The organism is Pontibacter sp. E15-1 (genome assembly GCF_022601975.1).
GTDB lineage: Bacteria > Bacteroidota > Bacteroidia > Cytophagales > Hymenobacteraceae > Pontibacter.
Genome location: NZ_JAKVIR010000001.1, coordinates 57,672 through 173,014, shown reverse-complemented (window position 1 = coordinate 173,014; position 115,343 = coordinate 57,672). Strand labels below are relative to the sequence as shown.

General features: G+C 53.0%; 96 protein-coding genes and 1 tRNA gene (2 of these 97 cut by a window edge). 76 read left to right on the top strand and 21 right to left on the bottom strand.

Annotation, left to right across the window (positions count from 1 at the left end):
* From MKJ04_RS00700 to MKJ04_RS00690, 3 genes are all read right to left on the bottom strand, one after another.
* Positions 1-369 carry the 5' portion of a YceD family protein gene (locus MKJ04_RS00700; RefSeq protein WP_241638301.1) on the bottom strand. Its footprint begins 174 nt before the window's first position, so 369 of the gene's 543 nt are visible here — the first part of the coding sequence; it begins with the start codon at positions 367-369; its stop codon lies off the left edge, out of view.
* 67 nt (positions 370-436) lie between these two features.
* Positions 437-1,459: a 4-hydroxythreonine-4-phosphate dehydrogenase PdxA gene (pdxA, locus tag MKJ04_RS00695; protein WP_241638300.1), complete on the bottom strand. Its 1,023-nt coding sequence runs from the start codon at positions 1,457-1,459 to the stop codon at positions 437-439.
* A 6-nt stretch (positions 1,460-1,465) separates the two neighbouring features.
* On the bottom strand, positions 1,466-2,899 hold the full coding sequence (locus MKJ04_RS00690) for a leucyl aminopeptidase family protein (protein WP_241638299.1): 1,434 nt from the start codon (positions 2,897-2,899) through the stop codon (positions 1,466-1,468).
* Between the two features lie 157 nt (positions 2,900-3,056).
* Between MKJ04_RS00690 and rsmA the strand changes: the two genes are divergently transcribed.
* From rsmA to MKJ04_RS00665, 5 genes are all read left to right on the top strand, one after another.
* Positions 3,057-3,839: a 16S rRNA (adenine(1518)-N(6)/adenine(1519)-N(6))-dimethyltransferase RsmA gene (gene rsmA / locus MKJ04_RS00685; RefSeq protein WP_241638298.1), complete on the top strand. Its 783-nt coding sequence runs from the start codon at positions 3,057-3,059 to the stop codon at positions 3,837-3,839.
* Positions 3,840-3,842: 3 nt separating this feature from the next.
* Positions 3,843-5,198, top strand: a complete 1,356-nt coding sequence (gene mgtE, locus MKJ04_RS00680; protein ID WP_241638297.1) for a magnesium transporter — start codon at positions 3,843-3,845, stop codon at positions 5,196-5,198.
* Between the two features lie 116 nt (positions 5,199-5,314).
* A complete protein-coding gene (locus MKJ04_RS00675; protein ID WP_241638296.1) occupies positions 5,315-6,247 on the top strand; it encodes an NAD(P)-dependent oxidoreductase in 933 nt (310 codons plus the stop codon).
* A 250-nt stretch (positions 6,248-6,497) separates the two neighbouring features.
* Positions 6,498-6,971 (top strand): transcription elongation factor GreA, encoded by a 474-nt coding sequence (greA, locus tag MKJ04_RS00670; RefSeq protein ID WP_241638295.1) that lies wholly within the window; start codon positions 6,498-6,500, stop codon positions 6,969-6,971.
* Positions 6,972-6,974: 3 nt separating this feature from the next.
* Entirely contained in the window at positions 6,975-7,373 is a 399-nt protein-coding gene (locus MKJ04_RS00665; protein ID WP_241638294.1) for an HIT family protein, read from the top strand.
* 101 nt (positions 7,374-7,474) lie between these two features.
* Here the strand turns inward: MKJ04_RS00665 and MKJ04_RS00660 are convergent, their stop codons facing one another.
* From MKJ04_RS00660 to MKJ04_RS00650, 3 genes are read right to left on the bottom strand one after another with little or no spacing between them, the layout of a single operon-like run.
* A complete protein-coding gene (locus MKJ04_RS00660; protein WP_241638293.1) occupies positions 7,475-8,473 on the bottom strand; it encodes an MlaD family protein in 999 nt (332 codons plus the stop codon).
* Positions 8,474-9,247, bottom strand: a complete 774-nt coding sequence (locus MKJ04_RS00655; protein ID WP_241638292.1) for an ABC transporter ATP-binding protein — start codon at positions 9,245-9,247, stop codon at positions 8,474-8,476.
* Positions 9,248-9,259: 12 nt separating this feature from the next.
* The gene (locus MKJ04_RS00650) at positions 9,260-10,078 is read right to left on the bottom strand and encodes an MlaE family ABC transporter permease (RefSeq protein WP_241638290.1); all 819 of its coding nucleotides are present in this window, start codon (positions 10,076-10,078) and stop codon (positions 9,260-9,262) included.
* Positions 10,079-10,335: 257 nt separating this feature from the next.
* Here MKJ04_RS00650 and MKJ04_RS00645 point away from each other — a divergent pair, with 257 nt between their 5' ends.
* Positions 10,336-10,809: a hypothetical protein gene (locus tag MKJ04_RS00645; RefSeq protein ID WP_241638288.1), complete on the top strand. Its 474-nt coding sequence runs from the start codon at positions 10,336-10,338 to the stop codon at positions 10,807-10,809.
* A gap of 92 nt (positions 10,810-10,901) precedes the next feature.
* Here MKJ04_RS00645 and ruvC read toward each other — a convergent pair whose 3' ends face one another.
* Positions 10,902-11,474 carry a crossover junction endodeoxyribonuclease RuvC gene (ruvC, locus tag MKJ04_RS00640; RefSeq protein WP_262918037.1) on the bottom strand — a complete coding sequence of 191 codons (573 nt, stop codon included), beginning with the start codon at positions 11,472-11,474 and terminating at the stop codon, positions 10,902-10,904.
* A 26-nt stretch (positions 11,475-11,500) separates the two neighbouring features.
* Here ruvC and MKJ04_RS00635 point away from each other — a divergent pair, with 26 nt between their 5' ends.
* The 11 genes from MKJ04_RS00635 to MKJ04_RS00585 all read left to right on the top strand — a co-directional run bounded on the left by MKJ04_RS00635 (position 11,501) and on the right by MKJ04_RS00585 (position 21,720).
* Complete coding sequence (locus MKJ04_RS00635; RefSeq protein ID WP_241638286.1) at positions 11,501-12,493, top strand: lysylphosphatidylglycerol synthase domain-containing protein; 993 nt, start codon at positions 11,501-11,503, stop codon at positions 12,491-12,493.
* Positions 12,403-13,623, top strand: a complete 1,221-nt coding sequence (locus MKJ04_RS00630) for a glycosyltransferase (protein ID WP_241638284.1) — start codon at positions 12,403-12,405, stop codon at positions 13,621-13,623. The genes MKJ04_RS00635 and MKJ04_RS00630 overlap by 91 nt, the downstream gene beginning before the upstream one ends.
* Complete coding sequence (locus MKJ04_RS00625) at positions 13,620-13,877, top strand: hypothetical protein (RefSeq protein WP_241638282.1); 258 nt, start codon at positions 13,620-13,622, stop codon at positions 13,875-13,877. The genes MKJ04_RS00630 and MKJ04_RS00625 overlap by 4 nt, the downstream gene beginning before the upstream one ends.
* Positions 13,877-15,058: an ABC transporter permease gene (locus MKJ04_RS00620; protein ID WP_241638280.1), complete on the top strand. Its 1,182-nt coding sequence runs from the start codon at positions 13,877-13,879 to the stop codon at positions 15,056-15,058. Before MKJ04_RS00625 ends, MKJ04_RS00620 begins: the two co-directional genes overlap by 1 nt.
* Complete coding sequence (locus MKJ04_RS00615; RefSeq protein ID WP_241638278.1) at positions 15,051-16,274, top strand: PP2C family protein-serine/threonine phosphatase; 1,224 nt, start codon at positions 15,051-15,053, stop codon at positions 16,272-16,274. The genes MKJ04_RS00620 and MKJ04_RS00615 overlap by 8 nt, the downstream gene beginning before the upstream one ends.
* Positions 16,275-16,550: 276 nt before the next feature.
* On the top strand, positions 16,551-17,183 hold the full coding sequence (locus MKJ04_RS00610; RefSeq protein WP_241638276.1) for a polysaccharide deacetylase family protein: 633 nt from the start codon (positions 16,551-16,553) through the stop codon (positions 17,181-17,183).
* Entirely contained in the window at positions 17,180-18,271 is a 1,092-nt protein-coding gene (locus tag MKJ04_RS00605; RefSeq protein ID WP_241638274.1) for a glycosyltransferase, read from the top strand. Before MKJ04_RS00610 ends, MKJ04_RS00605 begins: the two co-directional genes overlap by 4 nt.
* Before the next feature lie 148 nt (positions 18,272-18,419).
* A complete protein-coding gene (locus MKJ04_RS00600) occupies positions 18,420-19,187 on the top strand; it encodes a TatD family hydrolase (RefSeq protein ID WP_241638272.1) in 768 nt (255 codons plus the stop codon).
* A 2-nt stretch (positions 19,188-19,189) separates the two neighbouring features.
* The gene (locus MKJ04_RS00595) at positions 19,190-20,260 is read left to right on the top strand and encodes an asparaginase (protein WP_241638270.1); all 1,071 of its coding nucleotides are present in this window, start codon (positions 19,190-19,192) and stop codon (positions 20,258-20,260) included.
* Between the two features lie 66 nt (positions 20,261-20,326).
* Positions 20,327-20,414 (top strand) — tRNA-Ser (locus MKJ04_RS00590).
* 379 nt (positions 20,415-20,793) lie between these two features.
* Positions 20,794-21,720, top strand: coding sequence for a sugar phosphate isomerase/epimerase family protein (locus tag MKJ04_RS00585; RefSeq protein ID WP_241638268.1), 927 nt, complete (start codon positions 20,794-20,796; stop codon positions 21,718-21,720).
* Positions 21,721-22,125: 405 nt separating this feature from the next.
* Here the strand turns inward: MKJ04_RS00585 and MKJ04_RS00580 are convergent, their stop codons facing one another.
* A complete protein-coding gene (locus MKJ04_RS00580) occupies positions 22,126-22,542 on the bottom strand; it encodes a hypothetical protein (RefSeq protein WP_241638267.1) in 417 nt (138 codons plus the stop codon).
* Positions 22,543-22,973: 431 nt separating this feature from the next.
* Between MKJ04_RS00580 and MKJ04_RS00575 the strand changes: the two genes are divergently transcribed.
* Complete coding sequence (locus MKJ04_RS00575) at positions 22,974-23,930, top strand: universal stress protein (protein WP_241638265.1); 957 nt, start codon at positions 22,974-22,976, stop codon at positions 23,928-23,930.
* Between the two features lie 210 nt (positions 23,931-24,140).
* On the top strand, positions 24,141-24,899 hold the full coding sequence (locus tag MKJ04_RS00570; protein WP_241638263.1) for a glucose 1-dehydrogenase: 759 nt from the start codon (positions 24,141-24,143) through the stop codon (positions 24,897-24,899).
* A 242-nt stretch (positions 24,900-25,141) separates the two neighbouring features.
* Here MKJ04_RS00570 and MKJ04_RS00565 read toward each other — a convergent pair whose 3' ends face one another.
* Positions 25,142-27,445 (bottom strand): nitric-oxide reductase large subunit, encoded by a 2,304-nt coding sequence (locus MKJ04_RS00565; RefSeq protein WP_241638261.1) that lies wholly within the window; start codon positions 27,443-27,445, stop codon positions 25,142-25,144.
* A 250-nt stretch (positions 27,446-27,695) separates the two neighbouring features.
* Here MKJ04_RS00565 and MKJ04_RS00560 point away from each other — a divergent pair, with 250 nt between their 5' ends.
* From MKJ04_RS00560 to MKJ04_RS00490, 15 genes are all read left to right on the top strand, one after another.
* On the top strand, positions 27,696-28,226 hold the full coding sequence (locus tag MKJ04_RS00560) for a c-type cytochrome (protein WP_241638259.1): 531 nt from the start codon (positions 27,696-27,698) through the stop codon (positions 28,224-28,226).
* A gap of 29 nt (positions 28,227-28,255) precedes the next feature.
* Positions 28,256-30,295, top strand: coding sequence for a Sec-dependent nitrous-oxide reductase (gene nosZ / locus MKJ04_RS00555; protein WP_241638257.1), 2,040 nt, complete (start codon positions 28,256-28,258; stop codon positions 30,293-30,295).
* Positions 30,296-30,371: 76 nt separating this feature from the next.
* Entirely contained in the window at positions 30,372-30,983 is a 612-nt protein-coding gene (locus MKJ04_RS00550) for a hypothetical protein (RefSeq protein ID WP_241638255.1), read from the top strand.
* Positions 30,980-31,441 carry a nitrous oxide reductase accessory protein NosL gene (locus MKJ04_RS00545; protein WP_241638254.1) on the top strand — a complete coding sequence of 154 codons (462 nt, stop codon included), beginning with the start codon at positions 30,980-30,982 and terminating at the stop codon, positions 31,439-31,441. Before MKJ04_RS00550 ends, MKJ04_RS00545 begins: the two co-directional genes overlap by 4 nt.
* Positions 31,425-32,723 carry a nitrous oxide reductase family maturation protein NosD gene (locus tag MKJ04_RS00540; protein WP_241638252.1) on the top strand — a complete coding sequence of 433 codons (1,299 nt, stop codon included), beginning with the start codon at positions 31,425-31,427 and terminating at the stop codon, positions 32,721-32,723. The genes MKJ04_RS00545 and MKJ04_RS00540 overlap by 17 nt, the downstream gene beginning before the upstream one ends.
* Entirely contained in the window at positions 32,686-33,393 is a 708-nt protein-coding gene (locus MKJ04_RS00535) for an ABC transporter ATP-binding protein (protein ID WP_241638250.1), read from the top strand. Before MKJ04_RS00540 ends, MKJ04_RS00535 begins: the two co-directional genes overlap by 38 nt.
* 2 nt (positions 33,394-33,395) lie before the next feature.
* On the top strand, positions 33,396-34,163 hold the full coding sequence (locus MKJ04_RS00530; RefSeq protein WP_241638249.1) for an ABC transporter permease subunit: 768 nt from the start codon (positions 33,396-33,398) through the stop codon (positions 34,161-34,163).
* 213 nt (positions 34,164-34,376) lie between these two features.
* Positions 34,377-35,015 carry a thioredoxin family protein gene (locus MKJ04_RS00525; RefSeq protein WP_241638247.1) on the top strand — a complete coding sequence of 213 codons (639 nt, stop codon included), beginning with the start codon at positions 34,377-34,379 and terminating at the stop codon, positions 35,013-35,015.
* Positions 35,016-35,034: 19 nt separating this feature from the next.
* The gene (locus MKJ04_RS00520; RefSeq protein ID WP_241638245.1) at positions 35,035-36,327 is read left to right on the top strand and encodes a hypothetical protein; all 1,293 of its coding nucleotides are present in this window, start codon (positions 35,035-35,037) and stop codon (positions 36,325-36,327) included.
* 236 nt (positions 36,328-36,563) lie between these two features.
* Positions 36,564-37,535: an iron-sulfur cluster repair di-iron protein gene (gene ric, locus MKJ04_RS00515; protein ID WP_241638243.1), complete on the top strand. Its 972-nt coding sequence runs from the start codon at positions 36,564-36,566 to the stop codon at positions 37,533-37,535.
* A gap of 175 nt (positions 37,536-37,710) precedes the next feature.
* The gene (locus MKJ04_RS00510; protein WP_241638241.1) at positions 37,711-38,220 is read left to right on the top strand and encodes a hemerythrin domain-containing protein; all 510 of its coding nucleotides are present in this window, start codon (positions 37,711-37,713) and stop codon (positions 38,218-38,220) included.
* A gap of 2 nt (positions 38,221-38,222) precedes the next feature.
* Positions 38,223-39,035, top strand: a complete 813-nt coding sequence (locus MKJ04_RS00505; protein WP_241638239.1) for a DUF2249 domain-containing protein — start codon at positions 38,223-38,225, stop codon at positions 39,033-39,035.
* A gap of 7 nt (positions 39,036-39,042) precedes the next feature.
* On the top strand, positions 39,043-40,350 hold the full coding sequence (locus MKJ04_RS00500; RefSeq protein ID WP_241638238.1) for a hypothetical protein: 1,308 nt from the start codon (positions 39,043-39,045) through the stop codon (positions 40,348-40,350).
* Complete coding sequence (locus tag MKJ04_RS00495) at positions 40,331-40,645, top strand: metal-sulfur cluster assembly factor (protein ID WP_241638236.1); 315 nt, start codon at positions 40,331-40,333, stop codon at positions 40,643-40,645. The genes MKJ04_RS00500 and MKJ04_RS00495 overlap by 20 nt, the downstream gene beginning before the upstream one ends.
* A gap of 45 nt (positions 40,646-40,690) precedes the next feature.
* Positions 40,691-41,134: an RrF2 family transcriptional regulator gene (locus tag MKJ04_RS00490; RefSeq protein WP_241638234.1), complete on the top strand. Its 444-nt coding sequence runs from the start codon at positions 40,691-40,693 to the stop codon at positions 41,132-41,134.
* An 18-nt stretch (positions 41,135-41,152) separates the two neighbouring features.
* On the opposite strand, the gene MKJ04_RS00485 is transcribed toward MKJ04_RS00490, so the two are convergent.
* Positions 41,153-41,554: a response regulator gene (locus MKJ04_RS00485; protein WP_241638232.1), complete on the bottom strand. Its 402-nt coding sequence runs from the start codon at positions 41,552-41,554 to the stop codon at positions 41,153-41,155.
* A 756-nt stretch (positions 41,555-42,310) separates the two neighbouring features.
* Between MKJ04_RS00485 and MKJ04_RS00480 the strand changes: the two genes are divergently transcribed.
* The 12 genes from MKJ04_RS00480 (at position 42,311) to MKJ04_RS00425 (ending at position 60,536) form a co-directional block, all read left to right on the top strand.
* On the top strand, positions 42,311-44,089 hold the full coding sequence (locus MKJ04_RS00480; protein WP_241638230.1) for a DUF5060 domain-containing protein: 1,779 nt from the start codon (positions 42,311-42,313) through the stop codon (positions 44,087-44,089).
* Between the two features lie 42 nt (positions 44,090-44,131).
* Positions 44,132-45,760: a sulfatase gene (locus tag MKJ04_RS00475; protein ID WP_241638228.1), complete on the top strand. Its 1,629-nt coding sequence runs from the start codon at positions 44,132-44,134 to the stop codon at positions 45,758-45,760.
* A gap of 321 nt (positions 45,761-46,081) precedes the next feature.
* Positions 46,082-47,104, top strand: a complete 1,023-nt coding sequence (locus MKJ04_RS00470) for a family 16 glycosylhydrolase (RefSeq protein WP_241638227.1) — start codon at positions 46,082-46,084, stop codon at positions 47,102-47,104.
* A gap of 146 nt (positions 47,105-47,250) precedes the next feature.
* On the top strand, positions 47,251-48,819 hold the full coding sequence (locus tag MKJ04_RS00465; protein WP_245402565.1) for a sulfatase family protein: 1,569 nt from the start codon (positions 47,251-47,253) through the stop codon (positions 48,817-48,819).
* A gap of 335 nt (positions 48,820-49,154) precedes the next feature.
* Positions 49,155-50,366 (top strand): glycoside hydrolase family 117 protein, encoded by a 1,212-nt coding sequence (locus MKJ04_RS00460; protein ID WP_241638223.1) that lies wholly within the window; start codon positions 49,155-49,157, stop codon positions 50,364-50,366.
* 342 nt (positions 50,367-50,708) lie between these two features.
* Positions 50,709-51,905 carry a family 16 glycosylhydrolase gene (locus tag MKJ04_RS00455; protein ID WP_241638221.1) on the top strand — a complete coding sequence of 399 codons (1,197 nt, stop codon included), beginning with the start codon at positions 50,709-50,711 and terminating at the stop codon, positions 51,903-51,905.
* On the top strand, positions 51,889-54,111 hold the full coding sequence (locus MKJ04_RS00450) for a T9SS type A sorting domain-containing protein (RefSeq protein ID WP_241638220.1): 2,223 nt from the start codon (positions 51,889-51,891) through the stop codon (positions 54,109-54,111). Before MKJ04_RS00455 ends, MKJ04_RS00450 begins: the two co-directional genes overlap by 17 nt.
* Positions 54,112-54,234: 123 nt before the next feature.
* Positions 54,235-54,573, top strand: coding sequence for an L-rhamnose mutarotase (locus tag MKJ04_RS00445; protein ID WP_241638218.1), 339 nt, complete (start codon positions 54,235-54,237; stop codon positions 54,571-54,573).
* A 335-nt stretch (positions 54,574-54,908) separates the two neighbouring features.
* Positions 54,909-55,970, top strand: coding sequence for a LacI family DNA-binding transcriptional regulator (locus MKJ04_RS00440; RefSeq protein WP_241638216.1), 1,062 nt, complete (start codon positions 54,909-54,911; stop codon positions 55,968-55,970).
* A gap of 56 nt (positions 55,971-56,026) precedes the next feature.
* Positions 56,027-56,518: a sugar-binding domain-containing protein gene (locus MKJ04_RS00435; RefSeq protein ID WP_241638214.1), complete on the top strand. Its 492-nt coding sequence runs from the start codon at positions 56,027-56,029 to the stop codon at positions 56,516-56,518.
* Positions 56,519-56,521: 3 nt separating this feature from the next.
* Complete coding sequence (locus MKJ04_RS00430) at positions 56,522-58,933, top strand: glycoside hydrolase family 2 protein (protein ID WP_241638212.1); 2,412 nt, start codon at positions 56,522-56,524, stop codon at positions 58,931-58,933.
* A 67-nt stretch (positions 58,934-59,000) separates the two neighbouring features.
* Positions 59,001-60,536: an alpha-L-fucosidase gene (locus MKJ04_RS00425; protein WP_241638210.1), complete on the top strand. Its 1,536-nt coding sequence runs from the start codon at positions 59,001-59,003 to the stop codon at positions 60,534-60,536.
* A gap of 743 nt (positions 60,537-61,279) precedes the next feature.
* Here the strand turns inward: MKJ04_RS00425 and MKJ04_RS00420 are convergent.
* Together MKJ04_RS00420 and MKJ04_RS00415 are read right to left on the bottom strand one after the other, a co-directional pair.
* Complete coding sequence (locus tag MKJ04_RS00420; RefSeq protein ID WP_241638208.1) at positions 61,280-62,794, bottom strand: sulfatase family protein; 1,515 nt, start codon at positions 62,792-62,794, stop codon at positions 61,280-61,282.
* Positions 62,795-63,323: 529 nt separating this feature from the next.
* On the bottom strand, positions 63,324-67,526 hold the full coding sequence (locus MKJ04_RS00415) for a two-component regulator propeller domain-containing protein (protein ID WP_241638206.1): 4,203 nt from the start codon (positions 67,524-67,526) through the stop codon (positions 63,324-63,326).
* Positions 67,527-68,154: 628 nt separating this feature from the next.
* Between MKJ04_RS00415 and MKJ04_RS00410 the strand changes: the two genes are divergently transcribed.
* The 4 genes from MKJ04_RS00410 (at position 68,155) to MKJ04_RS00395 (ending at position 76,089) form a co-directional block, all read left to right on the top strand.
* Positions 68,155-71,229 (top strand): SusC/RagA family TonB-linked outer membrane protein, encoded by a 3,075-nt coding sequence (locus tag MKJ04_RS00410; RefSeq protein ID WP_241638204.1) that lies wholly within the window; start codon positions 68,155-68,157, stop codon positions 71,227-71,229.
* A gap of 19 nt (positions 71,230-71,248) precedes the next feature.
* Positions 71,249-72,880 carry a RagB/SusD family nutrient uptake outer membrane protein gene (locus tag MKJ04_RS00405; protein WP_241638202.1) on the top strand — a complete coding sequence of 544 codons (1,632 nt, stop codon included), beginning with the start codon at positions 71,249-71,251 and terminating at the stop codon, positions 72,878-72,880.
* Positions 72,881-72,941: 61 nt separating this feature from the next.
* Positions 72,942-74,444, top strand: coding sequence for a hypothetical protein (locus tag MKJ04_RS00400; RefSeq protein ID WP_241638200.1), 1,503 nt, complete (start codon positions 72,942-72,944; stop codon positions 74,442-74,444).
* A 94-nt stretch (positions 74,445-74,538) separates the two neighbouring features.
* Complete coding sequence (locus MKJ04_RS00395; protein WP_241638198.1) at positions 74,539-76,089, top strand: alpha-L-fucosidase; 1,551 nt, start codon at positions 74,539-74,541, stop codon at positions 76,087-76,089.
* 212 nt (positions 76,090-76,301) lie between these two features.
* On the opposite strand, the gene MKJ04_RS00390 is transcribed toward MKJ04_RS00395, so the two are convergent.
* Positions 76,302-76,550: a hypothetical protein gene (locus MKJ04_RS00390; protein ID WP_241638197.1), complete on the bottom strand. Its 249-nt coding sequence runs from the start codon at positions 76,548-76,550 to the stop codon at positions 76,302-76,304.
* A gap of 777 nt (positions 76,551-77,327) precedes the next feature.
* Between MKJ04_RS00390 and MKJ04_RS00385 the strand changes: the two genes are divergently transcribed.
* The 5 genes from MKJ04_RS00385 (at position 77,328) to MKJ04_RS00365 (ending at position 85,014) form a co-directional block, all read left to right on the top strand.
* Entirely contained in the window at positions 77,328-78,845 is a 1,518-nt protein-coding gene (locus MKJ04_RS00385) for a potassium/proton antiporter (protein ID WP_241638195.1), read from the top strand.
* Positions 78,846-79,256: 411 nt separating this feature from the next.
* The gene (locus MKJ04_RS00380) at positions 79,257-80,972 is read left to right on the top strand and encodes a hypothetical protein (protein ID WP_241638193.1); all 1,716 of its coding nucleotides are present in this window, start codon (positions 79,257-79,259) and stop codon (positions 80,970-80,972) included.
* A 5-nt stretch (positions 80,973-80,977) separates the two neighbouring features.
* The gene (locus MKJ04_RS00375) at positions 80,978-82,462 is read left to right on the top strand and encodes a mannitol dehydrogenase family protein (protein ID WP_241638191.1); all 1,485 of its coding nucleotides are present in this window, start codon (positions 80,978-80,980) and stop codon (positions 82,460-82,462) included.
* Between the two features lie 142 nt (positions 82,463-82,604).
* Positions 82,605-83,711 (top strand): DUF6920 family protein, encoded by a 1,107-nt coding sequence (locus tag MKJ04_RS00370; protein ID WP_241638189.1) that lies wholly within the window; start codon positions 82,605-82,607, stop codon positions 83,709-83,711.
* Between the two features lie 268 nt (positions 83,712-83,979).
* Positions 83,980-85,014 (top strand): serine hydrolase domain-containing protein, encoded by a 1,035-nt coding sequence (locus MKJ04_RS00365; protein ID WP_410896803.1) that lies wholly within the window; start codon positions 83,980-83,982, stop codon positions 85,012-85,014.
* A gap of 421 nt (positions 85,015-85,435) precedes the next feature.
* On the opposite strand, the gene MKJ04_RS00360 is transcribed toward MKJ04_RS00365, so the two are convergent.
* From MKJ04_RS00360 to MKJ04_RS00330, 7 genes are all read right to left on the bottom strand, one after another.
* The gene (locus MKJ04_RS00360; RefSeq protein WP_241638185.1) at positions 85,436-85,705 is read right to left on the bottom strand and encodes a glutaredoxin; all 270 of its coding nucleotides are present in this window, start codon (positions 85,703-85,705) and stop codon (positions 85,436-85,438) included.
* A gap of 205 nt (positions 85,706-85,910) precedes the next feature.
* Positions 85,911-86,600 carry a cytochrome c biogenesis CcdA family protein gene (locus MKJ04_RS00355; protein ID WP_241638183.1) on the bottom strand — a complete coding sequence of 230 codons (690 nt, stop codon included), beginning with the start codon at positions 86,598-86,600 and terminating at the stop codon, positions 85,911-85,913.
* Entirely contained in the window at positions 86,597-86,971 is a 375-nt protein-coding gene (locus MKJ04_RS00350) for a heavy-metal-associated domain-containing protein (RefSeq protein ID WP_241638181.1), read from the bottom strand. The genes MKJ04_RS00355 and MKJ04_RS00350 overlap by 4 nt, the downstream gene beginning before the upstream one ends.
* 34 nt (positions 86,972-87,005) lie before the next feature.
* Positions 87,006-89,402, bottom strand: a complete 2,397-nt coding sequence (locus MKJ04_RS00345; RefSeq protein WP_241638179.1) for a heavy metal translocating P-type ATPase — start codon at positions 89,400-89,402, stop codon at positions 87,006-87,008.
* Between the two features lie 103 nt (positions 89,403-89,505).
* Positions 89,506-89,820: a hypothetical protein gene (locus MKJ04_RS00340; protein WP_241638177.1), complete on the bottom strand. Its 315-nt coding sequence runs from the start codon at positions 89,818-89,820 to the stop codon at positions 89,506-89,508.
* Positions 89,821-89,944: 124 nt separating this feature from the next.
* Entirely contained in the window at positions 89,945-90,319 is a 375-nt protein-coding gene (locus tag MKJ04_RS00335; protein ID WP_241638175.1) for a metal-sensitive transcriptional regulator, read from the bottom strand.
* A gap of 254 nt (positions 90,320-90,573) precedes the next feature.
* Positions 90,574-90,795, bottom strand: a complete 222-nt coding sequence (locus MKJ04_RS00330; protein ID WP_241638174.1) for a four-helix bundle copper-binding protein — start codon at positions 90,793-90,795, stop codon at positions 90,574-90,576.
* Between the two features lie 617 nt (positions 90,796-91,412).
* Here MKJ04_RS00330 and hemN point away from each other — a divergent pair.
* The 17 genes from hemN (at position 91,413) to MKJ04_RS00245 (ending at position 110,846) form a co-directional block, all read left to right on the top strand.
* Positions 91,413-92,789, top strand: a complete 1,377-nt coding sequence (hemN, locus tag MKJ04_RS00325) for an oxygen-independent coproporphyrinogen III oxidase (protein ID WP_241638173.1) — start codon at positions 91,413-91,415, stop codon at positions 92,787-92,789.
* A 133-nt stretch (positions 92,790-92,922) separates the two neighbouring features.
* On the top strand, positions 92,923-95,325 hold the full coding sequence (locus MKJ04_RS00320) for a heavy metal translocating P-type ATPase (RefSeq protein ID WP_241638172.1): 2,403 nt from the start codon (positions 92,923-92,925) through the stop codon (positions 95,323-95,325).
* A 67-nt stretch (positions 95,326-95,392) separates the two neighbouring features.
* On the top strand, positions 95,393-95,572 hold the full coding sequence (ccoS, locus tag MKJ04_RS00315; RefSeq protein ID WP_241638169.1) for a cbb3-type cytochrome oxidase assembly protein CcoS: 180 nt from the start codon (positions 95,393-95,395) through the stop codon (positions 95,570-95,572).
* Between the two features lie 433 nt (positions 95,573-96,005).
* Positions 96,006-96,596 carry a TetR/AcrR family transcriptional regulator gene (locus tag MKJ04_RS00310; RefSeq protein WP_241638167.1) on the top strand — a complete coding sequence of 197 codons (591 nt, stop codon included), beginning with the start codon at positions 96,006-96,008 and terminating at the stop codon, positions 96,594-96,596.
* A 318-nt stretch (positions 96,597-96,914) separates the two neighbouring features.
* Positions 96,915-98,189 (top strand): TolC family protein, encoded by a 1,275-nt coding sequence (locus tag MKJ04_RS00305; protein ID WP_241638165.1) that lies wholly within the window; start codon positions 96,915-96,917, stop codon positions 98,187-98,189.
* A gap of 17 nt (positions 98,190-98,206) precedes the next feature.
* The gene (locus MKJ04_RS00300; protein ID WP_241638163.1) at positions 98,207-99,166 is read left to right on the top strand and encodes an HlyD family secretion protein; all 960 of its coding nucleotides are present in this window, start codon (positions 98,207-98,209) and stop codon (positions 99,164-99,166) included.
* Entirely contained in the window at positions 99,163-100,089 is a 927-nt protein-coding gene (locus MKJ04_RS00295; protein WP_241638161.1) for an ABC transporter ATP-binding protein, read from the top strand. The genes MKJ04_RS00300 and MKJ04_RS00295 overlap by 4 nt, the downstream gene beginning before the upstream one ends.
* Complete coding sequence (locus tag MKJ04_RS00290) at positions 100,089-100,838, top strand: ABC transporter ATP-binding protein (protein ID WP_241638159.1); 750 nt, start codon at positions 100,089-100,091, stop codon at positions 100,836-100,838. Before MKJ04_RS00295 ends, MKJ04_RS00290 begins: the two co-directional genes overlap by 1 nt.
* Before the next feature lie 48 nt (positions 100,839-100,886).
* Positions 100,887-101,993 (top strand): ABC transporter permease, encoded by a 1,107-nt coding sequence (locus MKJ04_RS00285; RefSeq protein WP_241638157.1) that lies wholly within the window; start codon positions 100,887-100,889, stop codon positions 101,991-101,993.
* Complete coding sequence (locus MKJ04_RS00280; protein ID WP_241638156.1) at positions 101,990-103,108, top strand: ABC transporter permease; 1,119 nt, start codon at positions 101,990-101,992, stop codon at positions 103,106-103,108. The genes MKJ04_RS00285 and MKJ04_RS00280 overlap by 4 nt, the downstream gene beginning before the upstream one ends.
* A 598-nt stretch (positions 103,109-103,706) precedes the next feature.
* Positions 103,707-105,869, top strand: a complete 2,163-nt coding sequence (gene ccoN / locus MKJ04_RS00275) for a cytochrome-c oxidase, cbb3-type subunit I (RefSeq protein WP_241638154.1) — start codon at positions 103,707-103,709, stop codon at positions 105,867-105,869.
* A gap of 141 nt (positions 105,870-106,010) precedes the next feature.
* Positions 106,011-106,205 (top strand): hypothetical protein, encoded by a 195-nt coding sequence (locus tag MKJ04_RS00270; protein WP_241638152.1) that lies wholly within the window; start codon positions 106,011-106,013, stop codon positions 106,203-106,205.
* A complete protein-coding gene (locus tag MKJ04_RS00265; protein WP_241638150.1) occupies positions 106,202-107,074 on the top strand; it encodes a cbb3-type cytochrome c oxidase N-terminal domain-containing protein in 873 nt (290 codons plus the stop codon). Before MKJ04_RS00270 ends, MKJ04_RS00265 begins: the two co-directional genes overlap by 4 nt.
* 151 nt (positions 107,075-107,225) lie before the next feature.
* The gene (gene ccoG / locus MKJ04_RS00260; protein ID WP_241638148.1) at positions 107,226-108,632 is read left to right on the top strand and encodes a cytochrome c oxidase accessory protein CcoG; all 1,407 of its coding nucleotides are present in this window, start codon (positions 107,226-107,228) and stop codon (positions 108,630-108,632) included.
* Positions 108,633-108,669: 37 nt separating this feature from the next.
* Positions 108,670-109,146 (top strand): FixH family protein, encoded by a 477-nt coding sequence (locus tag MKJ04_RS00255; protein ID WP_241638146.1) that lies wholly within the window; start codon positions 108,670-108,672, stop codon positions 109,144-109,146.
* A complete protein-coding gene (locus MKJ04_RS00250) occupies positions 109,143-109,907 on the top strand; it encodes a sulfite exporter TauE/SafE family protein (RefSeq protein WP_241638144.1) in 765 nt (254 codons plus the stop codon). Before MKJ04_RS00255 ends, MKJ04_RS00250 begins: the two co-directional genes overlap by 4 nt.
* A 30-nt stretch (positions 109,908-109,937) precedes the next feature.
* A complete protein-coding gene (locus MKJ04_RS00245; protein WP_241638142.1) occupies positions 109,938-110,846 on the top strand; it encodes a universal stress protein in 909 nt (302 codons plus the stop codon).
* A 510-nt stretch (positions 110,847-111,356) separates the two neighbouring features.
* Here the strand turns inward: MKJ04_RS00245 and MKJ04_RS00240 are convergent.
* The gene (locus MKJ04_RS00240) at positions 111,357-111,854 is read right to left on the bottom strand and encodes a universal stress protein (protein WP_241638140.1); all 498 of its coding nucleotides are present in this window, start codon (positions 111,852-111,854) and stop codon (positions 111,357-111,359) included.
* A 236-nt stretch (positions 111,855-112,090) separates the two neighbouring features.
* On the opposite strand from MKJ04_RS00240, the gene MKJ04_RS00235 reads away from it, so the two are divergent.
* The 4 genes in view from MKJ04_RS00235 to MKJ04_RS00220 are tightly spaced (at most 21 nt apart) and all read left to right on the top strand, a layout consistent with a single transcriptional unit that may run on beyond the window.
* Positions 112,091-113,635 (top strand): sensor histidine kinase, encoded by a 1,545-nt coding sequence (locus MKJ04_RS00235; protein WP_241638138.1) that lies wholly within the window; start codon positions 112,091-112,093, stop codon positions 113,633-113,635.
* Between the two features lie 10 nt (positions 113,636-113,645).
* A complete protein-coding gene (locus MKJ04_RS00230; protein ID WP_241638136.1) occupies positions 113,646-114,092 on the top strand; it encodes a response regulator in 447 nt (148 codons plus the stop codon).
* Positions 114,093-114,113: 21 nt separating this feature from the next.
* On the top strand, positions 114,114-115,337 hold the full coding sequence (locus MKJ04_RS00225) for a hybrid sensor histidine kinase/response regulator (protein ID WP_241638134.1): 1,224 nt from the start codon (positions 114,114-114,116) through the stop codon (positions 115,335-115,337).
* A gap of 4 nt (positions 115,338-115,341) precedes the next feature.
* A protein-coding gene (locus tag MKJ04_RS00220) for a response regulator (RefSeq protein ID WP_241638132.1) crosses the window boundary here: on the top strand, positions 115,342-115,343 show a 2-nt sliver of it. The gene runs 1,063 nt beyond the window's last position; a 2-nt sliver of its 1,065-nt coding sequence is all that appears in the window; the start codon is cut by the window's right edge — 2 of its three bases fall inside, at positions 115,342-115,343; the stop codon falls past the right edge of the window.

The window sequence follows — 115,343 nt, the reverse complement described above, 5'->3', positions numbered from 1 at the left end:
CCCGATGTAATCGTAAAGGTGCTGAGCGATGTTGATAGACTGCGTGTTCGACGTTATCTGCCAGAGGTCCTCGTCCAGCTCGGCGTTCTCGTCGCCATACCGGATGCGGAACGTTCCGTCTACCTCCAGCGGATAGTCAAACTCATCCAGGCTTCGGTCGCAAACCAGGCGAACCTGGCCCCTGATGTGCATGTGGAAGGTAAGCAGCGACTCCGTCTTGTCCAGCTCCACTTGTGCCATCAGGTTGCCGCCCAGAATGATCTCTTTCCCGAACAAATCGAAGAAGGAGTCATCCAGTTCAAACTCATACAAGTGCTTCTTGTTGCTGAGTTTGGCGATGCCGATTTCATAGTCTCTTAGCTTCTTCACAACCGACTTTTTATTGCAAGATGCAAAATTAGAAGATATTTCTGATAAATAAAATTATCTATCCTATTTATACTGCGGGCATTTCGGCCTCCTTTCGCATCCGAACGATGTCGTAAGCCAGAAACAGCGCCTCGCGGAATGAGGTTTCGCTGGCAACGTGCTTAGCGGCAATGTCGTAGGCGGTGCCATGGTCTGGGGAGGTGCGCACTATCGGGAGCCCGGCAGTATAATTCACGCCGCTCTCAAAGGCCAGCGTTTTAAACGGAATCAAGCCTTGGTCGTGGTACATGGCCAGCACGGCGTCCACTTGCTGGAACTGGCGCATCCCGAAAAAGCCGTCGGCGGGGTAGGGGCCGAACACCAGGTGGCCGCGCTCTTTCATGTGCACAACGGCCGGGCGGATGATCTCCTCCTCTTCGCGGCCCAGCAGGCCCTGCTCCCCGGCATGCGGGTTCAGGCCCAGCACCGCTATGCGCGGCTTCAGAATGCCGAAGTCTCTGCGCAGCGAGTCCAGCAGAATAGTCATTTTCCGGAGCAGCAACTCCTCCGTCAGGCGCGTCGGCACGTCTTTCAGCGGCATGTGGCCTGTTACCGTGGCCACGCGCAGGCCGCCGCTCACCAGCAGCATCAGGCTCTCTGGCGCGTCGAAGTAAGCGGTCAGGAACTCGGTATGGCCCGGGAACCGGAAGTCCTCGGCCTGTATGTTGTCCTTGTTGATCGGGGCAGTTACGATACCGTCCAGCAAGCCCGCCTTCAGGTCGCGGCTGGCGGCCAGCAGCGAGTCCAGCGAGGCCCGCCCGGACTCCGGTGTCGGGTGGCCCGGGTTAACCTCCAGTTCGTTCTCCCAGCAGGAGATGGCATTTATCTTGCGGGGCACCAGCGCCTGTGCCGAATCTACCTCCTGAAAGTTGAAGTGCTCTGCATTCAGGGCTTTTCGGACGTGCTTCAGCAGGTCTGCCGAGGCATAAATGACCGGGATGCAAAAGTTAAGGATACGCTGGTCGGCCAGTGTTTTCACGATTACCTCCGGGCCTATGCCGTTGGTGTCTCCGATACTGATGCCGAGTCTGATTTTGTTGTTCTTATCCATGGGGGGTTATCGAGCAAGTGCGCTTAGGAAATTATAAACTATCCGAACGCCGGAACCGGTGGCCATTTTGCCACGGTAGGAGTCTTCGCTGTGCAGGTAGGCGGTGCCCGCAATGTCAAAATGTACCCACGGGTAGTCGGTGAACGCCTCCAGGAACTTGCCGGCCGTGATATGCCCTGCGTCCGGCCCGCCCAGGTTCTTCAGGTCAGCTATGTCAGACTCCAGCTGTTTTTTATACTCGTCCCAGAGCGGAAACTCCACGGTGCGCTCATGCGTGGCATCGCCAGCCGCTTTCAGGGCCGTCATGGTTTCTTCTCCGGCTGTGCCCATTATTGCCAGTCCTTCCTTGCCCACGGCACGCATGGCAGCGCCTGTGAGGGTGGCAAAGTCAAGCACCAGTTCCGGGTCATACTTTTTGGCAAAGCTCAGGGCATCGGCCAGTATCAGGCGCCCTTCGGCATCGGTGTTCATCACCTCCACGGTCAGGCCGCTGTGCATCGTGATCACGTCGCCGGGGGCCACCGCGCCCGGGCCGGGGCGGTTGTCGGTGGCGGGCACCAGGCCAATGATGTGGAGCGGGAGCTTGTTTTTAGCCACGGCATACAGCACACCGGCCACCACGGCCGCGCCTCCCATGTCGGATTTCATGAAATCCATCGACTGCGGGGTCGGCTTCAGGCTCAGGCCTCCGGTATCGTATACCACCCCTTTGCCCACCAGCACGATCGGTTTGGCGTTTTTGGCGTTTTCCGGTTTCCACTCGAGTATACTGAAGGTGGCTGGTTCCTCGCTGCCCTGGTTTACGGCTATCAGGCCGCCCATCTTCAGCGACTGTATCTTAATCAGGTCCAGGACATCGGTTTTGAAGCCGGCCTCTTCGCCCAGATCCCCAAACTGCTCGGCCAGTTGCGTGGCGGTCTGGTGGCTGTGCGGCTCGTTCACGAGGTCGCGCACGGTGCATACCGCCTCCAGCACGTTGGCCAGCTCGGTTACCGCTTGCTCGCCCACCTGCTCATCGGCGATGGTGATGGTCTGCAAGGCGTTCGGCTTGGCATCTTTGGTCTTGTGCTTTATAAACTGATAGTTGCTCAGGAACAGGCCCTCGGCCAAAGCCAGGCTCGCCTCCGAGGCGGTTTTGTCCAGCACGGTGATGTGCGCTGTCTTTGCCGCGTTTAACTGCTTGAGCAGGGTATGGCCCGCCTTCCGCAGCGCTTCCTTCTTCAGGTTTTCCGTCTTGGCGGAAGGGGCAACGACGATGTATACCTGGTTCTCGTAGCGGTTCAGGCAGATCAGTTTGGCCTCCTGTGCCAGTTGCTGCTGCACGTATGTCTGCTCGGCTGGCTGCAGCTCTGGCAGCTGGCTGGCCTCGTCGGCGGCAACCACAATGGCGAGGTTGGCGTTTTTAGCGAAGCTTGTATCGTATTTGAGTTGCGTTGGCATTTGTCGTTCGTATCTTTGAGGCTGCAATATAGCAAGTATAATACGGAATCCGAAAAGCGGCTGGCCGCTGTGGCCTGGCTGTTCCGGCACCTTGAGAGTATAACGGGTTTGCGCCGATATGTATGCATCAGCGGCCCAAAACCATAAAAAACACCACGTGGGCAACGTAAAACCAAAGAAGCACCTGGGCCAGCACTTTCTGGTGGATCAGAACATTGCGACAAAGATTGTGGAGCAGCTGACACTGCACCAGGGGGTGAAGGATGTGCTGGAGATCGGGCCGGGTATGGGCGTGCTGACGCAGTACCTGTTGCAGCACGAGGCGTACCGCACCACGGTGGTGGATATTGACCGCGAGTCGATCGCCTACCTGCAGGAGCATTTCCCGCAGCTCGGCGACCGGATCATCTCGGCCGACTTCCTGAAGACGGACCTGAGCACGCTGTTCCCGGGCAAGTTCGCCATCATCGGCAACTTCCCCTATAATATATCAAGCCAGATTTTCTTTAAAGTGCTGGAGCAGCGCGACGTGGTGCCGGAGGTAGTGTGTATGATCCAGAAAGAGGTGGCCGAGCGCCTTGCCTCACCGCCGGGCTCCAAGGCCTACGGCATCCTGAGCGTGCTACTGCAGGCGTTTTATACCATCGACTACAAGTTTACCGTGAGCGAGCATGTGTTTCATCCCAAGCCAAAGGTAAAGTCAGCGGTGCTCAGCCTGCTACGCAACGAAGTGGAGCGCCTCGACTGCCGGGAGGACCTGTTCAAGCAGGTGGTGAAGCTGAGTTTCGGCACGCGCCGGAAAACGCTGCGCAACTCCCTCAAAACCTATAACCTTCCGCCGGAGGTTACAGCCGCGCCCGTCTTCGACAAGCGGGCAGAGCAGCTGTCGGTGCAGGACTTTGTGGCCCTGACAAAACTTATCGAGCAGAACTTACAGTAGCCCATGCAGCAGGTAGAGATCACACGCGAGTACATTGAGCAGGTAGAAGAGGCTATCGAGCGGAAGGATAGCGACTTTATCCTTACCACGATGGCCGATATGCACCCGGCCGACGTGACCACCGTGCTCTACGAACTGGACACGAACGAGTCGAAGTACGTGCTCGACCTGCTTCCCCCCGACACGGGTGCCCAGATTCTCAGCGACCTGGACTACGATATCCGGACCGATTTCCTGGGCTATTTTACCAGCGCCGAGATTGCCCGCTACGTCAACCTGATGGACTCTGACGACGCGGTGGATATCCTGAACGAGCTGTCGGTGCAGACGCGGGAGGAGGTGATCGCGCTGCTCGACAACGAGGAGAAAGCCGAGCACATCCTGGACCTGCTGCATTACGAGGAGGACTGCGCCGGTGGTCTGATGGGAAAAGAGCTCATTAAGGTGAACCTGAACTGGCGCGTGCGGCAGTGCATCGAGGAAATCCGGCGGCAGGCCGAGAACGTGGAGCGCATCTATACCGTGTACGTGACCGACAACCGCGACATACTGGTGGGCCGCGTGAGCGTTAAACGGCTGCTGCTTACCCGCGACGATACCCCGGTAAAAGACATCTACAACCCCGATGTGATCTCCATCGAGTCGTTTCGGGATGAGAGCGAGGTGGTGAACGCGATGCAACGCTACGACCTGGAGGCCATACCCGTCGTGAACATACAGGGCCGGTTGCTGGGCCGGATCACCATCGACGACGTGGTGGACGTGATGCAGGAGCAGGCCGAACTCAGTCGCCAGCTGATGACCGGTATAACCGAGAACGTGGAAGAGGACGACAGCGTGTTCCGGATCTCGCGCTCGCGGCTTCCCTGGCTTATCATCGGGATGGTAGGTGGCTTGCTGGCGGCCCAGTTCATGGGCCTGTTTGAGGCTGATATCGCCATGCTGCCCGCGGTGGCCTTGTTCGTGCCGCTCATCACGGCCACGGGCGGCAACGTGGGCATCCAGTCGTCTTCCATCATTATCCAGACGCTTTCCTCTAACGCCGTGATGTTCGAGAACTTCGCCCAGCGTATACTGAAGCTGGTGATGGTGGCGTTCCTGAACGCCCTGATCATCTCGATTCTGGTGTTTGCTCTAACCTATCTTTTTCGCAACGAGCTGAAGCTGTCGATCGTGGTGTCGGTGGCGCTGTTCTCGGTGGTCATACTGGCCTCACTGATGGGCACGATCACCCCCATGGTGCTGGACAAGTTCGGCATCAACCCGGCTGTTGCCGCAGGCCCTTTCATCACCACGGCAAACGACCTTTTGGGGTTGGCCATTTACTTCGGCATCGCACACGTGCTGTATAATTTGTAATATTTACGAAATTAGCGCTGCAGGGCAAGGAGAGAAGTAGATCCTACGTCCGGTTAGCAAAGTGCCTGCTCAACCCCTTTCAACTTATCGAAAACCTTTAAAGCATTCTCTTCATTATGCGCATCCTGATCATCGACGAGATTCACGAGAGTATTTTCTCCATGCTTGAGCGCATCGGCGCGGAAGCCGATTACAGGCCGGATATAAAGCCGGAAGCTGTGAAAGAGGCTTTAGCGGGCTTCGACGGCCTGATTGTGCGCAGCAAAATGCGCATCAACGCCGATACCCTGGAGCTGGCCCATACGCTGAAGTTCGTGGCGCGGGCGGGCGCTGGCGTCGATAACATAGACGCGCAGGCGCTGCAGGCGCGGAATATCGCGCTGCTGGGGGCTAACGAAGGCAACCGCCAGGCGGTAGGGGAGTTTACCCTGGGGCTGTTGCTGGGGCTGGTGCGTAACATCTCGCGAAGCCATACCCAAGTACGGCAGAAGGTATGGCGGCGCGAGGAGAACCGCGGGGACGAGGTAAGCAGCATGACGGTAGGCATCGTCGGGTATGGCAACATGGGCCAGAGCTTTGCGCAGGTGCTGCGCGGCTTCGGTTGCCGCGTTATTGCCTACGACCGTTTTGCGCCGGAGAAGATACAATTGCCCACAGTGCAGGTGTCGCTGGAGGAGATGCAGGCAGAGGCCGATGTGGTCAGCTTTCACATCCCATACATCCCCGAAAACCTGGGTATGGCCAACGATTCCTTTTTCGAGGGTTTCCGGAAGCCTGTTTGGTTTCTGAACACCTCGCGGGGCGATGTGGTGGACCAGGCCGCGCTGGTGCGCCAGCTCCAGTCCGGCAAGGTGAAGGGAGCTGCCCTGGATGTGCTGGAAAACGAAAAGCTCCATACCCTCAACCCGGCGCAGCAGGAGAACTTCGCCTTCCTGGCTGCCGCCGACAACGTGATCCTGACACCCCACATCGCAGGCTGGACCCACGAATCCTATGTGGAGATTAACAAGGTGCTGGTAGAGAAGATCCGCAAAGTGATAGCGGTGTAGGCAATCAACAATAAAATTACCCACTTGCTACTTGTGTCGCAAAATTTGTATATTTGCTAAACAGCAGAGTGCCGGGAGTTGCCCGTGCTTTGAGGTATAAGTAAATTTTAGCGTATGCCATACGTTGGCGCTGCAGGTTGTTGTCGCCGCATCAGATTGAAAAAATAATTGTACATATTTGGCAAAAAGAACGGTTATGCAAGCCATAACCGTTCTTTTTGTTTTTGTGTTTTAAACGTGAGAACTGACTATGAGCAAGATTTCTTATTACACAGCTGAGGGTTTGCAAAAACTAAAAGACGAACTGGCTGAGCTCAAAACGAAAGGCCGCTCCGCCGTGGCCCACCAATTGGCTGAGGCACGCGACAAAGGTGACCTGAGTGAGAACGCGGAATACGATGCCGCCAAAGACGCGCAGGGCCATCTGGAGCTTAAAATCTCTAAGATGGAAGAGATTGTGGGCAATGCCCGCCTGGTTGATGAGTCAGGCCTGGATGCCAGCAAAGCCCTGATCCTGTCGAAGGTGAAGCTGAAGAACCTGAAAACCAACACCGTGGTAGATTATACCCTGGTGGCCGAGGAAGAGGCCAACCTGGCGGCAGGCAAGATCTCGGTGAAGTCGCCGATCGGGAAGGGCCTGCTGGGCAAGTCGGTGGGCGACGTGGCCGAGATTACCGTGCCCGCCGGAAAACTGCAGTTCGAGATTCTGGAGATAAGCCGTTAAGCCATGGAAGCGTCCATATTCACAAAGATCGTAAATGGGGAGATCCCCGCTTACAAAGTGGCGGAAGACGACCGCTATCTTGCCTTTCTGGATGTGTTTCCGACCGCCAAAGGCCATACCCTCGTGATTCCCAAACAGCAGGTAGACTACCTTTTTGACCTCGACGACGACCTATACCTCGGGCTGATGGCTTTCGCCAAGAAAGTGGCCCTGGCCGTGGAGCAAGCCGTGCCCTGCAAGCGCATCGGCGTGGCCGTGGTTGGCCTTGAGGTGCCGCATGCCCACGTGCACCTGATTCCGCTCAACAGCATGCAGGACATGAACTTTGCCAACAAGCAGCAGTTCAGCAAAGCGGAGTTTGAGGACGTAGCCGACAAGATTAAGGCTGCCTACAAGGCATAAAACAAAGCCTATACCTAAAAAGGGGCACATGCAACCAAGCTGCATGTGCCCCTTTTTAGGTATAGGCTTCCTCTTGTTTACTGCTGCGGAGCCGGGATTTGCTATTGTTGCTTTTGCAGTTCTTCCAGCCTTTCTTCCTCTTCCTTTGCCTGCTTTTTAAAGAAACCCCGGAACAGGATGTTGCTCTGGAGCGCCTCCATGTTCTGGTCAAACTTCTCCGAGCTGGTCTCCAGGTTCTGCATGGTGTTTTTCAGGTTGCGGGCAAACTCCTCGTCTGTCAGCAGCACGCCCATGGCGTTGCGCTCGTTGTTGAGTTTGGCGCTGGTCTCGCGCAGGTTCTCGGTGAGGGCCGCGGCAGAGTTCGTCGCCTCCTGCAGCTGCGCCATAGAAGAGCGGAGCTGGCTGTATACCGTGGTGTCTGTCAGCGCCTGGTTAGCCAGTCCGCCGGGGGTGTTGAGCTTGGCCGTGAACTGGTTGAGCGCCCGCGAGGCCCGCGCGGTGTTTTGCGTGGTCTGCTGCAGGTTGGCTACCATGGCCCCGATGTCGTTGGCAAGCGTGGAGTCAGTCAGGAGCTTGCCCATGGTGCCCTCGCCTTTGGTAAGGCCGGAAGTCAGCTGCTTGATGTCGCTGGTGATGGCCGCCAGGTTGTTGTTGTTCTTCTGCAGCGTCTCTACCAGTTCGTCGGTGTCGAGAGGGTTGACGGCCGTGATGCGGTCACCGTCCTGCACGGGCGGGGCCTTCTGCGTGCCGCCCTCAATCACGATGTTCTTGTTGCCGATAAAGCTCTCGGAGCTGATGCGGGCCACGGCATCCTTCCGGATATACTGCTGGGCACTCTCCTCCACGCTCAGCGTCACCTCTACCTGGGAGTCGCCGTAAAACTCGATCTTTTTGACCGTCCCGATCTTCACGCCCGAGAACCATACATTGTTACCGGATTTCAGGCCCGCCACGTCATCAAACACCGCCTTTAGCGAGACAGAGCTGATGAAGCGTTTCTGCTGCCCTGCCAGCATGAAGATGCCGGCAACCAGAATAACCAGGCCCACTAATACGAAAATCCCGACAAGTACGGAGCGTTTATTATCTGCAGTGCTCATTTAGTCTATGAAATTGTAATTGTAAAATGCTTTAACTCGCTCGTCCTCTGTGGCGAAAACCTCGTCAAACGTGCCCTGGCGCTTAAACTCCCCGTCCAGGAGCATGACCACGCGGTCGCCCACGGCCCGGGCGCAGGTCAGGTCGTGGGTGATGATGATAGAGGAGGTGTTAAACCGCCGCTGCACCTCGTTAATCAGCTTGTTGATCTCGATACAGGTGATGGGGTCCAGGCCGGCGGTTGGCTCGTCGTAGAGCATGATCTCGGGCCTGAGGATGAGGGTGCGGGCGATGCCGATGCGCTTGCGCTGCCCCCCGGACAGCTCGGAGGGCATCTGGTGCATGGCCTGCGACAGGCCTACCGCCTCCAGCACAATATCGATCACGCGGTCGCGGTCGTGCTGGTTCATTTGCTTGGAGTGGCGCACCAGCGGAAACTCCAGGTTCTCCTTCACGGTCATGCTGTCGTAGAGGGCGCTGTTCTGAAACGAGAAGCCGATCTTCAGGCGCAGGGCGTCCATCTGGCGCGGCGTGAGGTTGTTGACGTCCTCGCCGAGCACGTTGAGCTCCCCCTCGTCGGCCTGCAACAAGCCGGAGATGATCTTGATCAGCACCGACTTGCCAGTGCCCGAGCGGCCCAGCACCACCAGGTTCTCTCCCTTATACAGGTCCAGGTCCACGCACTTGAGCACCTCGAAATCGTCGAAGGCCTTTTGGAGCCCCCGGATCGCGATCACTTTGTCGTCTCGGTTTATGTTTGGGTTTATCTTCTTCATGTCGGCTAGAGGCTATACAGCCCGAATGGCATTCACAACCTGCATCACCAGCAGCTCTTCGATAAAGACAAGGAACATGGCCGTCACCACCGACGAGTTGGCCGCTTTGCCCACTCCCTCGGTGCCCTTAGACGAGTTATACCCCTTGTAGCAGCCCACCATCCCGATGGTGAAGCCAAACAGCACCGACTTCACCGACGAGGCGATGATGTCGAGAAAGGTGATGGCGTCGAACACCTGCGTGAAAAAGGTGGTGATGGTGGTGAGCTCGTTCTGGTGCACGTTGAGGTAGCCCCCCAGCAGCGCCACAAACGTGGTATACATGGTCAGGGCCGGGATCATGAAGGTGGTGGCCAGCACGCGGCTCACGACCAGAAACTTATACGGATTGGTGGCAGACACCTCCATGGCGTCTATCTGCTCGGTCACGCGCATCGAGCCCAGCTCGGCCCCAATGCTGGAGCCCACCCTGCCCGAGGCGATGATGGCCGTCACCAGCGGGCCCATGGCCCGCACAATCGCCACCGAGATCAGGGCGGGGAGGAGCGAGGTGGCCCCGAAGTCGCGCAGCGAGGGCCGCGACTGGTTGGTGAACACGATTCCGATGATAAAGGCGGTGACCGAGATGAGCGGAAGTGAGCGTACGCCTACCTCGTAACACTGCTTGATAATTTCCTTAAACTCGTAGGGAGGAAAGAAAACCTCCTTGAAAAAGCGCAGGTTGAAAGCGTAAATGCTGTGAATCTCCAGGAAAATGCGGTCAAACCGACGGGATATGACGTATTTGCTTGTACTGGTTTCAGGCGTTTTTTTATTTGTGCTTGGATCCATTCGTTGTCAGATGAAAACCGGATTGGTCAGAGTAATAGCTTCCGGCAGCAGGAGCAATCAGTCAAAAGACATACCCCACATACGGCGCGAACGAAGCACAAGGTTGTAAAAGAATCCGGTGAATCACAGCAAAGGTATAAATTAACTCTGTAACCTTCCCGTGCCCAAAACCGGCAAAATTTATCGAACCTAAGGTTTCCGCCCTGCGTAAGCGTAGCTTTCCACTATATTTCCAAATCCCCTTATAGCTATTTATTATGAAACGATTCTTGCTTGTGCCGGCGCTAGTACTGCTACTTGCCTCCTGCGACAACAAAGATAAGGAAGAAGTAGTCCTGAACGAAAAAACAAATGTAAAGCAGGAACTGCAGGGCGACTGGTCCAACAGCTTCCAGACAACCAACTACTATAACGATGCGGGCCAGGTAGCCCACAAAGACACTTCCACAACAGATGTGCGCTTCCACTTCGAAGGTAGCAAAATGGAGATCTCGCACCCGGGCGTGTCCGGAAAAGAGACGCTGACCTTTGCCCTGCCCGACACCAGCGCCACGGACTATGTGGTGATCTCGAAGAACGGCCAGATGCAGGACTACTGGAAAATCACGGCTAAAAACGACACGGCCATGGTATGGGAGAAGTTCCTGGACTATGCCGGTTACCGCGATGCCAACGGCAACATGGTTACCTCGCGCCGGGGCGTTTATACCTATGCGTTCAAAAAATTGTAAGCCGTCGTCGGCTCATACCTAAAAAAGCGGGAGCCACCTTTCCAGAAGGTGGCTCCCGCTTTTTTTAGGTATGGCAGTATATGCGCGGCGGATTATTTAGTGGACAGCCTGTCGGGGTTATCCACTACGAAGCTCTTCCAGGACTTGCCGCCCTGCTTGGCGTTGTTTCCCTTCTGGTAATGGTGGCACAGCGCCACGCCCAGGGCATCGGTCGCGTCGTGCAGCTTCGGGTCGGGCTGTATCTTCAGGATCTGCACCAGCATGCTGGCCACCTGCTCTTTGGAGGCGTTGCCGTTGCCGGTCACCGACTGCTTCACTTTTTTGGGGGCGTACTCCACATAGGGGATGTCGCGGGAGAGGGCGGCCGCGATGGCAACGCCCTGGGCCCGGCCCAGCTTGAGCATGCTCTGCACGTTCACGCCGAAAAACGGAGACTCGATGGCCAGCTCATCGGGCAGGTACTCGTCGATGAGCTGTATCATGCGGTCAAAAATTTTCTTTAACTTGATGGCGTGGTTGCTGTAGCTCTTCAGATGAATGACGCCATACTGCACCACGCGCACTTTAGACCCTGTCACCTCAATCAGGCCATACCCCATTACCTGTGTGCCGGGGTCGATGCCAAGGATGAATTTATTGGGGGGGAGTGCGGGAGGAGAAGCCATAGGACTGCAAAAATAGACATATTATCTTGAACATTACTCGCAACAGAAGATTCCTTTTGCTGGCTGGCAAAGTGGTGGTGGTCGCGCTTACCCTCGGCCTGCTCTACCAAGCGGCCTTCACTGCCCCAGACACCTTCCTGACCTGGCGCGGGATTGTGCGGCATGCCTGGGGCAGCCCGCTGCGGCCGCTGTTGCTGCTCACCGCCGCGCTCATACCCCTCAACTGGGGCTTTGAGGCCCGCAAGTGGCAGCTGTTGGGTCAGAAAATCGAGCAGATGACCTTCCTGCGGGCATACCGGGCCGTGATGGTGGGCCTGACGCTGGGCTTCATCACCCCAAACCGCCTCGGCGACTATGCCGGTCGTGTGCTGGAGCTGAAAAGCCGCGAGCGGCTCGAGGCGATCGGGGCCATTTTTATGGGGCGCTTTTGCCAGTTGGTCGCCACCGTGCTGGTAGGGTCGCTGGGGCTTGGGTACTTCATCCTGCGCTTTTACTGGGAGCTGTATCCGGCTGCTTGCGTGAGTGCTATACTGTTACTACTGGCGCTGAACGTGCTGGTGGTGCTCCTCCTGTACAATGCCAGCGCCATGGTGGCGCTGGTTGCCGCCATCGGGCCGCTGCGGCGGTTTGTGCCCTATCTCTCCATCATGTCTGCTTACGGCACCCCGGAACTATCGCGGCTGCTGGTTCTTTCGCTGGGCCGCTATACGGTGTTTCTGCTGCAGTTTATACTGTTGCTGGTCCTGTTTGGCGTGCAGCTCCGCCCGATAGAGTATGTAAGCGGCGTGTCGGGCACGTTCTTCCTCAAGTCGGTGGTGCCGTCAGTCAGTCTGCTCTCCGACCTGGGGGTGCGGGAACTGTCGGCCATGTACCTGTTCGGGTTGCTGGGGCAGGCGCGGCTACAGGTGCTGAGCGCCAGCCTAAGCCTGTGGCTGCTGAACATCGCGGTGCCCAGTGCCGTGGGGCTGCTGTTTGTGCTGCGGCTGCGGCTGGCGGCCCGGAAAGGGGTGGCGGCTTGATCTGGCTGCTCTCGCTCTCGCTGCTGGCCTACGCCTGGATCATCCTGCGCCGACTTGTTGCCTGGCAGGAGATGCCCACCTCCGACGCGCCCGCGTCCTTTATCCCCGCGCTCCGCCTTTCCGTCATCATACCCGTCCGGAATGAGGCGGCCAACATTCTGATGCTGCTGCAGGATCTGGACCGGCAGCATTACCCGAAAGAACTGATTGAGGTGCTGGTGGTAGATGATCATTCCGAAGACAATACAGTTGAACTTATACATGAATACGTACGTGGCTCAAAACTGAATATAAGGATGTTGCAGCTGCGTGATTACCCGGCCATGCAACTGAAAAAGGCGGCGGTGCAGAAAGGGGTGGAACTGGCGCAGGGCGAACTGCTCGTGTTCACTGACGGCGATTGCCGGGTGGGGCAGGAGTGGCTGCGGCAGTACGCATACCTCTACCGCCTCCAGCAGCCCTATTTCATCAGCGGCCCCGTCTGCTTCCACAACACGCACAGTCTGTTCGAGAAGATGCAGTTGGTGGAGTTCTCCAGCCTGATAGGGATCGGGGGCGCCTCCATCGGTATGGGAAGGCCCAATATGTGCAACGGGGCCAACCTGGCCTACCGGAAGGATATTTTCGACAGTGTCGCGGGCTTTGCGGGTAACGAGGGCATTGCGAGCGGAGACGATGAGTTCCTGCTGCACAAGGTGCACGAGCAGTATCCGGGCAAAGTAGCCTTCCTGAAAAACAGTAAAGCGATTGTTTATACATCAGCCCGTAAAACACTGATTTCCTTTGTGTCGCAGCGGGTGCGTTGGGCAAGCAAGTGGAAGTCGTACCAGAGCCAGCGGGTGCAGCTGGTGGCGCTGGCCGTGTTTCTGGTTAACTTCTTGCTCTTCCTGGCGCTTGCCCTGCTGGTGTTTGGCAGCCTGCCCCTCTGGATTTTCGTGGCGGCCTATGTGGCGAAGTTTGCCGTGGATTTCTTATTTTTAAGGCAGATTCTGGGCTTCCTGGGCAAACAGGAGTATCTTTGGTATATGCTGCCGCTGCAACTCGTGTACGTCCCCTACGTGGTGATAACGGGTGTCTGGGGGCTGCTGGGGCGTTACCGCTGGAAAGGAAGAATAATACGCAACGCATGAGTGAAAACGAATTTGACTTACTGGACGAGCTGTATTTCGTGACGGCTTACCCGGATCTGAAAAGTACCCTGTCGTTGAGCGACGAGGAACTGTGCGCCGCCTTGCAGGCTCTGATTCGGCAGGGGTATGTGCGCATCCTATACCCTGACCCGGACACGGATTACGTGTATGATGAGCACGCGTTTGGGCAGCACTGCCAGCAATACTATTTTCTGGCCACCAAGGCTGGGCTGGTCGTCCACAACTCACTCTGATGGCTGCGAGCACTCAGCCGAAGCCGGTTTCCCGGTCTCCTTCCTATTACGCCCGGCAGCGCCTTTTCCAAAACAAGCCAGCCATGGTCGGGCTGCTGGTCATTCTGTTTGCCGTGGCGGTGGCGGTGGCGGGCTATGCCATTATGCCCGATCCCTCGCCCAACGCCAACAACGGCATGGTGCAGATCCAGAAGAAACAGCCCGGCTTCAACACCCAAGTACTGCACATCCCGACGGCTTTTGGCACCGGCCAGAAGACAAACCCGCTGACCGCTTTGCTCTTCGGTAAGCCCGCCACGCACACCTTTCTGCCCATTGAGGGGTATAGCTTTCGGGGAGACAGCCTGCGGGTACAGCCTTTCCGGAGCAACAATGCCATGGCCGACCAGGAGCGCGTTTATGCTTTACGCGATCTTGTAGATGAAGATGGGGAAGGTACTGATTCAGAGGGGTATAAAGCGTACGTGGAGGCTCATAAAATCAGCCGGGAGACGTTCTGGCTGGGCACCGACAAGGCCGGGCGCGACGTGCTCAGCCGCTTGATCCTGGGTACCCGCATCTCGCTGGGCATCGGCTTTGTGGCGGTGCTCATCTCGTTGGTGGTGGGGGTGACGGTGGGCGCCGTGGGCGGCTATTTCGGTGGCTGGGTAGACAAGCTCATGCTGTTTCTGATGACGGTGGTCTGGTCGGTGCCGGGTATCATGCTCGTGATTGCCATCAGCCTGGCCCTCGACAGCAAGGGAGCCTGGGTGGCTTTTGTGGCGGTGGGCCTGACCATGTGGGTGGAGGTGGCGCGCGTCGTGCGCGGGCAGGTGCTCAGCCTGAAGGAGAAAACGTATATAGAAGCCGCTCAGGTGCTGGGCGTTCCGCAATACAGGGTCATTTTTTTTCACCTGCTCCCAAACATGTTCGGCCCGCTGATTGTTATAGCCACGGCAAATTTCGCCTCCGCAATCCTGATCGAGGCTGGCCTCAGTTTTTTGGGTCTTGGCGTGCAGCCGCCCGCCCCCTCCTGGGGGATGATGGTGAATGAAGGTTTTCAGTTGATCGGTGCCAGGGCTGGTCTTTTTTTAGTAGTTTTACCCAGTGTTTGTATTAGTGTGCTGGTGTTGGCCTTCAACCTTTTAGGCAACGGCCTGCGCGATGCATATGATCCCAAAATCCCGATTTCGAATGCCTGACATCATTACTCCGAATACGCAGCAGGAACTGAATCTAAAGAAGCTGGAGCTTTCGGCCCTGCTTGAGATCACCCAAGCGATCAACGATAACTTGCCAGAGCCCGCGTTATACAAGATATACCGCTTCACGCTGCTGGCCCAGCTCCAGATAAGCCGGCTCGTGCTGTTTGTGCAGGATGAGGCCTGGGAGTGCAAGGTGTGTTTTGGCACCGAGCAGGATTTTACCCGCCAGCCCCTGCCGGAGGCCATCAGGTCGCTGAAGGAGATCTCGAAGACCGCCAAATTACCCGTGGACAAGAAATGGCGCGCCTTCGACATCGTGATCCCCATTATCCACAATGGCAAGGTGCTGGCCTTTGTCATGATCGGGAAGATACAGCCTTATTACCAGAACATGGGTGCGCTGGGCTTCGTGCAGACAGTAAGTAACATCATGCTGGTGGCTATTGAGAACCATAAGATGGCGCGGCAGCGACTGGCGCAGGAGTCGATCCGGAGGGAGATCGAGATTGCCCGCGAGGTGCAGACGATGCTCTTCCCAAAGTCGCTGCCCAACGACAGCGACGTGGCCATACATGCCAGCTATATCCCGCATTCCTCCATCGGCGGCGATTATTACGACTACATCGAGATTGACCAGGACCAGTTCCTGTTTTGCGTGGCCGACGTGTCGGGCAAGGGCGTGCCGGCCTCCCTGCTGATGTCCAACTTCCAGGCCGGGCTGCGCACCATCCTGCGGCAAACCACCGACCTGGGCACGGTGGTGACCGAGCTCAACAACCTGATCTACCGCAACGCGATCGCCGAGAAGTTCATCACTACGTTCCTGGCCATATATAACCGGCAAACCCGCGAGCTGACCTATGTGAACGCGGGCCACAATGCCCCGATCCTGCTCTACGAAAACAACTCGCACCTGCTGCTCAACGACGGCTGTACCATGCTGGGCGTATTCGATGTGCTGCCTTTTATGTCGGTGGCCAAGGTGACGGTGCCCAACAACGCGGTCCTGCTTTGCTATACCGACGGCCTGACCGAGGTGTTTGACGAGGATGAGGCTGAGTTTGGGATTGAGGGCACCATCGAGTTTATGAAGCGCAACCGCTTCCTGAGCTCCAAGGTGTTGCACCTGCAACTCCTCAGCGCGATCAAGCTGTTCAATGAGGAGGTCAGCTTCAACGATGACATCACGCTTCTTTCCTGCCGGTTTAAGTAATTTTGATTGTTGATAGTTGATTGTTTTTCTGATACAAGTAAAGGCAGTCCAATAAAGCTTAGAGCATGTTTAAATTTCATTTTTGGAAGCGAAAAATGTTCAGGAAGGGTTCTGACGAAGCGTTTTTTGAGCTGCATAGCAGCGCTATGGGGCGATAAAAAGGTGAAGTCAGGTTCCTTGATGGACGTTTTGTAGCCCAAAAGATGAATTTTAAACATGCTCTTAACGGCAACCACCATCTACAATCAATTAGCAACCATCAATTAGCAACCTCGTTTGATCCGTTTTTACAAGACGCCTTCGCTGCTCCGGAAACTGATGCCTGGCTATACCTGGCGGCGCGCGGGGCAGGGCAAAACATTGTATCTGACGTTCGATGATGGGCCAATCCCGGAGCTGACGCCCTGGGTGCTGGAGCAGCTGCAGCAGTATGCCGCCAAGGCTACTTTTTTTTGCGTGGGCGAAAACCTGGTCAAACACCCCGAAGTAGCAAAGCTGGCGCTGGCGCATGGCCACGCATTGGGCAACCATACCCACAACCACCTGAAAGGCTGGCAAACGCCACCAGATGTGTATGCGCAAAACACGGCCCTGTGCCAGGCCGAGTTGGATGCCTTGCAGCCGGGGGCAGCCAAAAAGCTGTTTCGCCCTCCCTATGGCCGAATAACCGCTGCCCAGGCAAGGGCCCTGCGCCCAACCCACGAACTGGTGATGTGGGACATGCTCACCAACGACTACGACGCCACGCTTTCCCCTGAAAAATGCCTGCAGATGGCCATCCGCCATACCCAAAGCGGCAGTATCATCGTATTCCACGACAGCCTGAAAGCAAAGCCAAACCTGCTGTATGTGTTGCCGCGCTTTCTGGAGCACTTCACCCGGCTAGGCTATTCGTTTGAAACCCTATGATTGTATCGGCAGGCTATTTCATCCTCTACTTTCTTTTGTTGATCGTGCTGCTGGCCCTGCTCTTGCTTCACCGGAAAACCGCGCCGCAACCCCTGACACAGCAGCCCCGCGTCAGCATCCTGATCGCGGCCCGGAACGAGGAGCATACCATCCTGCGCTGCCTCCAAGCCATCTCCCGCCTCGACTATCCGCAAGACAGGCTGGAGGTGCTGATTGGTGACGATGCCTCCACAGACGCGACCCGTGCCGTGGTGGAGGCCTTTATCCGGGACCGGCCAAACTTTGCCTGCCTTTCGATCGGGCAGGAGGTAGGCCATACCAGGGGCAAGGCCAACGTGCTGGCCCAACTAACAGACCACACGACAACAGATTTTTTCCTTTTTACGGATGCCGATGTGGCCGTGCCACCACAGTGGGTCAGGGCGATGCTGGCGCAGATGCAGGAGGGGGTAGGGGTCGTGACGGGTATAACCTCCATCGCCGGCGACAGCCTCTGGGCCAGGCTGCAGGCACTGGACTGGCTGTATGTGCTGGGCCTGATGCAGGTGGTGTCGGACCTTCGGCTGCCGGTGTCTACGATGGGCAACAACATGCTGCTGCGGCGGCAGGCCTACGAGGCGGTGGGAGGCTTCGGGGGCATACCCTTTTCCCTCACTGAGGATATCGCGATTTTTAACGCCATTATAAAAAAAGGGTGGGGCTTTCGGAACATATATAGCCGTTCGGTGCTGGCCCTGTCTACTCCCGCCGCCAGCATTTCCTCCTTCCTGCACCAGCGCAAGCGCTGGATGCGCGGGGCCATGCATCTGCCGCTGTATATGGTGGTGATCTTTGTGCTGCACTCGGCCTATTACCCCGTGCTGCTGCCCTTTTTCAGTTATACCTCAGCTGGGGCGACACTCGCTGTCTTTGGCTTCAAACTCCTGCTGCAGAGCCTTTACCTTAGGGTATGCCTCCGGCGATTGGGACAGACAGTGCCCTGGTGGTTTTACGTGGTGTTTGAGTTATACCTGGTTGTCTCGTCGGTGCTTCTGATCGTGTATTTCTTTCTGCCGCTCCGCATCGTCTGGAAGGGCCGCAGGTACTGAGCAAATGGTCTGCAACTCTGCCTGAAGGTTCGATTTGAGGTAGTGGGCGGGTAAAAGGTGCGGCGTTTCCGTAATTTAATTCCTAACTTACCGCTGCAAATGTTATAAAGACACAAAGCTCACTATCTGGCACGGACATAAATAACCAATGAATTTAATTGATTCTCACGCACATATATACTCTGAAAAGTTTGATGACGACCGGCCCGGTGCCGTGGCGCGGGCGCAGGAGGCAGGGGTAGGCAAAATTTACATGCCCAACATCGACCATACCTCCATCGACGCCATGCTGGAGGCGGAAGCCAAGTACCCGGGGCTGTGCATCCCGATGATGGGCCTGCACCCAACCTCCGTGGACAAGGATTTTGAGCGCGAGTTATACCTTCTGGAAGAGTGGCTGGGCAAGCGCGCGTTTGCGGCCATTGGCGAGTGCGGCACAGACCTGTACTGGGACAAATCATTCCTGCCCCAGCAGCAGGAGGCCCTGAAAGTGCAGGTTGCCTTGGCTAAAAAACACCAGTTGCCCATCGTGCTGCACACCCGCAACTCCTTCGACGAAACCTACGAGATACTGGCCGCCGCTCAGGATGGCACGCTGCGCGGGGTGTTCCACTGCTTCTCCGGCACCCCGGAAGAGGCCCGCAAAGTGAAAGAGCTCGGCTTCCTGATGGGTATTGGCGGAGTGGCCACCTTCAAGAACGGCGGCCTGGACCAGGTGTTGCCACATGTTACCTTAGACGACCTGGTGTTAGAAACCGACTGCCCTTATCTGGCGCCCACACCGCACCGCGGCAAGCGCAACGAGCCCGTATACCTCCCCCTGATCGCAAACCGCGTGGCAGAGCTCATGCAGCAACCTGTTGAGGCGGTGGCCGAAAGAACCACTGCAAATGCGCTGAACCTTTTTAAGCTGTAAAGATGGGAGTAGTTAAAGTACACATCGACGTAGCGACGCCCAAGCATCCCGAAGCGTCCATCATGATCATTTATACCGGCGGAACCATCGGAATGGTGCTTGATGAGGACTCCAGGCACCTGGTGCCCTTCAACTTCAGCCAGATACTGCAAAAAGTGCCCGAGCTGAAGCAGTACCAGTATATGCTCACCGTCGTGAGCATTGAGCCCGCCATCGACTCCTCCAACGTGTCTATCGCCGACTGGATGATGATGGTGCGCCTGATAGAGGAGAACTACGATGCCTACGATGGCTTTGTGATCCTGCACGGCACCGATACCATGGCCTACAGCGCCTCGGCCGTGAGCTATATGCTGGAGAACCTGCAGAAGCCTGTCATCTTCACGGGCGCGCAGGTGCCGATTGGCCGCGTTCGCACGGATGCCCGCGAGAACCTGATCACGGCGCTGCAGATAGCAGCCACCAAAGTAGAAGGGGAGAGTGCCGTGCCGGAGGTATGCATCTTTTTCCATAACCTGCTGCTTCGGGGTAACAGGGCCAAAAAAGTGGAGAGCACCCAGTTCAGCGCCTTTAAGTCGGAGAACCACCCGGCGTTGGCAAAAGCCGGCATCAACATCGATTATAACTGTACCGCCATCATGCCGCATACCGGCCGGCCGCTAAAGGTGCATTACGACATGGACTACCGGGTGGCCATCCTCAAGCTTTTTCCGGGTATAACGCCATACGTGGTGAAGAGCATCCTCACTTCGCCGGAGTTGCGCGGGGTGGTGCTGGAAACCTACGGGGCCGGAAACGCCCCAACCACGCCATGGCTGCTGGAACTGCTGTCGGAGGCCATTGGCCGGGACATCCTTATCCTGAACGTGTCGCAGTGCGATGAGGGCCGGGTAGATCAGGGACACTATGAGACCAGCCGTTACCTGCTGGAGATGGGCGTGATCGGGGGAGCTGACATTACCACGGAGGCGGCTATTACCAAGCTGATGTTTGTGCTGGGCCAGCAACTGCCGCAGTCCAAAACCAAGGAATTGCTCATGAAAGACCTGCGCGGCGAAATAACGTTGCTGTAAATGTCTTCAGATTATGGTTGGCGCTTGCAAGTGTCCTGACAAATACCGTATATTTGCATCACCAATAGAGAGGTGTCCGAGTGGTTGAAGGAGCACGCCTGGAAAGTGTGTATACCTCAAAAGGGTATCGCGGGTTCGAATCCCGCTCTCTCTGCCGGTAGCGATACCAACATCAACCAAAAGCCCGTGAATCAGCGATTTACGGGCTTTTTCGTTTCTGCCAATCTGCAGAATCATTCAGTTTGTCTTCCCTGGTGTTGTTGCCCAAAAGCTTGCCTTCTGAGCCTTTCAGCCTCTAGAGATTTACCGTCTTATCCTCCAGCAATAGTGCAACCATAAAAAGTGTACTTTCAAATTGGGTGTTCTTCCAATCAGGAACAACCTCCTCTAATTCGTGCAATAAGTGAGCGTGCATGACTTGTCGTGATGGTCCAATTCTAAAAATAAGTTCGTGGGCCTCACTTATTCTTTTTGTACCGTACTGTAAATAGAAAACATACCGGGATATGCCTTATCCCCCAGCATATAATCTGATGATACAAAACCGTCGTAGCTTTCTTGGGGCCCTCACGAGCCTGGCGGCCGCCAGCTTTCTTCCAGACGCATCTGCGTGGGCCAGTAATGGGGCGGCAGGAAAACTGCACTTCGCCTCAAACGAATATTCCTGGATAACTTTCTATGAGCGTCAGCAGCGCGATTGGTTTGCGGATCTGGATGCTTCGATAGGCGAGTTTGCCAAGTCGGGCATTGCAGGGTATGAGCCGTCGGTTACGAACGTGGAGCAGCTACACCAGCTGGCACCGCTTCTAAAGAAGTATAAAATCGAGATGCGCTCGGTTTATGTGGGGTGTACCCTACACAAAGAAAGGGAGGGCGTTGAAAGCCTGAAACAGGTTACGGCGATTGCCAAGGCCGCCGCGCCGCTAGGCGTGAAAATAATCGTGACCAACCCCAGCCCCATCCGTTGGGGAGGAGAGGAGGATAAAACCGATGCGGAACTGAGTCTGCAGGCCGGGTACCTGAATAAAATGGGGGCCGAGCTTCAGAAACACGGGATCACGCTGGCTTACCACAATCATGATATAGAGATGCGGCGTGCTGCACGGGAGTTTCATCATATGATGGTTGCGACTGACCCGCGGCTTGTCTCGCTGTGCCTGGAAGCTCACTGGCTATACCGGGGCTCAGGTAACTCGCAACTGGCGCTGTTTGATGTCATGCGCCTGTATGGCAACAGGATTGCCGAAGTACACCTGCGCCAGTCAAAAAACGGGACCTGGTCTGAGACCTTCGGTGAAGGCGATATTGACTACACGCGATTAGCGAAGGAGCTTTTGGCTTTAAAGGTGCGCCCACATCTTGTTTTGGAGCAGTGTGTAGAGGAGCAGACTCCCAACACGATGGGTGCCGTGGAAGCACACCAACTAGATTTGCAATATGCTCAACGCATCTTCGGTTAGTGGGCAAAGGGATCGTGGCCAAGGTGATCGAGGGCGTGGCTCTAGGAACCGGAAACAGAAGAATAATGCCTAGAGCAACCTGCTTTCCTAAATCAATAGACCAATCACGCAGCTGCTATTCTCTCCGGCGAGTACCCGTGCAACCACTGTGGCATCGGTCAGCGTCACTTCCTGGTTTTGTTTGCTATGCTTCATTGCTTCCATCGTGCGCGTTTTTGTAGTTAGATGCAGAATAGGCCAAACTTCACTGTACCTGCTGCTCCTCAACGGAAGCGGGGCGCAGCACTGAAACGGGCCGGTCTCAGGCCTTTTTTCATCCCAGAGGGGTTTAGTTCCCGGGCAGGAAGCTGCCGGGAGGAGGGGAAGTAAGAGGCCAAAGATGAGAGCGCCTATGCTGCAAACCTGTCAGGCCCGCGCAGAGGACAACAGCCAGGCCATGGCCTCGGCCTGGCTGGAGAAGCTTTGCGACACCATGGTCGGGTTGAGCTCCTGTGTGAGCTCGGCGGAGAGCTTGGCGGCCTTTTCCTCCCGCACGGCGTCTGCGGTACCTACCCGCGCTATCTTTTTGAGGCGGGTGCCCATCAGGTCCATGGCGAATTTCATGCTGATGGCTCTGTAGGCCTGTTCCTCTACGTCAACTATGGAGTTGCTGGAATCCAGCAGCAGGTGCTTGATGTCATAGTTGGTGATGTTCTCCACAATAAGTCCCAGGCAAAAGCTGACCTCAGACAACCCAAATTGCCTTACGTCCGGCATGCTAGTCACCAACACATCCGTGGAGGGGGTGTAGTCAAGCGTGATAATACCATTATATATGAGCATGTGGTCAGGTGGTGCGTGGAATATAGATCAAAGTTAATATCAAAATGATATTTTACAAACATTTTTATTAAATAAATATAGTTATATATAATTAGTTAGATTCTTTGGCAGGTTGATTTTACTTGTTCTGTACCTTGTCTTCGCATACCGCTCGCCCTTGGCCTGACTGCATTCTTTCAAAGGGGCTCTCCGCTACTCTGGGTGCCCTCGAAGCAGGGCTTCCATACCTTCCTTTACTTCTCCGTGGTGGCCAGCCTCATGCGCCTGTAGGCTGTTTCTACGAATTGATACTCAGGGTGATATATGTCAGCTTTCCTGCTGATGCCTGTCATCGCTTCCTGGATGCGGGTCTCTTAAATTTCCGGTAGTGTTTGGGAGGGCATGCGCAGCGATTGTGCGCCCGGAATTTTTAACTTTAATATACAGCGACGATGGAGACTATTTTAGTGCCAACCGATTTTTCAGAGGATGCGAGGCATGCCCTGGGTTATGCCATTGAGATGGCACAGGTCACCGGTTCCCGGATCGTGCTGTTCCACGCATTTTACCAGCCGCTCTCTTTCCCCTCTGCGGCAGACTATGCGGCAGTGGTACGTGAGTTGGAGAGGGGAAAGACGCTTGCGCTGGAGGCCTATGCGCAGGAGGCGCAGCTGTCACTGCTGCAGGGTTCCACGCTGGCGCGCAAAAGCGCCGTGTCGGCGTACCAAGGAAGGGAGGTGCATCCACTAGCTAATGATGGCGCACGCCACACAGAAACAGCGGGTGATGCCCCGACTGAAATGCCAGCGGCTGATCTCCGGTGCGTGTGCAAGTTCGGGTTTGCGTTTGACGAGATACTCAAGGCAGTGGAAGCGCAGCGGGCAGACCTGGTGGTGATGGGCATGCGGGGAGGGGGCGCCCTGAGAAGGGCCCTGCTGGGCCGCACCACGCTCTCGGTCATGCGCGGGGCGCATGTGCCGGTGCTGGCCATACCTCTCCACGCCCGTTTCGAAGTGTTCAAGTCTGTCGTTTTCGCCGCCGACCTGGCCAACTTGCCCGCCCGCCGGGAGGTGGCTATGCTGGGGGAGTTTGTGCGGGCATTCCATGCCCGGCTGCAGGTGTTGCATCTATACAAAGGCGAGATGGGGCAACAGGAAGAAGAGCAGGCCGCGGCTTCGTTGGAAACGCTCGGGGAGTGCCTGCCGGATATAGACTACAACGTAACGTTCCGGCAGCGCGAGGATACTGCCGATGCCATAGAGCAATTCATGCGTCAGCGCCACGGCGACCTGTTGGTGCTCATGCCACTGAGGCACACGTTCCTGGAGATGCTCCTGAACAAGAGCCTGACACAGCGCATGATGGCGAGGGCCTTTGTCCCGCTGCTGGCGCTGCCGTCCGGGGCATAGGAGGGCGACGTGACGCTATACCATCTAACCCCGGCAATATTGAAAACAAGCTGCCGGGGTTAGATGGTGTAGCGTCAAAACTGGCCCCGGCGAAGGCAGTCAGAAAACAGCCCGAGGCACAGACGCCAGGAAATTCCAGGCTGGGCGATTTGCGCAGTGCACTTTGCCAAACACCACAAAAAACTTTTTTAACGGATAAGATTGAAACACATGGGAAAGCAGTTAACAGGAAAAGTGGCACTCGTAACCGGCGCATCGTCTGGTATCGGAAAAGCAACAGCCATACTATATGCGCAGGAAGGTGCGAAGGTTATGTTGTCTGATATTGACGAGCAGCTAGGCAACGAGGTGACCGAAGAGATTAAAAGCATGGGTGCCGAAGCCACCTTCGTGCGGGCGGATGTGGCAATGCCGACGGAGATGGAGGATCTGGTGCAGAAAACCGTGGCCCGCTTCGGCAGTCTCGACATCGCCTTTAACAATGCAGGCATAGGCGGCGAGGCAAAACCCATCGGGGAGATGAGTGTTGAAGGCTGGAACAAGGTTATCGCGGTTAATCTGAGCAGCGTGTTTTACTGCATGAAATACCAGATACAGCAAATGCTACGGCAGGGAAGTGGGGCCATTGTAAACAATTCCTCCATATTGGGGCAGGTCGGCTTTGCCAACTCTGCGGCCTACGTAGCCGCAAAGCATGGCGTGGTGGGCCTCACAAAAAACGCCGCCCTGGAGTATTCAGCCAGCGGGATTCGGGTGAATGCCGTCGGCCCGGCGTTCATCAACACGCCTTTGCTTGCGGAAGCTGGAATTGACCAGCAGGCAAAAGAGGCGCTGGCGCGGCTGCACCCGATCGGCAGGTTAGGCGAAGCCGAAGAGGTGGCGGAACTGGTGCTGTGGCTCAGCTCTGCCAAGGCTTCCTTCGTGACAGGGTCTTATTATGCAGTGGACGGCGCTTACCTGGCGCAATAACCATAGCGAGAGGGGATAGCCCCACTCGCTTCCTGTTACCGGAACGTTTTTATATTCCGCCAGGCAGGTGACGAAAAGCACCTCTGGCGGCATCATGTTTGCTACCAGCAAGCAGCGAGATGCGATGGAAAATCTTTAAAGTGTCAGCCGGTAATCCTAGTTGGGAGGGTATAAACTGAGCGGTGTCAAAGGGCTATAAATCCACCCTCTAACACCGCTCAGTTTATACCCTTTCCTCTGTTTTACTTACTGATTGTCTTTTCTCTGACGGAGTGAATCAGGTCGATATCCTGCACATCCTCGCCCTCCTCCATAGACCAGCCTGTTTTCAGGCCAAGGATGAACCAGGCCAGGGCCACCACACCGCTGGCGAAGATGGTATCGCCCACTACCCGTAGCCAGCGCAGCGTCTCCATGGTGTCCGTTTGCATAAACTCCATGGAGCGGGCATACCACAGGCCGTATTCCACGCTGGCCCAGGTTTGCATCATTCCGATTGGCAGTACACTGATGAGCACCATCAGGATCAGGCCAACGTTAATGGACCAGAAGGCAAAGCGGATCACACCGTCTTTCCAGCGGCGGCGGCCGGAAAGGCCTTTGAGCACGAACAGCATCAGGCCGATCCCGAGCATGCCATACACCCCAAACAGGGCCGTGTGCGCATGGACAGGCGTTGTGTTTAGCCCCTGCATATAGTAAAGCGCGATAGGCGGGTTGATCACGAAGCCAAACACACCGGCACCCAGCAGGTTCCAGAAGGCCACGGCCACAAAGCTGTAGATCGGCCACTTGTATGCCCTTAACCATACCGTGGCACTGCTGATTTTCAAGTTATGGTATGCCTCAAAGCCGATCAGCACCAGGGGCACTACTTCCAGCGCGCTAAACGTGGCACCCAGCGCCATTACCGCTGTAGGCGTGCCGCTGAAGTACAGGTGGTGAAACGTTCCGATGATACCGCCAAACAGGAAGATGATGGTAGAAAAAAGCACGGTGGCCGTGGCCAGTTTCGTGTCCAGGAGACCCATGCGCACAAACAGGAAGGCGATGACCACTGTGGCAAACACCTCGAAGAAGCCCTCTACCCACAGGTGCACCACCCACCAGCGCCAGTACTCAGCAATGGCCAGGTTGGTGTGCTGCCCCCACATCAGGCCGGAGGCATAAAAGATGGCAATGGCAGCCGACGAGATCAGGAACATGCCCAGCAGGTGACGCCCCTCCACGTCGTTCCGGAAGGCGGGCACGATGGCGCGAACCATCAGCCCCAGCCATACGAACAGGCCGACCAGCAGGAAGATTTGCCAGAAACGGCCCAGGTCCACGTACTCATACCCCTGGTGGCCGAACCAGAAGTTCTCCGTATAGCCCAGCTTCTGCATTACTCCATACCACTGCCCAGCCAACGAGCCAGCCACAATAATGAGCAGGCAGACGAAGAGGAAATTGACGCCCAGGCGCTGGAATTTGGGCTCATGACCCGAAACAGCTGGCGCTATGTACAACCCGGTTGCCAGCCAGGAAGTGGCGATCCAGAAGATGGCCAGCTGCACGTGCCAGGTGCGGGTAATAGAATACGGAAGGTACTCGGCCAGCGGAAAACCGTAAAGCGCCTGCCCTTCCACACCATAGTGCGCAGACACAACGCCCAGTGTTACCTGTACCAGTATCAGCGCCGTCACGACCCAGAAGTACTTGAGCGTGGCCCTCATGGATGGGGTGGCGTCCAAACCCAACAGCGGGTCTTTCTTCGGCAACCTAGAATGGTCGATTTCATCGTCTTTGTTAGACGCATAGTAAAAGGCCAGTAACCCTACACCCGCGATAAGTATGATTACACTGAAGCCTGTCCAGATGATCAGGTCACTGCTTGGCTCATTGGCTACCAGTTTCTCGGCGGGCCAGTTATTGGTATAGGTGATGTTTTTGCCCGGCCGCTCGGTTACGCAGGCCCAGGAAGTCCAGAAGAAGAAAGCGTTCAGCTTCTCCATACGCACAGGGTCTTTCACCGTGTTATCCGCCATCGCAAAGGCGTCTCGCTGCTTTGCCAGTGCCGGGTCATCCATAAAGAGGCCGGTATAGTACTTACTCACATCCGCAATAGCCTCAGCCCGAAGGTCTGACACAGTGAGCACGCCGGTTTCTGGGTTATAGGTGTTGGCCCGAAGCTGCTTCTGCAGGCGTGCCTCCAGCATTGCCTTTGCCTCTTCGTCCAGGCCATCGTAAGTCACGCTTTTTTCCTGCTGCGCCCAGGTGTCCAGAAAGTACATAGCCTCTTTGTGCAGCCAATCCGCACTCCAATCTGGGGCAACGTAGGCACCATGGCCCCAGACAGAGCCCAGTTGCTGCCCGCCAGTGGATTGCCATACGTTCTGGCCGTCCTGTATATCCTGTTCTGTGAAAAGTACTTTTCCCGATGTCGTGATCACCTTTTGTGGAATAGGGGGCGCTTCCCTATAAATCTCGATTCCGTAGTAGCCAAGCACGGCAAAGGACCCGACGATGACGGCTATAAATCCCAGCCAAAGATTTCTGTACTTCATATGATTATAGTTTTAGAATTATTGAATCCTGTTGCACGGCACTTACAATTAACAGCAAAAAGATAATTCACTTCATTTCTTCCCCACTTTGCAATCCCAAAGTTCCTGCGCAAAGCAGTTGGGGAAAATGACATAAATCAATAATAGAAGAGATAAGCGTCTTTTATTTTATGTGCTGTCAAGCCTAGCTTTGTGGTATCAACAATCACCAAAACTCTCTGAACAGTTATCCTTTAACTTGTAGTCTACCATGAAAAACAAGAGCAAATTAGTAAGCAGCACACTTCGGAAAAGGTTGGGCGAATCTGTGAGGTTGGGCTTTACGGTTCTCCTTAGCGGCACTATCTTTTTTAGCTGCTCATCCGGAGAACAAGAATCAGCTATGGCAGAAGAGCCAGGTCTGGCGCACGAAGCAGCAACAGAAGCGACAGAGGCCGATGATGGCAAAGGAATCGGACCAGTTAAATCAGTAGAAATGGGGGAGGGTATTGATGAGGCATTAGCCTCTGAAGGCAAGTCGCTTTTTGAAGGAAAGTGCTCTGCCTGCCATCAGCTATCCGACCAGAAAGTGGTTGGGCCTGGCCTGGCTGGAGTAACAGAAAGACGCAAGCCAGAGTGGGTTATGAACATGATCATCAACCCAGAGGAAATGACCAAAAAAGACCCGGCTGCTAAAAAGCTTCTGGCTGAGCACTTAACGCAGATGACCAATCAAAACGTCAACGAGAAGGATGCCAGATCAATTCTGGAGTACCTGAGACAAAATGATCAAGCCATTTAATAAGCGACACATCTACAAACCATACATCGATGGAAAAATTGATCACCAAATTTAAGAAAGCAGCCCCTAAGGCCGCCCTGCTGATGGCAGTGGCAGCCGGCGCGGCGCTACAGGGATGTAGCAAAATGGGCGGTGACAACGCAGGTGCCACTGCCACAGCGCTTTCGTCTGACGCAGCCGCTGCAGTGTATGTTGCCCCAGGCAAGCACGATGAGCTTTACTCTTTCCTTTCTGGGGGCTTTAACGGGCAGGTTTCCGTTTATGGCCTTCCTTCAGGGAGATTGTTGAAGATCATACCGGTGTTTACGCAGCACGGAGAGAACGGCTACGGCTACAGCGAAGAGTCCAAAGCCATGCTGCAGACATCCCACGGTTTTGTGCCCTGGGATGATTTGCACCACCCGAAACTTTCGCGCAGCGACGGTATGACGGACGGCCGCTGGCTGTTTGTGAACGGTAACAACACGCCGCGTGTGGCCCGTATCGACCTGACGACTTTCGAGACGGTAGAGATCATGGAAATCCCTAACTCTGCAGGTAACCACTGCTCTCCATACCCAACCAATAACAACGAGTACGTGATTGCAGGTACGCGTTTCAGTGTTCCACTGGATATGAAAGGGGGTACAAGCGATATAGCCCTGGATAAATATAGCGAAGAGTTCAAAGGCTCTATCTCTTTCATAAAAATAGATCAGGAGAAGGGCGACATGGAACTTGATTTCCAGATTCTGGTGCCTGGCTTTGACTATGACCTGGCGAATGGCGGTAAAGGCCCATCAGAAGACTGGGTGTACTTTACCACGTATAACACTGAAAAGGCCGGTACTTTAAAGGAAGTTGGTGCATCTCAGAACGACAAGGACTTCCTGGCAGCAATTAACTGGAAACTGGCGGCTAAATATGCCAAAGAGGGCAAGGCCCGCGAGATGCCTGCTAATTACTACCACAACAAAATGGACAAGGACACGCACATGGCCAAGTCTACTGTGAAGAAGAAAGTGCGTTACCTGTTGCCGGAGGAGTGCCCAGGTATGATGTACCTGTTGCCAGCCCCTAAATCACCACACGGTATCGACGTAGACCCAACAGGTGAGCACATGGTGGTAAGCGGCAAGCTTGCTTCATCAATCCCTGTGTTCTCTTTCTCTAAAATGCAGGATGCTATCAAGAACAAAGCTTTCGACGGCGAGAAGAACGGCATCCCTGTGCTGAAGTATGAGTCTGTGCTGGCAGCTGAGGTAAAGGAACCAGGCTTAGGGCCATTGCACACTGAGTTCGACGGTAAAGGAAACGCCTATACTTCTATGTTTGTGTCATCAGAAGTGGTGAAATGGAAACTTAGCGACTTTACAGTAGTTGACAGAATCCCAGTTTACTACTCTGTCGGCCACTTGATGATCCCTGGCGGTGACACAAAAAAGCCACTTGGCAAATACCTGGTGGCCATGAACAAGATCACCAAAGACCGTTACCTGCCAACTGGTCCTGAGCTGGCGCACTCTGCACAGCTGATCGACATCTCTGGCGAAAAAATGAAGCTTCTGCTTGATTTCCCTACAGTGGCTGAGCCGCACTACGCACAAGCCATAGTTGCTGATAAAATAGCTCCTAATAGCGTGAAGTTCCATAAGCTGGAAGATAACAAGCACCCGCACGCCGTGAAAAAAGAAGCAGATGCAAGCGTGACACGTGAAGGCAAGAATACGATTCGTGTGAAATTGACGGCGATCCGAAGCCACATGACACCAGACAACATCGAAGGTGTGCAGCTAGGCGATACGGTATACTTCCATGTTACTAACCTGGAGCAGGACTGGGATGTGCCGCACGGATTCGCGATAATGGGTGCCAACAACGCAGAGGCCCTGATAATGCCAGGCGCTACCCAGACCCTGAAGTGGGTGCCGAAGAAAGCAGGGGTGTATCCGTTCTACTGCACAGACTTCTGCTCTGCACTGCACCAGGAAATGCAGGGTTACATCAGAGTGTCTCCAAAGGGATCCAACGTTCCGATTATCTTCTCAACAGGTAAGAAGAAAACAGGACCAGTAGCCTCTTCGAAATAAGGCTCGACTGTCAATCAGAGGAGGGTACCAGCGCAGCCTCCTCTGATTGATTCTTTTCACCTTAACCCTTACCAGGATGAAAGCTTACAACAGAGTGCTGATGATTATGGCAGCATTATCTCTGGGCTTGCTGTTTATGTTCCCGATGTGGAAGATCTACCTGAAAGCCCCGCAATACCCTGAAGGACTTGAACTGCACATCTGGGTGAATAAACTAGGGGGCAGCTCTGACCATGTTCTTCAAAACTTTAACATCCTGAACCATTACATTGGTATGAAACCGATTCATGCCGATTCTTTTGCCGAGCTGCAGTACATGCCTTACATCGTGATCTTCTTTATGGCGGCCGGGGTGATGGTAGGTTTGCTGGGTAAAAGAAAGCTGGTGCTAGGGTGGAGTGTCCTGCTCATGATAGCCGGTGCAGCAGGTATACTTGACTTTTACCTTTGGCTGGTGGAGTTCGGCACCAACTTAGACCCGCAGGCTGCCATTAAAGTGCCCGGCATGACCTATATTCCGCCCCTGCTTGGCAGTAAGATGCTGTTGAATTTTGAAGCGCTTTCTTTACCTGCATGGGGTAGCCTGGGCATTTTCCTGGGAATAGCGATTTCGTTGCTGGTATACTTCCTTGGCAGGAGAGAAGCCGCAAAAGAGCAAGAAGCAAGTACAAAACGTGCACTGGTATGAAAACATTAGCTTACCTCTTTGGCCTGATGCTGGTAATTGCCCTGATGGGTGGTTGCCAGGTCGAGCCAAAACCAATTGCCTACGGTGCCGCCAACTGCGCCCACTGTAACATGACGGTGGCCGATAACCGCTACGGAGCCGAACTTGTGAACGACAAGGGAAAGCCCTTTTTCTTTGACTCTTCGGAGTGCCTGATGGCTTACGTAATCGAGCAGCCGGAACTGGCCGGGAAAGCAGCCTTTTTACTGGTTACGGATTATACCCAGCCAAATGAATTGATCGATGCGCGCAGCGCGCATTTTTTACAAAGCAAAGCACTGCCTAGCCCAATGGGTATGTACATGACAGCTGTTGCCGACAAGGCTGTCGCTTCTAAGATACAGCAGGAGCAGGGCGGTCGGCTATTAAGCTGGGATGAGGCAGTTAAAGCCGTTCAGAACAATGAAAGACCAGAATAAGCTTATCGTAAATTTACTTGCCACTTTAGTGTTGCTCCTGTGGGTTACAACTGCCTTTGGCAGCACGCTGAAGGTGTGCAAAACATGCACTTATACTTCCGTAAAACAAGCCGTGAAAAAAGCCAGACCTGGCGACACGGTAGTGATTAATGATGGTGTATACAAGGAGTTTGGAATCGAGATCAACAAGCCGCTTGTGCTCATCGGGCAGAACAACCCGGTGATCGACGGAAACTATAAAGGCCAGATACTGACCGTTACAGCTGACAATGTAACGATACAGGGCCTAACCTTTAAAAACATTGAGACAAGCTATACCCGTGATGATGCCGCCATCCGTGTGATTGAGCGCAGCAACGCCCGGATCTTAAACAACACCATCCTGAATACTTACTTTGGCATTTATCTACAGAATTCTGACCACTGCCTGATAGAAGGAAACACGGTAATTGGTAAGGATGTGAAAGGCGTGAACGAGTCGTCGCTTGGCAATGCCATACACCTGTGGTACTGCGACAACTCCATTATCCGAAACAATAGGGTAGAGGGGCACCGCGATGGCATTTATCTGGAGTTCGTGAAAGACAGCCGGATCAAAAATAACCTGAGCCAGCATAACCTGCGCTACGGGCTGCACTTCATGTTCTCGGATGGCAATGTGTATACCTATAACACCTTCCGGAAGAATGGTGCCGGTGTGGCAGTGATGTATACCCGAAACATCCGGATGGAATACAATAGGTTTGAAGATAACTGGGGTGCCGCTGCCTACGGCCTGTTGCTGAAGGAGATTACCAACAGCGTGATCTATAACAACACTTTCCGCCGCAACACAGCAGGCATGTATATGGAAAGCTCCAGCCGCCTGGACATTCAGCGCAACACATTCGACCGAAACGGATGGGCCGTAAGGCTGCTGAGCAGTTGCACGGACGACACGTTCAGGAACAACAACTTTACCGGCAACTCTTTTGATGTGAGCACCAACGGGAACTCCGCCCTAAACAAGTTCGAGAACAACTACTGGGACAAGTACAGCGGCTATGACCTGGATAAAGATAAGGTGGGCGACGTGCCTTACCGCCCGGTGAGTTTATACTCGATGCTGGTGGAGAAAGTGCCGCCCTCGGTGATGTTTATGCGCAGTTTTATGGTAGACCTGATGGACAACATTGAGAAAGTGCTGCCGAGCTTCATACCGGAGGATATTATTGATGAACATCCCATGATGAGGAGATTAGACTATGATAGCGATAGAAAACTTACGCAAGTCCTACGGTAAACTGCAGGTGCTGAAAAATGTGAGCGCAAGCTTCGAGGCAGGCCGGGCAATATCCATTATCGGTCCGAATGCGTCGGGCAAGACTACTATGAGCAAGTGTATACTTGGTATGGTATTACCGGATGGCGGCGACATTAAAATAGATGGAGAAAGTGTGCTGAAAAAACATGCTTACCGCAGTAAGATAGGGTATATGCCACAAATTGGCCGCTACCCCGAGAACATGAAGATACGCCAGGTGATCGGCATGATCCGCGACATCCGGAAAGATGTAAAGCAGATCGATGAGGAGCTGATTGGGCTGTATGGTCTGGAGGCGATATACGAGAAACGAATGGGCGCTTTGTCTGGTGGTACCAAGCAGAAAGTAAGTGCCGCGCTGGCTTTCATGTTTAACCCGCAGATACTTATACTTGACGAGCCTACTGCCGGCCTGGACCCGGTCTCGGCTGAGATCCTGAAGTGCAAGATACTGAAAGAGAAAAGGAGCGGCAAACTGATCATGATCACCTCCCACATTATGAGTGAGATAGAGGAAGTGGCCGATGAGGTTTTGTGTTTGATGGACGGTCAGCTCAAGTTTCACGAGACCATTGCCGGCATCAAAGCCCAAGCCAACGAAGAGCGCCTGAGCCGCGCTATTGCTAAAATCATGAACGAGCAGGACTAGCCATGAACAAGATCATTAAATACGTTTTCTACGATATCGTCCGGAACAAAATTGTGCTGGCTTATACCCTGTTTCTGCTGTTGCTTTCTGTCGGGTTATTTAACCTGGGCGGCAGCCCGGATAAAGGTATACTTAGCCTGTTAAACCTGGTGCTGCTCACGGTGCCCTTGATCAGCATTGTGTTTGCGACCACCCATTTTTACAACTCCTATGAGTTCATGGAGCTGCTGGTTGCGCAACCGATCAACCGCAGCAAGATCTTTATGAGCGAATACCTGGGTGTGTCCTGTTCCCTTTCCGGGGCATTTATACTTGGGGTGGGCCTGCCGGTAATGCTATTTGGTGCAAGTATAACAGGCTTATACCTGGTGCTGACAGGCGTTTTTATCACGTTCATTTTCGTGGCGCTGGCTTTTCTGGCCTCAGTTATAACCCGCGATAAAGCCAAAGGCATTGGTATTGCGCTGCTGCTGTGGTTCTATTTCGCCTTGATTTATGATGGGATTGTGCTGTTCATACTTTACTCATTCAGCGATTACCCGCTGGAGCATGCCACTCTTGCCCTTACAGCGTTTAACCCGGTCGACTTGGGAAGAATCATCGTGCTGCTGCACCTGGATGTCTCTGCGTTGATGGGGTATACCGGGGCACTGTACAAAAGTATACTTGGCAGCTTGTGGGGAATCGGGCTGGCCTTCGGTCTGCTTCTGGTATGGATACTGGTGCCGGTGCTGAGTTCAAGAAGGATCTTCTCAAGGAGAGATTTGTGAGTAGCGTGCCTGCCGCGGCAGAATTGAGTTAAGTGTTTTGGTGCGCTGCGAGCGCGCAGGAAAAGTTGCCTGCGCGCTTTTCATAATTGCTGATAGCAGTAGTTTTGATATCCCCTGTTATACCCGCAACAGAAGAGGGGCGGAAGTGATGTAAGTCATTTTATACCTGCTTTAGTATCAGTACACTTGTACAGACAAGCAAAAGTGATTGATATGCAGTATACACTACCCCTGGAACTGGTGAACCCGCTCACCTATAAAGCTTACAAAACCCTGACAGAAGAGTTGACAGGTAACCAGTCAACAACGGGCAACGAGCAGACAAAACAGAAAATAGCATTTACAAAACTTAACCAGCAACGCATGAAGCGGGTGGAAAAGCAGTTCTCTCTCTTGCCCACGCTAGGAAGCCTACTACAGCAGCACCAGCCTAACTGGAGCTGGCTCGTGCTGGTGGAAGCCTGGTGCGGGGACGGGGCGCAGTTGCTTCCGGCTATTGCGGGTATCGCCGCAGAAGCCCCTTCCGTTGCGCTGACCGTGTTGCTGCGCGACGAGAACCCCGCCCTCATGAACACTTGCCTGACGAACGGTAGCCGCTCAATTCCCAAGCTCATTTGTGTGGATGGGGAGACCGGTGAGCGGGTCTTTACATGGGGCCCGTGTCCGGTTGCTATTCAGGAGAAGGTGCTGCAATATAAAGCCAGTAACCCAGCCGCTGACCATGATACCCTTGTACAGCAGGTACAGCTTTGGTACGCAAAAGACCGCAGCCAAAGCCTGCAGCAAGATCTGCTGAAACTAGTGCAGGAAACTTTGGCCGCTAAAGGAGTGAAGGCGGAAGCCACTACCTGAAACAGTACACACGTAGAACGTGAACCTATACGCAAAAAGAACCTGGCTGCTGGTGGCACTACTAAACTTAGTAGTGGTTGCCTTTCTGGGCCTGTTGCTGCGGTGGATATTTGTGGCGCCCGTTGCAGACCTGAACTTTAAGTTCCTGCTGCACGCCCACTCACACGTGGCTTTGCTCGGCTGGCTTTATTCGGCCATGTTTATCGCGCTACTTACAGCTTTCTTACCGGCAGAGCTGGCCGATAAGGAGACGTATACCTGGCAGTTCTGGCTGTCGCAGGGGGCGGTGTTGGGGATGCTGCTCAGCTTTCCGGTGCAAGGGTATGGAGCAGTTTCTATTACTTTCTCCACAGCCCACATTCTGCTGAGTTACTGGTTTATTTACCGATTTCTAAAGGATACCCAGAAGGCAAGGCTAAGCAAGGGCAGGCACCGGTTTTCCCTGCTTTTTGTAAAAGCGGCGCTCTTCTTCCTGGCGCTATCTTCCTTGGGGCCATGGGCGATGGGACCGATCATGGCGTTGGGGTATAGCGGTAGTGTAGCTTACTTCAACACGATCTATTTTTACCTGCATTTTCTCTACAATGGTTGGTTTACGTTTGCTGTGCTGGGCCTGCTTTTCTGGCTCTTGGAGCACTACCGGATTTCCTTCAGCAGGAAATCCGGCAAGCTCATTTTCCGGCTCATGTTCTGGGCCTGCCTGCCAGCTTACCTGCTGTCGGTTCTCTGGACGAAGCCAAATGCTATTGTCTACATAGCGGGGGGCACCGCTGCTTTTGCGCAGGTGCTGGCATGGGGCGTTTTACTGCTGATGCTTTTGCCCGTCTATAATCAGGTCAGCGCTCTGTTTGCCCGGTCGACCCGCGGATTGGCTATACTTGCGGCACTTGCTTTTTCGCTGAAGACCGTCATGCAACTGGCTACCGCTTTCCCCTACATGGCTGATTTAGCGTTCCGGCTTCGCTTCTTTATCATAGGCTATCTGCACCTGGTGCTCATCGGTTTTATCAGTTTTTTTATAGTTACTTTCTTTGCGCAGCAGGGGTGGCTAAGCTTCCGATACAGCATGAGCAAGTGGGGGATGGGACTGTTTGTGCTTGCCTTTATCGGCACAGAAGCACTGCTCTTTTTGCAGGGTGTCCTCTTCTGGATAGGGTGGGGTGCGATACAGTATTACCACCAGCTACTTTTGGGAATGAGTGTGTTTTTGCCACTCGGCATCCTGCTCTTTTTTGCTGCGCAGGTGCGTGGGAGGAGTCGCCCCCTTGTTGGGTGTGGCCCTAAGCTAAACCCTCCGCTGCAAAAAGTTTAAATGAAAATAGCCTGTGGGAGGACAAATCTTTAGGAGAGAGAGGGCTTTTACTTTGATAGAGTAGAAGTGCTTTGGTATGGCGAGATGGAATAACAGGAGGTGAAGCTGTCTGCAAATCCTGCATAGAAGAATGATGAAGATCATCTTAATAAAAGACTTTTCACTCTTTTATTCTGCTGGCTGTTCCATACATTTACAGTGTTAATATATCCATGACACATCAAAATTTAATCCTTATGGAGGCAACACAAAACATAGAAACACTGGATGTGACCATCATAGAGCCACGCCTGAAGCACCCGACTATTTTCGAGATGTTTGATCGCCTGCAAGGCGGCGCAGCTTTTATCATCCACAACGACCACGACCCGAAACCACTGTACTACCAGCTGCTGGGCGAGCGCGGCAGCACGTTTAAGTGGGAGTACCTGGCGCAGGGCCCAGAGGTATGGGAGGTGAAGATTACCAAACTTATCCAGGCTGACGGCGAGACAATTGGCGAGCTGGTGGCCAGTGATTTTCGGAAGGCGCAGGTGTTTAAGAAGTACGGCATTGACTTCTGCTGCGGTGGCAAAAAAACCGTGGCACAGGCCTGTGAGGAAAAGGGCGTCGATAAAGAGGCGCTGGAGAATGAACTGAACACCACCTCCACCACCACGACAGCCAATGCACGGGAAACCGACTACGCCAACTGGCAGCCGTCCTTCCTGGCGGACTACATCGTGAACATGCACCATACCTATGTGCGGGAGGCTATCCCGGCACTGTATGAGTACACCACCAAAATCGCCAGCGTGCACGGCAAGAGCCACCCGGAATTGTTGGAGGTAGCCAGGCATTTCGTGAATGTGGCCAACGAACTGGAAGCGCACATGCCGAAAGAGGAGCGCGTGTTGTTCCCATACATCAAGCAACTGGATGAGGCGAAGAAGCAGGGTATACTATTAGATGAACCGGCATTCGGCACGATTCAAAACCCGATTAACATGATGGAGATGGAGCACGAGCAAGCCGGGAAGGAGCTGGAGGCCATCCGTGAGAAGACAAACAACTACACGCTGCCGCCTGATGCCTGCGCTACCTATACCGTTGCCTTCAAGAAGCTGCAGGAATTTGAGGAGGATCTGCACCGCCACATCCACCTGGAAAACAACATCCTGTTTCCCAAAGCACTGGAGCTGGAGAAAGAAACATTGAAGTCAAATTGATTGTCAGAGTCTGTGGAGTGTTTTACAGATTCCGCAGCGCGGGCAGATACTGTTAGCGCCTTACCGCTGTAGCGGGTACCCCACCCCAAACTTCCGAGGGGGTCTGGGGTGGGGTATCCTCTGTGGGTAAACTTCTGCGAATCCTTAAACTCTGTCAATCCTGACCCTAAAAACCATGATCATGAACGAGGCCACTATACCCCAAAAGAGAGACAAAAGCCTGGTGCCACTTTCAAGGGAGCACCATTTTGGTTTGTTGTTCTGCTGGAAGCTGCGCCAGGGGCTAAAGAACGGTGCAGACCTCCAGGTGATGCGCTCCTATGTAAATTACTTCTGGAATAATATTCTGAAGGTACACTGCGAGGAGGAGGAGTGGATGCTGAACCGACTGTTACCCAAAGAAGACCCTATGCAGCTGCAACTGAAAGAAGAGCACCGGCTGCTAAAGGCAATGATTGATTTGATTGCTGAGGGCAGCCCAATGAACAAAGGCCTGTTCAAAGTGCTGCAGCAGGACCTGGTGAATCATATACGCTGGGAAGAGCGGCAGCTTTTTCCATACCTGCAGGCGGTGGTGAACTCCAATGAGCTGGAAACGGCAGGGAAACTGCTGGAGCACCGGCACGCAGTGCAGCACGATACCTTTACCCCCGAGTTCTGGGCCCATTCAGTTAACAGGGTATAGCCATGAACATAGAAGCAAACACTAAACTATCTGCCCTGATAAAGGTAAATCCTGAGGCTGTAGAAGCCATCGCCTCCATCAACAGGAACTTTGAAAAGCTGCGCAACCCCTTGCTCCGGAAGATACTGGCCTCGCGGGTAACCATCGCCGATGCTGCCCGGATTGGCGGTTGTGGAGTAGAGGATTTTTTTGAAAAGCTGGCCCCGCTTGGCTTCACCACCACTAATAAGGCACCCGCTGTGCAGCCGAAAGAGACTATTGCCCCCAAGCCCGCATTCCTGGCGCAATTGCCCTTGGCAAGTATAATTTCCCTGGATGTGTGTGAGGATATTACCAAAGGCAATGACCCTTTTCTGAAAATCATGAGCGCGGTGGATGCGCTAAACAGAAGCAACGCGCTACTGCTCATCAACACGTTTGAGCCAGCTCCTCTAATCGCCATACTCCATAAAAAGGGCTATGCTTGTTACACAGAACCAAAGGGCCCGGACCTGGTGCATACGTATTTCTGGCTGGCAGGAGATGGGAGTGAAGCGCATAAAGCCACAGAAACCACAGCGCAGGAGCAGACCTTTGAGGAGGCACTGACATGCTTTGGCGACAGGGTGAAAAACATAGATGTACGCCATTTACAGATGCCACAGCCAATGGTGACTATCCTAAGCGAGCTTGAGCAGCTGCCGGCTGGGTGGGCCCTGCACGTAAATCACCGGCGCGTGCCGCAGTTGCTGTTGCCCCAGCTGGAGGAGCGCGGCTTCACGGTAGCCATACTGGAAGCTGGCCCAGGCGAAGTATACTTACTGATCCACAAATAAATTAACGATGAGCACTGCCGCTACCTCCACCTCACCGGGGAAATGGGTCGTGTTGCCGCATTTTGCCTTTGCTGCGCTTGCTTTCTTGTCGCTCAGCGTGCTGCTGCTCTTCTCTACGGATGCTTTTGGCGGGCACTACTTTCACCCCAAGCTGCTGGCAATCACGCATGTGGCGGTGCTAGGCTGGGCCACGATGCTTATTTTTGGGGCGCTGTACCAGTTGCTGCCCGTGGTGCTGGAGGGCAGACTATACAGCGAGCGACTGGCTCATTTTACCTTTGCGCTGCTAAGCACCGGTACCATCCTGCTGGCTTATGCATTCTGGAATTTTGATGTAAGCTGGGTGATGCATGTGGCGGCCTGCCTTTTGTTTCTGTCCTTTCTGCTGTTCAACATCAACGTGTTCCAGACGGCACGCCGGGCACCTAAATGGACGGTAGAGGCAGATTTTATCGTTACCTCTGCCCTATGGCTATTGGTAACGGGGTTGGTGGGCCTACTGATGGCGCTGAACTTCTCCTATCCGTTTCTGCCGGAGGAGCACGTGCACTACCTTAAGCTTCACGCCCACATCGGGATGGCTGGCTGGTTCCTGCTGCTGATCATAGGCGTTGGTGCCAAACTGATCCCGATGTTCCTGCTGGCGCATCCGGTCGGCACCGGAAAACTGACGTGGTCCTATGCCTGTATCAATGCGGGGCTGGTTCTTTTTATTTTGGATCACATGGTGCTGCGCACAGGGTTGCTGGCACCTTACGCAGCCCTCGTAACGGTAGGCGCAGTGTTTTTTCTGCTATATCTCCGCGATGCCCGCAAAACAATGCAGCGCAAGGAAATGGACTTAGGGATGAAACAGACATTTGTGGCGCTGGCACTACTGCTTTTGCCGCTGGTGCTGGTATTTGCGGTTAGCATCGATCTGGGGCTGCCGCAGGGAGTTTTGTCCTCTGTGTACCTGGTGTATGGGATATCTGTTTTCCTGGGCTTTATAACAGCGCTTATCTTGGGACAAACCTTTAAAACGCTGCCCTTCATTGTCTGGATGCATGTTTACGAAGCTCATGTAGGCAAGTGCAAAACGCCGCTTCCGAAGGACATGTACAGTCATACCTTGCTGCGCTGGCAGAATATCAGTTACCTGGTTGGCTTTGTGCTGCTGGTGGCGGGGGTGTTGCTGCGGCACCAGCAGGTTATACTCGGTGGTGCCATAGCCTTTACCGTAACGGCTGTGCTTTACGCGGCCAATGTGTTTCAAATGCTGGTGCACAAAGCGCATGACTTAAAACCCTTTACCTATGAAAATGCAAACAGGTGATATCGAGTCGGATGTGTTAGAATCACTCAAATGCGTTATTGACCCGGAAATAGGAATTAATATCGTGGATCTTGGGCTTGTTTATAAAGTAAGCCTGAAAGATAATACGCTACACATTGAGCTGACGCTGACCACTCCGGGCTGCCCAATGAGCGGAACCCTTAAAACAGCGGTAGAGCAACTGCTGCTGAAGCGCTATCCGAACATGGCGGTAGAGGTAGAGCTAGTGTGGTTGCCGATGTGGACGCCTGAGAGGATTACAGCGGAAGGAGTGCGGCAGCTCGGTAAGTTATGATACCTTCGTATGCGTAAATAGTTCGGAGTATAGAAATGAGAAGCCATGCTATCAAAAACAACAGAATATGCGCTGCGGGCCATCGTGTATATAGCACTCAACAATGGGCAGGGACAGCGGATAGGGGTAAAAGAAATAGCCAAAGATCTGGAATTGCCCACTCATTTCATGGGCAAGATACTGCAGGATTTAGTGCGGAAGGGTATGATCGCGTCAGCGAAAGGGCCCGGAGGCGGCTTTTACCTACACCGGCCTGGCAGCGAGATAAGCATACTGGAGGTGATTCGTACAATTGATGGCCTGGAAGACTTTAAAAAGTGCGGGATGGGTATGAAACAATGCTCCGATAAGCACCCGTGCCCGCTGCACAACGACATAAAAGCCTACCGCGATCATTTGCTCCGGGTGTTCAGTACCAAAACCATACAGGACCTGGTAGGCAGCATTCAGTCGGGCAACTATTTTATCACTAATTTACACAAGGGCTAAAGGAATAATTGACCCTCTTCAGACTTGCCTTTCGACCCCGGCAAAGCTGACCAGGTAGTTTATCTGGTCATTGGTGAGCGGCTTGGTTAGCAACCCCTTTATCATCGGGTTCTGGGTGACACGGTCACTTCCTTCATATTTCTCAGAGGTGGTCATCAAGACAACGGTAGGGGGGATAATACCTGTCGTTTCCACAAGCTTTTTAAGGGCCTCTAAAAATTCATACCCATTCATAACCGGCATATTCACATCCAGCAAGATGAGGTCCATCGCCTCACTCAGAAGCAGTTCAAGCGCCCTGCTTCCGTTTTCCGCTTCAAATACCTGCTCTATCGCGTTTGCCTTGCACAATGCACGTGCACTTAAGTACGTATGTGCCGCGTCGTCGTCAACCAGTAAGACTTTGCCCAATTCATGCATACACTTCAATCAATTTAATCAGTATGAGGAGAGATTGACAGTGCCCACCAACTAACTTAGAGTGGAGGCTATATAACACAATGTACGATAATATTAGTCTTTAATTGTAACATGCACATTTTTGTTATTGCTAAAACGGGATAAATTGAGTGAATAACCATATATAAGGTGTAGAGTAGAAAACTTTTTAGGTATGTTGCGATTGCTCATCGGCCAACTGCGTGCAACAGACTAACATACTTCTGGATGCGACGGTGCCTCTCGACCGAATTGTCGCCATCAACGGCCCGATGGCTTTTCAGGCGATTTAGGTACTCAAAAAAATGGGTATAAAGCTACCGGATGTAGTAGCCGTTGTTGCTTCCACGGACGGACGATTCCTGACCACGGTGGCGTAACTCGGTTACAAGCGCGGCTAAAGCGTGTGCAACAGAATCTGGGTCAGACTCACCAGCCAGCCGATTGCATTTCGTAAACCATCACCCTGGATATCAGTATAATCGTCTGTAAATCAGCCAAAAATAAATACGAATAAGCTTTACTCGCGACCTTTGGCGAAACGCTCAATAGTAAACCCAGCGTAAGGTTTGAGTGCGCTGCCAAGGCATTCGCTTACTTGTCAACTCGCCTTGGGACCATTTTCTGCTGCTTTTAACTCAGCGCCCGGGCTATATACCTGCGGCTTGCACAAACCTTTTCCCAAGCCTGGGTTTATTTTTCTGGATATATTACATTCACTAACAAAAAGCGATTTATATGTATAAGACTGTAAACGTACTTCTTGTTTTACTTCTCCTAACTGGTAGGCTGGTGTCTGCCCAGCAAATCACGGGCGAACTCAAGACCTGGCATTGTGTCACACTCACATTTGATGGGCCCGAGACCAGTGAGTTTGATACACTGAACCCTTTCCTGAACTACCGCATGGAAGTCACGTTCAGCGATGGGAGCAAAACGCTCACGATTCCCGGCTTTTATGCCGCAGACGGCAATGCAGGGCAGACAGGAGCGCGGTCGGGGAACAAGTGGCAGGTCCGGTTTGCGCCTCCACACCCGGGCGAGTGGGCCTATCAGGTGTCTTTCCGAAAAGGCAAAAACATAGCCATAAGCGACAACCCTTCCGATGGCGGCCCCATGGCACCGGACGGTGCGAAAGGCAAACTGGCGATCTCGAAATCAGACAAGGCGGGGAAAGACCTTCGGGCCAAAGGACGGCTCCTGCATACAGACAGCCACTACCTGCAATTTGCAGGCACAGGGGAATACTTTGTGAAAGGAGGTGCCAACAGCCCTGAAGACCTCCTGGGCTACTACGAGTTTGACCAGACACCGGCAAAGCATCGCTTCGAGCCGCACGCTTCGGAGTGGAGGGAAGGCGACCCAACCTGGCAAAAAAGCAAAGGCAAGAACCTGATCGGGGCGCTGAATTACCTCTCCTCCACGGGGATTAACGCGGTTTATTTCCTGACGATGAACGTAATGGGCGATGGCAAAGACGTATGGCCCTGGACAGACGAACACGAGCGCTACCGCTTTGACTGTAGTAAACTGGACCAGTGGGACCTGGTTTTCGCGCACATGGGCAAGCTGGGCCTGGTAAAGCACGTCGTGACCCAGGAAACGGAAAACGAGTGCCTGCTGGATATCGGCCAGACCGGGATTCAGCGCAAGTTATACTACCGAGAACTTGTGGCCCGCTTTGCCCATCACCCTGGCCTGATCTGGAACATGGGCGAGGAGAATGGCATCGCCCCCTGGACGCCCATCGGACAGACCGACAAGCTCCGGAAGGATATGATCAGTTACATGCATGCGCTGGACCCATACCAAAACCCGGTGGTTATCCATACCCTGCCCGAGTTGAGCGACCACGAGCGCACCATGGCCCCCCTGCTCGGCGACAAGAGCGAACTGGATGGCGTTTCGTTCCAGATCCATCACCTGAAAGACGCATATCAGGTAACCGCTGACTGGCGAAAACAGTCAGCAGAGGCGGGTAAAAAGTGGGTTGTGTGGATTGACGAAATCGGGCCTGCCGATACCGGGGTGCTGCCGGATACCTATGTCGGACAGCAGGATACCGTGCGGCGGCAAGTGATTTGGGCGAACCTGATGGCAGGCGGTGCCGGAATTGAGCATTACTTTGGGTATAAGTACCCGCACAACGACCTCAACTGCGAGGACTGGCACAGCCGCGACCGCATCTGGCGCATGACCAGCAACGCTACGGATTTTTTTCAGAAACTCCCTCTCGATGCAATGCAGCCCCATCCCGACCTGGTGTCTGTTGCCAAGGGCTACTGCTTTGCCCAGGAAGGCGGGCACTATGTGGTATACCTCGAAGCAGGGGGAGAAGCGACGATCGACCTGAAGCAGTTTGGCGGAAGCTATACCGTGAAGTGGTATAACCCGCGCGCAGGCGGCAAAATGCTAAACGGAAAGGTGAAAACACTTCGGGGCGGAGGTAAGCGAAGCCTTGGCCTCCCGCCCACAGACCCGGATGAAGACTGGGTGGCCTACATTTATAAAAAGTAAAACAGTTACCGAAACGCAACTAAACGCCCGTCTGGGTTTGCTATGTTTTTTAATTCTATCAACAAAGGGAAGGTTTTCAATTTTATCATGCCGCTGGCACTGCTGGCTGTGTCTGCTTCCTGCCAAACGCAGAAAGAGGTAGCTGAAACCGAAACGCAGCAGAAGCCCAACATCCTCTACATCATGTCGGATGACCATACCACCCAGGCCTTTGGCATCTACGGCAGCAGGCTGGCCGCACTGAACCCAACACCCGTACTGGACGCGCTGGGCCAGGAGGGGATGGTGTTTGAGCAGGCGTTCTGCAACAACTCTATCTGCACGCCCAGCCGGGCCAGTGTGATGACCGGGCAGTACAGCCAGGCCAACGGTGTGCTTGATCTGGACGGGCACCTGCCCCCTGAAAAGCAGTACCTGCCGATGGAGATGAAGAAGCTTGGATACCAGACGGCCATCATCGGCAAGTGGCACTTGGTTGATGAGCCAGCCGCCTTTGATTACTACGAGGTGCTGCCGGTACAAGGGAAATACTTTAACCCGGACTTCCGTAAGAAAGACGAGGGGGCCTGGCCCAATAACCTGGTTACCTACCAGGGGCACTCCACAGACATTATCACCGATAGAACGCTGGACTGGCTGAAAAACAGGCGCGACAAAGACCAGCCCTTCTTCCTGATGCACCATTACAAAGCGCCGCACGATGATTTTGAGTTTGCCCCCCGCTACGCCAGCTACCTGGAAGACACAGAGATTCCGGAGCCAGCCAGCCTGTACGGACAGCCCCAGTTTGGCTCTGAGGCCACGAAAGGCAAGAACGACAGCTTGAGTCACCGCATCGGCACCTCAGTTTCGGATCGGCACCCATACCGCAGTTACACCAAGCAGTATGACATCAAGTCGTCTGATCAAAAGGAGGCCACGCACCTGGCTTATCAGGAATACCTGAAGCGCTACCTGCGCTGCGTGAAGGGCGTGGATGACAACCTGGGCAGACTGTTTGCCTACCTCAAAGAGAACGGACTTTGGGAAAACACCATCATTATCTATACCGGCGACCAAGGCTTTATGCTGGGAGAACACGACTACATGGACAAGCGCTGGATGTATGACGAGTCGATGCGCATGCCTTTTATAGTGCATTACCCCGGCATGGTTAAGCCGGGTAGCCGCACGCAGGCGCTCATCAACAACACCGATTTCGCCCCTACCATGCTGGCAATGGCTGGTGGGCAGGTGCCTGACTATATGCAGGGAAACAGCTTCCTGCCCGTGCTCAAAGGAGAGAAAACAGAATCGACGCAAACCGCTACGTATTACCGCTATTGGATGCACCTGATGCACCACGATGTGCCGGCCCACTTCGGCATCCGGACAAAAGAGTACAAGCTCATCTTTTACTATGGCCTGCCAAGCGACATGCGTGTTATGGGAAAGCCTTCGATGCCCTGGCAGAAGGAGTCATACCTCATCGAACAGACACCTGCCGCCTGGGAATTTTATGACCTCAGCAAAGATCCGGAAGAGGTCCATAACCGGTATGGCGACCCAGCCTACCAGGCCATTATCGCAGACTTGAAAACACAGTTGAAGGAAAAGCGTGAAGCCCTGAACGAGACAGATGAAAAGTATCCGCACATCCAGAAGGTGATTGCAGCGCATTGGGACGATTAAGCTCCTGCGTACCACCTTTGCTAAGTTTCCTAAATCAGGTAACTATCGATTTATGATACGCGGAGAGAACCCAAATAACCCGCAGCCTCTCCAGTTTTACATGGACGATATCACGCTAACAGAAGTAGAATTAAGGCCTTAACCAACTTTTAGCCTTTCATACAGGCTGCCTTTTTGTATCAAGGCAGCCTGTATACTTATGCTTCCTACATATTTGGATAAAACACAAACTGGCGCTTCAGGGACAAGTGCAGTGCTAATTTTATCTATATGTGGCTTAACCACTAATCAAAGCTATCGGTCCTATTATCGGAAAACCATATGATGAGAAAAAAAGCCTTCGTTACAGTTCTATCCGCTGTTGTTTTGTTTGCATGCTCCAACTGTGCTTCTAACGGCGGTTCTGTAAATCCCTCGCCAACAGACACGCCTGATCCAGTACCCACTGCTGCAAGCGACTGGAAGTCCATTCCGGTGCCCGCCAGTGCTGGCGCGGACAAGGTATGGCAGTTTCAGGAAATGTCCGACGATTTTGAGTACGAGGCACTGGCAGACAATAAAGGGACCACCTTCTTTGCTAAGTGGGATGATTTTTACCACAACGGCTGGAAAGGCCCCGGACTGACAGAGTGGGATAGAAGCCATTCGTTGGTAGCCGGTGGGTATTTGCAGCTGCCCGCTTCCAGAAAGCCTGGTTCGGAGAAAATCAACCTGGGCTGCATCACCTCCAAATCAAGGGTGGTTTACCCTGTGTACATAGAGGCGCGCGCCAAGGTAATGAACTCCACCCTGGCCTCGGATGTGTGGTTGCTGAGCCCCGACGATACGCAGGAGATAGACATTGTAGAGGCTTACGGTGCAGCTTACTCGGAGAGTGCGCAGAAAGATCACTCTTATTTTGAGAAAAAAATTCACATCAGCCACCATGTTTTTGTGCGGAATCCCTTCCAGGACTACCAGCCCCTTGACGCGGGAACGTGGTATAAAAACGGGACAACCTGGCGAGAGGACTTTCACCGCTACGGGGTGTATTGGAAAGACCCGTGGCACCTGGAGTACTATATCGACGGGGTCTTGGTCCGGACGGTATCAGGCAAAGCGATGATAGACCCAAAGCATTTCACCAATGCCACCGAGCCGGGCAACACCAGCGTAGACACGCGCACGGGCCTAAGCAAGGAAATGGATATCATCATCAACACCGAAGACCAAACCTGGAGGTCAAGCCCGGCTTCGGGGCTACAGTCTGACACCTTTACGCCAACAGACAGTGAACTCGCAAAGAAAGAAGACCATACCTTTAAAGTGGATTGGATTCGGATTTACAAGCCTGTTGAAAAGTAAAACAGCCGGTGGGCGATGCGCCAAGGAATGTAGGTGGTTTCAGCCCATGACAAGCAGCAGGCACAGACTGTGCGGCTGGTCATCCAGCAGTAATGCAAAAGTATTTTTAGTAAGTTAGAATTACAGCGCTCAACTTATACTGACGAATGGTTATCAAGCGAATTTACCTATTAAGTTTACTTGCTGCTTCAGTAAGTTTGGCTGCATGCAGTAACCCTTCTGCTGCATCAGAAGGCCATGGCAGTAAGCAAAGCAAGCCCAACATTGTCATTATCTATTCTGATGACGTGGGCTACGGAGATATTGGCGTGTATGGGGCCAAAGGGCTGAAGACGCCTGCCATAGACCAATTGGCCGCCGAAGGTGCCCAGTTTACAGATGCCCACTGCACGGCAGCCACCTGCACCCCCTCCCGGTACTCGCTGCTGACAGGGAGCTATGCGTTCCGGAACAAGGCCGCCGTGCTTCCGGGAGACGCCCCGCTGATCATCGACCCGCAGCTCCCGACCCTGCCCAAAATGCTGCAGCAAAACGGCTACCGCACAGCCGTTATTGGCAAATGGCACCTTGGCCTGGGGCGTGGCAATATCAACTGGAATGAGCGTGTGGGGCCCGGTCCGAAGGAGATCGGCTTCGACTACAGCTTCATCCTCCCCTCGACAGGTGACCGTGTGCCGACGGTGTACATGGAGAACCAGCAGATTGTGGGCCTGGACCCGAACGACCCGGTGGAGGTGAGCTATGCAGAGAACATCAGTGACCGGCCTACGGGTATGGAGCGGCCCGACCTGCTCAAGATGGGGGCTGACCCGCAGCACAGCGGCACAATCACCAACGGCGTTAGCCGCATCGGCTACATGAAGGGCGGCGAGTCCGCGCTGTGGGAAGATGAGACGCTGGCTGACATGCTCTCCACGAAGGCAAAAGAGTTTATCGGAGCCGCTGACGACAAGCCTTTTTTCCTATACTATGCCCTCCACGACATCCATGTGCCGCGTGTGCCGAACAGCCGTTTTGTCGGCAAGAGCGGCATGGGCCCAAGGGGAGACGCGATTCTGCAGATGGACTGGGCAGTGTCTGAACTCATGGACGCCTTAGCGCAGCAGGGGCTGCTGGAAAACACCCTCGTGATTTTTACGTCGGACAACGGCCCTGTGCTGGATGACGGCTACGCGGACCGCGCCGTGGAGCTGTTAGGGGAACACAAACCAAGCGGTGACTTTGGCGGGGGAAAATACAGTGTGCTGGAGGCAGGCACCCGCGTACCCACCATCGTGTACTGGAAAGGCAGGATAAAGCCGGGCACCAAGAGCAACGCGATGCTAAGCCAGGTGGATTTGTATGCCTCCTTTGCTTCGCTGGTTGGCCACAGCCTGGCAGGCAACGAGGCCCCGGACAGCTTTAACATGCTGGAATCGTGGAGAGCCGCCAGCACCGAATCCAGGCCATATCTGGTGGAAGAAGCCTATGCCTTCGCCGTGCGCAAAAACGGCTGGAAGTACATCACCGCCGGAGGCGCAACCCCAGACTGGCTGGCAGTCAAGGGTGTCAGGGCAGGATGGGGCACTTCGCCAAGGCTCTACCACCTAAAAGAGGACATGGCGGAGCAGCAGAACGTGATCGGGGAGCATACCAGCGAAGCGCAGGAACTGGCCTCGCTGTGGGAGGAGGTGCGCACCGCCCCGACAAGACCGGATTATCAAAAACAGCAGTAACCTCGGCCGCAGGGCACTTGCGGTTGCGGCCTTGCAAGTGCCTCTATTAAGCCTCTGCGAGCGGGGCAAAGTCCCTGTGAAGTTTATTCGTTTCACCATAGCGTCCATACCTTCCAGAATAGAGTCCATACCTTCCAGATTTCAAGGATATTCATACTACTTCTACTGACAAAGTGCCTGCGTCATACCATGGGCATGGCGCAGCCAACTTTCACGGGAGGGCAAGACCCTAAGCCTCATGGCAAAAGATGGGAGTTGATGACACGTGCAGGGAAAAGGGTTGCGCACGGGGACACAAAAAATATCGATAAATTGAGGTAATCAATACCTGAAATATGAAAAACACCAGTCTCGCATTCATGATGCTGCTAACCGGTATGCTTTACACTGGTTGCCAATCAGAAAAGCCAATCGCACAGTCAGACAGCGCCACCGATTACAGTGCCATACCTGATTCGGTGTATGAGTATTTGGCCATCCCGAAAGAAGGTAATTTGAGCGCTGCCTCTAAGCGTGCCCTGGAGCGGAATTATGCCAAAGGGCCAAACTGGTATGCAGAGTTTGAAACGTACGAACTGAAAGGAGACTTTGCCTATCAGGAAGGTGTGACCCGCCGCGACCCAAGTGACCTGATCAAGGTGGATGGGAAGTACTACGTTTACTACTCGAAGGCAACGGGCAAAACAGCTGGCTTCGGAACCGGCGACCCTGAAAACAAGGTATTCCCGTGGGACAAGACAGATGTATGGTATGCCACCTCTGAGGATGGGGAAACCTGGAAGGAGCAGGGCATGGCCGTAGGGCGCGGGCCAGCGGGTGCCTACGATGACCGGTCTGTTTTCACACCGCAGGTACTGATGCACGAGGGCAAGTACATCCTGATTTACCAGACAGTGAAGTACCCTTATGTAAACCGGGTGAAAAATCAGGTGGGTATGGCCATCTCCGATTCACCTGCGGGGCCTTTTGTGAAACTCGACAAACCCATTCTTTCCCCAACCGACGACGGGGAGTGGCTGGGGGAAGAGGATAGCCGCTTCAAGGTTAAAAAGCAGGGTTCTTTCGACAGCCACAAAGTGCACGACCCTACGCTGGTATACTTCAACAATAAGTTTTACCTGTATTACAAAGGTGAGCGAATGGGCGAGCACAATACCTTTGGCGGGCGCGAGATCAAATGGGGGGTAGCCATTGCCGATAAGTTGGAAGGGCCTTACGTGAAATCAGCGTTTAACCCGATCACCAACAGTGGCCATGAGCTGTGTGTGTGGCCATACCGAGGCGGTATAGCAGCCTTGATTATCACAGACGGTCCGGAGCGAAATACCATTCAGTGGTCGCCGGACGGGGTAAACTTCGAGATCATGTCGCACATCAAATGGGGGCCTCCCGCCGCTGGCTTAGACAAAACCGTTGATAACGACAAATTTCCGTTGGCGGCGCTGCAGTGGGGCCTCACGCATCAGTATGTGAGCTACGACTGGCAATACATCAAAGGCTTTAGAATGAAGCAGCAGTTTCACCCAGAAGCGTTGGGCAATTTTTAGAGTGCAGGCCAACTGCTTCTGAAGCATGGCCTGCCGCCCCCATCTTGCACGCTCTTAAAGTTGCATCTACCGTTGCATATAACACAGGTTGTATGGTTATATAGGCAGCGTGCAGCAACATGGCATCTAATATCAAAGTCTAAAAATGAACGCCCTGATTCCATGCTCTTAACCGACATTACCAGGACTTTCGCAAAGCTGCCCTTGTTGCGTCTTTTGACCAACAAGTTGTTGGTGAGAACACACAACAACGGCAGGCTGCAGACTGCTTTCGCTCCGTGTTTCGATTAGATGCGAAAGTTCTGATTACTACAAAAGTTAAATTAAACAAAGCCAACTACGATGAAAAGAACCTTTATGCTACTAGTTCTGATGGCATGCACCAACATGCTTTACGCCATACCTCCGCTGCCACCCCTGGGGTACCGGTGGGTGCTGCAAGCCGAGTTTTCCGATGAGTTTGACGGCAACAGGCTGGACAAAGGAAAGTGGTACACGCACTACCCCGGCTGGGAAGGACGCAGGCCAGCCCTGTTTGAGCCGGGGGCAGTTAGCCAGCAGAACGGCATGCTGTTGATCAGGAGCGGCGTGCTGGATAAACCAAGGGATGGCTTCACGATGTATGGGGGTGCGGTGGTGTCTAAATCTGCTGCGCATTTTGGCTATTACGAGTGCAAGTTCAAAGCCTCTAAACTCAATATGTCCACCACCTTCTGGATGTCGAATGACAAGGTGAACCTCAAATCCACGGATTGCCCAAAAGACCAGTATAGCCAGGAACTGGATATTCAGGAGTGTGTGGGCGGAAACCCCGTGTTCGACAAGTTTATCAATGGCATGAACTCCAACACGCACTTTCGCTACATTAAATGCGAGGGAGGCAAGGAGAACTTTATCTCGAAAGGGGCGGGCGCAACGCTACAGACTAGTGTGTCGGATGATTTCCATACCTATGGTGCCTGGTGGAAAAACGCCGAGGAAGTGGCCTTTTTCGCTGATGGCAAATTCCATCAGTCCGTGAAGTTCCGCAAAGACGTTTCGGAGCAGCCTTTTGACCGGCCGATGCACATCAACATGGTTACCGAAACCTACGACTGGCAACCGGCGCCGTCAGAGGATGAGCTGCGAAACGATCAGCTGAACACCGCTTCCTACGACTGGATTCGCGCTTACAAATTAGTGCCTGTCAACCAGCGGGTAAAGGAATCGGAAACAGATCTTGATCTCTATGAAAACAGGCTGGAACTGACCAACGTGCCGGGCAGTGTTTTTGAGGGCAAGGCCCTGGAGGTAGAGTATGTGTACACCGCCAATGAAAACGCGAAGCTGCAGTATACCATCAGGGAACTGGCAGACAAGAAAGGCAATGACCTGCAGGCGCAGGTGCTGGATGCATACCAGGGGTATGGCAGGGGCCACGCTACCATCAAACTGGAGTTCGTGCCGGACAAAGCGAAAAACTACCAACTGGAGGCACGGCTTGTTCACAAGCGCACAGGTAAGACCCTAAGCATCGTAACCTATGATTTGTCCTACTAGCCAATTCATACCGGGCGACGCCTTGCTGCGCAAAGGGTTGCCCGGTATGAATTGGCGCAGGCTGCCTACATTAGGTATAAACAGGTATAAATCAAAACCAAAGGACCCCCGCATGCAGATACGTTACAAACTCACCTTGCTGGCTTTTTTATTGTGCGCAACCAGCAGCCTTGCCCTTGCGCAGGAAACCGTGATCGTTCAAATAGACCCGACCACCCAGCGTTTTGTCGGGGACGAATCGGCGTTAGACCGGGAGAAGTACTTTAAGATCCACTCCGGCAACGACAATGACCCCGACATCAGTAAGTTTCTGACTGATTACGATGTTTCGGTGGGAAGGAGCTTTTGGTCGCCGTTTAGTTACGCGAAGCAGAAGGCAGGGGAGGTAGGCGTGTACCCTCAGCCTAAAACCGGACCTGGCACCGTGCGCGAGGTGAAGAAGGGGCTGGTAGGAACCGACCATCCGCAGAATGTGATCCGGTATAACATCGACGTGAACGCAGCGGCCGAGTGGGCCGCGGAATACTACAAAAACCACGTAGAGCAGAGTGGCAGGCCGGAGTTCTACGAGCCGATAAACGAGCCTTTTGTGCATGCCGGCGACAATGTGTTTAAAGAGCAGCAGCCTGACGATGCCCTGATGCGGCGGAGAATGGCGGAGTGGTTTGGCGCCATCGGCAAGAAGCTGCACGAGACCCCTGAACTGGCGAACATGAAAGTAATCGGTTACTCCAGCGCCTGGCCCTCTGTGGAGTTATGGGATTTCGGGCATTGGGACAGTCGCATGAAAATGTTTATGGATGTGGCCGGCGAGCATATGGATGGCTTTGCCACGCACCTCTACGATGGGATCAACGTAACCGGCCAGGATACCCGAAGATCCGGAAGTAACTCGGAGGCGATTCTGGACCTGATCGAAACCTACAGTTACGCCAAGTGGGGCAAAATCATACCGCACGCCATATCAGAATATGGCGGGATTGAGAAAGGGTACCCGGATGCGTATAGCGACGTGAAAAGCATCCAGAGTGTCAAGTCCATCAATCATCTGCTTTTCAACCTGCTGGACCGCCAGAACGACCTGCTCCTGTCTATACCCTTCATCACGGACAAGGCAACCTGGCATTTAACCGCCGCCAACAACTACCAGCCCTATGGCGCAACCCTCTGGAAACCGGTGACCATCGGCCAGCCGGACCCGCAAGAATTTGATTTTACGGCCAGAATCTACTTCTACAAGCTTTGGGCCGGTATAAAGGGCGACCGGGTGCTGGCCCGGTCGCAGAACCCGGATGTGCAGACCCACGCGTTTTTAGACGGCAACGTGCTGCACATTGCCCTCAACAACCTGGCTGATGAGACCAAAATAGCCAGATTGGATGGGGTGGCTGCCCTGCCTGAGGCATCAGGTGCCCGGATGCGCTCGCTGAGGATTTATGATCAGCAGCGCCCACAGTATACCGATGAAACGCTGGCCACGGCCCCTGCGGAGCTGGAACTGATACCGGGCGAAACGAAAATTCTCAGCATTACCCTGGATGAGGCTGTCAGCTATGGCAACGCCATCAAAACCACTAAATACTACGCCGACAAACACTTGCAGCCTATTGCCAAAGACCAGCCGCTCACGTTTAAGTTTAGCGGGGTGGCGGCAGGCAGCGGGTATGGCGTGCTGCGCATGAGCATTGGGCGGAAGCACACCATGTCCAAGTCGCCAAAAATTACCGTAAACGGCCGCTCGGTGCAGATGCCTGACAACTGGAAAGGCTACGATCAGGCTAACCGGGAGGATTTCTTCGGCATGATAGAGGTGCCGGTGCACCACTCCCTTCTGGCAGAAACGAACACCGTGACGGTTACCTTCCCCGATGCGGGCGGGCACCTGGCGTCTCTGATTCTACAACTCGACAAGTTTGACACGGCCGTTGACATTCCGCTGGGTATGAGGCCGTATGCGGAGCCAACCGAATGGGCCGTTTACCCCAACCCTTTCAGAAATCAGCTCGTGTTTAAAGTGCCGGAGGCAAAAAACCATGTGGCTGATGTTGTGCTCTATGCCATGGACGGAAAGAAGGTATTGTCTAAAAGCATCCCTTTCTCGGATGGTTTCATGCGCTTGAACACAGACGACATCAAGCAGTGTATGTACCTGGTCAGTGTAACGGTAGATGGAAAAAGGTTTAGCCAACGGGTAGTGAGAAACTAGAAGTGGGTTGGCATAGCCTGCAAACAAATGTAGCGCATGCAGTTTGTCTGCCGGCGCAATTTTCATGTGCAACCCATGGAAGACCAGCAAATGAATATTCAAGAAAGCCTAAACAGTAGAAGAGTGAAAAGATATTGTCTTGCATGCGACCTGAAAGATAATGCGGAACTGATTGAGCAGTACAAGGTATACCACGACAGCGGAAACGCCTGGCCTGAGATAACAGAGAGTATAAAGTCGGCGGGGATTCTGGACATGGAAATCTACCTGATCGGCAATCGGCTGTTTATGATTATGGAGGTGGCAGACAACTTTGATTTTGAAAAAAAGGCCGTCGCCGATGCCGAAAACCCATCGGTGCAGGAATGGGAGCAGCTGATGTGGAACTACCAGCAGCAACTGCCCTGGGCCAAAAACGGGGAGAAGTGGATGTTGATGGATCAGATTTTCAAGCTTGAATAACCCCTTAAAAGTCATCGCTGGGTACTCTGGATACACAGCCACAATTCCATCCAACTATACAAGGGTATGGGCACTTCCGGCCCTGATGTTCGGCAGGTATAATACCTCCCCGGCGGCAGTGTTTAAAGCGAAGCCGACAGCGGAATCCCTGTCACCGATGGCGCATGATGTGAGCGACTACTCACACTATAAAAATAAAAAAAGTGATAATTTACCTGCTTTTTGGCGTTTTCTGCCCCTTTTGTTAAAAATACCCCCGCTTTCCACAACATTCTACCACGGCCTGTTCAGTAGGTTGTCAGTACCTTGAAATGGTAAAACAAAGGCACACAACTATGGCAGGCGGAAGAATAAAAATTGTTGATTTGGCAAACCAGTTGGGCGTATCTACCTCAACGGTTTCGCGGGCGCTGAACAACGAAGGAAGGATGAGCGACCAAACCAGGAAGGCTATACTTGAACTGGCGAACAAGTGGGGGTATAAACCGAATCCGTTTGCGATCAACCTGCTCAGGAAGCAATCTAAAAACATCGGGATCATACTACCCGAGTTCACGCACCACTACTTCTCTAAGGTGCTGGATGGTGTGAACAAAGTCGTGAATGAACACGGGTATCACCTGTTTATTAACGTGCACGAAGAGTGCCATGAGAAAGAGGTAAAGGCTGTCGGGATGCTTAACAACATGCGCGTGGACGGCATCATCGCGTCCTATGCCCACAGCACCACTGACTTCAGCCACTTTTTAGAGACCCTGGAGGATAACGTTCCGGTGGTTTTCCTGGACAGGATGTGCGAAGACCTGGATGCCTCGCATGTGCTGACGGACGATTTCCCGGGTTGCGTGGAGGCGGTTACCCATATGGTGCAAACTGGCCGCAAGAAAATTGTGCACCTGGCCGGGCCCGAAAACCTGTCGACGAGCTTTACCCGGCTGACGGGTTACAAAGAGGGCATGAAGCAAAATGGCCTGCTGGTGCAGGACAAGTATATCCTGCCTGTGGATGACCCTACCTGGAAAGCCAGGCTGGAAACCCTGATCCTGAGCGATGACGTGGATGGCCTGCTTTGCTTTAACGACTATGTGGCCTTTGAGGCAGTGCAGCGCCTCAAGCATCATGGCAAATCTATACCGGAGGATGTGTCCATCATTGGTTTCGCCGATGAGCCCGTGGCTACCTATATGTCCCCAAAACTGTCTACGGTGCACCAGCCGGCGGAGAACATGGGCAGGCGGGCCGCAGAATTACTGCTCTGGCACATCGCCAACCCAACCTCGCCGAAAGTGCACTTCGAGAATCTGCCGACAAGCCTGGTGCTGCGCGAGTCGACAAGAAAAGTGCAGCCTGCAAGCAATTTCAAACCAATTGTGCGAGTGCTCATGAACGCCAGCTAAGAAGTTCAGACTTGACCTGGCCATACCTATACGAAACTATTTAAACATTAATTGCTATGCCCCAACGGTTCTGGATGCTGTGTGCCTGCCTTCTGATAGCAGGTAAGCTGTACGCCCAAAAAACGAATGGCTATGAGCCATCGCCTCGTACTAAAACCTCCCTGAACATAGGCTGGAAGTTTTTCGCCGGTAATCCGGAGGCCACTTATTACCAGAAAAACGTGAACGATGCTGACTGGCAGACGGTGCATGTGCCGCACACGCTGGAGTTAGCGTCGCTGAACCTCAACAATAGCACAGACGAGAAGAGCCAGGAAACCTTCCAGCGGAACGTGGGCTGGTACCGCCGCGACGTTACCGTGCCCGCCGATGCCCAAAAGGTGTATGTGGAGTTTGAGGGGGCGCACCAGGTAACGGATGTATGGGTGAACGGAAAGCACGTTGGCCAGCACAAAGTAGGAGGGTATACGCCCTTTCATTTTGACATATCGACCTTTGTGGAAAAAGGGGCCAAAAACCAGCTGACGCTTTTGGTGGACAACCGGTGAAGAATGGATGTGCCGCCTGACCCGGGCCCGTTTGACTATGTGAAGTTCAGCGGCCTTTACCGGGATGTTTACCTGGTCACGACAGCGCCCGTGCGCATCACTTTCAACTGGGAGGAAATGAACGCGGGTGTCACCTTCACGACTCCCTCCGTAGACCCGGTGAATAAAAACGCCACCCTGGACGTGAAAACGCAGGTGCACAACGAAACAGACACCGTCACTACCCTGACAGTGGTAAACCGGGTGATCGACCGGGACGGGATGGTGGTGCTGAAAATGGCGAACGAACAGCAAGTGGCCCCAAACAGCAGGACAGCGTTTGCGCAGATTGGCGGCATCGAGGAAAACCTGAGGCTATGGTCTACGCACGATCCATACCTGTACCGCCTGCAGACCAGTGTGTACAGCGGTGGCAAATTATTGGATGCGGTAGAGTGCAAAGTGGGTGTCCGGAAGTTTGAGCTGCATCCCCGGGAAGGCTTCCTGTTAAACGGAGAGCCCATTGAACTGATCGGCGCAAACCGGCATCAGCACTTCGGGTACATTGGCGATGCGGTACCCAACTCCCTGCACAGAAAAGACATGCTTCAGTTTAAAGAACTCGGCTTTAACGTGGTGCGCACGGCGCACTACCCACAGGACAATTCGCTGGTGGAAGCCTGCGACGAGTTGGGCATACTGGTGTACGAAGAGGCCCCCACCTGGATCAGCATCGGCAATGCTGCCTGGTTCGATAACCTGGAGAAGGCGGCCCGTACCATGGTGCGCAACCACCGGAACCATCCGTCTGTCGTGATTTGGGGCGGAGGTATAAACCACAGGGGCTACGTGCCGCAGGTGCATCTGGCGGTAAAGCAGGAGGACCCCACACGGCTTACAGCCTCCCAAAGCAGCCGTTGGACCGGGTGGCAAACCTCCGGGATGACTGATATTTACGGGCAGATGGTATACGGCCCGGTGGAGTGGTACCGGCATGAGCCCATGCTGGCCATGGAAGGCCCGGAAAGTGTTGAGCTGGTGGCGCAGAACGTGCTTGATCCGCTTCAGACAGGCCTGATTGCCTGGACGGCGCACGATTATTATACCTTTCACCCATCAGAGGGCCGCTGGCCCGAAAAAGTGCGCCCTGGTGGCCTAATGACTGTTTTCAGGCACCCCTACGGCATCACGCCCTGGTTTCCTGCCGAGAGGAAAGCACAGCCCTACCTGCACATCGACTCTGAGTGGAAACCCGAGACAAAGGAGGTGGTGGTATACAGCAATGCTGAAGAGGTAGGCTTGTACCTAAACGGCAAGCAAATCGCAAGGCAGCGACCGGATAAAAGCGGTATTTACAAAGGCTTGCAGCACCCGTCGTTTAGGTTTAGCATACAGCGATACGAAGCCGGCAAACTGACGGCGAAAGGCTGGGCAGGCGGCAGCGTGATGGCAGAAAAGTCGGTGTTCACGCCCCGAAGGGCAAGTGGCATCAAGCTGGCGCTCGATACTGTGGGCCGCGCTTTCGAAGCCGACGGAGGAGACATACTGGTTGGCTATGCTTATGTGGTAGACGAAAACGGGACAGTGATAAAAGACAATGCGCAGGAGATTTCCTTTTCGGTAAAAGGCCCAGCCAGTATCGTAGGTGACGGCACAACCATTGGCGCAAACCCCGTCAAGGCAGCCAACGGCCATGCGCCCATCCTGATCAAAGCGGGCACCACGGCTGGTAAAATAACGCTTACTGCCTCCGCGAAGGGCTTAAAAAACGACAAAGCAAGCTTCCAGTCTGTGCCCATGCACTCGCAGCTTGCCGTGACGGAGCCCTACACAGAAGTGGACGTGCTGCAGGCAGACATTGGCGGCAAAGACCAGTTGGTGCAATTCGGGTGGACAGCCTGGACGGGAGGAGACGAGGAAGCGGTGTTTCAGAAATCGTTCCCGGCATTCGGCGGATTCGACGCCACGATAAGCTGCGCCTCTGCGGAGGGGGTGATGAAGCCGCTCGGCGAGATGAACGTGATGGGCAAGTATGGGTTTGCCATGGGAGAAGGCGTCATGGGGATCGATCCGGAAGGCCTCGTGCTCAGGTTCGACAAGTTGCCAAAGGGCAGCTATACCCTCACGACCTACCACCACGCGCCCAAACCCAACACCGACTCGATGGACCCGAATAAAGACCGCCTGAAATCCCTGAACGTGTTGGACATCCCCTACGCGAAACAGATCAGCTATACCTTACGCACCGCCAGAACTTCGGAAAAAGGGGCCGTGACTGTTTCGGAAGGCAAGGTCCTGCCCAAAAGTGGCGCGGGCTGCACCTATCTTTCGTTCACTTGCGATGGCAACGGTCCGGTGGAAATACGGTTTGAGGACGCAAACGGAGAGAAGGGGGTATGGCTGAATGCCTTTGCGTTGAAGCGGTTTATACCTTAAGCGCGATGCCGGGTGATTCTGTGGCACACGCTAACTTTCAATCATTTATATTTTAAAACTCCACTTGATGATGCGCAAATTACACATCCTGAAAGCGATTGTTCTGGTAGGGCTGCTTTTCGTGCAAAACCCGGCACAGGCCCAGGCCAGGAAATACAAGCCGACCTGGGAGTCGCTGCTGCAATACAAAACACCGGAGTGGTTCCACGACGCCAAGTTCGGGATATTCATCCATTGGGGCCCATACGTGGTGCCAGACTACCTCGGCCCTTTCTATGGGTACCACATGTATCGCGAGAACATCGTCGATATCAAGGGAAACCCCAATCCAGACCGTAAAAATGACGTCTTCCAGCATCACATTGAAGCTTACGGGGGCACAGAAAAATTTGGGTATAAGGATTTTATACCCCAGTTTACCGGGGGGAACTTTGATGCCCGGCAATGGATGGCCCTGTTTGAGGAGGCGGGTGCCCGCTATGTAGTGCCGGTGGCAGAGCATTGTGACGGTTTTGCCATGTATGCCTCTACCAAAACCAAATGGAATGCCGCCAACATGGGCCCGAAGAAGGATATTGTGGGAGCGCTGTTCGAAGCAGGCCGGAAGGCCGGTATGAAAATGGGCATGTCCTCGCACTACGCCTATGGCTGGTACTGGTGGGGATACCGCCAGGGAACCGATACCACGGACCCCAGGTATGAGGATTTCTACGGCAAGCCTCACAAAATTACAGACCCGCACAGCGCCGAGCATGTCGACAACGTGTATGACCGCACCATGGACATGATCAAGCTCTACCAGCCTGACCTGTTGTGGTTCGACCTGGGCTTTAGCAACCCCGAGTACGAGGAAATGCGCAAAAAGCTGCTGGCCAACTACTACAACCAGGCCGCTAAAAGCAAGCAGGGTGTGGTGCTGAATTACAAAAACATCAGCTACAAGCCGATCCCTGACGGGGCCGCCGTGCTGGATATCGAAAGCGGAAAACTCGACCGTATCCGGGAACTGCCCTGGCAAACCGACATGTCGCCGGGTGGCTGGATGTGGTCATATACCAGCAAGTGGACCACCAAACCCGCCAAAGGCCTCATAAACGACCTGATCGATATTGTGAGCAAAAACGGCAACCTGCTGCTCAATGTGGCCCCGGATGTGCACGGCAACATCTCAGCCGACCAGCAGGCCAATTTGCGGGAGATCGGGCAGTGGCTAAAGGTTAACGGGGAAGCCATCTACGGCACCAGGCCTTTCGCCGTTTTCGGGCAGGGCCCCACCAACGCGCACATGGTGCTGCACGGCAACCTGAAAGATACCGGCTTTACCGCAGAAGACTTCCGCTATACCCAAAAGGGCCCGACGGTGTATGCTTTTATGCTACAGTGGGAGCAGGGACGCGGGACAATCAAGCTAAAGGCGCTTGGTAGCGACCAGCATATCATTAACGACAAAATCAAGGCTGTCACTATACTTGGCTATGGCCAGCCACTCACCTGGACGCAGGAGAAGGACGGCCTGGTAATTCAGTTGCCCGCTGAGCACCCCGCGAAAAACGCCATCACTTTTAAGGTTGAACTTGAAGAGGCACCGGCCGGGATTTTCTAAAGCCTTTCGTTAAATTTTTACTCGATTACGGCCACTCCCTGGTTTCTTACAGCAAGAGACGGTAAACTACCACAATCAATAGATAGTGGTATAAACTGTTTGATAGGGGTATGATCACGATTTAAAATCGGGACAAGCAAACACAGCACATTTATAATACTATTATCGAATGGATTTAGCGTATTGAAGTATTTTCGTGCAGTGTATATTGCTTTCTGTTACGCTATGCCCTCTTTAGTCCCCCTCCCAAGAGGTAGTGCCGTTAAGTTCTAACGAAAATTGTCCCCTTGAGGGGACCGCAGGGGTGTAAAGCCAGCAAAAATAACCTTTCGCAAAGAGCAAACACCCCTCTAACTCCCCTCAAGGGGAGAATCGTTTTTCTGCTATATTAAATCTTTACGTGAAGACATGGTGCAAATTCTTAGAACTTAACGGCCCTACCCTTTGAAGGGGGTTAGGGGGATGACACTCCCTACTGACAATCTACTGTGAGATATTTTAGAAACAATATCTCATCAAGCAAGAGCAGGCAAGGTTCTTCCGGCCGCCTATCATCCCCCTGCCCCCTTCTTCGTCGAGGGCCCCTACCCCCAAGGGGGACTTTTACGAACTTCACGACTCTCCTGCGTAACGTCAAATTTGACTGTGTAAATTCTAATTGATAGTAGTATAAATCTATACATGTGCTGTGTATACTATCTGCCACTCCCTGACGGCAAACCGGTATGCCGACGCTTTAACGTTTAACGAAGCGAGGCAGTCCTTCCTTCCATGTCCCGGCGCTTGTTATACTTGTTAAAAAGCTCCTGCGCCTTTTCCGGAAGGGTATTGAGGAGGTTGCTTTGCTCAATTTCCGAAGGATTTTTACGTAGGTCGAAGAGTGCGATGGGGGTGCGGGTCTGATCGGTTTTATCTGCTGGGTCTAGTTGAACAATCAGTTTCCAGTCTCCCTCATGGTAGGATGCCTCATGCCCCGTACCGCCCTGAAGCAGCAGATACGCATGTCCGTGCGCTCCTTGTTTACCAAGCAAAAGCGGCAATAAGTTATGCGAGTCCAGTGCCTGGCCTTGCGGGATGCCCTGTTTGTTGATGCCTGCCAGGGTAGCCATAATGTCCAGCCCCACCACTAGTTCGTCCGAAGCGCGCCCTTCCTTTATTTTCCCCGGCCATGAGGCAATGAAGGGCACCCGGTGGCCTCCTTCGTAAATGCTGTTTTTGCCGCTGCGGTAAATGCTGTTAGGTTGGTGGCCAGTAGCAAGGGTGGTTGGGAACATTAATCCCCCGTTGTCTGAAGTGAAGATGATCAGGGTGTTCTCATACTTGCCGGTTGCTTTCAGGGCATCCACGATCATACCCACCTGCTCATCAAGCTCTACAATCATGTCGAGGTGCTTTTCAGGGGTGCTTCCGGCTATTTTTCTGCCGTTCAGGGTTGCTGGCGGGGTATGCGGCAGATGCACTGCCTGCGAGCTGTAGTACATGAAAAAAGGCTGCTTTTTCCGGGACTGTTCCTCTATATAACTGACCGCTTTTTGGGCAAGCAGCGGCCCCATCGTATGCGGATCCCAGGCCAGGTCGCCAAGGCCTTCGTCCTTGTCCAGATCCACCCCGATTTTACGCATGTTTTCTTGCGTGATCAGGCCAATTTCAGCGCCCGGTTTCAGGGGCGTCCACTTTCCGTGTTCATATACCGCATACGGCACATCCTGCACGCCGGAAGGAAGCGTTAGCGCATAGTCAAACCCGTTTTGCAAAGGGCCACCTCCTACGCGTTTCGTAATGTCGACATCCATTTCCGGGGCTTTTCTTGGGCTTCGGTAAATCCGGGTAGTATCGCTTTTCCGGTTCCAGTCGCCGCCCATGTGCCATTTGCCTAAAAAAGCGGTGTGATACCCTGCCTGCTGCATCAGTTTGCCCAGCGTGAGCTGACCCGGTTCGATGGGAGAGCGCTCGTAAGCTCCCCATACCCCCCAGGGCTGGTAACTGCGATAGGTGTTGTTTCCGGTCATGATGGCGTAACGGGATGGCGCGCAAAGGGCGGCAGGGGCGTGGGCATTGGTAAAATACATGCCATGCTGCGCCAACCGGTCGATGTTAGGCGTTTCCACCATTACGTTGCCAGGGTGTAACCGCTGGTAGAACGAGATGTCGCCTGTGCCAATGTCATCGGCCAGAATCACGACCACGTTGGGCTGTTGCCCGAGGCAGGAAAGCCCTGTGTGCAACAAAAGAAGAAGAGCGAGGCTGATTTTTTTCATGGATATGTATAGCGTATGGTGTAGGTGTTTAGTCATGGACACGAGTAGCCCGAATGTAGTAAGCCGGGAAATACTCTCCGGCGTCGGTGGTAAACCAGGTTCTCAGCCTGGCTTCTCCTACTTTTAGCGTAAGCCGGACCGCCGCAGGCCGATAGCAGCAGGATACAGAGGTAGAGCAATGTACGGGTATGCCTGTTCATGGGGAAGGTGTCAAGTAAATGGATGCATAGCTGCCTGAAGCGCCCTCCCGTTGCCTTTTCTTGGATGCAGCACAAAAACATCTCAGGCAGCGCTTCGGGGGCTGTGATCAGTTGACAGCTTCTGAACTAAACTAGCACGTTAGAAGGACAGTAGTATGCGCAATGGGTTGCCCCAACAGAAAAGCAGGGTATGCCGGTAGCGGGAGGCATGCGGCTAACGTGCGCTACCAAAGCTTTTGGCACAGCCCATTGGCCTAGAAAATCAGGGCTCAGGACTGTGGGGCAATTCATGCAGGGTGGGGTAAGCAGGGTATACCGGTAGCGGCTGCCTACACTTTCTCTGCTTCAGGCAAGTCTGTATGCTCACTCTCATCCACCGCATTTTTCTGGTACTCAGAAGGGGGCGTGCCGAACTCTTTTTTGAAGCACGTCCTGAAGTACTTGGCGTCCATAAACCCTACCTCATACATCACCTCGTTTACCGAATAGCGGTTTTTAGCCAAAAGCTGGGCCGCGCGCTTCAACCGAATGCTCCGGACAAACGCGTTGGCCGTCTGGCCTACCAGCACCTTGAGTTTCTTGTTGAGGTGCAGCTGGGACATGCCGCATTCTTTGGCCAGCATCTCCACGGTAAACTCCGTTAACCCGATGTTCTCTTCGATATAGGAAATCACGCGCTTCAGGAATTTCTCATCCAGCGAGGTAATCTCGATTTCAGATGGCTCGAGGCTGATGTTCTTGCGGAGCTTGGCCAGGATATTCTTTCGGGAGGCGATGAGCGCTTCCATACGCGTCTCCAGCTCCACCATGTTGAAGGGCTTGGCGATATAGGCGTCAGCGCCTTTTTCATACCCCTTCACTTTGTTGTCCGGAGACTTCTTGGCTGTGAGCAGGATAATTGGGATGTGGTTGATGCGGTCATCGCTTTTGAGCGCCTCGCAGAACTCCAGCCCATCCATCTCGGGCATCATCACATCGCTCACCACCAGGTCAATGTGCTCCCGGAGGCAAATTTCCAGGGCCTCTTTGCCTTCATGGGCGATGTAGATGTTGTAGGCGTTCTTAAAGTGCTCGCTGAGATAAAACAGGATATCCTCATTGTCCTCCACCAGCAGGATATTGTGCTCTTTGTTGCCGGTGGCGGCGGTTTCGCTTTTGGCCATCGACTGGTCCAAGTCCAGAATCCAGTCCATTTCCTTTTTGGTGTCTGCCTGGCCGGTTTCCTCTCCCAGCAGGATGTCGTTTTTAAAAGCCTCCCTGGTATAGGGGAACGTCACGCGAAAGGTGGTACCGATATTCGGCTTCGAATCAAAGGTGATGGTGCCATGGTACAATTCTATCAGCGATTTGATAAAGGCCAGCCCAATGCCCGATCCCTGTTCCCGCTTGACGTGGGTATGCGAGAACCGCTCGAACAGGTGCGCCTGCACGTCAGGGTCCATCCCCATTCCGGTGTCTGACACCTCAAGGCGCAGGAAACCAGGGGTTTTGTCTTTTTCAAGGCTTGTGGTGATCTCGCCCTCATGGTTGGTAAACTTAAAGGCATTGGAGAGCAGGTTAAACACGATGCGCTCAATGATGTCGCGGTCGTAATAGCCTTTCAGCTCCGTTTCGCAGATAAAGTTAAAGTCGATGCTATTCCTGCGGGCCAGCTCGTTGAAATTCTCGCAGAGGCCCTTTGTGTACTCGCCAATATCGCCGTAGGCCACGCGCACCTTGGTTTTTCCCTGCTCAATTTTCCGGAAGTCCAGCAGCTGATTCACCAGGTTGAGGAGTACCTGCGAGTTGCGGTAAATCTTCTCGTAGTAAACCACCCGGTCATCGTCGCGGAACGCGTTCGGCGTGTTCTTGAGCCGCTCGATCAGGCCCAGAATCAGGGTCAGGGGCGTCCGGAACTCGTGCGAGATGTTGGTGAAGAACTGCAGCTTCAGCTGGCTCAGCTCTTCGGTCTTCTCTTTCTCCAGGTGCTCCATCAGCAAATGCTTCTTTCTGGTGTTAACGATGATGGAGTACCTCCTGGAAAACCACAGGGCCAGCACAAAGAGAATGAAGTAGCAAGCCATCGCGAAGTTGGTTTTCCAGATAGGCGGGGCCACCACAATGCCAAGCGTGATGGGCGAGTCGTTCCAGACGCCGTCGCTGTTGCTGGCCTTCACTTTTAGGGTATAATCGCCGGGCTCCAGGTTCGTGTATTTGGCAATCCTGCTTTGCTCCGAGGTATAAATCCACTCATTGTCAAACCCGTCCAGCTTGTAGGCATACTTATTTTTTTTGGGGGTGGCGTAGTGCAGGGCGGCAAAGCTTACCGAGAAGCTGTTCTCGTCATGCTTCAGGCGCAGCTCCGAAAGGTCGTTGATGTTCTTCCCCAGGATGATGCGGCCGTTTACCTCTTCGCCTGTGTTTACCGTGCGGTTGAGGATCTGCAGGTCCGTAAAAACAACATTCGCGGTCGAGACATCCTCTGAAATTTTGGCGGGGTAAAACACATTGAAGCCATTGACACCCCCAAAGATCATCTCTCCGGAGGCTCTTGCCGTGGAGGCGATCTCCCCATACTCCAGATCCTGCAGCCCGTCGCCGATCCCGAAGTTGACGATCTGCCTGGTTTTTGGGTTAAACTTAGAGAGGCCACCGTTCGACCCTATCCAAAGATTGCCCTCCTCGTCCTCCTCAATCGATTTCACGACGTTGTTGGGCAAGCCGTTCTGCGTCGTTATCCACTCAAACCTGTCGTTGTTGGGGGTAGTTCCGGGTATGATTTTGTTCAGGCCGCCGCCAAGCGTGCCCACCCACACGTTGCCTGCCTCAGACACAAAGATGGGCAGGATGTAATTATAGCTTAGGCTAAGCGAGTCGTTCGGGTTATGCATGTAGCGGATAAAGTTCGGGGATGCCTTGGGGCGCTCTGTCCGTGAGATTTTGTTTATCCCCCTGTCGGTCCCGATCCAGATGTTGCCTTGCCTGTCTTCGGCGATGCTCCGGATGATGTTGGAGGAAAGGCTGGAATCGTCGCGCGGACTGTATTTGAAATGCGAATGCCTCTCATACTCTCCCTGCGCATCAAACTGCACCCGGAAAAGGCCATTGTCGTAGGTGCCGACCCACAAGATCCCATCAGAGTCCTGTTTCAGGGCAAACACAGGGGCTTTAAAGGCGATGTGGTTGAAAACGCTTCTTTTCACGTGTGCAACATCACGCGCATCCAGCACTTCCAGGTGTGAGTTGTGCCCGGTGCCGATGAAAATCCTGGTTTTATCCTGGAAGGTTGCAGCCTCAATGGCATACACATAGTTTTCCCCCATCGGGTTCACGTCGAAATGCACAAAGCCGTTCTCATAGGCTTTGCTGCTGGTGTGGGGCAGCAGGTTTAGCCCGCCTCCCTCGGTGCCAATCCAGAGGTTGCCCATGGGGTCTTCCTCCACCGCCCTGATTTTGTTGTAGGAAAGGCTGTTTTCGAACTTGTTCTTCTCAAAGTGCTCGAAATTCTTTTTGTTCGGGTTGTACATGTTGAGCCCGCCGCCGTTCGTACCGACCCAGATCATACCCGATCGGTCCTCGAGAATGGCAGTGGTCACGTTCCGGCTCAGGCTGTTGGGGTCAGACCAGCTGCTGGTAAAATCCTGCGTCTTTCGCTTGCCGCCCTCCAGGTAGCTCACATGCGCGCCGTTGGTATTGATCCCCCAGATGTTTCCCTTTTTGTCGGAGAGGATAGCGGAGTAGGATCGGTTCAGGACTGTTCTGAAAGTGGGGTTGTTCTTGTTTATTTCCCTGAAAGGAAGCGCGAGCACGGCTGAGGTATAGGCGATCAGCAGGCTGGTGTCGTTGGAGGTAATCTCACGTATAGCCTCAGAGGTCGTGCTGTTGTAATGGATGAACTGGGGCTTGCCGCTCTTTGTGTTGATATAACGGTTCAGCCCGTTTGCCGTGCCAAACCAGAGATTGCCAAAGCCATCCTCAAAAATGCCGGAGATTGTGTTGTGGCTGATAGAGGAGGGGTTGTTGGGGGAGGAGACGAGGTGCTCCACCTTGGCCTTTTTGGTTTTGTAATCGAACCTGATCTTGTTGAGCCCATGTGTCGTGCCCACCCAGATCGTCTGGTTCTGGTCTATCAGCATGGACAGGATATGGTTGTCGGTGAGCAGGTTGGGGTTTTCCTTGTCGTTCTTGATATGGAAGAACTTCTCTGTGTCCCGCTGGAAGAACATCACCCCCTGGTCGTCTGTCCCAATCCAGAGGTTGCCGTAGGCGTCCTCTATGATCTTGCTGATGAGGTTACTGGAGATAGACTGGTAGCTTACTTCCTTCTGGTACGTCGTGAACGAGTACCCGTCGAAGCGATTGAGCCCGCCGTTCGTCCCGATCCATATAAAGCCATAAGAATCCTGAAACAGGCACCGCACATCGTTTTGAGACAGGCCGTGCCTGGTAGAGTATACGTCAAAGTCGCCATGAAATTTTGGGGTCTGCGTGTGGCCAGTAAATGATCCTAAACTGATTAGCAGTAAGAATGCAAGTGTAGATAATAATCTCATGGTAGGTTTATTAATGGCCAGCGCTAAATACAACCAACGTTATCCAGCATCTGTTCCAGCGCGTTGTTTGCCTCCGATATACCTTTCTTGCCAGAGGCAGTGCTGTCGCCAGGTGCCGCAGCATTGCGTTTCCCTTTCTTCTGTTTCGCTTCCGGTATGCTGTGGCCTGGTTCCACGCATGTAGCAGGTATGGGCTGGAGCGGGACGCATCAAAACGATACGCGTGTCTGAAACACTATCCGGTCGGGGCGGCACGGCATGCCCAAGCAAAAAGCATCAGACTACAAATATGTAGAACCTTTCGCTAAAACAAAATAACTTTAATCTGATGTGAGCACACTGAAAGGTGAGTGCTCACTGTAATTTTGCCTGATGAAGGGGCAAAAAACTTCTTTCCAGAAAAGGGCTCTAGGCGCTCTGAATCGGGTTTTTACTGTACGCTGCTAAAAAAGCCCCTCTACAAAACACAGTATATACCCCCTATCGGTAAATCCTCCCCCGCCATTCAACCCGAAAATTTCCCTGGGCGTCTGCAGGTATAGGTAACTTTGTATTACTCGATTTTATCTCAGTCAAATCCAGGTTTTCACCCCTAACAAACGAAACATAAACCTATAAACCAAAGCTTATGAGAAAGCATTTCCACGTAAGATTGAAATCGCCAGGAACGCACAGCACAGTTATGTGGTGTCTTTTCATGGCGATGCTGCTGATCCACTTTGATGGATTTTCGCAGACTATAGTAGAAGGCAAAGTCACCTCCAGCGAAAATGCTGAGGGGCTGCCCGGCGTTACCGTTTTGGTGAAAGCCACAGGCAACGGCACCGTGACCGATGGGGAGGGAAGGTATAAATTAACCGTGGCCAGCCCAAACGCGGAGCTGACCTTCAGCTTCATCAGCTTCAAAACCAAAACCGTTAGCCTTAACGGCAGGTCCAGAGTAGACGTGTCGCTGGATACTGACGCGCAAGCCCTCGACGAGGTGGTGGTGATCGGGTATGGGCAGCAGCTGAAAAGAGAGGCCACCGGGGCCATCTCCCAGATCAAGAGCGAAGAAATCAACAAGCTGGGCACCTCAGACTTTGCCACCGCCATACAAGGGCAGCTTGCCGGTGTGAGCGTGCGCAACAGCAGCGGGTCTCCGGGCTCTAACGCCATCATCAATATCCGGGGTATTTCCTCTTTCTCGGCCGGAGGGTCAGAGCCTTTGTATGTGGTGGATGGGGTAACCTATGCCTCCAACCCGAACATCGCGCCCCAGGAGATTGAGTCCATCGAGGTGTTGAAAGATGGCGCCTCGGCTGCCATTTACGGTACAAGGGCCTCCGCGGGCGTTATCCTGATCACCACGAAAACCGGCAAGGCCGGCAGAATGCAGGTTTCGCTGGACTCATACTACGGTGTGCAGAAAATCACCTCCGACATCCACCTGGCAAACACGGCGGAGTCGTTGTACATCACCGACCTGGAGCAGCGCTTTAACACCACGGGCCGGTTTTTCCCGCTCGAGAGCAACCCGGACGCACTTTTCTATGACACAGACTGGATGAATGAGCTTCAGGTGGACAACGCACCCACGCAAAGCCACAGCCTGAGCATCAGCGGGGGCAAAGAGCAACTGAAATTTAATGTGGTGGGAACGGTTTTCTCGCAGGACGGCTCCCTGATCAACAGCTCGTATGAAAAGCAGTCGGTTCGGACCAACACCGTGTATGAGCAGGACAAATTCAAGGCGCAGGCAACGCTGGGCGTGAGCCACAGCGTGAAAAACAACGAGCCCTGGGCGTTGATGTATGATGCCATTAGGCAAGCCCCTTACAGAAAAGGGCCAAACACCCGCGATGACGTGATCACGATCGGCGGCACCAACCCAGAGGTGCTGGGAGGCTTTGTCGGAAAGCTGAAGCAGGAGTCTGACAATGAGGAGAACTCATTTAATGGCAACCTGCGCCTCTCTTACAAGCTTTTGGATGGGCTGGACCTGGCAGCGAACGTTGGCGGCTCCATCTGGAACGCCACAGCGCGTTACTTTGAGCCGGGCTATACCATCCTGGATCAGGAGGGGGTGCTGAACAAGGTGGCCAGTAATCTGAATCCGCGGTTGCAGTATACCGACCAGTACAACATGCGCACCATTCAGGAGTACACGGCAAACTATTCCAAAACATTCGGCGACCATAAGATAGCGTTGCTGGCCGGTAACACCTACGAAACGCAGGACTACAACTCCCGGCGGGTGCGTGTGCAGGGCCTGTCCTCGAACGAGACGCCAACCCTGAGCAACGGCCTTGACCCACAGGCTGCAGAAGACCTCAGCGAATGGTCTTCCGTTTCTTTGCTCGGAAGGTTTCAGTACTCTTACAAGTCCAAGTATTTGCTGAGCGCCGTAGTGCGCCGAGACGGATCATCGCGGTTTGGTCCTGAGAACAGATGGGCAACGTTCCCGTCGCTGTCGTTGGGCTGGAACGTGTCGGAAGAGCCGTTTTTTGAGCCGCTGCGCACAGTCGTGAACGAGTTTAAGGTGCGCTACGGGTATGGCCGCACAGGCAGCGACCGCATCCCGAACTATGCCTATGCCGCGCAGGTAATGTCGGCGGCCGACTACATTCTGGGTGGCCAGTTGGTGAGCGGCCTGATCCAGCCCGGTTTCGCTGACCCAAGCATCAAGTGGGAAACCAACATCTCGAACAACGTTGGCGTGGACCTGCAGTTCCTCGGAGGCCGCGGAGACCTGACCGTTGACCTGTACAAGCAGGACAAGCAGGACATGCTGTTGCCAGTGCGGACGCCTCCGTCTGGCGGTGCCTGGGGCAACTTCGAGGATTTTATCCAGAACGTGGGCAACATGGAAAACAAGGGAATTGAGATTGCCGCAGGCTTCAGGGACAACATCGGGGATATTGGCTTCAGGGTAAACGGCACGTTCACCAAAAACGTGAACAAAGTGACGCAGATGGTGAACGGTCAGGTAGTTTACGGCGGCTGGCCTATCATAACCCGACAGGACCAGACAGAACCGGCTGCCGTTTTCAAGGAAGGCCTGCCCGCTGGCTCTCTGTTCCTGATTCCTACCTCCGGTGTGGTCAAAACACAGGAAGAGCTGACAGAATACCAGAAGATCGTGCCGTCGGCACAGCTCGGTGACCTGCGGTACGTGGACACCAACGGCGACAACGCCATCACCAACGACGACCGTGAATTTGCGGGAAGCGGCCTTCCGGATTTTGAGTATGGCCTCAACCTGGGTATGGACTACAAGAAGTTTGACCTGTCGGTGCAGTTCTACGGGGTGGAAGGAACCGAAATTTACAACGGCCCGAAGGCCTACGCCTACTCGGTGAAGCGCCACAAGGATATGGTGTATGGCTGGTCTCCCAACAACCCGGATTCTGACATCCCAAGCCCCAGGACAAACTCGGAGCACCCCAATGTGCGCACCTATTCTGATTATTTCAGGGAAGACGGCTCTTTCCTGCGGCTTCGAAACGTGATTCTGGGGTATACGCTGCCAGGCACCTTAACAAAACGGGTGCACATCGCCAAAGTGAGGCTTTACGTGAGCGCGCAAAACCCGGTGACCTGGACGAACTATACCGGGTTTGACCCGGAGGTGGCATCGAGCAACCCACTGCTCAACAGCATCGACACAGGCAAGTACCCGGTGTCGGCAACCTACAGAACAGGCGTTACCATCGATTTTTAATCAAAAGACGGAATCTATTATGAAAAATATAAGCAAACTCTTTTTGTGTGCCGGCCTGTTGTTTTTGAACACAGGTTGCGAAACAGACGATTTCCTGGACAAGGTGAACCCGAATGCCCTGAATGCCGACTCCTTTTGGAAGGACGCAGACCAGGTGGGGCAGGGGCTTATCGCCACGTATGCCGCCCTGCAGTTTCAGGGGGTGATGGGCGCCACCGCAACCACAGAGTTGCCGGTGCGCTCAGACCTGGGCCGCCCAAACAACTGGAACGCCAACGCCAGGTCGCTCAACACACTGACATTCAATGATAACACCGGCGTTGTGAAGCAGAAATGGGATAGCGCTTACGAAGGCGTTTATCGGGCCAACCAGGTGCTGGAGCATCTGGGCGTAATCCAGGATGTGGAGCAGCGGCAGACTGTGGAGGCCCAGGCAAGGTTCCTGCGCGGATTCTTTTACTACATTCTTTACCAGGGGTATAATGGCGGCAGCGTGATTCTGCATACGTCTACCCCAAAAGTGAAGGAGGATTTCAGCAAGTCGCCTGCTCCGAAAGAGGATGTCTTCCAGCTGATTTTGGAAGACTTTGAGTATGCCGAGGCCCATCTTCCCAAAACCTGGAACGCAAACAACGTGGGCAGAGCCACCTGGGGAGCAGCCAGCGCGATGCTCGGGAAGCTGTGGATCAATGAGGGGGAGTATGAGAAAGCCAAAGGCTACTTCAAAGCCGTCATCGACCGCCCTGACCTCTACTCCCTGACCCCGGACATCGGGTGGAACTTTGACGAAGAGCATGAGTTTAACGCCGAGTCAATATTTGAGGTGCCTTTTTCAGCCACTGCCAAGTCGGGCAACATCTATGGAGCCAACGACGGGCCTATCGGGTCTGAGGGCACGAACCGGAACTATACCCTGGGGTCAACCACAGGGGGAGGCTTCCGCGTCATCATGCCATCCTATTGGGTAACCATGCTTTTCAAGGAAGACCCCATGGACCCTACCGATCCGCGGTATGAGGCGGATGATGTGTACTCGCTCAGAACATCCGCGTCTATTGCCATTGCAAACGACCTGGGCTCTACCTTATACCAAAAGCCGTCTGACAAGGGGGGGGAGTATAATAATCGCGAGGCATCTTACCTGAAGAAGTACCAGAATTGGAAAATGGAGCGTGAGCCCCTGACGATGAACTCGGGCATCAACGAGCGGGTGATCCGGCTGGCAGAAGTTTACCTGCTTTATGCTGAGACGTTGCTGCAAACCGGTGGCAGCGTTTCGGAGGCACTAGCGCTTGTGAACCAGATCCGCGACCGCGCCGGCGTGGTAGAGCTGGAGGCGGCAGCCTACGACGCAACCGCACTGATGGAGCACATTATGTGGGTGGAGCAACCGCTGGAGCTGATGTTTGAGGGCCACGACCTGCGCTGGGAAAGCCTGAGACGATGGGGCAAGATTAAAGAGCAGTACAGCAGGCTGGCGGCCATGAAGTTCACGCTGGACGGGCAGAACATCCGGTGGTACCAACCCGGTGATGAAGGGAAGTTCTTTGTGGTGCAGGAGTTTGTGGAAGCCGCGCAGGACTATAACCCCGCCCTGCACGATTACTTCCCGATACCGGTAACCGAGCAGCTAACCAACCCAAATCTTTAGGCAAACACAAGGTAAGTGGCTCAGTCCAATGCATTTGGTAAAACAATAAACGTTGAAGAATATGAAAAATAACCTATATAAAATAGCGGCGCTCCTGTTACTGGCAATGGGTATAAATGCCTGCGAGAAAGAATACGAAGTGCCGGGCGGCAGTTTTGCCGACCCTGTGGTGTCGCGCAGCAAGGCCACCTTGCAGGTAGGCGACTTCAGCTCTTTCGCTGACCTGTCGCAGGGTGTGAAAGAGAGAAGGTGGAGCCTGCCGGAAGGAGCCGAGGTGATGAACGACAACAACGACACCACTTCGGTTAAGGATGTCATACATGTCAAGTTCAACAAAACAGGCATTCAGAAGGTCCGTCTCAAAGCTACGTTTGCCGGCTCAGAAACTGTGCTGGACACCACCTTCAGCATCACGGTGCTGGATACCATCACCACCAACATCGGGTATACCACCTCGAAGGCGGGTGCCGAAAGCGGCGCGTACAACCCGGCTACCGGCAAAATCACGATTGAGGCGGGTAACCTAGTGTACTACAAAGATGCCAGCACGGGCAAACCGGACACACGGGTATGGAAGTTTTCGGGCGGATCGCCGGAGGCAGCCGGAACCGCACCGGGCGATAGCACCGTGGCCGTGCTCTACAAGAAGCTGGGCACCTACGACGTGCAGCTGATCACGTCTCGCCTGAGCCCGTTCGGGCGGCCGGACACCGTGTTGCTAAAGGGTTTTGTGGAGGTGATCCCATCCACCGAACCCGTAGCGATCATCAAGGTGGCCGAGACCGAAGGTGGCGTGGTGCAGGTGTTCTTTAGCAGAGAGGTGGATGCGGGCACGCTGGCAAATGCCGCCAGCGCCTTGTCGCTTCAGGTAGATGGCCAGCCTGCTGCCCTCGCAAAGGTGGCCGTGGACGCAAACGACGCCAGTATCCTCAACATAACCCCTTCCGCAAACATCAAGAACAGCCAGAAGGCCACCCTTGCCTATACTGACGGGGCCATCTCCTCCACAGACGGATACACGATCGATGACTTCGGCCCGATGGAAGTGGCGGTTTTCAAGAAGAACCTCTTCCCATACGGCACTTTCGAGAGCGGCACGCTTGGCCCTAACTGGGCTGGCCCCACAGGGGGAAACCCTGCGGGAGTAGTCGTTGTACTGTCCACCCAGAACGCATTTAAGGGAGCCTACAGCCTGAAAATGACAGCGCCCAATAGCCCTCAAAACAACTATGTGCTGCAATCCGCTGTCGTGCCGACGGCCCTGGAGGCGGGCAAGACCTACGTGTTGGAGTATAGCTACAAATTTGTCGGGAACTGGGCTGGCGGCGAGTGGACGTTCAGGCTGCAGCCCGGGGCCGCCTGGTCGGATGCGCTGAAGATGTGGAACGGCAACTGCTGCGGGTCCGAGCTGGATGGCCAGTGGCACACCAAGCGGCAGGTCCTGAACACGACCACCGAGGGATGGGCCGATTTCAAACTGCATTACCAGATGATCGGATCAAATGACGGAAGCCCATACATCATGTACCTGGACGAGATCATGATTTACGAAAATGAGTCCTGAGTGAGGGGCCTCTTGCCGGGCTGCGCTACACAGGAGTCCGGCAAGAGGCCATTTAGGAGTGGAAGTAGAGAGATTTTAATCATAAAGAAAGAAAATGAAGCCAAAATACATCGGTGTGATCCTGGCGCTATTCCTGGCGATGGGAGCATACATCATCATAGCGCAAGGCAGCACGAAGAACGCTGCAAGCAAGCCAGATAAAGCAGCAGCCAGCTATACCCCCGACTGGGACTCGCTGCGGAAATACGAAACGCCGGAGTGGTTCCGAGACGCGAAGCTCGGGATATTCATCCATTGGGGGCCGTACAGTGTGCCGGCTTACGGAAGTGAGTGGTACCCGCGCAACATGTACCAGGATTCGGTGGTATGGGGCGGCGACGGCAAGGTGATGCAGAAAGAGCCATCCGGCATTTACAAGTACCATGTGGAGAAGCATGGCCAGCCAGGCAAATTCGGGTATAAAGACTTTATACCCATGTTCAAGGCCGAGAAGTTTAACCCCGACGAGTGGGTGCGCATCTTTCAGGATGCCGGTGCGAAGTATATCGTGCCCGTGGCAGAGCACCACGACTCTTTTGCCATGTATGCCTCGAAGGTAACCCGCTGGAACGCGAAGGACATGGGCCCCAAGCGAGACGTTTTGGGCGAGCTGGTGAAGGCAGGGAAGAAAAAGGGCCTGAAAGTCGGTGCCTCTTCGCACCTGGCCTTTAACTGGGACTACTTTAACCACAAGCCTGAGTTTGACACCTCAGACCCCGCGTACGCTGATTTGTATGGAAGGGCGCACGTGCCGTATACCCCCGCCGACAGCCAGTTCCTGGAGATGTGGTGGGCCAGAACGAAAGACATCATCGACAACTACCAGCCGGACATCCTCTGGTTTGATTTTGTGCTCGATAGAGCAGAGTATCGGCCATACCACCCTAAACTGGCGGCTTATTACTACAACAAAGGCCTGGAGTGGGGCAAGGAAGTGGTGCTGCAGAACAAAAACTTCGGCGGTTTCGAGTCATACCCTCCGGGCACCAACGTGCTGGACCTTGAAAGAGGAAAGATGTCTGACATCAACGCGTACCCTTGGCAGACAGACACGTCCATCGGGAAGAACTCCTGGAGCCACGTTACCAACTGGGACTCCAAAACGCCGAACACCATCGTGGACGACCTGATCGACATCGTGAGCAAAAACGGTAACCTGCTGCTGAACGTGGGCCCGAAAGCTGACGGCACCATACCTGAGGATCAGAAGCTTGTTCTGAAGGAGATTGGCAACTGGCTAAAAACGAACGGGGCGGCCATCTATGGCACCCGACCGTGGGTAATCTTCGGGGAGGGCCCAACAGAGGTGGCCACTGGCCATCATACAGAGGGCAAAAACAAGGAGCTGACCAGCGATGACTTCCGGTTCACCAAAAAAGGCGATACTGTTTACGCCATTGCCATGGACTTCAGCAAAGACGGTTCGTACAAGATCACCTCGTTTGGCAGCAAGAGCAAGTACCTGGCAGGAAGCAAAATCAAGCAGGTGAAAATGCTGGGCTCCTCCGCAAAAGTAGACTGGAAACAGACCAGCGAGGGGCTGGTGATCAAAACGCCTGACGTGCCGCAAGGCAAGTATGCATGCGCATTTAGCATCTCTATGTAAATTCCACATCCAGGCCCGTTCCAAAGTGTTCGGGCCTGGTTTTTTTAGTGCTTTGCCCGCCGGGTATGTATAGGCAGGGCTGAATAATTTCCTTGTTTTCTACAGGTCGCAACCACAGGGCAGCCGGCAAACTTTACGTCATCAAGTATGCGCAGCCTTTTAGAGTATGCTTAAATTTTAACTTTCTGTTTTTCAGTCAGTTCGGTTTAATATCACCCGGCAGTTGTGCCACAAGGCCCAGTTTTGGGCACTTTCAGGCGTTTTTCGTGGTCCTTGCCGAGCCTGCGGAAGAAGCTGAACATGCCGAAAGCCCGCTCGGTGACCCACCGCCATCTGACCGGCACAAAGCCCGCGGCGCCTGGCTGCTTGGAACGGATCTCCAGCTCCACGCCCAGCAGGTTCTCGCCCACCCACTCCATGAACACCTTCTCGTAGGCCACATCGGCCAGTGTCGTCTCCATGCGGTGCAGGTACCCTTTGGGGCCACTGCCCGCCCACCCGGAGCATGTAAAAAATAGCGTTGCCTATAACCCGCAAGTAGTGTTTGCGTTTCCTTTCTACAGACAGCGATGCCTTCACCACTGCCCATTGCGGGTCAGTAAGTCTCTCATACTGAGATTCCATAAACTTGAATTTTTCGTCACATTTAACTTACGGATTGACTCGCTCTTTTTTACCCTATCACAAATTCAAACATGCTATTAACTCAGGCAGTTGTATGTGATTTAATTACGCGTGCTACCTCCATACATAGTGCAGACAGAAGGAACAGAATACTCCTGTTTGCAATGAGGTGTAACTTATCTAAAATTATACATGGGTAAGGAATACACAACCTTGCAACCAACAAGGAAAGACAGGGTCATAAGTAGGACAGCTATTGTATAAGTTTAGCTGTTAGAATTTTATGTTTGTCATTATAAATACCTAACCCATACTTATGAAAAGAATACAACCATTCTTCGCTATTTTACTTTTATTTCTTATTACCTACCATGCTTTGGTCCCCAAACTAAAGAACAAGGAGACAGTAGCTGTGGAAATTGAAGTGAAACAATAAAACTTGCTACAACCACATCTTTATTATAGCTACACCACGGCAAAGCCAAGTACGTTTGCTGCCATGCTGCCCGCCCCCACTTTAAATTAATATGGTATGGTTGATAACACAGAAAAAACAATAGAACTATTTGACGGGTTTCTTAACAATAAATAGTTTTTTTATATAAAAATAAAGAATGGATTTAACGATTGAAAACATACTATTAGTTGGCTCTATCTTGCTTTTTATTAGCATTATCGTAGGTAAGACAACTTATAAATTTGGAGTACCGACTTTAATACTCTTTTTGGCTATCGGAATGTTGGCAGGTTCTGATGGTATAGGCGGCATCCACTTTGATGACCCAAAAATAGCCCAACTCATCGGTGTTGTTTCACTAAACTTTATTTTGTTTTCAGGGGGGCTCGATACCGATTGGAAGTCCATAAAACCCATTCTCAAAGAAGGACTTGTTCTATCAACCTTAGGCGTTTTACTGACAGCCCTTTCACTCGGGACATTTGTTTGGTTTATTACCGATTTTACCATTTATGAAAGTATGCTTTTAGGCGCAATCGTTTCATCTACTGACGCAGCCGCCGTGTTCTCAATTTTGCGTTCAAAGAGCCTCTCACTGAAAACAAATCTGAGACCGACATTAGAGTTAGAAAGTGGAAGTAACGATCCAATGGCCTATGTGCTAACTATTGCCTTTTTGACTTTAGTAATCAACCAAGATCGAAGCATTGTTTCCATTGTCCCCTTATTTTTTCAGCAAATGATTTTGGGGGCCATTGCAGGCTTTGTATTCGGAATTCTTAGTAAATACATCATCAACAAAATCAAACTTGACTTTGAGGGGTTATACCCTGTTTTGGTTATTGCGCTGATGTTCATCACATTTTCGACTACTGATTTTTTCGGTGGCAACGGCTTTCTTGCCATATACATTTGTGCGGTGTACTTAGGAAATCAGGACCTTATACACAAGAAAACCATTTTGAAAATGTATGATGGTTTGGCTTGGCTGATGCAAATTGTCTTGTTCCTTACGCTAGGCCTACTAGTTTTCCCATCCCAAATAATTCCATATATCGGCATTGGACTGCTTATTTCGTTGTTCCTGATCTTAGTTGCTCGCCCTATAAGCGTTTTTCTCAGCTTGATCTTTTTCAAAATGAAACTAAGAAGACGGTTGTATATTTCCTGGGTGGGGTTACGTGGTGCTGTTCCGATTGTATTTGCCACGTACCCACTCTTGGCGGGAATTGAAAAAGCAAATATGATTTTCAATATCGTATTTTTTATTTCAGTAACATCAATCCTAATTCAGGGGACAACGTTGTCAATCTTTGCAAAATGGCTAAAAGTGGCCCTGCCTGAAAAACTAAAAAAGATTACCGAAATAGATAAATTCATTTTAGATCTGCCAAAATCTTCTCTGCAAGAATTTAAGATTTTGCCCGACTTTTTTGCCGTAAACAAAAGAATTGTTGATTTGAATTTTCCAAAATCCGCATTTATTATCATGATAAAGCGTGATAAAGAATACATTCGCCCAGGTGGTTCTACCGAAATTAAAGCAAACGATACGTTAATGGTGCTTGCAGATAAAAAGGAAGATTATACAGAAGTAAAAGAATGCCTTTACAAGCCAAACAATATAAAAAAACACCAACCAGGCAACGTCAAAAGTGAAGGCACAACCGAGTAGAATACCCCGCCAGCGTTAGCTGCTAGGGTGCGCCGCTCGCACCACCATACGTATGGGTTGCGTATACGGCGGTTCACGAAAGCTTAGCCGCCCCTTTCACCAGCCATACCTCCGAAGCGCATACGGCTCGTTTTCTAGCGGCACCAGGCGAACCACCTTGCTGTTAGCTAGCATGCTTTACCAGCTTACCCGTAAAGAGACTTGTACCCTCTTGAATAATTTAATACCTTCAGTATCAGGTGCTCCTGCTAGGCGCACACAAGCTCTTTTATATAAGCCATACCTCGTCTGCGCCTCGTTCGCCCTGTAAATAAGACTTCGTGGTGCATCAAATCATTACGTTTTCAAAATTAAGCGCAGCTCTTACATCAAAACTTTATAAGAATTTAACTTCCAACGCCAGGTTAAAATATGAAAACGACCAACGATTTTCAACAACTTGAAGACCTTGACGAAGAACAATTGCCAATTGCCAAGTATAAGTTGCATGATTGGACTCATTTTGCAGGACTGTATGCTGCCGAGCATGTCGCCGCGACCGAGTTTGTTATTGGGGCGACATTTGTCGCGCTGGGTGCCAAGACAATGGATATTTTGTTGGGGTTACTGATTGGCAATGTCCTGGCCGTCCTCAGCTGGACACTGATTACGTCACCTATTGCAGTCGACACACGGCTTAGCCTCTATACCTATCTCAATAAGATCGCCGGCGACTCGATGACCAAGCTTTACAACTGGGCGAATGTTGTCATCTTTTCAGTCATATCCGCTGCCATGATCACGGTATCGGCCACGGCGGTTCGTTTTGCATTTGACATACCTGCCCAACTAAACTGGTACCCCACAAATCTTTGGTTTGTTTTGATTGTATTTGGTGTCGGTGTAGTGGTAGTTTCTATCGCGATTTATGGGTTTAATGCCGTTTCTGAATTTTCCGGAATCTGTGCTCCCTGGTTGTTCGCCATGTTTACCAGCGGGGCTATGGTGCTTTTGCCCGCACTATCCCTGGCAGTTTTAGGCAAGCCATTGCCAGCCGGATGGAATGATTTTATAGCGTTGGGCGATCAATCCATATGGACAGGGATCGACAGTAACGGCCAACCGGGCATCGGGTTAGTTGAGGTGATCGGTTTCGCCTGGGCCGCCAACACCATTACGCACTTCGGCCTTATAGACATGGCGCTTTTGCGTTTCGCGAAAAAGAAGATTTACGGGCTGGCCACAAGTACCGGAATGATGTTCGGGCACTATGTCGCCTGGATTGCAGCGGGTATTATGGGAGCCGGGGCTGCCGTAATACTAGGGAAATCCATAGTGGAACTCGATCCAGGCGACGTTGCCTACTATGCCCTGGGCTGGTCTGGATTTGTGATCGTGATCGTAGCGGGCTGGACCACAGCCATTACGAACCTTTATAGGGCAGGATTAGCTGCGCAGGCCATCTTCTACAACCACTCGCGCATGAAAACTACCCTCACGGTTGGGTTGGTCACAATAGCGATAGCATGTTTCCCGTTCGTGTTTTCCCAAATACTGCCCCTGTTGACGTATGCCGGCCTGATAGTGGTTCCTGTAGGCGCGATTGTCTTCGCCGAGCATCAAATTTTCCCCAGAATAGGGTATACCCGTTATTGGGCGACTTACCGCGAATTGACGTTTAACACACCCGCTGTGGCTTCATGGGCTTTGGGCTTGATATTCGGGTTTGGGTTGAACGCGCTTAATGCGATGTCTTTCTTTTATTTGTTTATCCCCACCTGGGTTTTCACCATCCTTGTCTATACATTCCTGGCAGCACGCTATGGTGCTAAAAAAGAATACCCTATAGCCGAGGAACAGGAATCAATGCGGAACGAAAATATCGCCAGGTTTCAAGAGCAAAAAGCCAAACTAGAGGACAAGCATATAAAAGATCACTCCCTTTTCTCACGGGTGCTTAAAAGCATCTCGATTATGGCGCTTATCATCATTTTAGTATTGGCCAGTATAGTACTATTTGGCAGTTCTGATGAAAACATGTACTTGCAAAATCGTGAGCAATTTTACCGGTACGCCTTTATCTGTACGATTGTCTATTTCGTTGCTGCCTATTGGGTTCTGCAACGGGGAAAACACAAAAAAGCATAATTACTATGGAAAACACGTTGCAACTAAATCAACAGAATCTGAACCAAATTGCCGCCCGCATTCCATGTCCTGCTTACCCCAGAAATGAGCTAAAGGCAGGTATGGTGCATATTGGTGTCGGCGGTTTTCACCGGGCGCACCAGGCGTTTTATACCCATAAGCTTCAGGAAAAATTGAATGCTCCTGCATGGGGCATCTGCGGTATAGGGTTGCGCGAAGGCGATAGAAAAATGCACGACGTTCTTAAAATGCAAGACGGTCTTTATACCCTTATCGTGAAGCACCCTGATGGAACGATAGCGCCACAGATTATAGGCTCGATTACCGATTTCTTGCTGGGGGTGGATGATCCTATGTTCGTCATAGCGCGTATGGCCGACTCTGCTACCAAAATCGTTTCGCTCACCATTACCGAAGGAGGCTATAATTTCAACCCTTCGACAGGGGAATTTGACTTCGGGAACCCTGATACTCAACACGATTTAAAAAATCCTGACAGCCCTAAAACGGTATATGGGTTTTTAACGGCCGCTCTAAAGAAACGGCGTGATGCAGGGCTAAAGGCATTCACCGTATTGTCTTGCGATAATATTCAGCACAACGGCGATGTAACGCGTGCTATGTTATTATCATTTGCAAAGGAACAGAATGCAGCATTGGCTACCTGGATTGAACGAGAGGTATGTTTCCCGAATAGTATGGTTGACCGCATAACGCCTGTCACCACCCAAGCGGATATAGCTTACGTAGCGGAAACATACGGAATAGAGGACGCGTGGCCGGTAACCTGTGAGCCATTCATACAATGGGTCGTGGAGGACAAATTTTCCGATGGGCGACCCGAATTCGAAAAGGTAGGGGTGCAGTTTGTTCCCGATGTGAAGCCCTATGAGAAAATGAAACTCCGGCTGCTTAACGCGGGCCATTCTGTGTTGGGTATTTTGGGCGCGCTACACGGGCACAAAACCATTAATGCCTGTATGGAAGACAAAACGTTCGTTACTTACCTGAGAGCGTTTATGGATAAAGAGGCCACCCCGGTCTTGGATGAGGTGAAAGGGATTGATCTGACAGCATACAAAGACAGTCTGGAGGCGCGCTTTGCCAATCCTAACATAAAGGACAGCGTTAGCCGCATTTGTTCGGAAAGTTCTGCCAAGTTGCCCAAATTTTTGATCGCGACCCTTCAGGAAAATTTAGCCGCAGATAAAAGCATTGAGTATGCAACATTGGTCATGGCTGCCTGGTGCTACTACAGTGATAAGCAAACCGATAAAAATGGACAGCCCCTCGAAATTATCGATGCCCTGAGTACCGAGCTTTACGAAGCGGCGAAACAGACCATAACAGACCCGCTGGCCTTTATCAAACAGCAGTCTCTTTTTGGTGATCTTGCTAAAAACGAGCGCTTTGCGGAGTTGTATGGAGCTATGGTTCAGAAAATATATGCGGATGCCAATATCAAAAAGCATATGCAGGAGATGCTTTAGTGATCTGGAATGGGCGATCTAAGGTTTGTTTGCAAAAGGTACAGAAGCTCGAAGCTAACCTGCCAACTCTACTCCACGCATTCTGCAGATAAGCCGAATAGCCTTCCGCTTATACCCTAGGCGGCCTCAAGCAAAAGGAACAATGCGAATAGCTTTCATAACAGTAATTGGATTACACGGAATTATCCATTTGTTCGGGTTTCTAAAAGCATTTGGTTTATCGGAGTTTAATGCCATTTCTGAACCGATTTCCAAACCGTTTGGAATAATATGGTTGTTGACTTTTATCTTGTTTGCTGTTGTCGTATTTCTTTTGTCAATCCAGTCTCACTATTGGTGGAAAATCGGAAGTGTGGGCGTTATTATTTCACAGTTTTTAATCCTAAACTATTGGAGTGATGCCAAATTCGGGACAATTGTAAATTTGATTATTTTCGTTTCAATAGTACTCGCGTATTTAACTTTCCGCTTTAAGAGCAAAGTGAGTGATGAAACAGCAAAAATGTTTGAGAATTCAAACACGATAGAGACGTACATCCTCACGGAGAAAATGATTTCGGGCTTACCGGCAGTAGTGCAGAAATGGTTATTGAATAGCGGAACAATTGGTAAAGAAGCGGTTTGCAATATTTATATAGAGCAAGACTTACAAATGTTGATGAAACCGGAGCAAAAAGATTGGAGCAACGCCAAAGCTAAACAGTATTTCACAATTGAACCGCCTGCTTTTAATTGGTCTGTAAATCTAAAAATGAATCCATTGTTAGATGTGGTCGGGAGAGACAAATTTGAAAATGGGCAAGGAGAAATGACAATAAAGCTGTTTTCGCTCTTCCCGATTGCAAATGCTAAAAACAATCAAAAGGTAAATCAAGCAACATTGCAGCGATATTTAGCCGAAATAGTATGGTTTCCTTCTTCGGCTTTAAGCCATTATATCTCTTGGGAAACAATTGATGAATATTCCGCCAAAGCAACAATGGAATATAGAGGAACAAAAGGTTCAGGTGTTTTCCACTTTGACGAAACCGGCAATTTTAAAAAATTCGTGGCAATGCGATATAAAGATGCAAATGATACCGAAGCTACGGAATGGACGGTTACCGCAAACAAAACCGAAGAGCGGAATGGTATAAAAATTCCTGTGGAATTGAAAGCGGAATGGAAATTAGAGAATCATAATTGGACGTGGTTAAAACTAAAAATTACAGCTATTAAATACAACCTGCGAAAAATGCCAGAAGCCTGACTAAGGATAAAAATGATAGCGGTTTAATCGCTATAACTAAAGTAGTGCTTTGCCAAATTAGAAATTAAGAATTAGAAATAAGGCATAAAATCCGGTTCTATTCAGCTAAAAACAAACGCTAACTCTGGTAATTAAATTGGTCGAGTAGTAGGCAAATACAAATATGGTCTGTTTTTATCCGAAAAAATTTGTGTTCCAAATCGGCTGCTATTCATATCCGAAATGTTATGAGCAATTTAATGCAAGTGCGCCGTCCTGAAATAGTATGATGAAGAAACAAACAAAACGAATTCTCAGAATAGTATTTATTCTTGCAAGCATAGGCTCCTTGTTCTTCGTGCCATGGGTTTTGGTATGGGCTTGGATAGTACCACTACCTGACACAGTTCAGGAACAAGTAAATGAAGCAATTGATCATGGGTTTGATGGGATTATTGTCTATGTAGATCAAGGAAGGAAGGAACCAGCCTTTTACGCTGCTGGATGGAAAAACAGGGAGAAAAAGATACCCGCCGATCCTCATTCATTGTTCAAAATTGCCAGTATCAGCAAGTTATATGATGCTGTTGCTATCACCAAATTGGTAAATGACAAACGCCTGTCTTTGGATAAAACGCTTGCCGATTATTTTCCAGAGCTTGTCGGACGAATTCAAAATGCGGATAAGATTTCCTTAAGAATGATGGTGCAGCATCGGAGTGGCATCCCTAATTTTACGGACACCCCAAACTTTTGGATTGACCCACCAAAAAGCAGCAAAGAAGCGCTTGAATTAATCCTGGACTCGCCGGCTGACTTTGAACCAGGTGAAGACTATGCGTATTCAAACACGAATTATTTGTTGATTTCAGAACTCATTGAAAAGGTTGTGGGCTATAGCAAATTCCAATACATCAAGGAGGAAATATTGACCCCTCTCGGACTAAAAAACACCTTCGGGTCCATTCGTGATGTGGATATAGACGATGTGATGAGTGGCTATTACGTTGGCTATGAAAGCGATTTAAAAACTGAGGACCAGGGAATGCTGGCTACCGCAGCCGATGTGGGTACATTCCTGAGGGCATTAAACGATGGCTCTTTATTTGAGGAGGGGGAACAGGATATTTATACCTCCATCTATGTGTACGAGCATACGGGTCTGGTTCCCGGCTATCAGAGTATCGCAAAATACCACAAAGACATCGACACAGTTGTGATTCAATTTACAAACACCACAGATTTTGATGGATACAACTGGAATTTATCAGAAATTATATACAGCCGCATTGTAAAAATACTGAGAAGGCAAAAAAGCTCATAAAAACTGATCTCATTTGAGGATTACGTGCTGAACTGTTCGCAAAGCTCCAGCCTCAGTTGAGTCACGCGTTGCCTGCTCTCTTCAGTGAAGAGGCTGACCGCCAGCGCGGTCAGGAATAGGACCATTCACCTATGGTGGGGCACTGTCGGTCCACTGATAGTCAAGCACACATGGGCGGAGTCGCAGCGCACTGATTTAATGTTTTTCGCGGAGGTGTCGGAGGGGGCTGCAAGTAGCGGTGCAGGTAACAGAACGCTTCGGCAATGTATAACGCGCAGTAGTGGCAATTAAAGAACTCAACCGCCTGTAAGCGTGGGGATTTTCTGGATACAGCACCTACTACTTTGCAGGTAGTCCTTAAAAGCACGGCAGCGCTCCCACACAATGGGAGCGTTGCCGTGCTTTTTTAAATTAACTTCTGCTAGTTCTGACCAATGCCAGCGCTGATCAGCTCTTCTTTTGTTATCGCGTTATTCTGACAGCAGTTCAGCAGCTTGCCGTCCACGGCAACGGCTGGCATTCTAACTACGCCATACGCTTTCGCTTTGGCCAGGCAGGACTTATCGTCGCACATTTCTGCCATGTTATAAACGGTGACATCGCAGCTGTCGCATGTCAGGTCTTTTACCATTTGTACAACTGGCTCACACACAGGGCAACCAGCCGTGAAAATTTCTACTTTGCGTTTCATACCTTATTATCTTTTAGTTTAACATCTGATTCCTTGCAAGGGTAATACAAAGATACAACAGTGGGGTGGGGGGGAAGCAAACAAGGTGACTCAACTAGACTCTTATTTTAGACAACAAGCTTTTGCGCTAAGGCGCGGGATTTATTCCTGGGGCTTTGGGCTCCAAATACGCTCCCGTATCAATAAACACAGGCAGACTTAACGCCTAAGGCATCAGATCGAGGAAAACTTTGCCGTAGTAGAACCCCACAAAGAGCAGCGCACAGCCGCTGACAACCTGAATGATGCGCCTAAGCCAGGATAGCCGCGCCAACCGAGACACAGCCCCGGCAAAAAGGCCCACCAATAGAAATGGAAGCCCCCTGCCCAAGCCGAAGAAAAATGCCAGCAATAAGCCGTAGTACGGGTCGGCGGTGGCTGCCGCAACGGAAAGCAGCAGCAAAAGCGGCGCGGCAGAGGTGCCCAGGCTAAAGATAAAGCCATACATAAAGGCCCCTCCCATACCCGGCTTTCGGAGCGATGCCAGGCGGCTAACCTGCAGGCGAGGGCCATAGAAAGCGACTATGGCGGCTATCAGAGAGACGAAGACCATCAGCAGGGCCCAATAGCGACCAAAAGATTCTGTCAGAATCACGCCAAGCTTTCCGGCAAGCGCACCCAACAGCGTGAGGTTCACCAGAATGCCCATGAAGAACGCCACCGCAATCAGCAACCCGCCTTGGTTTCTTGCATCCGTGTTACTGCTCACCAGTCCTGCCATACCAAGCCCTACCGGGAGCGTGCACGGACAAACGCCGCTGGATACTATACCTGCCAACAGCGCAATTCCCAGGCTTAGGAATGAGGCTTCAGATAGGCCCGACCCGAAACTGCCAAAGAAGTCCTCTAAAGTCACTGCTTGGCTCCTTCCTCTATAGGTGTGCCGGCCTTGTACCCGATCTCATTTATCGCCTGCTGCACCTGACTTGGCGTCAATTCGGACGGTTGGTAGCTAAAGGTCACGTTACGGTGCTGCAGGCTCACCTCAATTTGCTGCACGCCCTCTAAAGATTTAAGCTTGCTCTTGACACTGGCCACGCAGGCATTGCAGGTCATCCCCTCAATGGGTATAGTGGTACGTTTAAGTTTGGAGGCAGAAAGATCCTGCGTTGCCGCGCCCGGCACTTGCTCTGGGTCTGAGCAACCCCCAAGCATAACAGCCAGCAATACTAGTGGCACAACCGCCACTTTGCTACTAAAAGAACTCACTTGCGTTATTAATTTCATCTGCAAACTGGTTTTGGTTAGTTTTATACATGGACTAAGCCTCCAGGGCTGTAAACCCCGCGGTGGTAATGGCGTTTTTCAATTGCTCCGGTGTCACTTTTGCGGGTTCATAGCTGATGTATACCTCTTTCCGGGTTACTTTCGGCTTTATACGCTTTACGCCACGCAGTTCTTTCAGGCAGGCAGCAACGGCTCCTGCGCAGCCTTCGCACACCATGTCGGGAATTTTGTACACCGCCTCAGCCAAGGCCTCCGAACTGGTCTCCTCCGCTTTTTCCAGTTTAATGCTGCGGATGCGAAGAGTGTTCAGCAGGATGGCAAATATACTTACGATCATCACGGCAATGGCCAGTAGTGGAGTAATAAGGCCGAAGGCTGCCAGCAGCATGCCCACCACGTTAAAAAGCACCGCCACGATCACGTTCCCGGTCATGGTGCGGTAGCTGGCTTTCCCTAGCGTTAGGGCATTTACCACGTCAATTAGCTTATCCCCTATCAGGATAACTCCTGCCGACTCAATTGCCACGTCAGTTCCTGCTGCGATGGCAATGCCCACGTCAGCTTGGGCCAGGGCAGGGGCGTCGTTTATGCCGTCTCCCACCATGGCCACTCTTCTGCCTTGCTGCTGAAGGCTAGTGATGGCCGCCACTTTATCGGTTGGCAGCAGTTCTGCTTTCACTTCCCGGATACCAATCTCCTGGGCAACGGCGCTGGCAACGGCCTGCGCGTCACCGGTAAGCATTACCGTATGGATGCCATTCTGATTAAGCTTCTGAACAGCCCGCGCTGCACCTCGCCGAGGGGTGTCCTGGAGCGCAATAATACACATGATGCTTTCCCGCATCGTAATGCCTATCACCGTCTTGCCTTCGGCACTAAGACTGACAATCCGGTTCATGACTTGTTCTGGCAGCCGCATGCCATTTTCAAGCAGAAAAGAAGGTTTTCCGGCAAGTATTTCGTCGCCCAGATAGGTCGCTTTCACTCCTTTCCCGGCAACAGCCCTGAAATTCTCTACTTCGCGGCTGGTTGCACCTTCGCGCTGGGCATAAAAAGCAATAGATTGTCCAATAGGGTGTTCTGACTTACTCTCCACTGCCGCCAATAAAGAGAGCACTTCAAGCCGCTCTTGGCCAAAGGTCTCTACATTTGTTACAGTGGGTTTCCCATAGGTGAGTGTGCCGGTTTTGTCGAATATGACTGTGTTTACCGTAGAGAGCCCATAAAACACCTCACTCGCTTTCACCAAAAGGCCAATCGAAATACCTTTGCCTCCTGCAATGGCCGCCAGCATTGGCGTTGTGATACCCAGTGCACAAGGGTAGCCCATGATGATCGTCGTGATCAGTGCCAACGTGGCCTGGGTGTAATTACCCGTGAAGATAGCCCATGCTGCGAAAGACAGCCCGGCGACGATAAAGACCACCGGCCCGTAATAGTTCATCAAGCGGTCTGCGAGTAGTTCTATCGGCGGCTTACGCTCGGAAATTGAACTCATCAGCCTGACAATCTGGCTCAGGAAGCTGTCTTCCCCGGTTTTGGATACCCTTACCTGCAAGGCTCCGTCCAGATTCAGTGTGCCTCCTATCACCGCGCTGCCCTTTTCCTTCGTGACAGGCACAGATTCGCCGGTAAAGCTGGACTCATCGACACTGGCTATACCCTGGATCACTTCCCCGTCAAGTGATATCCGCTCACCAGGCCGCACCTCTACCACTTCCTCCATCAAAACATCTTTGGTCAGTACGTCTACAAACTGGTTTCCACGCAGCACCCTTGCCCGGGCAGGTTGCAATGACAGGAGCTTCCGCACCGCCTCAGATGCTTTCTTGCGCGTATTTAACTTGAAGTAGGCAAAGAAAAGGTGCAGCGACATGAGCCATGAGGCAACGGGAAGGAAGTTTGGCCAGTCAGGACTGAACAAGGAGAGCGTTCCTATGATGAATGAGCCCCAGGCGCCAGCCGATAGCAACACATTGGCATTGATCACCCGCTGGCTAATGGCCATTATGGTTTTGCGAAGGATGGGATACCCCACCCACAACAGCACCGTTAGCGCTACTCCAAAACTAAACCAGGCTCTGTATAGCGCTGGCAAGCCAAAAATATTGATCGGGTCAATCAGCAGATCCACGATGGAAAGTGCCATGCCGATAGCGCCCCGCTGCTTAATGACCTGAAACAAATCTTCATCGGCCTTGTACTGCTGCACCTCCGAGCTGGACACACTGTAACCTAGCCGCTCTACGGCTTCGGTTAGCTGCTCTCTGGTTATCTGCGCAGTGTCGGCCTCCACCAGCACAATGCCATGCACCAGGTTAACCATCACACTCTTTATGCCTGCATAACGTTTTAAGGCAGTCTCTACGCTCATGGTGCAGAACGAGCACATCAGCCCGGAGACTTTCAGCTGAATTGTTTCTGTTGCCATCTTGATAAAGGTTGGTTTTTAAATTTTATGTGATGCGCGATAATCCGAGGTTGGGATTGTGCCGAAAGTTATGGCCTAGGGGAGGGGGGTGTGCAAATTGAATTTAGCCTCGTTTTCCAAAAGTAGAGAAAAAAGAGCCAAGCAATAAAGTGAGCAGAGGCAACAAGCTGATCTGCAGGAACGGTGTGAGCCCTACCTGTACCCATGGCAGCAGTGGCATGCGGGCACTATAGCCCCACCAGCCAAGGAGCAAGGGGATTTTCTCCATGGTGACAGCCGTTACCATACTCACCGACAAGGCAAGGAGCACTTTCCGCCAGCTCATTTTGCTCAGCCAACGCGGTTCCTGCAGCAGGAGGCCAACAAAAGCATAGATCAGCAGCGTAATCAGGATATCAGCTAGCGTGCATAGTAGCATAAACTTTTGCATGGAGAGGAGGACATTCTCATAAAGTGGTGCATGCAGGTTTTCCCAAAGTAAGTTAAGGGGGAACGCCAATAGCACGATCGCCAGGAGCTCTTTTCTCTGCGGAGTGCGCACCCTATACTTTTTTTTCTTCTTTCAGGTACTTCTCCAGCCACTGGGTAAGTTCCTCTAGCTCCTCCATCTTAAGCGTCAGTTCTTCCAGTTTCAGGTCGGGGAACTGTCGCCGGAGCGCCTCAATCTTGTCTTCGTTGCCGCAGTCGCCCGGGCAGGAGTTCCGCGCATTTACGATCTGGATGGCTAGTGTCTTTCGGTACACCTCGTCCAGCAGCAGGTGGTGCGCTTTCTGCAGTGCGCTCTCCACCGACTTCAGCTGCAGGAGTATGGCTTTGGGTGATTTGTCCTCATCCAGCATTCTGGTGATACCGTCTACCTGCCCGCTTATACTTTTCAGGCGGTTCTTTATGTCTCTGGTTAAATCTTTGGGTAACATGAAGCTTCGTTAATTTTGGCTAAACAAGTTTACAGAAAAGACCCGGCACAGTTTGCCAGGTCTTTCATGTTTAGAGCAGGTATGCTTTGCGTGTTTGAAAGCAAAAAACGTTCAGGAAGGTTTCTGGCGAAGCGTTATTTGAGCCGAATAGCAACGCTATGGGGCGCTAAAAAGGTTAAGTCAGATTCCTCGATGGACAGTTTGCAGCCCAAAAGATGAATTTTAAGCACGCTCTTAATCAGACTATAAGGCGCCTACGCCAGCATGCCGCATTTATCGGCACAGTCGCGGCATGCCTTGGCACACTCCTGGCACACTTCACTGTCGAACTTGGCACAGGCATCTGCACAATCGCTGCACACCTGGGCGCACAGCTTGCCAACCTGTCTCACGTAGTCGGAACTAGCTGCGCACATGCTGGCACAGGCTGTGGCCATATCAATGGCATCCAGGCAGAGCTGGTGACATTTTTTCATATCTGGCTCCCCCATATGTACGTCTAAGCAGACTTTGGCGGCTGTAACGGAGCGGTAACATGCGTCGATGCACGCTTGCATCTCTTTGCTGACCTTCTTCATAGTTTTATAATTTTTAAATAAAATCCTGCAGGCACAGCAGCTAAACCACTGTATGAAAACAAACCGTGCCTTATTTAATGGTTCTAAGCAATGTACATCAACCACCAGGGGGGGAGGCAAAAATTTATTTATTTATTACAGAAAAAAAACCTACACGACCCGTTTTATGCGAGTTGTAGCTACCTCACCAGTCATCTTCAGTATAAAAAGGCCATCTGCCTAATGAACCGGGGCCAAAATACTGGGCTGATTCAGCAGCTACGCTGTAATACATAAGGCGGTGCATACTTCGGTGTGTCGCTCTTGACGCTGAGTAGGTATGAGGTAGGTATGAGATATAAACTTAGGCCGTAGCAGAGCCTGGTTAGCCAACCCACCAGCCAACCCATCCGGAACCAGGATTATCAGAAAAGTGATATAAATCATTCCCTCGCCTGTCGGGCATCAGTCAGGCACTGGCTGATTTCGCTGTACTTTGCCGGAGTGTAAAAGTCAAATCTTTTATGCGCAGAAAAATGCAGCATACGCAAAAAGAGTCTCTGATTCAGAAATACAACGTGCCCGCACCGCGCTATACCAGTTACCCTGCCGTGCCTTACTGGAGCCAGGCCGCGCCCGATGCAAAGCGCTGGATGGACGTGGTAAAACATACCTTTGTCGCCTCGAATGCCACGAAGGGTATAAGCCTGTATATACACCTGCCGTTTTGTGAGCAGCTTTGCACCTATTGCGGCTGCAATACCCGGATCACTAAAAACCACGGGGTAGAGGAGGGGTATATACAGGCTGTTTTGCGGGAGTGGGGGCAGTACTCGCGCCATTTTCCCGAAAAGCCCATTCTGCGCGAGGTGCACCTGGGCGGAGGCACGCCTACCTTTTTCAAACCGGCGAACCTGCGCAAACTGCTGGAGGGGATTTATGCCGGGGCAGAATTTCACCCGGAAAAAGAGTTCAGCTTCGAGGGCCATCCGAACAACACCACGGCCGAGCACCTGCAAACGCTCTATGACCTTGGGTTTCGGAGGGTGAGTTACGGTATTCAGGATTTCGACCCGAAAGTGCAGGTCACGATCAACCGTGTGCAGCCCTTCGAAAACGTGAGGCGCGTTACCGAAGCGGCCCGCAGCATCGGCTACGCGTCCGTGAATTTCGACCTGATCTACGGGTTGCCTCACCAGACCCTGGAGACCGTGGGCGACACGATTGACAAGGTGGCTGCGCTGATGCCGGACCGTATTGCCTTTTACTCGTACGCGCATGTGCCCTGGGTAAAGCCGGGCCAACGCAGCTATGCCGAAAAAGATCTGCCCGACAACGCCGCGAAACGCGCCCTTTACGAGCTCGGCCTCCGAAGATTCCGGGCGCTCGGGTATACCGACATCGGCATGGATCACTTTGCCTTGCCGCAGGATGCCCTGTACAAGGCATACCAGCGGAAGGAGCTGCACCGCAACTTTATGGGCTATACCACATGCCCGACAGAACTGCTCCTTGGCCTGGGCACGTCCTCTATCAGCGATGCCAGGTATGCTTACATGCAGAACCTGAAAACGGTGGAGGCCTACCAGCAAGCGATAGCCGCCGGAGAACTGGCCGCGCTGAAAGGGCACTTTCTGAGCGAAGAAGACCTGCTGCTGAAAGAGGCCATCCTACAGCTTGCCTGTCGCGGTGAGCTTGAGCTGAACGAGAGGCTGCTGCAGAGCGTAGACGCCAACGCCCTGGCGGAGCTGCAGCAGATGGCCGAAGAGCAACTGATCGTGCTTTCAGAAGACAGGCTCACGATAACCGCGGCGGGCCAGGCCTTTGTGCGCAACGTGTGCGCCAAATTCGACCGCAGGCTGCGCGAAACGGCGAACACTGCCGAGCAGCAGGTGTTCAGCAAGTCCATTTAATGCCGTATACCCCAATCAAAAACAACCCCGGCACCTTTTCCTGCTGATCAGGATCAGGGCAACGGGTGACACTTGTCATCTTTTCCGACAGCGCCTCCCGCTACCTTTATACCATATATAAAGGAAAACTGAGATGGAAACCGCACTTCTAACCGATGTTCAGTACTGCTATCATTGCGGGGATGAATGCGTTGATGAACTGATACTCGCACACGGGAAATCCTTTTGCTGTGCCGGTTGCAAAACCGTTTACGAACTGCTGGAGGACAACAACCTCTGCACCTATTATACCCTGGAGCAAAACCCGGGCATAACGGGCAAAGCCCTACAGCAGGAAGCCCGCTTTGCTTACCTCGATGATGCCGGCGTGGCCGCCCAGTTGATCAATTTCCGCAACGACTCCATCTGCAAGCTCACCTTTCACGTGCCCCAGATGCATTGCAGCTCCTGCATCTGGCTGCTGGAAAACCTTTTCAGGCTGAACCCGGGTATTTCAGAGTCTCGGGTAAATTTCATGCGCAAGGAGATCTCGCTCACTTTTCTGCACCAGCAAACCACGCTGCGCGAGGTCGTGGCGCTCCTGGCCCGGATCGGCTATGAGCCGGAAATTACCCTGGCCGACACAGATGGCAGGAAGACCAGCAAGCCGAATCGCACGCTCCTGTACAAGCTGGGAATCGCGGGCTTTTGTTTCGGGAACGTGATGCTGCTGGCTTTCCCGGAGTACCTCTCCGTGACAGACGGGCTGCAGCGCACATACGGCACCTTTTTCGGATATTTGAGCCTGCTGCTCTCGCTGCCGGTGCTCCTGTACAGTGCGCGTGGTTTCTTTACTTCGGCGGTGGGGGGTATAAAACAGCGGATGGTGAACATAGACGTGCCCATTGCCACCGGCCTGCTGGCGCTTTTTACAGTCAGCTTCTATCAGGTCGTTACCGGTACCGGCCCGGGCTATTTCGACTCCTTCACTGGCCTGGTGTTCTTTATGCTGATTGGCAAATACTTCCAGCAGAAAACCTACGACACGCTTTCCTTCGACAGAGATTATACCGCCTATTTTCCGGTATCGGTAACGGTGCTGCGCGATGAGGCGGAAGCTGCTGTAGCGGTTCGGAACCTGAAGGTGGGCGACCGCGTCAGGATCCGCAACCAGGAGCTGCTACCGGCAGATGCCCTCTTGCTGTGCGGCTCCGCCCGGATTGACTATAGCTTTGTGAGCGGCGAGTCGGAACCCGTGGAGATGGTGGCGGGCGAGGTGATTTACGCCGGCGGACGGCAGGTGGGGGAGAGCATCGAGCTGGAAGTGGTAAAGGAAGTCTCGCAGAGTTACCTGACCCAGCTGTGGAACGACAGCGTGTTCTCCAAGAACGAGGAGCAGCGCGTGAGCACCTATTCCAACGTGGCGGGCAAGTGGTTTATCATCGCCACGCTGCTGATTGCCGCCGGGGCGCTTGCCTACTGGGTGCCGCGCGACCTGAACATGGCCATGAAATCCTTTACCTCAGTGCTGATCATCGCCTGCCCGTGCGCGCTGTCGCTGGCCGCGCCTTTTGTGCACGGCCATACCCTGCGGGTGTTCGGCAAGAACAAGTTTTACCTGAAAAACACGGCGGTGGTAGAGGCGCTCGCCAGCATCGACACCGTTGTTTTCGACAAGACGGGCACCCTGACCGAGACCAGCGCTGCGGAGTTGGGCTATACCGGCAAAGCGCTTACAAGTGCCCAGGAGCAGGGTATAAAATCGGTGCTGCGCCACTCCACGCACCCGCTCAGCCAGCGTATTTTCCAGAGCCTGCCAGCCGACACCACGGATGTGGATGATTTTCAGGAGTATGCTGGCAAAGGGGTGTCGGGCAAAGTGAATGGCAGTTTCATCCGCGCCGGGTCTGCCGCCTATTTGGGCATTGCGCCGGGCCATACCTCAGATTCCCTGAAAACGAGTGTATACATCGCTGTGGACGGTGTAGTGCTGGGCTATTATACCTTCTACAATGTGTATCGGCAGGGCCTGAAAGGCATCCTGACCGAACTGAGCGACAAGCGCATTGCGGTGCTTTCCGGCGACAACGACCATGAGCGGGCGCGCCTGCAGAAACTGCTGGGGGCTGAGGCAGCGCTCAATTTCAGTCAGAGCCCGGTACAAAAGCTGGAGTACATACAGCAACTCCAAAGTCACCGCCACAAGGTGTTGATGGTGGGTGACGGGCTGAACGACGCCGGGGCCTTGCGCCAGAGCGATGCCGGTATAGCCCTGACCAACAGCATCACCAACTTCTCGCCCTCCTGCGACGCGATTCTGGATGCCTCCGCCTTCGACCGGCTGAGTAAGTTCCTGCGCTTCTCCAAAACAAGCATGCGGATCATCCTGGCTGCGTTTGCCGTGTCGCTGGTGTACAATGTCATCGGCTTGTCGCTGGCGGTGCAGGGGCTGTTTTCCCCCATCGCCTCGGCTATACTCATGCCCATCAGCTCGCTCAGCGTGATCGTGTTCGCCACGCTGTCAGTGAAAATCGCCGCAAAACGGGCCGGACTGTAGGCTGGGCTTCCGGTCCGGTAGCTGCTTGCTTTGTGATTTCAATTTATACCTATACATACCAGAATCCATGTACATAATTTTTCTGATGATCGGGATTAGTATAACGGTGGCCGCGCTTTTCCTGGGCGCGTTTTTATGGGCGGTGCGCACCGGCCAGTATGACGACGATTATACCCCGGCGGTGCGCATGCTGTTTGATGATGAACCGGCACCGGCCCGCAAGCCCGGAGAAGACGAAAAGCTGTAGCTTGTAGCCGCTGCGCTTTCTACGCAACGGATTGCTGCCGGTACCTCTACTATACTACAGCTGTTTTTGATTGGGGATATCTAAAACTGAAGTTATAGCCTATTCTACAGGATTTAGACATTAAGTTGCTCGAAATTGGCCTAAGAGCATGTTTAAAATTCATCTTTTGGGCTACAAAACGTCCATCAAGGAACCTGACTTCACCTTTTTATCGCCCCATAACGCTGCTATGCGGCTCAAAAAACGCCTCGTCAGAACCCTTCCTGAACATTTTTCGCTTCCAAAAATGAAATTTAAACCTACTCTTTGTTTTAAGTTGGAGTGTAAAGAAAGAGTCTCTTTTTTTATTTTCAGGGGAAACCTTGCATCGGCAGAAATTTATGTCTTTCTTTGAGAGTGAACGTTCACTCTCAAAGAATAATGTTGATTCTCCATGACTACAGATGTAACATACAGGCAACTAGAAATAATAGAAGCAGCTGGAAAGATACTTTCTGCATCTGGTGTTAGCGGCCTGACCATAAAGAACATGGCGAAAGAGATGAAGTTTTCTGAAAGTGCCATTTATCGTCATTTCTCTAGTAAGGAAGATATCATTGTGGCCATGTTGAATTACCTGGCTGAAAAAATGGATGAACGCTTTACTAAAGTAAGTGAGGGTGCTGGAACTCCTGAAGAGAAATTTAGGGCCCTGTTCCAAAGTCAGTTTATGTTCTTTGAGCAGAAGCCATATTTTGTGGTTGCCGTGCTTTCAGATGGGCTAATGGAAGAAAGTCAGAGAATTAATGAGGCTTTGCTTAAAATAATGAAAGTAAAAATGAGTCATTTGCTGCCCACCTTGGTAGATGGCCAGCAATCAGGTGTTTTTACGGATGAAGTTACGGCCGAAATGCTGACACATGTTGTGATGGCCTCCTTCAGGCTACAGATGTTGAAGTGGCGGCTGTCAGGTTTTAAGGCCGATATTCATGAAGATGGAAACAAGCTCCTGGATGCCTTATTAATTATCATAAAGAAAAAGTGAACAATCAATATAGTATAATAAGTGTGTATTGCCGATATACCCAGTGATTTTTGTTGTATACCTGTTTTTCTCATCTTAACTGATAACTGAGAAAACCACTTGCTCCTGGCCTCGATCTTGAGTCAGTTTTAAAAGGAACTGACTTTTTTTAGAGGCATATTAGTTAGTGAACATTCACACACAAATACATTGTTTGAAGCCTAAAACAAGATGTAATATATAATAGATAGCACTCATAAAAGAATGGGATGCGTAAAACTGATAATAAGAAATAAGTTGTCCATGCAAACTGAGTTTATGCCGCGGTTAAGTGAATGGTTGAATAGAACGATTAAGCTGCTACTGCTTCTGGCAGGCCTGGTGCCTTGTGGCCTCTATGCCCAACAAATGCCAACGCTCACATTAGAGAAGGCCCAGGAACTGGCACAGCAAAACTACCCAATTACGCGGCAGCGCGACCTGCTGCGGCAAACGGAGCAGTACACGCTGGACAGGCTGAACAAAGGCTACCTGCCCCAACTCTCTGTTAATGGGCAGGCTACTTACCAATCGGATGTCACGAATGTGCCCTTAGAGCTGCCCAACATGGAGATTCCCTCGCCACCTAAAGAGCAATACAGGATAACTGCCGATGTGAACCAGCTGGTTTACGACGGCGGGGTTATACGGCAGCAAAAGAACGTAGCGCAATTAAGCACAGCCGTAGAAACGCAGCAGGTTGAAGTGGAGCTGCATAAGCTCCGGGAACGCATAAATCAGCTGTACCTGGGCACCCTTCTATTGGACCAGCAGCTGGAACAGGTAAATCTGGTGCAGCAGGATTTGGAGGCAGGTATCCGGAAGGTGGACGCGCAGGTAAAAAACGGGGTGAGCTTCAAGTCAAATTTATACCTGCTGCAAGCTGAACTTCTTAAAAATACCCAGCGCCGGACTGAACTGCAGGCCTCCCGCCAGGCCACGCTGCAGACGCTTTCCCTCTTCCTGGGACAGACACTGGTTGAAAGCGTTACACTTGCCGTTCCTGCTGAAACAGAGCTTGCCGGTAAAGCTGAGATACAGCGCCCGGAGCTGAAACTATACTCCACCCAACGAACACTACTGGAGCAGCAGAATAAGCTGATATTAGCCCGCAACCTGCCTAAGACAAGTCTGTTTGGGCAAAGCGGGTATGGAAATCCAGGTCTTAATTTCCTGCAGAATGGAGCAGACTGGTGGTATATGGGAGGGGTTCGGTTGAATTGGTCTATCAGCAATTTCTATACTTACCGGAACGACAAACGAATACTTGCTGTGCAGCAGCAGCTGACAGAGGTGCAACGCGAAACTTTTCTGCTCAACACAAATGCGCAGCTGAAGCAGCAGCAAGCCGAGATAGAGAAGCTAGCGCAGCTTTTGGAGACCGACAGGGAGATTGCGGCGTTGCGCAGGAAAGTAAAGGCCGCTGCCAATGCCCAGCTGGAGAACGGGGTGATAACCGCCAACGACTACCTGCGCGAGGTATATGCCGAGGATCAGGCCAGGCTTACCCTTATCCTGCACCAACTGCAACTGTTACAGGCAAAGATCACCTATAGTACCCTACTTGGCCACTAACCTGAATATTTTGTTTTATGAGAAAGACGCAGTTTTTGTATACGCTGGTAATTGGGCTACTACTTTCCGGTTGCGGTAGCGATGAGCCGGAATTTGACGCCACCGGTACCTTTGAGGCCGATGAAGTGATCGTTTCTTCAGAACTGGGTGGCAGGATTGACTCCTTTACCGTGGAAGAGGGGCAGCAGCTGGCAGCAGGAAAGGTGGTCGGGGCGATTGATGCGCAGAACCTGGTGCTGCAGAAGGAGCAAGTGGAGGCAAGCATAGAAGCCCTGCAGGAGAAAACCCTGGATGTGCAGCCGCAGATAGAATTGCTCTGGAACCAGTTAAAGGTACAGAAGGCACAACTGGCTGCGCTGGAGCGGGAGCAGAAACGCACGCAGAACCTCATCGCCGCCGACGCTGCCACAGGCAAGCAGCTCGACGATATAAATTCGCAGATAGATGTGCTGAAAGGGCAGATGGAGGTAACGCAGCAGCAGATAAACGTGCAACGCACTGCCACTTACACCCAGAACCGTGGTATACTGAGCGAAAACAAGCCGCTGCAGAAACGCGTGGCACAGCTGGAGAACCAACTGGACGACGCCAGCATCACCAACCCGGTCAGTGGCACCGTGCTTTCTACCTACGCCGAGGAGGGGGAGATTACTGCACCGGGCAAGCCCCTTTACAAAATAGCAGACCTCTCCACCATGACCCTGCGTGCCTACATCACCGGCAGTCAGCTGCCGCAGGTGCGGCTGGGACAGCAGGTAAACGTGTTCGTAGACCAGGGAGAAGGCTACAAAGAACTGCCTGGCACCATAACCTGGGTTTCGGATAAAGCAGAATTCACTCCAAAAACCATACAGACGAAAGAGGAACGCGCAAACCTGGTTTATGCCATAAAAGTTCGGGTGAAGAATGACGGCTACCTGAAGGTAGGTATGTATGGAGAAGTCAGGTTGTCGGGGGAAGGAGAGGAGGAGAAATGAGCACAGCTGTGAAAGCCGATAACCTGGAGAAGCGCTATGGCACCAAAAAGGAGGTGACGCATGCGCTGAAAGGGGTTTCCTTTGAGGTGGAGCGAGGGGAGCTGTTCGGGATCATTGGGCCGGATGGTGCCGGGAAGACCTCGCTCTTCCGCATCCTGACAACGCTGCTGGTGCCTGAAGGCGGCCAGGCGCAGGTAGATGGGTATGACGTGGTGGAGGACTACAGGGAAATACGGAAGCGGGTAGGGTATATGCCGGGTCGCTTCTCGCTTTACCAGGACCTGACGGTAGAGGAGAACCTGAAGTTCTTCGCGACCATCTTCCATACCACGGTAGGGGAAAACTACGACTTGATCAAGGATATTTATGAGCAGATCGAGCCCTTCAAAGACCGAAAGGCAGGCAAGCTGTCGGGAGGTATGAAGCAGAAGCTGGCACTGAGCTGCGCGCTGATTCACCGGCCTTCTGTACTGTTCCTGGATGAGCCCACCACCGGGGTGGATGCCGTGTCGCGGAAGGAGTTCTGGGAGATGCTGCGAAAGCTAAAGGAGCAGGGGATAACCATACTGGTCTCCACCCCCTACATGGATGAAGCCAGCCTCTGCGACCGCGTGGCGCTGATACAGACCGGTGAGATTATGTCGATTAACACGCCGGAAGGCATCATCAGGGACTTTGAAAATCCCCTGGTGGCCGTCAAGGCAGATAATATGTTTCGCCTCCTGAAGGACCTGCAGAGTTTCCCCGGCCTGTTCGACAGCTATGCGTTCGGGGAGTACCACCATGCCGTGCTGCAAAAGGAGAACCAGCAGCAGGAACTGCAGGCGTACCTGCAGGAACAGCAGCATGAGTCGCTGGAGCTACAGCAAATTAAGCCTGATGTGGAAGATTGTTTTATAGCGCTAATGAAAACGGACTCTTGATGGGAATAGATAAAGAAAAGGTAATCACAGCAAATCAGCTGACCAAACGCTTCGGCGATTTCACAGCCGTGGATGCCATCTCTTTTGAGGTGGAGAAGGGGGAGATTTTCGGATTTCTGGGAGCTAACGGTGCCGGTAAAACCACGGCCATCCGCATGCTGAGCGGCCTGTCTATACCTTCGGACGGCGAGGCTACCGTGGCAGGCTTTGATGTATACCGGCAAACTGAGCAGATAAAGCGTAGCATTGGCTATATGAGCCAAAAATTTTCGCTCTACGAAGATCTGACAGTGCGGGAGAATATCCGGTTCTTCGCGGGCATTTATGGGATGAGTGACCAGTTCATCAAGGACAACACAGCGCGGCTGCTACACCAGCTGCGCCTGAAGGAGGAGGAGAACAAGCTGGTGAAGTCGTTGCCGCTGGGCTGGAAACAGAAGCTGGCTTTCTCGGTGGCGATATTCCATGAGCCGGAAATCGTTTTCCTGGACGAACCTACCGGCGGTGTGGACCCTGTCACGCGGCGGGAGTTCTGGACCATGATTTATGAGGCGGCAGAGTCGGGTATCACGGTTTTCGTGACGACGCACTACATGGACGAGGCGGAATACTGCAACCGCGTTTCCATTATGGTGGATGGCCGCATCGATGCCCTGGATACCCCGAAAAATCTGAAGCAGCAGTATGAGGTGGGCAGCATGGAGGATGTATTCATCAAGCTGGCCAGAAAAGCTACCAGGGCAGATTAAACACCAGCCATGAAGTGGCAGCCCATACGTATTTAAAAGAGCGAACGCATGAAACAGTTCATTTCCTTTGTAAGGAAAGAGTTCTATCACATTTTCCGCGATCCGCGCACGATGTTCATTCTGCTGGGCATGCCGGTGATTCTGGTGGTTATCTTTGGCTTTGCCCTCACCAACGAGGTAAAGAATGCTGACATCGCCGTGTTTGACCAGTCTAAAGACGAGGCAACTTCCTCCCTCATTGCCGAACTGCAGGCCAGCCGCTATTTCAATATAGAAAAGCGCCTGCGGTCTTATCAGGAGGTGGAAGAGGAGTTTAAAAAGGGAAACATTAAAATGGCGGTTGTGCTTCCCCCAAATTTTGGCTCCGATCTGCTCCACCTCCACAATGCCCAGGTGCAGCTGATCGCGGATGCCTCAGACCCTAACGTCGCTAACACCCTGACAAACTATGCGGCTGCGGTCATTCTGGATTTTCAGGACCGGATCACCGATGGCCGCAATCTCCCCTATACCATTACCACTCAGTTTCGGATGCTCTATAACCCCCAACTGAAAGGCGCCTATAGCTTTGTGCCCGGTGTGATGGCGATGGTGCTCATGCTGGTCTGTACCATGATGACGGCCATCACCATTGTGCGGGAGAAGGAAACCGGTACGATGGAAGTGCTGCTGGTTTCGCCGGTACAGCCGATGAAAATCGTCACGGCAAAGGCCGTTCCGTACCTGCTGCTCTCCCTGATAAATATTGCCACTATCCTGATGTTAAGTTATTTTGTGCTGGATGTGCCCATTAACGGAAGCCTCACTTTGCTGGTACTCCAAAGCATACTCTTTACGGTAACCTCGCTGGCGCTGGGCCTGCTAATCTCTGCCATAACAGACTCGCAGCAGACGGCTATGTTCATCTCACTTACCGGTATGTTCCTGCCCGCCCTCATGCTCAGCGGCTTTATGTTCCCCATTGAGAACATGCCAACCATTTTACAGCTTTTATCCCACCTGGTTCCCGCCAAGTGGTACTATATCATCGTGCGCTCTGTGATGATTAAAGGAGTCGGGATGGAAGCTGTGTGGAAGGAGACGCTTATACTATCGGGTATGCTGCTGTTCTTCCTGTTTATGAGTATCAAAAAATTTAAGATACGGCTCGCATGAGGACGCTACTGTTTCTACTTCAAAAGGAGTTCCGGCAAATCTTCCGGGACAAGGCCATCCTTCGCATGATTTTCGTCATGCCGATTTTGCAGCTGGTTGTATTGCCCTGGGCGGCAGACTACGAGATGAAGAACATCCGCCTCAGCATCGTAGACCATGATAATTCGCCATACTCACAGGAACTGGTACACAAGATCACCGCCTCGGGGTACTTTTTACTGAACACTTACACACAATCCTTTGCAGATGCCATGCACGAGGTGGAAGAAGACAGGGCGGACCTGATCCTGGAGATCCCGCCACGGTTTGAGCGGACGCTGGTACGCGAGAATGAGGCGACCCTGTTTATGGCGCTCAACGCGATCAATGGAGTGAAAGCCAACCTGGGAGGCGCTTACCTGCGGACGATTATTCAGGACTACAACCGCGAAGTACGGCTGAACTGGGTACAGTTGCCACGGTTCAACCCCGAGACACGCATAGAAATCGTGCCCTCCAACTGGTTCAACCCCTTCATGAACTACCAATACTTTATGGTGCCGGGAATCCTGGTGATTCTGGTGACGCTGGTCGGCTCATTCCTCACAGCGCTTAATATTGTGCGGGAGAAGGAGGTGGGTACCATGGAGCAGATAAACGTAACTCCGATCAAGAAACATCATTTTATACTGGGCAAGCTGATCCCCTTCTGGATTCTCGGTTTGGTGGTGCTGACAGTCGGGTTCTTTCTTTCCTGGGTGGTGTATGGCATTGTGCCGGTTGGCAGCTTTGTTACAATCTATGTGTTTGCGGCTATCTACCTGCTGGCAGTGCTGGGGCTCGGGCTGCTTATCTCTTCCTACGCCGACAGCCAGCAGCAGGCCATGCTTATTTCCTTCTTTATGATGATGGTCTTTATCCTGCTCAGCGGTCTTTATACGTCCATAGACAGCATGCCGGAGTGGGCGCAGTTGGTCACGCTCCTGAACCCAGTTGCCTACTTCATAGACGTTATCCGGCTGGTGGTGCTGAAGGGGGCAGGGCTATCTGAAATTCGCCAACAGCTGTTGACCATAATCGGCTTTGCCGTGGTACTGAATGCATGGGCGGTGTTCAGCTATAAGAAACGGTCGTGATGTGGGTGATATATACTTTGGTGCCAGAGAACTAATGGGTAAGTCAGCCTACGGTTCCTGTAACTGTCTCGTCCTGAAATAAGTTGGCGGTTTTGAGACGAAGTCCCTTTTTAATTTGTGACCTCCGATGCCTTTGCTATTGGAGGTTTTCTTTTTCCACTTTCTTGCCTCCAGTTCCCTTTGCCGGCGCATCTGCTCGGGCTTAAGGTAGTGGCAAGGGAGTCAGCAGTTCCAATCAGAGAAAACTCCTTAAGTTCCTGCAATAAGTGAGCGTGTATGACTTTTCGTATCGGTCCAACGCTGTCACAAGTTCGTGTGCCTCACTTATTCATTTTGTGCCGTAGTAGTGCGGCAGTGGTATAAAATGCCATTTTTAAGTGAGTTATACCCTTTAATCCTCCCTGGTATCATTCTATTTATACCTGCCTGCTGCTGATATCAATCAGTGCAAATACTGACTTTGGTCATCTTTTCAGAAGCCGTTCCTGCCGAATTTTGACATGTGAATCAGACCCTGCATCGGCTGGTCCACTCGCCGAAACGGCACTTCATAAAAACAATCAATCGCATACGCAAACAAAAATGGAGGACACCGCACATGTCAACTAATCTAGTAGAAGTATTCAGAAAAACGCCTGACCGGGTGGCGACCGACACCTTCTTCTATGACAACAGGATCGTTCGGGATTTTGGGATCGCCACCGTGTTCTGGGGCATCGCCGGCATGCTGATCGGGGTGATCATCGCCTTCCAGCTGGCTAACCCCGACGTGAACATGGGCACCCAGTATACCACCTTCGGCCGGGTGCGGCCCCTGCACACCAACGCCGTTATCTTCGCTTTCGTGGGCAACGCCATCTTCATGGGGGTATACTACTCGCTGCAGCGCCTCTGCAAGGCCCGCATGTACAGCGACCTGCTTAGCAAGATCAACTTCTGGGGCTGGCAGCTGATCATCGTGGCTGCCGTGATCACGCTTCCGCTGGGCATTACCACCTCGAAAGAATATGCCGAGCTGGAGTGGCCAATTGATATCGCCATCACGCTGATCTGGGTGGTGTTTGGCTGGAACATGTTCGGCACGCTTGCCAAGCGCCGCGAGAAGCACATGTATGTGGCCATCTGGTTCTACATCGCCACTTTCCTGACGGTGGCAGTGCTGCACATCGTGAACTCGTATGAGATGCCGGTTAACCTGTTCAAGAGCTACTCCGGTTATGCCGGCGTGCAGGATGCGCTGGTGCAATGGTGGTATGGCCACAACGCGGTGGCGTTCTTCCTGACCACGCCGTTCCTGGGCCTGATGTACTACTTCCTGCCCAAGGCCGCCAACCGCCCGGTATACTCCTACCGCCTGTCTATCATACACTTCTGGTCGCTGATCTTCATCTATATCTGGGCAGGCCCGCACCACCTGCTGTATACCTCGCTGCCGGACTGGGCGCAGTCGCTGGGGGTAGTGTTTTCTATCATGTTGCTCGCCCCGAGCTGGGGGGGTATGATCAACGGTTTGCTTACCCTGCGCGGGGCCTGGGACAAGGTGCGCGAAGAGCCGGTGCTCAAGTTTATGGTGGTGGCGATCACGGCTTATGGTATGGCCACCTTCGAAGGCCCGATGCTTTCGCTGAAGAACGTGAACGCCATCGCCCACTTCACCGACTGGATTGTGGCGCACGTACACGTGGGGGCGCTGGGATGGAACGGCTTCCTGACATTTGCCATGCTATACTGGCTGTTCCCACGCCTGTACAAAACACAGCTGCACTCAAAGAAACTGGCCAATGCGCACTTCTGGCTGGGCACGCTGGGCATCCTCTTCTACGCCATACCCATGTACTGGGCCGGTTTCACGCAAGGCCTGATGTGGAAGCAGTTTACCGCAGAAGGCACCCTGCAGTACCCGAACTTCCTGGAGACGGTGCTGCAGATCGTGCCAATGTATTACATGCGCGGCGTAGGGGGCTTGTTCTACCTGAGTGGGGTGTTCCTGATGGTATACAACCTGTATAAAACCGTTAAGACTGGTCGCCTGGTTGCCAACGAGCGCACCGAAGTACCCAAAGCCGCGCCCTCCGAGAGCCTGAATGCCGGCCACTGGCACAGCTGGATCGAGAAGCGCCCCACGCAGATGGCCATCTTCGCCACGGTTGCCATCCTGATCGGCGGTCTGGTAGAGTTTATACCTGCCTTCGTTATCAAGTCGAATGTGCCGACCATTGCCAGCGTGAAGCCTTACACCTCGCTGGAGCTGCAGGGCCGCGACTTATATATAAAAGAAGGCTGCGTGAACTGCCATACCCAGATGGTGCGCCCCTTCCGCTCTGAAACCGAGCGCTACGGCGAGTACTCCAAGGCAGGCGAGTTCGTGTACGACCACAACTTCCTGTGGGGCTCCAAGCGCACCGGGCCGGACCTGCACCGCGTGGGCGGCAAGTACCCGCACAGCTGGCACTACAACCACATGCTGGATCCAACCTCCATGTCGCCGGGCTCCATCATGCCGCCTTATCCCTGGCTGTTTGAGCAGGAAATCGACCTGAGCACGACACAGGCGAAACTGGAGACGCTGAAAAAGCTGGGCGTGCCTTACGAGGACACCTACATCGCCAATGCCAACGAAGAGCTGATGGCGCAGGCCAACACCGTGGCGGCAGACCTGAAGAAAGAAGGCATAGACGTGAAGCCCGACAAAGAGATCGTGGCCCTCATTGCCTATCTGCAACGCCTGGGCACCGATATTAAAGTGAAAGAAGAAAATTAGACATAAGACATTAGACACAAGACACAAGATAGGAGGCGCTGAAAAATTGCTTTCACCTGCACTGCCTGAAAAGCCAGGTATGGAGAACAAAAGTCTTACATCCTGTGTCTTGCGTCCTGTGTCCCAAAACTCCAAAAAGCTATGTATAAAAACGTTTTGCAAGCCATTGACGGCATCGAAATATACCCGCTGATCTCGTTCAGTATCTTCTTCCTGTTTTTCCTGGGCCTGCTCGTGTACGTGGCCCTGCTGGACAAAAAGCATGTGCAGGCAATGAGCCACTTTGCCTGCGGAAATGAAGACGAAGACACCACCCTTGACGAAGTACGCCCATGAACTCTATATACCAATTGTTCCGAAAAAGCGGCCTGGCCCTTGGGCTGGCGGCCACTATATTGCTGGCGGTTGCGCCGGCAGCCCACGCCCAGGAAGCTGTGGCAGCTCAGGAGGTTGCCTGGCTGGACCTTCCGCCTGCGCTGCTATTCATCATTGCCCTGTCGGCAGTCATTGTCCTGTTGATGATCAGCGTGCTGGTCATGCTTTTCCGCCTGTTTATACCCATGCTGGGCGACTCAATCTACGACGAAGCCTTCCGCAGTTCCTTTGCCGGGCGCGTGTTGTTTCTGCTGCGCGGCGACGCGAGCGTGGTAACTGGCACCGCAAAAGACGAGATCCACTCCAACCACGACTTCGACGGGATACAGGAATACGACAATGACCTGCCGCCCTGGTGGAAAACCATGTTTTATGTGAGCATTGTGTTTGCCGTCGGGTATATGCTGCACTACCACGTGTTCAGGACGGGGGCGCTCCAAATAGAGGAGTATACCATGGAGATGGAACAGGCCGCGCTGTTTGCGGCCAGCAATGCCGATGACCCCAATGCAGTGACCAACTACGAAGCGCTGACAGACGCCGCCGCGCTGGCGTCCGGGAAATCAATCTTCAGCACGAACTGTGCCGCCTGCCACGGCCAGGAAGGGCAGGGGGTGGTCGGCCCGAACCTGACAGATGATTACTGGATGCACGGCGGCGACGTGAACGACATCTTTAAAACCGTGAAGTTCGGGGTGCCGGCCAAAGGGATGGTGCCCTGGCAAGGAAAGCTCACCAAAGACCAGATCCTGGAAGTATCGAGCTACATCCTGAGCTTGCAAGGCACAAACCCCGCAAACGCAAAAGAGCCGCAGGGAGAGAAAATGTAGAAAGTTAGAAGGTTTGGAAGTTAGAAAGTTAAAAAACACTTTCTGCTCTTGCCAGCCTTGCCTCCGCTGGTTTGTCTGAGTCAGGATTGACAGCATATTAGAGCTCTCTAACTTCCAAACCTTCTAACTGCCAAACTTTTAATTCACTGCCATGGCAAGTAAAATCCATACCGCCCCCGACGAGTTCCGGGACCATGTTTCGACAGTAGATGAGCAGGGCAAACGCGTTTGGGTATACCCCAAAAAGCCGAAAGGCCGACTCTACAGCTACCGAAAATACGTCAGTTACCTGCTGCTGGCGCTCTTTTTTGCCGGGCCTTTTATCAGGATCAACGGCTTGCCGCTGCTGATGCTGAACGTGGTGGAGCGTAAGTTCGTGATTTTCGGCGTGCTTTTCTGGCCGCAGGATTTCTTCCTGTTGGTGCTGGCCTTCCTGGTGCTGGTCGTTTTCATCATCCTCTTCACGGTGGTGTATGGGCGCGTGTTCTGCGGCTGGGTATGCCCACAGACTATTTTCATGGAGATGGTGTTCCGCCGCATCGAGTACGCCATAGAAGGGGACAGCACCAAGCAGCGCGCCCTGGACAAGATGCCCTGGAACACCGAGAAGATCCTGAAGAAAAGCGCCAAAACAGCCGTGTTTCTGCTACTCTCTTTCCTGATTGCCAACACCTTCCTGGCTTACATCATCGGTGTGGAGGAACTGCGCCAGATTATCACGGAAGGCCCGCTGCACCACCTGGCAGGCTTTGGTACCTTGCTGGCATTTACGGGCGTGTTTTACGGGGTGTTTGCTTTTTTTCGGGAGCAGGTTTGCACCATCGTTTGCCCTTATGGCCGCCTGCAAGGCGTGATGCAAGACAAAAAAACCGTGGTGGTCGCCTACGACTACGGCCGTGGCGAGCCGCGCGGGAAACTGCGCAAGAACCAGGCGCGCACCGAGGGCGACTGCATTGACTGCCACCAGTGCGTACAGGTATGCCCAACGGGTATAGACATCCGCAACGGGGCGCAGCAGCTGGAGTGCATCAACTGCACCGCCTGCATCGACGCCTGCAACGACATCATGCGCATGATCGACAAGCCCGAGGGACTGATCCGCTACGAATCTGAGGAAGGCATCGCCGAGGGCAGGGAGTGGAAGTTCTTTACCACGCGGGTGCTGGGCTACACGGCGGTGCTGGTTGTGCTGCTGTCGGCGCTCACCACCCTGCTGCTCACCCGCGACGAGGCCGAGGCGACCATCCTGCGCACGCCGGGGCAGCTCTACCAGCAAACAGCGCAGGGGCATGTCCGCAACCTGTACAACATCTCCGTCATCAACAAAACAAACCGCGCGGCACCGCTCACGCTCCGGCTGCTCCACAAGCAGGGCACGATTGAGGTGGTGGGCAACGCGCTGGTGCTGCCGGCGCAGGGCATTGCAGAGGGCGTTTTCTTCACTGAGATTCCGAAGGAGCAACTTACCGGCTTAAACTCTGAGATAGAGATCGGCGTGTTCCGGGGTGATGAACTGATCACCACTCAAAAGACCAAGTTTCTGGGCCCGGCGCAATAGCGTGCTGGCCAACGAAAAACGATAAACGAAAAATGAAATGAAGACTACCGCAGAAAATACGCCCTTCACGCTCTGGCCATACGCTGTTGTGGCGGTCATGGCGCTGTTTATGGGGTATATTGCCATGTTCGTGTACAGGGCCATGCACCTGGAGGTGGACCTGGTAAGCACAGACTATTACGAACGGGAGATCCGGTATCAGGACCACATTAACATGGTGGGCAGAACAAAAGCGGCTGGAGACGTTGCCGTGGCCTTTGACCGGGCGGGGCAGCGCATCCTGGTGCAGCTCCCCGAGAGCTTTAAAGGCCAGGCCATACATGGGAAGATCATTCTTTTCCGCCCTTCAGACAATGCGCTGGACCAGGAACTGCCGCTACAGGTGGGGCGCGACCTGAGCCAGATGGTTGACGCCGCCGCGCTAGAGAAAGGGCGCTGGAAAGTACGCGTGCACTTCGCGGTGGGCGATGTGGCCTATTTTGCAGAGCAAGCCATACAAGTAACCAGGCCATGATCTGGGCCGGTTTACTTTTTGGGTTAGTTGGCAGCTTCCACTGCGTCGGGATGTGCGGCCCTATCGCCGTGGCGCTGCCCTTTGTCGGGAGTTCCGGCTGGCGGTACTACGCTGGCCGGCTCCTGTACAATTGCGGCCGGATCGTGACTTACGCCTCGTTGGGGGCACTGGCGGGGGCTTTTGGCGAGACACTGCAGCTGGCTGGCCTGCAACAGACGGTATCCATCGTTTCCGGGGTGCTCATACTGTTGCTGCTTGTTTTGCCCGCTGCCCGCAAAGGCCGGTATACCCGTTGGCTCGGCACCGACAAACTGATGGCCTGGGTACGGCACCAGATCGGCTACTTCTTCCGGAAAAACTCGCTCGGTGCCTTGTTTATGGTCGGCCTGCTGAACGGGCTGCTGCCTTGCGGGTTTGTCTACATCGCGCTGGCGGGCGCCATAAGCGCGCCGGGTATAGGCGGTGCCATGGGCTATATGGCGCTGTTCGGGCTAGGCACCTTGCCGCTGATGCTCCTCGTGTCGTTGTCTGGCAAGCGCATCAGCCTGAAAATGCGCGGCACGTTCAACAGGGCCGTGCCCTATGTCGGGATCACCCTCGCCCTGCTGTTTATCGTGCGGGGCCTGGGGCTCGGGATTCCGTTTTTGAGCCCGAAAGTGGTGGTGACGGCTGCGCACAAAACAGAAATAAGCTGCTGCACGAAACCAGCGGAAGCTAGCAACGCGGAACCTGTTACCGCGCATCATCATACGCTGAAATAATTTATACATACACGACCTTGAGCTATACCTATGTGCAAAACTGAGAACATGAAGCGGGTGTTGGTGCCCATCCAATTTGATAAGGCAGGCAGCAACCTGCTGCGCTACGCCGGACACCTGGCCAGCACGCTTGGGGCAGAGCTCCTGCTGCTCCATACCCTCGGCACCGAAGGCCTGACATTAACGCAGCAAAGTCAGGGTATGCAGCAGCTGCGCGCTTTTGGCGGGCGCCTCCTCGGAGAAAGTCAGCAATCCAGCGCAGCGTGGGTGCCTTTTGAGTGTGTGGTGCGGCCAGGCAGCCTGAGCGAATGCGTACAAACCGTGGTCCGGGACTTTAGTGTAGATCTGGTGCTGATGGAAACCTGTGTTTTACATCAGGAAGCGGAGCGGAACGACCCGAATAATGCCGCCTCCATCATGGAGTTAGTGAGCTGCCCGGTGATGGCGGTGCCTTGTACCGCCACATACCAGAAGCTGGAGAACCTGGTTTTTGCCACAGATTTCACCGATCAGGAGGCAAGCGTGTTACGGCAGATAGCTGGCTTTGCAACGCAGGCGGGCGCAAACTTGACGCTGGTGCATGTATATACCCGGGCAGAGCGCCAGAACCTGAGCAGCTACAAAGCCGCCATGCGGAAAATCGAGAAGCTACTCGGGGGCGAAATCGTGTCGCTCAAGCTGCTGGAGGAAGAGGACCAACTGGAGGGAATCACGGACTTTGCAGAAAAGTCGGCAGCCAGCATGCTGATCCTTGCCACCCAGGACAATTACCTGATGCAGCGCCTGTTCAGCAGCAACTACATCAAAACCATGGCCTACCACACGCGCTTCCCGATCCTTACTTTCAGGCAGCTGAAGAAGAAGCCATGCGCAGGGCAGTGTGCCAGCTGTGCCAACAAAAAAGCCGAGGCGTCAGGTGTCATCCTAAAGCTACCGTAGGTCAGCCGAAAGCGGCTGGTCGCCATTTCTTAAGACGTGGAGGGTATGGTTACTGGGGGTTTTGATGTATAAATCTTAACCCGCTAACAGCTGATTAACCCAAGCTGCGATTTGCAAAAGCTGGATAAAACTCTCAGTCTGTTTTACCCACCATCACCCAAGAGGTAAATTTTTCACTGTTGTCGAAATTCCCCTCATGGGGGTATGGGCCCTTCAAAGCTAATCTTGTAGGGAAAAAACAGGAAGCATTTAAAGCATTAAAACCCATTGTCATTCTGTAAAGAATCTTGGTGGAAGGGAGGTTAAGCAATTGCGACTTGCGGGGGTAGGGGCCCTCTTCTAACAAGATCCTTTCAGGATGACAAAAAAGTAAGTAGCATGGATGGTTTTAGGTGTTCGAAAGCTTCTAAATTTTTCCCTACAAGATTCCCCTACTCGGAGGGGCAGGGGTGGGTTTATACATAGTAGTTAATCACTTAAATAAGTGTTAGTTATCGCGATTACGCGCTGCTACAGATTATCTAAGCGGGATGAAGCGGTGCAGTCGGGGAGGTGGATGTGCTGGGCAAGTGCGGCTTTGATCATTAGCGGATCGGCGGAGGTGGCAACCGTGAGCACCGGAACCTGCTTATAGTTGATTTGTACGGCCAGAGGCGGGGCTACTGTTATGGCAGCCGTGCAGGCGCAGTTGTTGCGGCAGATTACCACGAGGTCCGCTTTCACGCCGTTGGCCACCTCAAAAATCACCGCTGGCGGTATACCCGGCTTGACCAGGCGCGTGACCGACACCCTGGTTTGCTGATGCAGCCTGTGCGCCAGGTTGTCGAGGCTGGCTTGGATGCATCTTTCGTTCGGGGGGCAACTTGCCTCGTCTTCTGTTGGCGAAGCCGGAGTAAAGGCGTAAAAAAGAATGAGCCGCGCTTCGGCGCGCTGTGCCAGTTCAGCAGTATGCAGCGCAATAGTCTGGGCGTATTCTGAAAGGTCCAGGGCAAGGAGTACGTTTTTCATGGGAACTGCAGGTATAAATGCTTCGGCAACTAACCGGCCTCGGCTCTTGTTGCCGAAGGGAGCCATAGCGTTTGGGAATCAGTTTGTTTTAGAGGTATAAAAGTAGGTGATGCCGGCCTCCTGCCTGATGACACCGGGCAACTCCAAAGGTGATATTTGTCATGTAACCGCAATGCATGCAGGTTTCTTTAGCAATTCTTTGTCGGAGAGGCTATTTTTAACAAAACTTTTGCTTCTTGGAAGCACCTTCGAACCACTACGAGCAGCGCATGGAAAACAGCACCCGGCTAAAAGCAATCATCGACACGGCCATTGATGGTATCATTACCATCGACAGCAAGGGGATTGTCGAAACTGTTAACCCCGCCGCGGCGCGGATTTTCGGCTATGCCCCGGAAGAGGTTATCGGCCGGAACGTGAAGATGCTGATGCCGGAGCCGGACCGCAGCCAGCACGACCAGTATATCGAGAATTATCACCGCACCGGTGTAGGACAGATAATAGGCAAGGGGCGCGAGGTGCTGGGCAGGAAGAAAGACGGCTCCGTGTTTCCGTTTCTGCTGAGCATCAGCGAGGTGCGCTTAAAGGACAAGCAGCTGTTCACGGGCATCGTGCACGATATCACCGAGCTCAAGAAAGCCGAAACGGCCCTGCGCGAGAGCGAGAACAAGATCAACTCCATCATCCAGGCAGCGGTTGACGGCATCATCACCATCGACACCCGCGGCATCATCGAGATGGTGAATCCCTCGGCGGCCAGGCTGTTTGGGTATGATGCGGCGGAGCTGCTGGGGAAAAGCATCAACATACTGATGCCCGAGCCGGACAGCAGCCGCCACGATGGCTACATCCACCATTACCAGACAACCGGCGAAAAACGCATTATCGGGATTGGCCGCGAGGTGACGGGCAAGCGAAAGGACGGCTCCGTGTTTCCGTTTTACCTGAGCATCAGTGAGGTGCAACTGGCTGACCGCAAGGTGTATACCGGTTTCGTGCACGACATCACCAAACAGAAGTTAACCGAAGAGCGTTTGCGCCGCTACGCTGCCGAACTGGAGCGCAGCAACCGCGAGCTCCAGGATTTTGCCTACGTCTCGTCGCATGACCTGCAGGAGCCGTTGCGCAAGATACAGGCCTTCGGCGACAGGCTGAAGACGAAAGAGTACGATAACCTGAGCGGGCAGGGCAGAGACTACGTGGACCGCATGCTGAACGCGGCTTCGCGCATGCAGAACCTGATCAACGACCTGTTGGACTTCTCCAGGGTCACGGCCAAGTCAAGGCCCTTCGTGCGGGTTAAGCTGGACGAGATCCTGACCGAGGTCATCTCGGACCTGGAAGTGACGATTGAGCAGACCGGCACGGAAATCATACGCTCGCCGCTGCCTGAAATTGAGGCCGAGCCCACCCAGATGCGCCAGCTCTTCCAGAACCTGCTCAGCAACGCCATCAAGTTCCGGAAAGAGAGCGAGAGCCCGATCATCAACATCTACGCCAAAAGCCTGCAGCGCCAGGCGCACCTGACCGCCACGCCCGGCGATGAGGTGGCCGAGATATATATAGAGGACAACGGGATCGGCTTCGATGAAAAATACCTGGACCGCATCTTCAACATCTTCCAGCGCCTGGAGGGGCAGCGCTACGAGGGCTCTGGCATCGGGCTGGCGGTGTGCCGCAAGATAGCCATACGCCACGGGGGGGATATAACCGCGCGGAGTCAGCCGGGCGTCGGTACCCGCTTTATCATTACACTTGCCTTAAAACATCCTGAGGAATAACGCCAGAACTATGTCTGATAAAAAATCGATCATCATACTGATTGCCGACGACGACGCAGAAGACCGCATGCTGGTGAAAGACGCGTTGGAGGAAAGCCGCCTGAAAAACAACATCCACTTTGTGGAGAACGGGGAGGAGCTGATGGACTACCTGCACCACCGGGGCAAGTACGCTGACCTGAGCAGCCACCCCATGCCGGGCCTCATCCTGCTGGACCTGAACATGCCCAAGAAGGATGGCCGGGAGGCGCTGAAGGAGATCAAGGCGGATGACCGCCTGCGCCTGATACCGGTGGTGGTGCTCACCACCTCGAAGGCCGAAGAGGACATCCTCCGAACCTACGACCTGGGGGTAAGCTCGTTTATCACCAAACCGGTCACGTTTGCCTCTTTGGTGGATGTGATGAAGACGTTGAGCAAATACTGGTTTGAGATAGTGGAGTTGCCCAAACTGTAGCCCTATACCATACCCCTTTTCATGCTGGATAAAATTCGCATTTTGCTGGTCGACGATGATGAGGATGACTTCATCATCACCCGGGACATCATAGACGACATTCCGGGGCGCAACTATGTGCTGGAGTGGACCGGCTCTTTTAATGAGGCGCTGGAAATTATTGCCCGGCGGCACCACGATATTTACCTGGTGGATTACCGGTTGGGCGCCCGCGACGGCCTGGAGCTGATCAAAGAGGCCATCCGGCAGCAGAGCAAGGCCCCGTTTATACTCCTGACCGGACAGAGCGACCGCGAAACCGATGAAAAGGCCATGCGTGCCGGTGCCCTCGATTACCTCGTCAAAGGCACCCTCAACCCCAACGAGCTGGAACGCTCTATACGGTATAGCATAGAGCACGCCAAAAGCCTGGCCGTGATCCAACGCCTGAACGCTGAGCTGGAGCAACGCGTGAAGGAGCGCACGCAGGAGCTCGGCGCCGCCATCCGGAAGCTGGAGCAGACCAACAGGAGCCTGTACGAAGCAGACCAGGAAGTACGCAAGGCCCTGCAGAAGGAAAAGGAACTGCACGAGCTGAAGTCCAGGTTCGTGACCATCGCCTCCCACGAGTTCCGCACCCCGCTCAGCACGGTGCTCTCGTCGGCGTCGCTCATCGGGAAGTATAAAACCGCCGAGGACGACGACAAGCGCATGAAACACGTGGGCCGGATCAAGTCGGCGGTGAGCAACCTGACGGGCATCCTTAACGATTTCCTGTCCATCAGCCGGATAGAGGAGGGCAAGATCTACAATGTCCCGACCGCTTTCGACCTGGAGACTTTCGCGGCCGAGGTGGCCGAGGAGGCGCAGGGGGTGCTGAAGCTGGGGCAGCGGATCGTGTATACCCACCAGGGCAACGGCTCCGCCACTGTGCTGGACAAGCAGCTGCTGAAGAATGTGCTGTTCAACCTGCTGTCCAACGCGAGCAAGTACTCCGCCGATCACAAGGAAATCAGGTTTGCCACCGCCATACAGGACGACGCGATACGGGTAACCGTGCAGGACGAGGGCATCGGTATACCGGAGGCGGACAAGGCGCACCTGTTCACACCGTTTTTCCGGGCCCAGAACGTGACCAACATCCAAGGGACCGGCCTGGGGCTGAACATCGTAAAAAAATACGTGACCATAATGGGGGGCGCGCTTGATTACCAGAGTGAGGTAGGCAAGGGCACCACGTTTACTGTAACGCTTCCGCAAGCATAGCACCAT

Coding starts and splice junctions, on each gene's coding strand:
- pdxA (WP_241638300.1), bottom strand. CDS start 1,459: ATGGATAAGAACAACAAAATCAGACTCGGCATCAGTATCGGAGACACC.
- MKJ04_RS00690 (WP_241638299.1), bottom strand. CDS start 2,899: ATGCCAACGCAACTCAAATACGATACAAGCTTCGCTAAAAACGCCAAC.
- mgtE (WP_241638297.1), top strand. CDS start 3,843: ATGCAGCAGGTAGAGATCACACGCGAGTACATTGAGCAGGTAGAAGAG.
- MKJ04_RS00675 (WP_241638296.1), top strand. CDS start 5,315: ATGCGCATCCTGATCATCGACGAGATTCACGAGAGTATTTTCTCCATG.
- greA (WP_241638295.1), top strand. CDS start 6,498: ATGAGCAAGATTTCTTATTACACAGCTGAGGGTTTGCAAAAACTAAAA.
- MKJ04_RS00665 (WP_241638294.1), top strand. CDS start 6,975: ATGGAAGCGTCCATATTCACAAAGATCGTAAATGGGGAGATCCCCGCT.
- MKJ04_RS00660 (WP_241638293.1), bottom strand. CDS start 8,473: ATGAGCACTGCAGATAATAAACGCTCCGTACTTGTCGGGATTTTCGTA.
- MKJ04_RS00655 (WP_241638292.1), bottom strand. CDS start 9,247: ATGAAGAAGATAAACCCAAACATAAACCGAGACGACAAAGTGATCGCG.
- MKJ04_RS00650 (WP_241638290.1), bottom strand. CDS start 10,078: ATGGATCCAAGCACAAATAAAAAAACGCCTGAAACCAGTACAAGCAAA.
- MKJ04_RS00645 (WP_241638288.1), top strand. CDS start 10,336: ATGAAACGATTCTTGCTTGTGCCGGCGCTAGTACTGCTACTTGCCTCC.
- ruvC (WP_262918037.1), bottom strand. CDS start 11,474: ATGGCTTCTCCTCCCGCACTCCCCCCCAATAAATTCATCCTTGGCATC.
- MKJ04_RS00625 (WP_241638282.1), top strand. CDS start 13,620: ATGAGTGAAAACGAATTTGACTTACTGGACGAGCTGTATTTCGTGACG.
- MKJ04_RS00620 (WP_241638280.1), top strand. CDS start 13,877: ATGGCTGCGAGCACTCAGCCGAAGCCGGTTTCCCGGTCTCCTTCCTAT.
- MKJ04_RS00615 (WP_241638278.1), top strand. CDS start 15,051: ATGCCTGACATCATTACTCCGAATACGCAGCAGGAACTGAATCTAAAG.
- MKJ04_RS00605 (WP_241638274.1), top strand. CDS start 17,180: ATGATTGTATCGGCAGGCTATTTCATCCTCTACTTTCTTTTGTTGATC.
- MKJ04_RS00600 (WP_241638272.1), top strand. CDS start 18,420: ATGAATTTAATTGATTCTCACGCACATATATACTCTGAAAAGTTTGAT.
- MKJ04_RS00595 (WP_241638270.1), top strand. CDS start 19,190: ATGGGAGTAGTTAAAGTACACATCGACGTAGCGACGCCCAAGCATCCC.
- MKJ04_RS00585 (WP_241638268.1), top strand. CDS start 20,794: ATGATACAAAACCGTCGTAGCTTTCTTGGGGCCCTCACGAGCCTGGCG.
- MKJ04_RS00580 (WP_241638267.1), bottom strand. CDS start 22,542: ATGCTCATATATAATGGTATTATCACGCTTGACTACACCCCCTCCACG.
- MKJ04_RS00575 (WP_241638265.1), top strand. CDS start 22,974: ATGGAGACTATTTTAGTGCCAACCGATTTTTCAGAGGATGCGAGGCAT.
- MKJ04_RS00570 (WP_241638263.1), top strand. CDS start 24,141: ATGGGAAAGCAGTTAACAGGAAAAGTGGCACTCGTAACCGGCGCATCG.
- MKJ04_RS00565 (WP_241638261.1), bottom strand. CDS start 27,445: ATGAAGTACAGAAATCTTTGGCTGGGATTTATAGCCGTCATCGTCGGG.
- MKJ04_RS00560 (WP_241638259.1), top strand. CDS start 27,696: ATGAAAAACAAGAGCAAATTAGTAAGCAGCACACTTCGGAAAAGGTTG.
- nosZ (WP_241638257.1), top strand. CDS start 28,256: ATGGAAAAATTGATCACCAAATTTAAGAAAGCAGCCCCTAAGGCCGCC.
- MKJ04_RS00550 (WP_241638255.1), top strand. CDS start 30,372: ATGAAAGCTTACAACAGAGTGCTGATGATTATGGCAGCATTATCTCTG.
- MKJ04_RS00545 (WP_241638254.1), top strand. CDS start 30,980: ATGAAAACATTAGCTTACCTCTTTGGCCTGATGCTGGTAATTGCCCTG.
- MKJ04_RS00540 (WP_241638252.1), top strand. CDS start 31,425: ATGAAAGACCAGAATAAGCTTATCGTAAATTTACTTGCCACTTTAGTG.
- MKJ04_RS00535 (WP_241638250.1), top strand. CDS start 32,686: ATGATAGCGATAGAAAACTTACGCAAGTCCTACGGTAAACTGCAGGTG.
- MKJ04_RS00530 (WP_241638249.1), top strand. CDS start 33,396: ATGAACAAGATCATTAAATACGTTTTCTACGATATCGTCCGGAACAAA.
- MKJ04_RS00525 (WP_241638247.1), top strand. CDS start 34,377: ATGCAGTATACACTACCCCTGGAACTGGTGAACCCGCTCACCTATAAA.
- ric (WP_241638243.1), top strand. CDS start 36,564: ATGGAGGCAACACAAAACATAGAAACACTGGATGTGACCATCATAGAG.
- MKJ04_RS00510 (WP_241638241.1), top strand. CDS start 37,711: ATGATCATGAACGAGGCCACTATACCCCAAAAGAGAGACAAAAGCCTG.
- MKJ04_RS00505 (WP_241638239.1), top strand. CDS start 38,223: ATGAACATAGAAGCAAACACTAAACTATCTGCCCTGATAAAGGTAAAT.
- MKJ04_RS00500 (WP_241638238.1), top strand. CDS start 39,043: ATGAGCACTGCCGCTACCTCCACCTCACCGGGGAAATGGGTCGTGTTG.
- MKJ04_RS00495 (WP_241638236.1), top strand. CDS start 40,331: ATGAAAATGCAAACAGGTGATATCGAGTCGGATGTGTTAGAATCACTC.
- MKJ04_RS00490 (WP_241638234.1), top strand. CDS start 40,691: ATGCTATCAAAAACAACAGAATATGCGCTGCGGGCCATCGTGTATATA.
- MKJ04_RS00485 (WP_241638232.1), bottom strand. CDS start 41,554: ATGCATGAATTGGGCAAAGTCTTACTGGTTGACGACGACGCGGCACAT.
- MKJ04_RS00480 (WP_241638230.1), top strand. CDS start 42,311: ATGTATAAGACTGTAAACGTACTTCTTGTTTTACTTCTCCTAACTGGT.
- MKJ04_RS00475 (WP_241638228.1), top strand. CDS start 44,132: ATGTTTTTTAATTCTATCAACAAAGGGAAGGTTTTCAATTTTATCATG.
- MKJ04_RS00470 (WP_241638227.1), top strand. CDS start 46,082: ATGATGAGAAAAAAAGCCTTCGTTACAGTTCTATCCGCTGTTGTTTTG.
- MKJ04_RS00465 (WP_245402565.1), top strand. CDS start 47,251: ATGGTTATCAAGCGAATTTACCTATTAAGTTTACTTGCTGCTTCAGTA.
- MKJ04_RS00460 (WP_241638223.1), top strand. CDS start 49,155: ATGAAAAACACCAGTCTCGCATTCATGATGCTGCTAACCGGTATGCTT.
- MKJ04_RS00455 (WP_241638221.1), top strand. CDS start 50,709: ATGAAAAGAACCTTTATGCTACTAGTTCTGATGGCATGCACCAACATG.
- MKJ04_RS00450 (WP_241638220.1), top strand. CDS start 51,889: ATGATTTGTCCTACTAGCCAATTCATACCGGGCGACGCCTTGCTGCGC.
- MKJ04_RS00440 (WP_241638216.1), top strand. CDS start 54,909: ATGGCAGGCGGAAGAATAAAAATTGTTGATTTGGCAAACCAGTTGGGC.
- MKJ04_RS00435 (WP_241638214.1), top strand. CDS start 56,027: ATGCCCCAACGGTTCTGGATGCTGTGTGCCTGCCTTCTGATAGCAGGT.
- MKJ04_RS00430 (WP_241638212.1), top strand. CDS start 56,522: ATGGATGTGCCGCCTGACCCGGGCCCGTTTGACTATGTGAAGTTCAGC.
- MKJ04_RS00425 (WP_241638210.1), top strand. CDS start 59,001: ATGATGCGCAAATTACACATCCTGAAAGCGATTGTTCTGGTAGGGCTG.
- MKJ04_RS00420 (WP_241638208.1), bottom strand. CDS start 62,794: ATGAAAAAAATCAGCCTCGCTCTTCTTCTTTTGTTGCACACAGGGCTT.
- MKJ04_RS00415 (WP_241638206.1), bottom strand. CDS start 67,526: ATGAGATTATTATCTACACTTGCATTCTTACTGCTAATCAGTTTAGGA.
- MKJ04_RS00410 (WP_241638204.1), top strand. CDS start 68,155: ATGAGAAAGCATTTCCACGTAAGATTGAAATCGCCAGGAACGCACAGC.
- MKJ04_RS00405 (WP_241638202.1), top strand. CDS start 71,249: ATGAAAAATATAAGCAAACTCTTTTTGTGTGCCGGCCTGTTGTTTTTG.
- MKJ04_RS00400 (WP_241638200.1), top strand. CDS start 72,942: ATGAAAAATAACCTATATAAAATAGCGGCGCTCCTGTTACTGGCAATG.
- MKJ04_RS00395 (WP_241638198.1), top strand. CDS start 74,539: ATGAAGCCAAAATACATCGGTGTGATCCTGGCGCTATTCCTGGCGATG.
- MKJ04_RS00390 (WP_241638197.1), bottom strand. CDS start 76,550: ATGGAGACGACACTGGCCGATGTGGCCTACGAGAAGGTGTTCATGGAG.
- MKJ04_RS00385 (WP_241638195.1), top strand. CDS start 77,328: ATGGATTTAACGATTGAAAACATACTATTAGTTGGCTCTATCTTGCTT.
- MKJ04_RS00380 (WP_241638193.1), top strand. CDS start 79,257: ATGAAAACGACCAACGATTTTCAACAACTTGAAGACCTTGACGAAGAA.
- MKJ04_RS00375 (WP_241638191.1), top strand. CDS start 80,978: ATGGAAAACACGTTGCAACTAAATCAACAGAATCTGAACCAAATTGCC.
- MKJ04_RS00370 (WP_241638189.1), top strand. CDS start 82,605: ATGCGAATAGCTTTCATAACAGTAATTGGATTACACGGAATTATCCAT.
- MKJ04_RS00365 (WP_410896803.1), top strand. CDS start 83,980: ATGAAGAAACAAACAAAACGAATTCTCAGAATAGTATTTATTCTTGCA.
- MKJ04_RS00360 (WP_241638185.1), bottom strand. CDS start 85,705: ATGAAACGCAAAGTAGAAATTTTCACGGCTGGTTGCCCTGTGTGTGAG.
- MKJ04_RS00350 (WP_241638181.1), bottom strand. CDS start 86,971: ATGAAATTAATAACGCAAGTGAGTTCTTTTAGTAGCAAAGTGGCGGTT.
- MKJ04_RS00345 (WP_241638179.1), bottom strand. CDS start 89,402: ATGGCAACAGAAACAATTCAGCTGAAAGTCTCCGGGCTGATGTGCTCG.
- MKJ04_RS00340 (WP_241638177.1), bottom strand. CDS start 89,820: ATGCTACTATGCACGCTAGCTGATATCCTGATTACGCTGCTGATCTAT.
- MKJ04_RS00335 (WP_241638175.1), bottom strand. CDS start 90,319: ATGTTACCCAAAGATTTAACCAGAGACATAAAGAACCGCCTGAAAAGT.
- MKJ04_RS00330 (WP_241638174.1), bottom strand. CDS start 90,795: ATGAAAAAATGTCACCAGCTCTGCCTGGATGCCATTGATATGGCCACA.
- hemN (WP_241638173.1), top strand. CDS start 91,413: ATGCAGCATACGCAAAAAGAGTCTCTGATTCAGAAATACAACGTGCCC.
- MKJ04_RS00320 (WP_241638172.1), top strand. CDS start 92,923: ATGGAAACCGCACTTCTAACCGATGTTCAGTACTGCTATCATTGCGGG.
- ccoS (WP_241638169.1), top strand. CDS start 95,393: ATGTACATAATTTTTCTGATGATCGGGATTAGTATAACGGTGGCCGCG.
- MKJ04_RS00310 (WP_241638167.1), top strand. CDS start 96,006: ATGACTACAGATGTAACATACAGGCAACTAGAAATAATAGAAGCAGCT.
- MKJ04_RS00300 (WP_241638163.1), top strand. CDS start 98,207: ATGAGAAAGACGCAGTTTTTGTATACGCTGGTAATTGGGCTACTACTT.
- MKJ04_RS00295 (WP_241638161.1), top strand. CDS start 99,163: ATGAGCACAGCTGTGAAAGCCGATAACCTGGAGAAGCGCTATGGCACC.
- MKJ04_RS00290 (WP_241638159.1), top strand. CDS start 100,089: ATGGGAATAGATAAAGAAAAGGTAATCACAGCAAATCAGCTGACCAAA.
- MKJ04_RS00285 (WP_241638157.1), top strand. CDS start 100,887: ATGAAACAGTTCATTTCCTTTGTAAGGAAAGAGTTCTATCACATTTTC.
- MKJ04_RS00280 (WP_241638156.1), top strand. CDS start 101,990: ATGAGGACGCTACTGTTTCTACTTCAAAAGGAGTTCCGGCAAATCTTC.
- ccoN (WP_241638154.1), top strand. CDS start 103,707: ATGTCAACTAATCTAGTAGAAGTATTCAGAAAAACGCCTGACCGGGTG.
- MKJ04_RS00270 (WP_241638152.1), top strand. CDS start 106,011: ATGTATAAAAACGTTTTGCAAGCCATTGACGGCATCGAAATATACCCG.
- MKJ04_RS00265 (WP_241638150.1), top strand. CDS start 106,202: ATGAACTCTATATACCAATTGTTCCGAAAAAGCGGCCTGGCCCTTGGG.
- ccoG (WP_241638148.1), top strand. CDS start 107,226: ATGGCAAGTAAAATCCATACCGCCCCCGACGAGTTCCGGGACCATGTT.
- MKJ04_RS00255 (WP_241638146.1), top strand. CDS start 108,670: ATGAAGACTACCGCAGAAAATACGCCCTTCACGCTCTGGCCATACGCT.
- MKJ04_RS00250 (WP_241638144.1), top strand. CDS start 109,143: ATGATCTGGGCCGGTTTACTTTTTGGGTTAGTTGGCAGCTTCCACTGC.
- MKJ04_RS00245 (WP_241638142.1), top strand. CDS start 109,938: ATGTGCAAAACTGAGAACATGAAGCGGGTGTTGGTGCCCATCCAATTT.
- MKJ04_RS00240 (WP_241638140.1), bottom strand. CDS start 111,854: ATGAAAAACGTACTCCTTGCCCTGGACCTTTCAGAATACGCCCAGACT.
- MKJ04_RS00230 (WP_241638136.1), top strand. CDS start 113,646: ATGTCTGATAAAAAATCGATCATCATACTGATTGCCGACGACGACGCA.
- MKJ04_RS00225 (WP_241638134.1), top strand. CDS start 114,114: ATGCTGGATAAAATTCGCATTTTGCTGGTCGACGATGATGAGGATGAC.